Annotated in this window: 100 protein-coding genes, 1 tRNA gene, 1 pseudogene and 1 riboswitch (2 of these 103 running past the window's edge); of the genes and pseudogenes, 50 read left to right on the top strand and 52 right to left on the bottom strand. The window is 58.2% G+C overall.

Annotated features, from left to right (window positions below; all coding sequences use genetic code 11):
- Positions 1-431: the final stretch of a tRNA (adenosine(37)-N6)-threonylcarbamoyltransferase complex transferase subunit TsaD gene (gene tsaD / locus E1180_RS16895; RefSeq protein WP_155192839.1), read on the top strand. It extends 568 nt beyond the left edge of the window; only the last 431 of its 999 coding nucleotides appear in the window; its start codon lies beyond the left edge, outside the window; it ends in the stop codon at positions 429-431.
- Positions 432-444: 13 nt separating this feature from the next.
- On the opposite strand, the gene E1180_RS16900 is transcribed toward tsaD, so the two are convergent.
- Positions 445-1,146 carry a GntR family transcriptional regulator gene (locus E1180_RS16900; protein WP_283404542.1) on the bottom strand — a complete coding sequence of 234 codons (702 nt, stop codon included), beginning with the start codon at positions 1,144-1,146 and terminating at the stop codon, positions 445-447.
- Between the two features lie 17 nt (positions 1,147-1,163).
- A complete protein-coding gene (locus E1180_RS16905; RefSeq protein ID WP_155192841.1) occupies positions 1,164-2,552 on the bottom strand; it encodes a formimidoylglutamate deiminase in 1,389 nt (462 codons plus the stop codon).
- An 83-nt stretch (positions 2,553-2,635) separates the two neighbouring features.
- Between E1180_RS16905 and hutI the strand changes: the two genes are divergently transcribed.
- From hutI to E1180_RS16945, 8 genes are all read left to right on the top strand, one after another.
- Positions 2,636-3,841, top strand: coding sequence for an imidazolonepropionase (gene hutI / locus E1180_RS16910; RefSeq protein WP_283404541.1), 1,206 nt, complete (start codon positions 2,636-2,638; stop codon positions 3,839-3,841).
- On the top strand, positions 3,838-5,394 hold the full coding sequence (hutH, locus tag E1180_RS16915) for a histidine ammonia-lyase (RefSeq protein WP_155192843.1): 1,557 nt from the start codon (positions 3,838-3,840) through the stop codon (positions 5,392-5,394). Before hutI ends, hutH begins: the two co-directional genes overlap by 4 nt.
- Positions 5,381-6,175, top strand: coding sequence for an N-formylglutamate deformylase (hutG, locus tag E1180_RS16920; protein WP_155192845.1), 795 nt, complete (start codon positions 5,381-5,383; stop codon positions 6,173-6,175). Before hutH ends, hutG begins: the two co-directional genes overlap by 14 nt.
- Positions 6,172-6,567 carry a hypothetical protein gene (locus E1180_RS16925; RefSeq protein ID WP_155192848.1) on the top strand — a complete coding sequence of 132 codons (396 nt, stop codon included), beginning with the start codon at positions 6,172-6,174 and terminating at the stop codon, positions 6,565-6,567. Before hutG ends, E1180_RS16925 begins: the two co-directional genes overlap by 4 nt.
- Positions 6,560-8,233: a urocanate hydratase gene (gene hutU, locus E1180_RS16930; protein ID WP_155192850.1), complete on the top strand. Its 1,674-nt coding sequence runs from the start codon at positions 6,560-6,562 to the stop codon at positions 8,231-8,233. Before E1180_RS16925 ends, hutU begins: the two co-directional genes overlap by 8 nt.
- A gap of 52 nt (positions 8,234-8,285) precedes the next feature.
- Complete coding sequence (locus E1180_RS16935) at positions 8,286-9,383, top strand: TRAP transporter substrate-binding protein (protein ID WP_155192852.1); 1,098 nt, start codon at positions 8,286-8,288, stop codon at positions 9,381-9,383.
- A 441-nt stretch (positions 9,384-9,824) separates the two neighbouring features.
- Positions 9,825-10,328 (top strand): TRAP transporter small permease subunit, encoded by a 504-nt coding sequence (locus E1180_RS16940; RefSeq protein ID WP_155192854.1) that lies wholly within the window; start codon positions 9,825-9,827, stop codon positions 10,326-10,328.
- A complete protein-coding gene (locus E1180_RS16945; RefSeq protein ID WP_155192857.1) occupies positions 10,325-11,875 on the top strand; it encodes a TRAP transporter large permease in 1,551 nt (516 codons plus the stop codon). Before E1180_RS16940 ends, E1180_RS16945 begins: the two co-directional genes overlap by 4 nt.
- Positions 11,876-11,938: 63 nt before the next feature.
- Here the strand turns inward: E1180_RS16945 and E1180_RS16950 are convergent, their stop codons facing one another.
- Positions 11,939-12,853 (bottom strand): response regulator transcription factor, encoded by a 915-nt coding sequence (locus E1180_RS16950; RefSeq protein WP_155192860.1) that lies wholly within the window; start codon positions 12,851-12,853, stop codon positions 11,939-11,941.
- Complete coding sequence (locus tag E1180_RS16955; RefSeq protein ID WP_155192862.1) at positions 12,843-16,229, bottom strand: hybrid sensor histidine kinase/response regulator; 3,387 nt, start codon at positions 16,227-16,229, stop codon at positions 12,843-12,845. The genes E1180_RS16950 and E1180_RS16955 overlap by 11 nt, the downstream gene beginning before the upstream one ends.
- A 280-nt stretch (positions 16,230-16,509) precedes the next feature.
- Here E1180_RS16955 and urtA point away from each other — a divergent pair, with 280 nt between their 5' ends.
- The 5 genes and pseudogenes from urtA (at position 16,510) to urtE (ending at position 22,179) form a co-directional block, all read left to right on the top strand.
- On the top strand, positions 16,510-17,796 hold the full coding sequence (urtA, locus tag E1180_RS16960) for an urea ABC transporter substrate-binding protein (RefSeq protein WP_196220633.1): 1,287 nt from the start codon (positions 16,510-16,512) through the stop codon (positions 17,794-17,796).
- Positions 17,797-17,877: 81 nt separating this feature from the next.
- Positions 17,878-19,497: an urea ABC transporter permease subunit UrtB gene (gene urtB, locus E1180_RS16965; RefSeq protein WP_155192864.1), complete on the top strand. Its 1,620-nt coding sequence runs from the start codon at positions 17,878-17,880 to the stop codon at positions 19,495-19,497.
- Positions 19,494-20,556 (top strand): annotated as a pseudogene (urtC, locus tag E1180_RS16970) (urea ABC transporter permease subunit UrtC); the annotation flags it as partial. The gene urtB and the pseudogene urtC, both read left to right, overlap by 4 nt.
- Before the next feature lie 177 nt (positions 20,557-20,733).
- Positions 20,734-21,480 carry an urea ABC transporter ATP-binding protein UrtD gene (gene urtD / locus E1180_RS16975; protein WP_155192866.1) on the top strand — a complete coding sequence of 249 codons (747 nt, stop codon included), beginning with the start codon at positions 20,734-20,736 and terminating at the stop codon, positions 21,478-21,480.
- Positions 21,481-21,483: 3 nt separating this feature from the next.
- Positions 21,484-22,179, top strand: a complete 696-nt coding sequence (gene urtE / locus E1180_RS16980; RefSeq protein WP_155192868.1) for an urea ABC transporter ATP-binding subunit UrtE — start codon at positions 21,484-21,486, stop codon at positions 22,177-22,179.
- A 2-nt stretch (positions 22,180-22,181) separates the two neighbouring features.
- Here urtE and E1180_RS16985 read toward each other — a convergent pair whose 3' ends face one another.
- On the bottom strand, positions 22,182-24,347 hold the full coding sequence (locus E1180_RS16985) for an EAL domain-containing protein (protein WP_155192870.1): 2,166 nt from the start codon (positions 24,345-24,347) through the stop codon (positions 22,182-22,184).
- A 380-nt stretch (positions 24,348-24,727) separates the two neighbouring features.
- Here E1180_RS16985 and E1180_RS16990 point away from each other — a divergent pair, with 380 nt between their 5' ends.
- Positions 24,728-26,035, top strand: a complete 1,308-nt coding sequence (locus E1180_RS16990) for a UDP-glucose dehydrogenase family protein (protein ID WP_155192872.1) — start codon at positions 24,728-24,730, stop codon at positions 26,033-26,035.
- A gap of 253 nt (positions 26,036-26,288) precedes the next feature.
- Positions 26,289-27,089: a sugar transferase gene (locus E1180_RS16995; RefSeq protein ID WP_244314101.1), complete on the top strand. Its 801-nt coding sequence runs from the start codon at positions 26,289-26,291 to the stop codon at positions 27,087-27,089.
- Positions 27,090-27,233: 144 nt separating this feature from the next.
- Here E1180_RS16995 and aroQ read toward each other — a convergent pair whose 3' ends face one another.
- Positions 27,234-27,674, bottom strand: a complete 441-nt coding sequence (gene aroQ, locus E1180_RS17000) for a type II 3-dehydroquinate dehydratase (RefSeq protein WP_155192874.1) — start codon at positions 27,672-27,674, stop codon at positions 27,234-27,236.
- Between the two features lie 187 nt (positions 27,675-27,861).
- Here aroQ and E1180_RS17005 point away from each other — a divergent pair, with 187 nt between their 5' ends.
- Positions 27,862-28,077: a hypothetical protein gene (locus E1180_RS17005; RefSeq protein WP_155192876.1), complete on the top strand. Its 216-nt coding sequence runs from the start codon at positions 27,862-27,864 to the stop codon at positions 28,075-28,077.
- Between the two features lie 19 nt (positions 28,078-28,096).
- Here the strand turns inward: E1180_RS17005 and E1180_RS17010 are convergent, their stop codons facing one another.
- The 11 genes from E1180_RS17010 to E1180_RS17060 form a co-directional block, all read right to left on the bottom strand.
- On the bottom strand, positions 28,097-28,621 hold the full coding sequence (locus tag E1180_RS17010) for a response regulator (protein ID WP_208997196.1): 525 nt from the start codon (positions 28,619-28,621) through the stop codon (positions 28,097-28,099).
- A gap of 563 nt (positions 28,622-29,184) precedes the next feature.
- A complete protein-coding gene (gene ccoS, locus E1180_RS17015) occupies positions 29,185-29,343 on the bottom strand; it encodes a cbb3-type cytochrome oxidase assembly protein CcoS (RefSeq protein WP_155192878.1) in 159 nt (52 codons plus the stop codon).
- 4 nt (positions 29,344-29,347) lie between these two features.
- The gene (locus E1180_RS17020) at positions 29,348-31,588 is read right to left on the bottom strand and encodes a heavy metal translocating P-type ATPase (protein ID WP_283404540.1); all 2,241 of its coding nucleotides are present in this window, start codon (positions 31,586-31,588) and stop codon (positions 29,348-29,350) included.
- Positions 31,589-31,598: 10 nt separating this feature from the next.
- A complete protein-coding gene (locus E1180_RS17025; RefSeq protein WP_155192881.1) occupies positions 31,599-32,111 on the bottom strand; it encodes a FixH family protein in 513 nt (170 codons plus the stop codon).
- 9 nt (positions 32,112-32,120) lie between these two features.
- Positions 32,121-33,584, bottom strand: a complete 1,464-nt coding sequence (gene ccoG, locus E1180_RS17030; protein ID WP_196220634.1) for a cytochrome c oxidase accessory protein CcoG — start codon at positions 33,582-33,584, stop codon at positions 32,121-32,123.
- Between the two features lie 171 nt (positions 33,585-33,755).
- Entirely contained in the window at positions 33,756-34,634 is an 879-nt protein-coding gene (gene ccoP, locus E1180_RS17035; RefSeq protein ID WP_155192883.1) for a cytochrome-c oxidase, cbb3-type subunit III, read from the bottom strand.
- Between the two features lie 3 nt (positions 34,635-34,637).
- Positions 34,638-34,793: a cbb3-type cytochrome c oxidase subunit 3 gene (locus tag E1180_RS17040; RefSeq protein WP_133947853.1), complete on the bottom strand. Its 156-nt coding sequence runs from the start codon at positions 34,791-34,793 to the stop codon at positions 34,638-34,640.
- Positions 34,794-34,798: 5 nt separating this feature from the next.
- A complete protein-coding gene (gene ccoO / locus E1180_RS17045) occupies positions 34,799-35,533 on the bottom strand; it encodes a cytochrome-c oxidase, cbb3-type subunit II (protein ID WP_155192885.1) in 735 nt (244 codons plus the stop codon).
- 14 nt (positions 35,534-35,547) lie between these two features.
- Entirely contained in the window at positions 35,548-37,203 is a 1,656-nt protein-coding gene (gene ccoN, locus E1180_RS17050) for a cytochrome-c oxidase, cbb3-type subunit I (protein ID WP_155192887.1), read from the bottom strand.
- A 293-nt stretch (positions 37,204-37,496) separates the two neighbouring features.
- On the bottom strand, positions 37,497-38,633 hold the full coding sequence (locus tag E1180_RS17055) for an AbrB family transcriptional regulator (RefSeq protein ID WP_208997197.1): 1,137 nt from the start codon (positions 38,631-38,633) through the stop codon (positions 37,497-37,499).
- Between the two features lie 15 nt (positions 38,634-38,648).
- The gene (locus E1180_RS17060) at positions 38,649-39,359 is read right to left on the bottom strand and encodes a glutathione S-transferase family protein (protein ID WP_208997198.1); all 711 of its coding nucleotides are present in this window, start codon (positions 39,357-39,359) and stop codon (positions 38,649-38,651) included.
- A gap of 99 nt (positions 39,360-39,458) precedes the next feature.
- Here E1180_RS17060 and hemN point away from each other — a divergent pair, with 99 nt between their 5' ends.
- Positions 39,459-40,832, top strand: a complete 1,374-nt coding sequence (hemN, locus tag E1180_RS17065; protein WP_155192889.1) for an oxygen-independent coproporphyrinogen III oxidase — start codon at positions 39,459-39,461, stop codon at positions 40,830-40,832.
- Positions 40,833-40,992: 160 nt separating this feature from the next.
- On the opposite strand, the gene E1180_RS17070 is transcribed toward hemN, so the two are convergent.
- The 6 genes from E1180_RS17070 to E1180_RS17095 form a co-directional block, all read right to left on the bottom strand.
- A complete protein-coding gene (locus E1180_RS17070) occupies positions 40,993-42,087 on the bottom strand; it encodes a MerR family transcriptional regulator (RefSeq protein ID WP_155192892.1) in 1,095 nt (364 codons plus the stop codon).
- Between the two features lie 139 nt (positions 42,088-42,226).
- A complete protein-coding gene (locus E1180_RS17075; RefSeq protein ID WP_155192894.1) occupies positions 42,227-42,940 on the bottom strand; it encodes a helix-turn-helix domain-containing protein in 714 nt (237 codons plus the stop codon).
- Positions 42,941-43,156: 216 nt separating this feature from the next.
- Entirely contained in the window at positions 43,157-43,495 is a 339-nt protein-coding gene (locus E1180_RS17080; protein WP_208997199.1) for a response regulator, read from the bottom strand.
- A gap of 125 nt (positions 43,496-43,620) precedes the next feature.
- Entirely contained in the window at positions 43,621-44,235 is a 615-nt protein-coding gene (locus E1180_RS17085) for a response regulator transcription factor (protein ID WP_155192898.1), read from the bottom strand.
- Positions 44,225-45,439, bottom strand: coding sequence for a two-component system sensor histidine kinase NtrB (locus E1180_RS17090; RefSeq protein ID WP_155192900.1), 1,215 nt, complete (start codon positions 45,437-45,439; stop codon positions 44,225-44,227). Before E1180_RS17090 ends, E1180_RS17085 begins: the two co-directional genes overlap by 11 nt.
- Before the next feature lie 73 nt (positions 45,440-45,512).
- Positions 45,513-46,685, bottom strand: a complete 1,173-nt coding sequence (locus E1180_RS17095) for a pyridoxal phosphate-dependent aminotransferase (RefSeq protein WP_155192902.1) — start codon at positions 46,683-46,685, stop codon at positions 45,513-45,515.
- A 282-nt stretch (positions 46,686-46,967) separates the two neighbouring features.
- Here E1180_RS17095 and E1180_RS17100 point away from each other — a divergent pair, with 282 nt between their 5' ends.
- Positions 46,968-50,492 carry a PAS domain-containing hybrid sensor histidine kinase/response regulator gene (locus E1180_RS17100; RefSeq protein ID WP_155192903.1) on the top strand — a complete coding sequence of 1,175 codons (3,525 nt, stop codon included), beginning with the start codon at positions 46,968-46,970 and terminating at the stop codon, positions 50,490-50,492.
- 235 nt (positions 50,493-50,727) lie between these two features.
- Here the strand turns inward: E1180_RS17100 and E1180_RS22275 are convergent, their stop codons facing one another.
- From E1180_RS22275 to E1180_RS17110, 3 genes are all read right to left on the bottom strand, one after another.
- Complete coding sequence (locus E1180_RS22275) at positions 50,728-52,059, bottom strand: putative bifunctional diguanylate cyclase/phosphodiesterase (protein WP_208997200.1); 1,332 nt, start codon at positions 52,057-52,059, stop codon at positions 50,728-50,730.
- Positions 51,983-53,218: a hypothetical protein gene (locus E1180_RS22280; RefSeq protein WP_208997201.1), complete on the bottom strand. Its 1,236-nt coding sequence runs from the start codon at positions 53,216-53,218 to the stop codon at positions 51,983-51,985. The genes E1180_RS22275 and E1180_RS22280 overlap by 77 nt, the downstream gene beginning before the upstream one ends.
- 281 nt (positions 53,219-53,499) lie before the next feature.
- Positions 53,500-54,180: a response regulator transcription factor gene (locus E1180_RS17110; protein WP_283404538.1), complete on the bottom strand. Its 681-nt coding sequence runs from the start codon at positions 54,178-54,180 to the stop codon at positions 53,500-53,502.
- 409 nt (positions 54,181-54,589) lie between these two features.
- On the opposite strand from E1180_RS17110, the gene E1180_RS17115 reads away from it, so the two are divergent.
- Positions 54,590-55,456 carry an acyl-CoA thioesterase gene (locus E1180_RS17115; RefSeq protein WP_155192907.1) on the top strand — a complete coding sequence of 289 codons (867 nt, stop codon included), beginning with the start codon at positions 54,590-54,592 and terminating at the stop codon, positions 55,454-55,456.
- Positions 55,457-55,473: 17 nt separating this feature from the next.
- On the opposite strand, the gene E1180_RS17120 is transcribed toward E1180_RS17115, so the two are convergent.
- The 3 genes from E1180_RS17120 to E1180_RS17130 all read right to left on the bottom strand — a co-directional run bounded on the left by E1180_RS17120 (position 55,474) and on the right by E1180_RS17130 (position 60,270).
- Positions 55,474-56,031: an SPX domain-containing protein gene (locus tag E1180_RS17120; protein WP_155192910.1), complete on the bottom strand. Its 558-nt coding sequence runs from the start codon at positions 56,029-56,031 to the stop codon at positions 55,474-55,476.
- Positions 56,032-56,133: 102 nt separating this feature from the next.
- The gene (locus E1180_RS17125; RefSeq protein ID WP_155192913.1) at positions 56,134-57,786 is read right to left on the bottom strand and encodes a cisplatin damage response ATP-dependent DNA ligase; all 1,653 of its coding nucleotides are present in this window, start codon (positions 57,784-57,786) and stop codon (positions 56,134-56,136) included.
- A gap of 162 nt (positions 57,787-57,948) precedes the next feature.
- Positions 57,949-60,270, bottom strand: coding sequence for a methyl-accepting chemotaxis protein (locus E1180_RS17130; RefSeq protein WP_155192915.1), 2,322 nt, complete (start codon positions 60,268-60,270; stop codon positions 57,949-57,951).
- A gap of 308 nt (positions 60,271-60,578) precedes the next feature.
- Here E1180_RS17130 and E1180_RS17135 point away from each other — a divergent pair, with 308 nt between their 5' ends.
- The 3 genes from E1180_RS17135 (at position 60,579) to E1180_RS17145 (ending at position 63,583) form a co-directional block, all read left to right on the top strand.
- On the top strand, positions 60,579-62,693 hold the full coding sequence (locus E1180_RS17135; RefSeq protein WP_208997202.1) for a DEAD/DEAH box helicase: 2,115 nt from the start codon (positions 60,579-60,581) through the stop codon (positions 62,691-62,693).
- A gap of 102 nt (positions 62,694-62,795) precedes the next feature.
- Complete coding sequence (locus E1180_RS17140) at positions 62,796-63,209, top strand: DNA-binding protein (protein WP_155192920.1); 414 nt, start codon at positions 62,796-62,798, stop codon at positions 63,207-63,209.
- Entirely contained in the window at positions 63,188-63,583 is a 396-nt protein-coding gene (locus E1180_RS17145) for a hypothetical protein (RefSeq protein ID WP_155192922.1), read from the top strand. The genes E1180_RS17140 and E1180_RS17145 overlap by 22 nt, the downstream gene beginning before the upstream one ends.
- A gap of 4 nt (positions 63,584-63,587) precedes the next feature.
- Here E1180_RS17145 and E1180_RS17150 read toward each other — a convergent pair whose 3' ends face one another.
- From E1180_RS17150 to E1180_RS17160, 3 genes are all read right to left on the bottom strand, one after another.
- Entirely contained in the window at positions 63,588-63,983 is a 396-nt protein-coding gene (locus E1180_RS17150) for a VOC family protein (RefSeq protein WP_155192923.1), read from the bottom strand.
- Positions 63,984-64,053: 70 nt separating this feature from the next.
- On the bottom strand, positions 64,054-64,497 hold the full coding sequence (locus tag E1180_RS17155) for a DUF4440 domain-containing protein (protein ID WP_155192925.1): 444 nt from the start codon (positions 64,495-64,497) through the stop codon (positions 64,054-64,056).
- 46 nt (positions 64,498-64,543) lie between these two features.
- Positions 64,544-65,566, bottom strand: a complete 1,023-nt coding sequence (locus E1180_RS17160; RefSeq protein WP_155192926.1) for a ligase-associated DNA damage response exonuclease — start codon at positions 65,564-65,566, stop codon at positions 64,544-64,546.
- 83 nt (positions 65,567-65,649) lie between these two features.
- On the opposite strand from E1180_RS17160, the gene E1180_RS17165 reads away from it, so the two are divergent.
- A complete protein-coding gene (locus E1180_RS17165) occupies positions 65,650-68,157 on the top strand; it encodes a ligase-associated DNA damage response DEXH box helicase (protein ID WP_155192928.1) in 2,508 nt (835 codons plus the stop codon).
- A complete protein-coding gene (gene pdeM / locus E1180_RS17170) occupies positions 68,154-68,891 on the top strand; it encodes a ligase-associated DNA damage response endonuclease PdeM (protein WP_155192930.1) in 738 nt (245 codons plus the stop codon). The genes E1180_RS17165 and pdeM overlap by 4 nt, the downstream gene beginning before the upstream one ends.
- Before the next feature lie 51 nt (positions 68,892-68,942).
- Here pdeM and E1180_RS17175 read toward each other — a convergent pair whose 3' ends face one another.
- Entirely contained in the window at positions 68,943-70,034 is a 1,092-nt protein-coding gene (locus E1180_RS17175; protein WP_155192931.1) for an AI-2E family transporter, read from the bottom strand.
- Positions 70,035-70,091: 57 nt separating this feature from the next.
- On the opposite strand from E1180_RS17175, the gene E1180_RS17180 reads away from it, so the two are divergent.
- A complete protein-coding gene (locus tag E1180_RS17180; protein WP_155192933.1) occupies positions 70,092-70,697 on the top strand; it encodes a histidine phosphatase family protein in 606 nt (201 codons plus the stop codon).
- Between the two features lie 20 nt (positions 70,698-70,717).
- Here E1180_RS17180 and E1180_RS17185 read toward each other — a convergent pair whose 3' ends face one another.
- The 3 genes from E1180_RS17185 to E1180_RS17195 form a co-directional block, all read right to left on the bottom strand.
- Positions 70,718-71,512, bottom strand: a complete 795-nt coding sequence (locus tag E1180_RS17185; RefSeq protein ID WP_208997204.1) for a TIGR02186 family protein — start codon at positions 71,510-71,512, stop codon at positions 70,718-70,720.
- Positions 71,509-72,438 (bottom strand): sulfite exporter TauE/SafE family protein, encoded by a 930-nt coding sequence (locus E1180_RS17190; RefSeq protein ID WP_283404537.1) that lies wholly within the window; start codon positions 72,436-72,438, stop codon positions 71,509-71,511. Before E1180_RS17190 ends, E1180_RS17185 begins: the two co-directional genes overlap by 4 nt.
- A 120-nt stretch (positions 72,439-72,558) precedes the next feature.
- Positions 72,559-76,587 carry a peptidoglycan-binding protein gene (locus tag E1180_RS17195; protein ID WP_155192935.1) on the bottom strand — a complete coding sequence of 1,343 codons (4,029 nt, stop codon included), beginning with the start codon at positions 76,585-76,587 and terminating at the stop codon, positions 72,559-72,561.
- Between the two features lie 427 nt (positions 76,588-77,014).
- On the opposite strand from E1180_RS17195, the gene E1180_RS17200 reads away from it, so the two are divergent.
- From E1180_RS17200 to E1180_RS17230, 7 genes are all read left to right on the top strand, one after another.
- A complete protein-coding gene (locus tag E1180_RS17200) occupies positions 77,015-77,479 on the top strand; it encodes a MerR family transcriptional regulator (RefSeq protein WP_155192937.1) in 465 nt (154 codons plus the stop codon).
- A gap of 307 nt (positions 77,480-77,786) precedes the next feature.
- Entirely contained in the window at positions 77,787-79,583 is a 1,797-nt protein-coding gene (locus E1180_RS17205; protein WP_155192939.1) for an acyl-CoA dehydrogenase C-terminal domain-containing protein, read from the top strand.
- 106 nt (positions 79,584-79,689) lie between these two features.
- Positions 79,690-80,328 carry a glutathione S-transferase family protein gene (locus E1180_RS17210; RefSeq protein ID WP_155192941.1) on the top strand — a complete coding sequence of 213 codons (639 nt, stop codon included), beginning with the start codon at positions 79,690-79,692 and terminating at the stop codon, positions 80,326-80,328.
- 27 nt (positions 80,329-80,355) lie between these two features.
- Complete coding sequence (locus E1180_RS17215; RefSeq protein WP_155192943.1) at positions 80,356-81,564, top strand: acetyl-CoA C-acetyltransferase; 1,209 nt, start codon at positions 80,356-80,358, stop codon at positions 81,562-81,564.
- 24 nt (positions 81,565-81,588) lie between these two features.
- Positions 81,589-83,799 carry a 3-hydroxyacyl-CoA dehydrogenase NAD-binding domain-containing protein gene (locus E1180_RS17220; protein ID WP_155192945.1) on the top strand — a complete coding sequence of 737 codons (2,211 nt, stop codon included), beginning with the start codon at positions 81,589-81,591 and terminating at the stop codon, positions 83,797-83,799.
- 155 nt (positions 83,800-83,954) lie between these two features.
- A complete protein-coding gene (locus E1180_RS17225; protein WP_155192946.1) occupies positions 83,955-85,073 on the top strand; it encodes an AraC family transcriptional regulator in 1,119 nt (372 codons plus the stop codon).
- Between the two features lie 472 nt (positions 85,074-85,545).
- Positions 85,546-85,824 (top strand): DUF6460 domain-containing protein, encoded by a 279-nt coding sequence (locus E1180_RS17230; protein ID WP_155192949.1) that lies wholly within the window; start codon positions 85,546-85,548, stop codon positions 85,822-85,824.
- 108 nt (positions 85,825-85,932) lie between these two features.
- Here the strand turns inward: E1180_RS17230 and E1180_RS17235 are convergent, their stop codons facing one another.
- Together E1180_RS17235 and E1180_RS17240 are read right to left on the bottom strand one after the other, a co-directional pair.
- Complete coding sequence (locus E1180_RS17235) at positions 85,933-86,895, bottom strand: histone deacetylase family protein (RefSeq protein WP_155192951.1); 963 nt, start codon at positions 86,893-86,895, stop codon at positions 85,933-85,935.
- A gap of 115 nt (positions 86,896-87,010) precedes the next feature.
- Positions 87,011-87,748 (bottom strand): hypothetical protein, encoded by a 738-nt coding sequence (locus E1180_RS17240; RefSeq protein ID WP_155192954.1) that lies wholly within the window; start codon positions 87,746-87,748, stop codon positions 87,011-87,013.
- 88 nt (positions 87,749-87,836) lie between these two features.
- Here E1180_RS17240 and E1180_RS17245 point away from each other — a divergent pair, with 88 nt between their 5' ends.
- A complete protein-coding gene (locus tag E1180_RS17245; protein WP_155192956.1) occupies positions 87,837-88,178 on the top strand; it encodes a winged helix-turn-helix transcriptional regulator in 342 nt (113 codons plus the stop codon).
- 50 nt (positions 88,179-88,228) lie between these two features.
- On the top strand, positions 88,229-89,575 hold the full coding sequence (locus E1180_RS17250) for an MATE family efflux transporter (RefSeq protein ID WP_155192958.1): 1,347 nt from the start codon (positions 88,229-88,231) through the stop codon (positions 89,573-89,575).
- 13 nt (positions 89,576-89,588) lie between these two features.
- Here E1180_RS17250 and E1180_RS17255 read toward each other — a convergent pair whose 3' ends face one another.
- Positions 89,589-90,683 carry a quinone-dependent dihydroorotate dehydrogenase gene (locus E1180_RS17255; RefSeq protein WP_155192961.1) on the bottom strand — a complete coding sequence of 365 codons (1,095 nt, stop codon included), beginning with the start codon at positions 90,681-90,683 and terminating at the stop codon, positions 89,589-89,591.
- Positions 90,680-91,024 carry a DUF952 domain-containing protein gene (locus E1180_RS17260; RefSeq protein ID WP_155192963.1) on the bottom strand — a complete coding sequence of 115 codons (345 nt, stop codon included), beginning with the start codon at positions 91,022-91,024 and terminating at the stop codon, positions 90,680-90,682. The genes E1180_RS17255 and E1180_RS17260 overlap by 4 nt, the downstream gene beginning before the upstream one ends.
- Before the next feature lie 220 nt (positions 91,025-91,244).
- Between E1180_RS17260 and E1180_RS17265 the strand changes: the two genes are divergently transcribed.
- From E1180_RS17265 to E1180_RS17275, 3 genes are all read left to right on the top strand, one after another.
- Positions 91,245-91,892, top strand: coding sequence for a LexA family transcriptional regulator (locus tag E1180_RS17265; RefSeq protein WP_155192965.1), 648 nt, complete (start codon positions 91,245-91,247; stop codon positions 91,890-91,892).
- Between the two features lie 19 nt (positions 91,893-91,911).
- Positions 91,912-92,820: a thermonuclease family protein gene (locus E1180_RS17270; RefSeq protein ID WP_155192967.1), complete on the top strand. Its 909-nt coding sequence runs from the start codon at positions 91,912-91,914 to the stop codon at positions 92,818-92,820.
- 133 nt (positions 92,821-92,953) lie between these two features.
- The gene (locus E1180_RS17275; RefSeq protein WP_155192969.1) at positions 92,954-93,460 is read left to right on the top strand and encodes an aggregation factor core; all 507 of its coding nucleotides are present in this window, start codon (positions 92,954-92,956) and stop codon (positions 93,458-93,460) included.
- A 260-nt stretch (positions 93,461-93,720) separates the two neighbouring features.
- On the opposite strand, the gene E1180_RS17280 is transcribed toward E1180_RS17275, so the two are convergent.
- Positions 93,721-95,379, bottom strand: coding sequence for a lysine--tRNA ligase (locus E1180_RS17280; protein ID WP_155192971.1), 1,659 nt, complete (start codon positions 95,377-95,379; stop codon positions 93,721-93,723).
- 372 nt (positions 95,380-95,751) lie between these two features.
- Between E1180_RS17280 and E1180_RS17285 the strand changes: the two genes are divergently transcribed.
- The 3 genes from E1180_RS17285 to E1180_RS17295 all read left to right on the top strand — a co-directional run bounded on the left by E1180_RS17285 (position 95,752) and on the right by E1180_RS17295 (position 98,083).
- Positions 95,752-96,123, top strand: a complete 372-nt coding sequence (locus tag E1180_RS17285) for a tellurite resistance TerB family protein (RefSeq protein WP_155193093.1) — start codon at positions 95,752-95,754, stop codon at positions 96,121-96,123.
- A gap of 309 nt (positions 96,124-96,432) precedes the next feature.
- Positions 96,433-97,515, top strand: a complete 1,083-nt coding sequence (locus E1180_RS17290) for an alpha/beta hydrolase family protein (RefSeq protein ID WP_155192973.1) — start codon at positions 96,433-96,435, stop codon at positions 97,513-97,515.
- Between the two features lie 148 nt (positions 97,516-97,663).
- Positions 97,664-98,083, top strand: coding sequence for a hypothetical protein (locus tag E1180_RS17295; RefSeq protein ID WP_155192976.1), 420 nt, complete (start codon positions 97,664-97,666; stop codon positions 98,081-98,083).
- A 122-nt stretch (positions 98,084-98,205) separates the two neighbouring features.
- Here the strand turns inward: E1180_RS17295 and apaG are convergent, their stop codons facing one another.
- Positions 98,206-98,607: a Co2+/Mg2+ efflux protein ApaG gene (apaG, locus tag E1180_RS17300; RefSeq protein WP_283404536.1), complete on the bottom strand. Its 402-nt coding sequence runs from the start codon at positions 98,605-98,607 to the stop codon at positions 98,206-98,208.
- A gap of 150 nt (positions 98,608-98,757) precedes the next feature.
- On the opposite strand from apaG, the gene E1180_RS17305 reads away from it, so the two are divergent.
- Entirely contained in the window at positions 98,758-99,366 is a 609-nt protein-coding gene (locus E1180_RS17305) for a CDP-alcohol phosphatidyltransferase family protein (RefSeq protein WP_155192979.1), read from the top strand.
- 60 nt (positions 99,367-99,426) lie between these two features.
- Here E1180_RS17305 and E1180_RS17310 read toward each other — a convergent pair whose 3' ends face one another.
- The gene (locus E1180_RS17310) at positions 99,427-100,626 is read right to left on the bottom strand and encodes an O-succinylhomoserine sulfhydrylase (RefSeq protein WP_155192981.1); all 1,200 of its coding nucleotides are present in this window, start codon (positions 100,624-100,626) and stop codon (positions 99,427-99,429) included.
- A 45-nt stretch (positions 100,627-100,671) separates the two neighbouring features.
- Positions 100,672-100,751, bottom strand: a riboswitch (SAM riboswitch).
- Positions 100,752-100,877: 126 nt separating this feature from the next.
- Here E1180_RS17310 and E1180_RS17315 point away from each other — a divergent pair.
- The 4 genes from E1180_RS17315 to E1180_RS17330 all read left to right on the top strand — a co-directional run bounded on the left by E1180_RS17315 (position 100,878) and on the right by E1180_RS17330 (position 103,936).
- Positions 100,878-102,008: a 2'-deoxycytidine 5'-triphosphate deaminase gene (locus E1180_RS17315; RefSeq protein ID WP_155192983.1), complete on the top strand. Its 1,131-nt coding sequence runs from the start codon at positions 100,878-100,880 to the stop codon at positions 102,006-102,008.
- 65 nt (positions 102,009-102,073) lie between these two features.
- Positions 102,074-102,601, top strand: coding sequence for a DUF4760 domain-containing protein (locus E1180_RS17320; RefSeq protein WP_155192985.1), 528 nt, complete (start codon positions 102,074-102,076; stop codon positions 102,599-102,601).
- Between the two features lie 102 nt (positions 102,602-102,703).
- Positions 102,704-103,378 (top strand): DUF2161 domain-containing phosphodiesterase, encoded by a 675-nt coding sequence (locus tag E1180_RS17325; RefSeq protein WP_155192987.1) that lies wholly within the window; start codon positions 102,704-102,706, stop codon positions 103,376-103,378.
- Between the two features lie 3 nt (positions 103,379-103,381).
- Positions 103,382-103,936: a YigZ family protein gene (locus tag E1180_RS17330; RefSeq protein ID WP_155192989.1), complete on the top strand. Its 555-nt coding sequence runs from the start codon at positions 103,382-103,384 to the stop codon at positions 103,934-103,936.
- A gap of 28 nt (positions 103,937-103,964) precedes the next feature.
- Here E1180_RS17330 and E1180_RS17335 read toward each other — a convergent pair whose 3' ends face one another.
- Positions 103,965-104,756, bottom strand: coding sequence for an ion transporter (locus E1180_RS17335; RefSeq protein ID WP_155192991.1), 792 nt, complete (start codon positions 104,754-104,756; stop codon positions 103,965-103,967).
- A 246-nt stretch (positions 104,757-105,002) separates the two neighbouring features.
- Between E1180_RS17335 and E1180_RS17340 the strand changes: the two genes are divergently transcribed.
- Positions 105,003-105,076 (top strand) — tRNA-Gly (locus tag E1180_RS17340).
- 27 nt (positions 105,077-105,103) lie between these two features.
- Here the strand turns inward: E1180_RS17340 and E1180_RS17345 are convergent.
- On the bottom strand, positions 105,104-106,945 hold the full coding sequence (locus tag E1180_RS17345; protein ID WP_155192993.1) for a glycosyltransferase: 1,842 nt from the start codon (positions 106,943-106,945) through the stop codon (positions 105,104-105,106).
- Between the two features lie 143 nt (positions 106,946-107,088).
- Between E1180_RS17345 and E1180_RS17350 the strand changes: the two genes are divergently transcribed.
- Positions 107,089-107,886 (top strand): transporter substrate-binding domain-containing protein, encoded by a 798-nt coding sequence (locus E1180_RS17350; RefSeq protein ID WP_155192995.1) that lies wholly within the window; start codon positions 107,089-107,091, stop codon positions 107,884-107,886.
- Here the strand turns inward: E1180_RS17350 and E1180_RS17355 are convergent.
- On the bottom strand, positions 107,843-108,706 hold the full coding sequence (locus tag E1180_RS17355) for a sterol desaturase family protein (RefSeq protein ID WP_155192997.1): 864 nt from the start codon (positions 108,704-108,706) through the stop codon (positions 107,843-107,845). The genes E1180_RS17350 and E1180_RS17355 overlap by 44 nt on opposite strands.
- A 116-nt stretch (positions 108,707-108,822) precedes the next feature.
- Between E1180_RS17355 and E1180_RS17360 the strand changes: the two genes are divergently transcribed.
- Positions 108,823-109,464, top strand: coding sequence for an alpha/beta family hydrolase (locus E1180_RS17360; RefSeq protein WP_155193000.1), 642 nt, complete (start codon positions 108,823-108,825; stop codon positions 109,462-109,464).
- Between the two features lie 212 nt (positions 109,465-109,676).
- Here the strand turns inward: E1180_RS17360 and E1180_RS17365 are convergent, their stop codons facing one another.
- Genes E1180_RS17365 through E1180_RS17375 form a run of 3 tightly spaced genes read right to left on the bottom strand, consistent with a single transcriptional unit; the run spans position 109,677 to position 112,788 of the window.
- Positions 109,677-110,651 carry an Hsp33 family molecular chaperone gene (locus E1180_RS17365; RefSeq protein ID WP_283404535.1) on the bottom strand — a complete coding sequence of 325 codons (975 nt, stop codon included), beginning with the start codon at positions 110,649-110,651 and terminating at the stop codon, positions 109,677-109,679.
- A gap of 11 nt (positions 110,652-110,662) precedes the next feature.
- The gene (argF, locus tag E1180_RS17370; RefSeq protein ID WP_155193002.1) at positions 110,663-111,592 is read right to left on the bottom strand and encodes an ornithine carbamoyltransferase; all 930 of its coding nucleotides are present in this window, start codon (positions 111,590-111,592) and stop codon (positions 110,663-110,665) included.
- Positions 111,589-112,788, bottom strand: coding sequence for an aspartate aminotransferase family protein (locus tag E1180_RS17375; protein WP_155193005.1), 1,200 nt, complete (start codon positions 112,786-112,788; stop codon positions 111,589-111,591). Before E1180_RS17375 ends, argF begins: the two co-directional genes overlap by 4 nt.
- Before the next feature lie 426 nt (positions 112,789-113,214).
- Here E1180_RS17375 and E1180_RS17380 point away from each other — a divergent pair, with 426 nt between their 5' ends.
- Positions 113,215-113,742, top strand: coding sequence for a GcrA family cell cycle regulator (locus E1180_RS17380; protein WP_155193007.1), 528 nt, complete (start codon positions 113,215-113,217; stop codon positions 113,740-113,742).
- 68 nt (positions 113,743-113,810) lie between these two features.
- On the opposite strand, the gene phoB is transcribed toward E1180_RS17380, so the two are convergent.
- The 3 genes from phoB to pstB form a co-directional block, all read right to left on the bottom strand.
- Entirely contained in the window at positions 113,811-114,506 is a 696-nt protein-coding gene (phoB, locus tag E1180_RS17385; RefSeq protein WP_155193009.1) for a phosphate regulon transcriptional regulator PhoB, read from the bottom strand.
- Between the two features lie 66 nt (positions 114,507-114,572).
- Complete coding sequence (gene phoU, locus E1180_RS17390) at positions 114,573-115,268, bottom strand: phosphate signaling complex protein PhoU (RefSeq protein ID WP_155193011.1); 696 nt, start codon at positions 115,266-115,268, stop codon at positions 114,573-114,575.
- A gap of 31 nt (positions 115,269-115,299) precedes the next feature.
- Positions 115,300-115,343, bottom strand: partial view of a phosphate ABC transporter ATP-binding protein PstB gene (pstB, locus tag E1180_RS17395; protein ID WP_155193014.1) — the 3' portion only. The gene runs 754 nt beyond the window's last position; only the last 44 of its 798 coding nucleotides appear in the window; the start codon falls outside the window, past its right edge; it ends in the stop codon at positions 115,300-115,302.

Consider the following 115,343-nt stretch of genomic DNA (forward strand, 5'->3'; position numbering starts at 1 on the left):
TTGCGAAAACGGGTAAGTCCGTCTTCGATTTTCCCCGCCCCATGATGCACCAAGGCTACGAGTTTTCCTTCTCGGGGCTGAAATCCAGTGTTGCCCGGCTCCTGGAGAAAGAACCGGACTGCGCCAAGGAGGACATTGCCACATCCTTTGTCGATGCCTGCCTGGATGTTTTGGAAAAGAAACTTCGCCGAGCCGTTGACGAGTACCAGCCGAAATCGCTGGTGGTGGTCGGCGGCGTCTCGGCCAGCCCGCAACTAAGGGCGCAGGTCGATGCGATCTGCACCGAGACCGGTGTCAAATCCTGCCTCCCGCCGCTCAAATGGGCGACCGACAATGCGGCCATGATTGCGCTTGCCGCCTGGGATTATGTTGCAAAAGATCTGGAACCGGACACGGTGCCGACACCCTCGCTGGCCGTTTCGGCTTGGTGAGCCGGCAAACCCGCTAAATGGTGCTGCGCATCCGGTAGCCGGGCGCGAAGATGAGCTTCACATGGGTGATTGGCGCATCGCCGGTCCAGGTGATGCGCTCCATGGCGAAGAGCGCGGTGCCTTGCGTGCAATCGAGGATCCGCGCCGTATCCTCGTTGGCGTTGAGCGCGGAAAAGGAAAGGTCTCCCCGGCTATAGGGCGCGTTGTGGACCAGCCATTCATTCGCGCTGGAGACCTCGAACTTGCGCTGCCGCGCTTCCGGGACCGTGTCTAGGTTGATATGCCGTTCTTCGAACGCATAGGGCCGCTCATCGGCAAAGTGGAGCGTTTTGAGATAAAGCACATCTTCGCCAAGCGAGGCGTGAAACACACCGTGAAGCATGGGCGGAACCGGTTGGTACGCCCGCTCCAGGAGGCTGTGGCGGTAGGTCTTGCCCAGCGCCTCGACCTCCTCCCGGATGATCGGAATGGTGAGCGTTGCCCGTTGCGGCGGATTGAGCGCAACCCGGGTGCCAGCCCGGCGCTTTCGGATGACAAGCCCGCTTTCCGCCAGATCTCTCAGGGCCCGGTTCACGGTCGTGCGCGCGCAGCCGAACTCCTCCGCCAGATCCGCCTCATGCGGGATCTGCGCGCCCGGCTCCCAGACGCGGTCATGGATCCGGCGAAGCAGCTCTTCGCGGATACCCGTCCAGGAGTTTGTATCGGTCAGGGCCACGGAGGGTTGGTTCCTTGTTAGAGGCGGGCGCGCAGCGCGCTCATGGTTGAGCGGTATCGCGCGCGGATTTCGTCGCCTTCTACATGAGTTCCGCCGGTGACAACATGGCGGCCTGCGGACCAGACATCCTGCACCATCCTGTCGTCGCCAGCGAAAATGTAGGCATCCAGGATTTCGTCACCCGCACGCCCTTCCAGATCAATGGTCACGGCATCAAGGGCAACGAGATCCGCGAAGCATCCTGACGCGATCTGTCCAGACTTGCGTCCGCAGGCCTGCGCGCTGCCGGAAACGGCGCCATCAAACAGGACACGGCCTGTGGACTTGTCCGGTGTTGCGACGGAAGCCCGGCATTTGTCGCGCAGGCGCTGGGAGTATTCGAGCGTGCGCAACTCTTCTGACAAGGAAATGCGGATGTTGGAATCAGACCCAACCCCAAACTTACCACCCGCCTCCAGATAGCGGACGCCGTCGAAAATGCCGTCCCCGAGGCTTGATTCGGTGATCGGACACAGGCCGGCAACGGCCCCCGTCGCGGCGAGCCCCCGCGTTTCTTCCGGCTTCATCTGGGTGCAGTGGATCAGGCACCAGTTCGCCGAAACACCATGGTTTTCCAGCAGCCACTCGACGGGCCGTCTGCCCACCGCCGCGAGGACTTCCTCAACTTCGGCAACCTGCTCGGCCAGATGCATATGCAGGGGCTCTTGCCCCGCGAGCGCGACCGAGTTTTGCAGGCCCTCAACATCGACAGCGCGCAAGGAGTGCGGTGCGACGCCCAAAATACAATCTTGATCAAGGGACTTCAGGGCGTTTCCTGCCTGCTCATGCAGCTTCTGAAACCGGTCAAACTCATTGCCGAAGCGGATTTGTCCCGGCGCGAGCGGACGCTTGTCGCAGCCGCCATGGGTGTAAAGCACCGGCAGCAAGGTCAAGCCGATGCCGGTCGCGCTGGCGGCAGAGATGATCCGCTCGGACATTTCCGCAAGGTTGCCATAGGGCTCCCCGCCCGGCTGGTGATGGAGATAGTGGAACTCGCCGACGCCGGCATATCCAGCCTCCAGCATTTCCATTTGCACGAAGGCGGCAATCGCCTCGACATCTTCCGGGGTGAGCGTATCGAGAAACCGGAACATGATCTGCCGCCAGGTCCAGAAGCTGTCACGGCTTTCCTGGCCCCGGCGTTCGCTCATCCCGGCCATCGCGCGCTGAAAGGCATGGCTGTGCAGGTTGGACGGCGCGGGCAGCAAGATACCGGCCTTGTGGTCCGCTCCCGCAGACGAGTTGGCCCCGGTTTCGACCCCGGAAATCTGGCCGTTGGCTGACAACTCAATACGGACATTTTCCGCCCAGCCACTCGGAAGTAGGGCTTGGCTTGCGAAAATCGTGGTGTCTTGCGCCGTGGGCATGCCGGTCTCTTTCCCTCGTTGACACGTTAATATGTGCATGCATATTATCTTTTATCGCAATCTAATCAAGCGGGAGATGTCCGGTGCCACAAAGGCTTCTGACACATGCCAGACTGGCGACCTTCACCCAGACGGGGACGCCCTATGGCTTGATTGAGGACAGTGTTCTCGCCGTCGACGGCGGCACGATTGCCTATGCCGGACCTGCTGCAGACCTCCCGCAAGCCTTTGCCGGGTTCCCCAAAGAGAATCTCGGGGGACGCCTGGTCACCCCCGGTCTGATCGATTGCCACACCCATGTCGTGTTCGGCGGCGACCGGGCCCGCGAGTTCGAAATGCGGCTCGAAGGCGCCTCCTATGAAGAAGTGGCCCGGGCGGGCGGCGGCATTGTCTCCACCGTCAAGGCAACGCGGCACGCCAGCGAAGACGAGTTGCTTGAAGGCGCGCTCTCCCGCGTGGATGCGCTCATTGCCGAGGGCGTCACAGCGATAGAAATCAAGTCGGGCTACGGCCTCGATCAGAAGACCGAACTGAAAATGCTGCGGGCCGCCCGCAATGTCGGGAGGCTGCGGCCCATCACCGTGCGCACCACCTTCCTTGGCGCGCATGCTGTTCCGGCCGAGTACCAGGACCGCCCGGACGCCTACCTTGACGACATCTGCCTGCCCGCCCTGGACGCGGCCCATGCCGAAGGCCTGGTCGATGCGGTCGATGGTTTTTGCGAAGGCATTGCCTTCTCGCCGGATCAGATCGCCAAAGTGTTCGACAAGGCCAAGGCCCTTGGCCTGCCGGTCAAGCTCCATGCCGAGCAATTGTCGAACCTCGGCGGCACCGCCCTTGCCGCCTCTTATGGCGCGCTATCCGCCGATCACCTGGAATATCTCGATGAGGCGGGCGTTCGGGCCATGGCATACAGCGGCACCATCGCCGTCATCCTGCCCGGCGCCTTCTACACCCTGCGCGAGACCCAGGCACCGCCGATTGACCTAATGCGCCAGCACAAGGTGCAAATGGCGCTTGCGACCGACTGCAATCCCGGCTCCTCCCCGCTCGCCTCCCTTCTGCTCACAATGAACATGGGTTGCACCTTGTTCCGCATGACGCCCGAAGAGGCGCTGGCAGGTGTGACCCGCGAAGCGGCCAGGGCGCTTGGCTTCACCGACCGGGGCATGCTGGAGGCCGGCAAGCGCGCCGATCTTGCCATCTGGAACGTGCAGCATCCGGCCGAGCTCAGCTACCGCATCGGCTTCAATTCTCTTAGTAAACGCATTTTTGGAGGCTCTGAATGAGCGCCCTGACGCTGACACCCGGCTCGGTGACACTGGCCGATCTGGAACGGATTTACCGCGAGGAACGGGCGGTGCGCATCGACCGCGCTGCCCAACCGGCCATCGACCGCGCGGCAGAGCGCGTCGCCGAAGCGGCCCGCGGCTCAGAAGCCGTTTATGGTGTCAACACCGGCTTCGGCAAGCTCGCCAGCGTGAAGATCGCTGCGGACGACACCGCCACCTTGCAGCGCAATCTGATCCTCTCCCATTGCTGCGGCGTCGGTGAGCCGCTCGACCGCACGACCACACGGCTGATGATGGTCCTGAAGCTCCTGTCCCTGGGACGCGGCGCCTCCGGGGTACGCTTCGAGGTCTTGAAGCTGATTGAGGACTGCCTTGAGAAAGGCGTCACCCCTGTCGTGCCTTCGAAAGGGTCCGTCGGCGCTTCCGGCGATCTTGCCCCCCTCGCCCACATGACCGCCGCGCTGATCGGCGAAGGCGAGGCCGAATTCGAGGGCCAGCGCCTGCCCGGGGGTGAGGCGTTGAGCCGTGCGGGCCTGACGCCCGTGGTCCTTGGCCCCAAGGAAGGCCTTGGCCTCATCAACGGCACCCAGTTTTCGACCGCCTGCGCGCTGGTCGGCCTGTTCGACGCCTGGCGGCTGGCCGAGGCGACCCTCGTCACGGCAAGCCTTTCCACAGATGCGATCATGGGCTCGACCGCACCGCTCCTGCCCGAAATCCACGAGCTGCGCGGGCACCGGGGCCAGATCGAAGTCGCCAGCGCCATGCGCGGCATCATGGAGGGGTCCGAGATCCGCGAAAGCCACCGCGAGGGCGACACCCGTGTTCAGGATCCCTACTGCATCCGCTGCCAGCCGCAGGTGGCCGGGGCTTGCGTCGATCTTCTGCGCATGGCCGCGACCACGCTGGAAATCGAGGCGAATGCCGCAACCGACAATCCACTGGTGCTGGTCGAGGCGGACCGGATCGTTTCCGGCGGCAACTTCCACGCCGAACCCGTTGCCTTTGCCGCTGACCAGATTGCCCTTGCAATTGCCGAACTCGGCGCCATCGCTCAGCGCCGCATTGCCCTGATGGTTGACCCGGCCTTGTCGTTCGATCTGCCGCCGTTCCTCGCCAAGGATCCGGGCCTGAACTCCGGCATGATGATCGCCGAAGTCACGACCGCGGCCCTGATGAGCGAGAACAAGCACCTCGCCAATCCATGTTCGACGGACTCAACGCCGACCAGCGCCAATCAGGAGGACCATGTGTCGATGGCCGCCCATGGTGCGCGCCGCCTGATCCGCATGACGGCGAACCTTGCGCATATTCTGGGCGTCGAGCTGCTATGCGCCGTTGAAGGCATCGAACACCGGTCACCGCTCAAGACCAGCCCGCTCCTGCAACTCGTCGCCGCGCGCTTGCGCGACGTGATCCCGCCTCTTGCAAAGGACCGCTACCTGGCCCCGGATCTGGAGACAGCTGCAGATCTGGTGCGCTCGCGCGCGCTCGTCTCGATTGTCTCCGATGACCACATGATCAAGCTGGGAGCCGCCTATGCAGCCCGTTGAGGTCACCTCCGGCGATAGCCCCATCGTTCTGGGCGTGCCCCACGCGGGAACATATGTGCCGCCGGAAATCTGGGCTGACTTGAACGAAACCGGCCACAAGCTGGCAGATACCGACTGGCATGTGGACCGGCTCTATTCCGGCCTTCTACCAGGGGCGACCATGGTGAAGGCCAACTTTCACCGCTATGTCATCGACGCCAACCGGGATCCGGCCGGCGTGAGCCTGTACCCAGGCCAGAACACGACAACGCTGTGCCCGACAACAGATTTTGACGGCCGCCCGATCTATCGGGACGGCCGGGAACCGGACGAAGCCGAGATCGAAGCCCGGCGCTTGGCATGGCATGCGCCCTATCACGCAGCACTCAAGGCCGAGCTGGAGCGGGTGCGCGAAAAACACGGCATCGCGATCCTTTATGACTGCCATTCGATCCGCTCCGTCGTGCCGTACCTTTTCGAAGGCACCCTGCCCGACTTCAACACCGGCACCAATGGCGGCACCACCTGCGCGCCCGAACTCGAGAAAGCCGTTGTCGATGTCACCGCCAAGGCCAGGGGCTACACGTCGATCCTGAACGGCCGCTTCAAGGGTGGCTGGACGACCCGCCACTACGGCCAGCAGCAAACCGGCATCCACGCCATCCAGATGGAACTCGCCCAGTCGACGCATCTTGTGAGCGAAGACACGCCCTTTGCCTATGACGAGGCCAAGGCGGAGCGTTTGCGAGTTCACCTTGGAGCAATCCTTCAAAGCCTGGCAGAACTGGGAGTGAAGAGATGAAGTCAGAAACAGCCGATCCGCTCGCGAGCCTTTCGGCGGAAGAGCTCGACTACTACCGCCAAAATCCGGAGGAGATACACGAACTCCTGAACCGGGAAACCGTTCGCCGGAAAATGATCGGGTGGATACTCCTGGCAGCGGCTGTCTTGGTGACTTTGTCGAAAATCATCCCCTTTTTCTTCGGGGATGTCATCGGCGAGTTTGCGTCCGAAGTCGCGATGGATCTCGTGTTCGAAATGGGTGCAGCACTCATGGGCGCAATTGCGACCCTTTACTTTGTCGAGATCACCCAGGCTCAACAATATGAAGAAAACAAACGCCTCTATCGGGCGCTGAAAGCCCGCCTAGGCGACAAAAATCCTGAACAGCAGGGAGACGATTCTAATGGTTGACCGCCGCCACAATGCCCGCGACGTATTACCGCCGACCGGCACCGACCTCAACACCAAATCCTGGCTGACCGAAGCGCCCTTGCGAATGCTGATGAACAACCTGCATCCGGATGTCGCAGAAAACCCGCACGAGCTGGTTGTCTATGGCGGTATCGGCCGCGCCGCGCGCACCTGGGAAGACTTTGACCGGATCGTTGTTTCGCTGAAGTCCCTGGAAGAAGACGAAACCCTCATGGTGCAATCGGGAAAGCCCGTGGGTGTCTTCAAGACGCACAAGGACGCCCCGCGCGTTCTGATCGCCAACTCCAATCTGGTGCCGAACTGGGCCAACTGGGACCACTTCCACGAACTCGATAAAAAGGGCCTGGCCATGTACGGCCAGATGACCGCGGGCTCGTGGATCTACATTGGTACGCAAGGCATCGTTCAGGGCACTTATGAAACCTTTATGGAAGCTGGCCGCCAGCATTATGAGGGCAACCTGAAGGGCCGCTGGATCCTGACCGGCGGGCTCGGTGGCATGGGCGGCGCCCAGCCGCTGGCCGCTGTCATGGCCGGGGCCTGCTGCCTTGCCGTGGAATGCGACGAAAAAAGCGCCGACTTCCGCCTGCGCACCAAGTATGTCGATGAAAAGACCCATTCGCTCGACGACGCGCTGGAGATGATCGAGCGCTGGACCAAGGCGGGCGAGGCGAAATCCGTTGCCCTGATCGGCAACGCCGCCGATGTCTTTGCAGACCTCGTCAAGCGCGGCGTGAAGCCGGACATCGTCACCGACCAGACCTCGGCCCATGACCCGGTCAACGGCTATCTGCCGCAGGGCTGGACCGTCGCCGAATGGCGCGCCAAGGCCGAAACGGACCCGAAAGCCGTCGAGAAAGCCGCCCGCGCCTCGATGAAGGTCCATGTGCAGGCGATGGTGGATTTCTGGACCGCCGGTGTTCCGACGCTCGATTATGGCAACAACATCCGCCAGGTCGCCCTGGAAGAAGGGTTTGAGAATGCCTTCGCCTTCCCGGGTTTCGTGCCGGCCTATATCCGGCCGCTGTTCTGCCGCGGCATCGGGCCGTTCCGCTGGTGCGCGCTGTCCGGCGACCCGGAGGACATCTACAAGACCGACGCCAAGGTGAAGGAACTCATCCCGGACGATGAACACCTGCACAACTGGCTGGACATGGCCCGCGAGCGGATCTCGTTCCAGGGCCTGCCCGCCCGGATCTGCTGGGTCGGTCTCGGCCAGCGCCACCGGCTCGGCCTTGCCTTCAACGAGATGGTCCGCAGCGGCGAGTTGAAGGCGCCGATCGTGATCGGCCGCGATCACCTGGACAGCGGCTCCGTTGCCTCGCCCAACCGGGAAACGGAAGCCATGCAGGACGGGTCGGACGCCGTGTCCGACTGGCCGCTTTTGAACGCGCTGCTGAATACAGCCTCGGGGGCGACCTGGGTGTCGCTCCACCATGGCGGCGGCGTCGGCATGGGCTTTTCCCAGCATTCGGGGATGGTCATTTGCTGCGATGGCACCGAAGATGCCGACCGGCGGATCGAACGGGTTTTGTGGAATGATCCGGCAACGGGCGTGATGCGTCATGCCGATGCCGGGTACGAGATCGCGCTCAACTGCGCGAAAGAACAAGGGCTTAACCTGCCGGGTATTCTTGGGAGATAACTCACGGCGGGACGGTCCTTTTGCTATCAACCTTGGAAATGAGGGGAAGACGATGAAAAGACGGGATTTCTTGAAGGCGGGCGCCGTGGGTGCTGCCGCCACGGCGGCAACCGGCCTTGCTGCCCCTGCCATCGCGCAGGATGTCATCGAATGGCGCATGGTCACCGCATGGCCGAAGAACCTGCCGGGACCCGGCGTTGCCGCGCAGATGCTGGCCGACCGGATCACCACGCTTTCGGGCGGACGCATTCAGGTCAAGCTCTTTGCCGCCGGTGAGATCGTACCCGGCAACGGCGTGTTCGATGCCGTCGGTCAGGGCACGGCCGAACTTTACCACGCCGTCCCAGCCTACTGGGGCTCCAAGTCCAAGGGCATCCTGCTGTTCGGCTCCCAGCCGTTTGGCCTGACGGCACCGGAGCAGGCCGGCTGGCTGATCCATGGAGGCGGACAGGCGCTTTATGACGAAATGTATGGCCGCTTCAATCTGAAGCCGTTCCTGTGCGGCAATTCCGGTCCGCAGTGGGCCGGCTGGTTCCGCAACGAGATCAACAGCGTGGACGATCTGAAGGGGCTGAAGTTCCGCTCCACGGGCCTGGCCTCTGAAATGTGCGCCAAACTCGGCATGGCGGTTCAGGCCATGAGCGGCCCGGCCATGTTCCAGGCGCTGCAGTCGGGTGCTCTGGATGCGGGCGAGTTCATCGGGCCATGGACCGACAGCGCGCTCGGCTACTACCAGATCGCAAAGAACTACTACTGGCCGGGCGTCGGCGAGCCGTCCTCCGCCGAAGAATGCGCGGTCAATCTGGAAGCGTATGAAGCTCTTCCGGACGATCTGAAGGAAGCGGTCTCCAAGGCCTGTTCCAGCCTCTACAACGATGTCCTGACCGAGTACAACACCAAGCACGCCCAGGCCCTGCAGCAGCTGGTCAACGAGCATGATGTGATGGTGCGCAAGCTGCCGGACGACGTGATCGTTGCCATGGGCAATGCCGCCGGCGAAGTCATTGAGGACCTGAAGGCCGACGATGATGAGCTCGTGCAGCGGATCACCGCAAGCTTCCTGAGCTACCGGGATCTGATGAAGAGCTATATGCCCTATGCCGACAACGGTCAGATGAACGCCCGGGGTCTGGATTACCAGTACAACTGATCGTTCAGTGAACGATCATGATCATCCCGGCTCAAATTCCAGCTGGCCGGGATGACGAGCGACACACCCGGCGCTCGTGCAGCCCCGGCCTTGAGCCGGGGTCAAGTCGGCAAGGGCCCGAATGGCGAGATCAGGGAATGGATGCCGCGGTCGAGCCGGGGCATGACGGAGGAGAATACGGCACACCTTAACCGCCCTCTCCGTCATCCCATGGCTTGACCATGGGATCCAGTCCGTTGTGGTTGTCACTTGGCGCTATCCCCTCTGGGGCATCCAGATTTGTGCCGGGCGGACTCACTGCCGGACGGCACGCCGTAGTCCCTGGATCGTGTTGCTCCACGGCTGGAATGCCGGGCCAGCCCGACAAGACCTTTTGACGCGTTGAGCGGTGAACCGGTTTCCACCTCACCCGGAGACGCAGGAAAACAGGACCTGACCGCGATGGAAAAATGTGCGGCTGCGCTTGAGCGCGTCAACTTCGTCATCGGCAACACGCTGTGCTGGGCGGCGCTTGGCATGCTCCTGCTGCAGTTCGGGGTCGTGTTGCTACGCTATGTGTTCGGGTACAGCTTCATCTTCCTCGATGAAGGCGTTTTGTATTTCCACGCCGCCATCTTCATGCTGGGCGCGGGGTACACCTTTCTCGTCAATGCCCATGTCCGGGTCGACATCTTCTATGCCAACTTCACACAGCGCACACGGGCCTGGATCGACCTGTTCGGCCATCTGTTTCTCCTCACCCCCGCGCTGGTGCTGCTGATCTGGTATTCCTGGCCCACGGTGCGCGGAAGCTGGGCCATTCTGGAAGGGCCGATCTCCGTTGGCGGCATTCCGGCCTCCTTCCTGCTCAAATCTCTCATTCCCGCCTATTGCGTGCTGCTGCTGGTTCAAGGACTGGCGGCACTGCTGCGTGACATCCTGCGCCTGAAAGACACACAAGCATGACCCTTCCCCTTGATCTGATCATGTTCGGTGCGCTGATCGCGTTCATCTTGCTCGGCTATCCGGTTGCTTTCACCATTGCTGGTGTCGCGACCGGGTTTGCGTTGCTCGGCTGGGTGCTTGGTGACTTCAACATCCAGCTCATGGGGGCGATGGGCCAGCGGTTCTTCGGCGTTCTGACCAACCCGGTGCTGACGGCCATTCCGCTGTTCGTCCTGATGGGCGTGATCCTGGAGAAAAGCCGGATCGCGGAAGAGCTTCTGGAAACGATGGGCCGCCTGTTCGGCAAGATGAATGGCGGTCTGGGCGTGTCTGTCGTGCTGGTCGGCGCGCTTCTGGCCGCTTCGACCGGCATTGTCGGGGCAACCGTGGTCGCTATGGGGCTGATCGCCCTGCCGACCATGCTGCGCAACGGCTATGATCCAAAGCTTGCCTCCGGCATGGTCTGCACCGCCGGAACGCTGGGCCAGATCATTCCGCCCTCGACGCTCTTGATCATCCTGGCAGATGTCATGTCCAATGCCTTCCAGCAGGCGCAATATGCGCAGGGCAAGTTTTCGATCGAGACGATTTCCGTCGGCCAGACCTTTGCCGCCGCCATGGTGCCGGGCCTGCTGCTGGTCGCGGTTTACTGCGTCTACATTCTCGGCCGGGCGTGGATCACGCCGAGCGTTGCCCCCGCGATGCGCGAGGATGTCGATGCGCCGACCGGCCTTGAGATCGCAAGCGCGATTGTCCCGCCGATCCTCCTGATCATCGCCGTGCTCGGCTCGATCCTTGGCGGCATTGCCTCCCCCAACGAGGCCGCTTCGGTGGGCGCCATTGGCGCGATCCTGCTGGCCGGGCGGCGGCTGGGGGTGCCGTCGCGATTGATCCTGCTGGCAACCGCCGCTCTGCTGGTTCTGGCCGTTGCCGCAACACTTTTCCCGGTACGCCTGCAGCGCTCGGACGCAGGCCTTGGCAGCTATGGTCTTGCAGCGGTTTATGCCGGGCTGGCGCTCTTTGCGCTGGGTGTGGTTCTGCGGATCCTGATGGCCGCGGTCAAGGACGGGCTCTTGAAAGCCTCCCTGCTCTCCACCCTCACCGTAACCTCGATGATTTTTGCGACCATTTTGATGGCCAGCTTCTTCAGCCTGGTGTTCGTCGGGCTGGGCGGCGAAGACCGGGTGCACGAGATCCTGAAGGAGCTTCCGGGCGGGCCAACCGGCGCGCTGATCTTTGCCATGGCGTTCGTCTTCGTGCTCGGCTTCTTTCTGGACTTTGTCGAAATCTCGGTGATCCTGCTGCCGGTTCTGATCCCGCCGCTGATCCTGATGGGCATTGACCCGATCTGGCTGACGGTTCTGATCGCGATCAACCTGCAAACGTCGTTCCTGACCCCGCCCTTCGGCTTTTCGCTGTTCTACTTGCGCGGCGCGGCGCCAAAGGAAATCACCACTGGCCAGATCTATCGGGGTGTCATTCCCTTCATCTGCCTGCAAATCGTTGCCGTCGGCATCCTCTGGCTGTTTCCGGCAATTGCCACCTGGCTGCCGCGCTGGCTTTACTAGCTGAGCGGCATTGAAGCCTGAGCCGACTAATGAATCGGGCGTTTCTGCCAAAACCACGATACTCTAAAGCGAGAAAATAACCTCAGCGGCCCGCACCGCCGCGGCCGCGCGGTTTTCAACGCCAAGCTTGATGAAAATCTGCTCCAGGTGCTTGTTCACCGTCCGCGGGCTCAGCTGGAGGATTTCGGCGATGTCCTTGTTAGCCTTGCCTTTGGCAATCCAGATCAGCACCTCCGCCTCGCGCTGGGTCAGGCCGAATTGTTCCTGCAGCGCAGCCACCTGGCTTGCCTCATCCTCAGCCGTGACGCGGAAGAGATTTTCATCCGGACCGACGCGGCCAAGCGGGTGAAGCTGCAAGGACAGGTTTTCCGACAGGCCGAGCATGAAGCTCGTCCGGCGCACCTCGGTTTGATCGGCCTTGTCCAGCCAGGTTCCAAGCGCCTTTCCGAGCTGAAACAGGCTTTTGTCAGCTGCTCCCGTGCGCTCCAACAGGCTCTGGATCTGCGGTGTTGCCCATTGGACGGCCCCATCGGACGAAACCGCGACCAGGTGACGGCCGGCCGCATCCAGGGCGACATGAGCGCTTTGCACGGAGCGTGCATTCTTCAGGTGGACCTTGATGCGGGCTTTAAGCTCGTCGATGTTGATGGGCTTGGTCAGAAAATCCACACCGCCGCTGTCGAGGGCTTTGACGATATGTTCGGTTTCCGACAAGCCGGTCATGAAAATCACCGGCACATTCTGCAGCCCCGGGCTGTCCTTGATCTTCCGGCAGGTATCAAAACCATCGAGCCCCGGCATGACCGCATCCATCAAAATGGTGTCCGGCGTGATTTTTTCGCACACAGACAGCGCCCCGGCACCGCTGGTTGCCACCAGAACGGTGACCCCGGTCTGGCGGAGAGCCTCGGTGACAAAGCCGAGGCTTTCCGGGCTGTCATCGACCACAAGGACCGTATCGCGGTGCTTATCCGTCATTGGGGTCCAAGGTGTCCAGCACCTCCTTGTAAGCTGTGAAATCAAACCGGGTGAGATGGTCCTGCAAGGCGTCAACAAGTGGCCGGTTCTCAGGCTCCCCGCTCAACTCCGCCAGTTTGGCCTCAATGCCTTCCACGTAGCCGATCTCTGCAAGGCTGATCAGGTCTGCCACATGGCTGGCACCGGGGGACCGCAGTTTTGGTGCGGGCGCTTTTTGCATCGGCATTTGCGAGGTTTTTGTCCATTCCAGTCCGATGTGTTTTTGAACGATGTCCAGAAGCTGGCGAATATCGAACGGCTTTGCCAGGGCCGCACTGTGATCTGAAGGCCCCTCAGGGCGCAAGGACTCATCGCCGATATTCGCCGACAGCATCACCAGTGGCGCCGTTTCTCCAGTTTCCCGCAACTGCCTCGCAAGCTGCCAGCCATTCATGTCCGGCATTAAAATATCGATCAGATACAGATCCGGATGCACCGGCTTCAAGCTGGTCAAGCACTCTTGCCCCCCTTCGGCCTCCAGAACGGCAAAGCCAAGAGGGCTGAGGATATCCCGCACCAGTGCCCTGTGATCGGGATTATCGTCAACGACCGCGATTGTCCGTCTGGGGCCTTCATAACCGCGGATGACAGCTTCGCTGTGAACACGGTCGGGAACGCGGTCCACGGCCGCCAGCATCAGCCGGACCTCAAACCTGGCGCCTGCTTCAGGCTCGCTTGACAAGGCGATAGCCCCGCCGAGCGTCTCTGTCAGGAGTTTCGTGATGGTCAGCCCAAGTCCAAGACCGGGAGCCTGTGTCTTGTCCGCGGCGCTTGTGCGGCCAAATGGCTCGAACACTTTGGATTGTTCGCAGATCGGAATGCCCGGGCCCGTGTCTTCAATGATAAAGGATGCGACCTGGGACCGGTAGGTCACGCGCAAGGACACATACCCTTTTTCGGTGAACTTGATTGCATTGGACAGCAGGTTGACCAGGATCTGGCGCAGACGCTTTTCATCGGTACGGACGACTGGCGGCAGGTTGGCAGCGCGCTTGAACCGGAACCCCAGCCCTTTCGATGCGGCCTGCATCCGGAACATGTCCACGATCTGGTCCAGGAAATCGTGGCAATTGATCTCGTTGCTATCGACCTGGACACGGCCGGCCTCAATGCGGGAAATGTCAAGAAGACCGTCAATCAGTCCGGACAAGTGTTCGGCACTGCGCCGGATTGTGGCGACCGCAGGACGCCGGGCATCCGGCAGGCTTTCATCGCGCTCCAGAACCTGTGCATAGCCCATGACTGCATTCAAAGGCGTCCGCAATTCGTGGCTGAGGCCGACCACATAGCGGCTCTTGGCCAGATTGGCCGCCTCCGCATCTTCCTTTGCTTTTTGCAGCGCCGCATCCGTGACGCCATGAGCGTCAATTTCTTGCTGCAGCAACGCGTTCTGCCGCGCGGATTCCTCTTCCGCCACAAGACGTGTGTCATGTGCGAGCACCAGAAACCAGGATGCGATGCCGGCCACAATCGCAAAGACGAAAAAGATCAGGGCAACCGTCTGGGCAATGATGCCGGTCGGGTCGCCTAGCCGGGCAGCGGCCTGGGCATAGATGATCCACAGCACCGCACCGATCCCGGCATTCGCCAGAATGACGGTCAGCGCATACCGGCCCAAACGGGACCTGAACACAGCCAAAACCGGTTCCGGCAGCAACCGGCTCGCGACCGCGCCCACTTGATAGGAAAGCCTTGCCTTCGGTTTACAGCTGTCATGGCAGCGGGCATCAAGCGAGCAGCATAAAGAGCAGATCGGGGCCTGATAGGCTGGACAATAGGCCATGTCCTCCGGCTCAAACGGATTTTCGCAGATCGAACAGGCGATTTCCGAACGGGATTGCCAGCTTTGGCGTGGTTTGCGCGCAAGATAGAATTTGCCCTTGGTGGCAGCCGCAATCAGGGGAGCGGCCACAAAGGCCACGCCTGCGGCCAGAAAAGTCGCCAGAGCGGCCAGTGTTTCCCCAAACCAGCCGAAATGCGCCACAAGCGCCAGGATGGCCGAAAGCAGCATGGCCCCGGTGCCGACCGGATTGATGTCATAAAGATGCGCCCGTTTGAATTCGATGCCCGGAGGCGACAGACCCAGCGGCTTGTTCAGGAAGAGATCAGCTGAAATGGCGGATAGCCAAGCCATCGCAATGATCGAAAAGACACCCAGCGTTTCCTCCAGAAGCTGGTAAACACCAAGTTCCATCAGCAGCAGCGCTATGCCGACATTGAACACAAGCCACACAACGCGCCCCGGGTGCGAGTGGGTGAGACGCGAGAAGAAATTCGACCAGGCGAGTGACCCGGCATAGGCGTTCATTACGTTGATCTTCAGCTGTGCCACGACTACGAAAGCTGCCATCAGAAGAAGGACGGCGGTCTCGTTCGGGATCATGTAGCCGAAGGCTACTGCGTACATGCGGGCAGGCTCGTCGGCATGCTCGACAGGGACACCGTGTGACAACACAAGAACCGCCAGAAACGAGCCCGCGATCATTTTGGGCGCACCGAGCACGACCCAGCCGGGCCCGGCCAGGAAAAGTGCCAGCCGGTGCCGCCGCCGGTTGTAGTCTTCAGCTGGCAGGAACCTTAGAAAATCCACCTGCTCGCCGATCTGTGCCATGAGGGCCAGGATGACGGCGGAGGCTGCACCGAAACTGATCAGGTTGATGCTGGCCCAGCCGCTGGGGCCATCGCGCTCCAGCCCGGTGGACGGATCGATTCCCGAAAAACTGAGCCACGTCCCAAGGGCCTGCCAGTCGGTGAAGGCAATGAAGATGAATGGCAAAATGTTGAGGATGATCCAAAAGGGCTGTGTAGCAAGCTGGAACCGGCTGATCCACGTGATGCCGTGCGTCACTAGCGGAATGACGGCAACCGCGCTGATGATGTAACCCATCCAGAGCGGAACCCCGAAGGCAAATTCCAGGGCGCTCGACATGATCGAGGCTTCAATTGCAAAGAGAATGAAGGTGAAGCTCGCATAGATCAGCGATGTGATCGTAGAGCCGATATAGCCGAACCCAGCCCCTCGGGTCAGGAGGTCAATGTCGACACCATGGCGCATGGCATACCGGCTGATCGGAAGTCCTACCAGCAACAGGACAAGACTTCCGGCGAGGATTGCGACGAAGGCATTTGCCGTGCCATGAGACAGCGTGATCGCGCCCCCGATGGCTTCCAGAGCAAGAAACGAAATTGCGCCAATAGCGGTCTGCGAAATGGCTCTGGAGGAAAATCGGCGAGCCTTTTTCGCCGTAAAACGCAAGGCGTAGTCTTCAAGCGTCTGGTTGTTGACCCACTTGTTGTACTGGCGCCGGACCGGCAATATCCGTTGGCGGGCGGTCATTCCGGAAAATCCGCCTGATAATTGGTCAGGTGCTGCATTTTAAGGCAGCCAAGCGCCATCATTCCGGTCCCACCCCCCGTTTTATTGTGCCAGCCCGAGTGCTCAGCACATTTCGTGCCGGTTCATTCTGTTAGGCCAGAGAGCCATCTGCGGCGCTTACGTCAATTGACGTATGTTGCAGCGCGGCAAGCCCGGTCACGATTTCCCCCGATGGCGGCAAACCTTCCAGCCGCCGCGCACCGGTATGGGACCCGGTGCCTTGTTCAAGAGGGGACTACCGATGAAATCCATGATGACAAAACTGGCTCTGGCCGGCCTGATGACCTCCACCATGATCGGCGGGGCTGCAGCAGACGACGACACTATCAAGGTCGGCATCCTGCACTCGCTGTCAGGCACGATGGCCATCTCCGAGACCACGCTCAAAGACGCCATGCTGATGCTCATCGAAGAGCAGAACAAGAAGGGCGGGCTTCTGGGCAAGCAGCTTGAGGCCGTTGTTGTCGATCCGGCTTCAGACTGGCCGCTATTCGCCGAAAAGGCCCGCGAACTGATCGAAGTCAACGGTGTCGATGCCGTCTTTGGCTGCTGGACATCCGTGTCGCGGAAATCCGTTCTGCCAGTGTTCGAAGAGCTGAATTCTCTGCTGTTCTATCCGGTTCAGTATGAGGGTGAGGAATCCCAACGGAACGTTTTCTACACCGGTGCGGCTCCGAACCAGCAGGCCATTCCGGCGGTTGACTACCTCATGAACGAGGAAGGCGTGGAACGCTGGGTGCTGGCCGGAACGGACTATGTCTATCCGCGCACAACCAACAAGATCCTGGAAGCCTATCTGAAGGCAAAAGGTGTTGCTGAAGAAGACATCATGATCAACTACACGCCGTTCGGTCATTCCGACTGGCAAACGATCGTCTCCGACATCAAGACCTTCGGCTCTGCAGGCAAGAAAACCGCAGTTGTATCCACGATCAACGGCGATGCGAACGTTCCCTTCTACAAGGAACTCGCCAATGCCGGCATCAAGGCCGAAGACATCCCGGTTGTTGCTTTCTCCGTGGGTGAGGAAGAGCTGGCAGGTCTCGACACCGAGCCGCTTGTCGGACACCTGGCCGCCTGGAACTACTTCCAGTCCGCCGACACGGACATCAATGCCGATTTCATCGACGCCTGGCATGCCTTCATCGGTGACGAAGAGCGCGTGACCAACGATCCGATGGAAGCGCATTTCATCGGCTTCAACATGTGGGTCGAAGCGGTTGAGAAAGCCGGCACCACAGATGCGGATGCCGTGATCGACGCAATCGTGGGCGTGACCGTACCGAACCTGACCGGCGGTTACTCGGCCATGATGCCGAACCACCACATCACCAAGCCTGTGCTGATCGGTGAAATCCAGGATGATGGCCAATTCGAAACCGTTTGGGAAACCTCCGGGACCGTGGTTGGCGATGCATGGTCTGACTATCTCGACGGATCCAAGGACCTGATCTCCGATTGGCGCGCACCAATGTCCTGCGGCAACTTCAATGTGAAGACAGGCAAGTGCGGCGGGTCCGGTTCCTGATACCGGACTGACGCCACAGTCGGGGCGGGCTTGATGGGGGCCCGCCCCGTTCTTCTCCCTTCAATGAGATCCGGTGGACCGATGTCCCTGCTGAAACCACTGCTTATTCTTTTCAGTCTATTGCTTGTGGGGGTCTTACCGGCCGCTGCGCAGTCAGATCCGGAAGCCTTGCGGCCTCTGATCAACAATTTGGCGGACGGCAACTACGATGAAACCCAACGCCAGATCGAGGAAATTGCCGCCACCGGCAATGCCGCAGCCGCGCCAGCCCTCGAAGCCCTCGGCGAAGGCGATCTCTATTTCCGCAAAAGCGACGGCATGGTCTTCATCGCAGTGCGTGAGGGCAAGATCTATCAGCTGACCGATCCATTGACCTTGGAGGCGGCAGGCGAGGCTGGCCGCCGTGATGTCAAAAAAATCCGGGTCAACAACCGCTTGCGCCGGGTTATACGCTCCGCACTTGGATCGTTGACGCTCATGGCACCCGACCCGGGCGTCCGGATGGCGGCCGCCGAAGCGATTTTCACGGCCCGGGACCCGGACGGCATCGAAGCACTTGATATCGCCCTTGACGCAGAAACCGATGACAATGTGCGCCGGGTCATGCAGCAGGCACGCGCTGCTGCCGTTCTGAATTCCGATCTCGGTCCTGAAGAAAAGATCACCGCGGTCGGCACACTTTCTGACATGGGCAACCGGCAAGCCCTGTCGCTCCTCCTGAGCGTGCAATCGACCCTTGATCCGGATGTTCAAGCCGCGGCGGCGGACGCGATTTCCAAAATCGAACAGTCGATTGCGGCCTGGGACGCCGCTCAAAACATCTGGTTTGGCATTTCGCTCGGCTCGGTGCTGCTGCTGGCCGCCATTGGCCTTGCGATCACCTTCGGTGTGATGGGTGTCATCAACATGGCCCATGGCGAAATGGTCATGATCGGCGCCTACGTGACCTTTGTTGTTCAGGAGATCATCCGCACCTCGGCACCGGGGTTGTTCGAAGTCTCGCTGTTCATTGCCCTTCCCCTCGCCTTTCTAACCTCCGGTCTCATCGGTGTCGCAATCGAGCGTGGTGTCATTCGCTGGCTCTATGGCCGCCCCCTTGAAACGTTGCTGGCGACCTGGGGCATTTCCCTCATTCTGCAGCAGGCGGTGCGCACGATTTTCGGACCGACCAACCAGGAGGTTGGAAATCCGGACTGGATGTCCGGTGCGTTCGAACTGGGCCAGATGACGATCACCTATAACCGGATGTGGATCGTGGTGTTCGCCCTCCTCGTTTTCGCCGGGCTGATGCTTGTGCTGAAGAAGACGCCATTCGGTCTTTACACCCGCGCGGTAACCCAAAACCGCCGGATGGCCGCCTCCATGGGCATTCGCACTCCTTGGATTGACGCGCTCACGTTCGGCCTCGGCTCGGGCATTGCCGGGATCGCAGGCGTTGCCCTCTCGCAGATCGACAATGTCTCGCCCAATCTCGGCCAGAGCTACATTATCGACAGCTTCATGGTGGTCGTCTTCGGCGGCGTTGGAAATCTTTGGGGAACACTGGTCGGTGCCATGACGCTTGGCGTGGTCAACAAGTTCCTGGAGCCCTATGCCGGGGCAGTCCTGGGCAAGATCTTCGTGCTGGTCTTCATCATCCTCTTTATCCAGAAGCGTCCGAGGGGTCTGTTCGCCCTCAAGGGCCGGGCGGTGGAGGCATGATGAGCTCCTTCTTGTTCCGTGCCCTCGACGCACGTGCCGGGATCTTTGTGGCTTTGATGGCACTCGTCATTGTTCTGGTGCCTGCCGGCAATCTGCTGGTTCCAGAGAGTTCCCCGTTTCATGTGCCGACTTACGCCGTCACGCTCATGGGCAAGTATCTGACCTATGCCCTGCTCGCGCTTGCGGTTGATCTGGTCTGGGGCTATTGCGGCATTCTCTCGCTCGGGCACGCCGCTTTCTTTGCACTCGGCGGCTATGCCATGGGCATGTATCTGATGCGACAGATCGGAACGCGCGGCGTCTATGGCGACCCGATCCTGCCCGATTTCATGGTCTTCCTGAACTGGCAGGAACTGCCATGGTATTGGTACGGCTTCGACATGTTCTGGTTTGCAGCGCTCATGGTGCTGCTGGTGCCGGGCCTGCTTGCCTTCATATTCGGCTGGTTTGCCTTCCGCTCCCGCGTTACCGGCGTCTACTTGTCGATCATCACGCAGGCGCTGACATACGCATTGCTGCTGGCCTTCTTCCGAAATGACATGGGGTTCGGCGGCAATAACGGCCTGACCGACTTCAAGGATATCCTCGGCTTTGACATTCAAGCCGACACGACCCGCGCCGGCCTGTTTGCAGCCTCAGGCCTGGCGCTGGTCCTGTGTTTCCTCATCTGCCGGTCCATTACACGCTCCAAGCTTGGAAAAGTGCTTGTGGCTGTCCGGGATGCGGAAAGCCGCACGCGTTTCCTTGGGTACCGGGTCGAGCACTACAAGCTGTTTGTCTGGACACTGTCGGCGATGATGGCCGGAATTGCAGGCGCACTTTACGTACCGCAGGTCGGTATCATCAATCCGGGCGAATTCGCACCAGCCAACTCTATTGAAGTGGTCATTTGGGTGGCGGTCGGCGGCCGTGGAACCCTAGTCGGCGCTGTGCTCGGGGCGGTCCTTGTCAACTTCGCAAAGACCTGGTTCACGGCAGCCCTTCCCGAATTCTGGCTGTTCGCGCTTGGGGGGCCTGTTCGTCTTCGTCACACTCTTCCTGCCCAAGGGCATTCTGGGCCTTATCGGGAACGGCCGATTGATGTTTGGCAGCAAATCGGCCTCAGGCCCGGATGATGGTCCGGATCAATCATCCGAGCAGGTGGCTGCCAAGAGGCCGCCTGACGGTGGCACACGGCCGCCCAAATCCAATCAGGCACCCGCCGGTGCGGATCCTCAACCTGCGGAGTAGGCTCATATGGCACGTGCAACTAGCCAGCTTTATCTGGATGGCGTCTCGGTCTCCTTTGATGGGTTCAAGGCGCTGAACGAATTGTCTCTCACAATCGATCCGGGCGAAATGCGGGCCATTATCGGGCCTAACGGGGCCGGCAAGACAACAATGATGGACGTTATAACCGGCAAGACCCGCCCCGACACAGGGGAAGTCTTCTTCAATGGCACCATCGACCTGACCGGCGAGGACGAGGCTGCGATTGCAGAACTTGGAATTGGCCGGAAGTTTCAAAAGCCGACCGTGTTTGAAAGCCATACGGTTTGGGACAACCTGGAACTTGCCCTGAAGGCCCCACGCGGCCCGTTCGCGACCTTGTTTCATTCCATCACGGACGCGGAAGCAGCCCGCATCGGCGCGCTGCTCGAGACGATCCGTTTGAGCTCAAAGCGTGACGAATTGGCGGCGAACCTGTCCCATGGCCAAAAGCAATGGCTGGAAATCGGAATGCTGCTCGCCCAGGACCCGAAGCTGCTCCTTGTCGATGAACCAGCCGCTGGCATGACCGACGCGGAGACAGCTGAAACGGCTGAGCTTCTGAAAGAGATTGCAATGGATCACTGCGTCGTCGTGGTCGAACACGACATGGATTTTGTCCGCGCGCTCGGGGTCAAGGTCACGGTGCTTCACGAAGGCTCTGTGCTGGCGGAAGGCTCGCTTGACCACGTTTCCGCGGATGAACGGGTCGTCGAAGTCTATTTGGGACGGTGAGACATGCTCAAAGTTGAAAACATCGATCTGCATTATGGCGCGGCACAGGCTCTGAAAAGCGTCTCGCTGACGGCTGACATCGGCCGTGTGACGTGCCTTCTCGGGCGCAACGGTGTCGGGAAAACGTCGACCTTGCGCGCCGTTGCCGGACAGCAGCCGATCAGTTCCGGACAGATTATCTGGAACGGCGAGGACATTTCCGCACTGCCCGCGCATGCGCGAGCCCGCAAGGGCATCGCGGTCGTTCCGCAGGGGCGCGAAGTCTTTCCGCTGCTGACGGTTAAGGAGAACCTGGAAACCGGCTATGCCCCGATCAAACGCAAGGACCGTTTTGTCCCGGATACGATTTTCGAGCTCTTTCCGGTTCTGAAAGACATGCTCAGCCGGCGCGGCGGAGACTTGTCCGGCGGCCAGCAGCAACAGCTCGCCATTGCCCGGGCTCTCGTGACGCGGCCCCAGCTTCTTGTGCTCGATGAGCCGACAGAGGGCATACAGCCCTCCATCATCAAGGATATCGGACGCGCCATCTCTTGGCTCCGCGACCAGGGAACCATGGCGATTGTCCTCGTGGAGCAGTATTTCGAATTTGCACGGGACTTGGCTGATGACTACGCGGTGATGGACCGCGGAGAAGTCGTTCTGGCCGGAACTGGCAAGGACATGGCTGAAAATGAAGTCCGCCGTTATCTCACGGTCTGAGGCTAAGCAGCGCGGTCCGCTTTTTCCTGTATCGACCGGATGTACTGAAGGCAGGTGTCCGCCCCGCCCGGGCGGCAGAAATAGTACCCCTGGAACCTGGAACATCCGAGCCGCTTCAGTCTCGCCAGCTGCTCTTCTGACTCCACTCCTTCCACAATCGTTTCAAAATCTAGGCTTCTGCTGAGATCCAGTATTGATTGTATAATATGTTCACTCACACCGCTCTCATTTGAGAGGCTCAAAGACCGGTCGATCTTCACTTCGTCCACCGGCAAGGCCTTGAGATAGCGCAGCGATGTGTGGCCCATGCCGAAATCATCAAGTGATATGCGGACGCCGTGTTCGCGCAACCGCTCAAGCGTGCTGATCGCGGTGTCATCAGGTATCAGGATTGTGGATTCAGTGATTTCGAGTTTCAGGCAATGGGTCGGCAGGAACGTCTCATCGAGGCAGGCAAAGACATCCTTATCAAGACTTCCGCTGAGGATCTGCGCCGGGGCGACATTGACCGAGACAAAGAAGAACTCATCGACATCGCCGCGCCAGATCTTTCTTTGCGCGCAGGCCATCTGCAAAACGCGGAGCCCAAGCTGGCTCATGATCCCGAGTTCTTCCGCGAGCCGGACCGTGACCGGTGGCGGGACGCGGCCATAGACCGGATGCTCCCATCGCAACAGGGCCTCCGCGCCGACCACCCTAGTGGATTGCAGGCAGATCTGAGGCTGATACTCGAGAAACAGCTGATCTTGTTGCTTTAATGCATATTCAAGATCACCAGCCAAGCTCAAGGCCAAGCGGCCCTGATCCCCTGAGCGTGACAGGAGGCGCCGGGGCCCAGTCCCTTCATCCTGCGTGCTGCCCACAAGCAATGCCTGCATCGCGCCTTGCGCTTTCAGAGCCGATACGCGTTCCGACAAACGCACGAAGGGGGTGTACACCAGAATGCTGATTGCTAGGCAAACCGCCTGCACAATCGCCCCATTCACCGAGCCGGTCACAGCATATCCGTTGATGACAGCGGGTGTTGTCCAAGCGACCTGGTAACTCGTCAGCGGCATGAGATCCCATGACATCGCGGCGTACATGACGAGCGTATTGATGATCGGCACCAGCAAAAACGGGATTGCAAAAATGGGGTTGAGCACGATTGGCAGGCCATAGAGCAAAGGCTCGTTCACATTGCAGAGCGCCGGGAATGCCGCCAGGATCGCAAAATTCCGGCTGCTCGGTAGTTTGCTGAAGAGCAGCATTGCCGCGACCAGACCCAATGTGGCTCCGGATCCCCCCATGTGCTGAAGATCAAAGAATTGGGATGTGAAGATGTGGACTGGTTCGCCGCCCTCAAGAACCGCAAGATTGTTTGCAATGCTCGCCGGGACCAATTGCACGTCGTGAACGGCTTGCAGAACATTCGGCCCGTGAATCCCGAAAAGCCAGAAAACCTGTGAAAGGGCCATATAAAGCAGCCCGAATCCGAGTGTATCCTCGCCCGAAGTCAGGGACCGCGCGAGCCCGCTATTGAACTCCGCGATGATGTCTGTGGATCCGGCCTGCAACAAGACCGCCTTCAGCAGGCCGAAGACCAGGATCGTCACGACAGCCGCAGGCATGACGAAGAAAATATCCCCGATCATCACTTCATGACCGACCGCCTTTGACCGCAATCTGAACAGCGGCAACTGTGCGAGTTTCAGGAAAAGCCATGTTGCCGAAACGGCGACAAGAAGCGCAACCGGCAGGCCAAAGCTCAGGGAAATTGCTGCGATCAGGGTCGGCTGGTCCGTTGGCGCCACAAGCACGAAGAAGCAAGTCACCGCGACCATGATGGACAGGACCGGACTGGCGATCGGCATGCGCTCGCGGGCGTTCCGCAAGGTGGTGTAGACATAGGCATACCCTGAAAGGGCAAGCAGCGCGGCGATACCAAATGTCGAGGCGATGAGGATTTGGAGCGTTGCCTCCAATCCGGGACCGAATAGACCGGTCATCCACTCTTTCACCCTTGGAAAGGGCGGATGCAAGACCAACAGCGCAAGCGCCCCCACCATGATGAGCGGCAGTGTCGCGGCCAACCCGCGCTGCAAGGCGGCGAGCACAGGCTGACGGGCCAGGAAGTTCGCCATTTCACTGATCTGAACGGTGTATTTTTCCGCCCAATGTAGCTGCATAACGCGCCGCTGCCCCGCCAATAACCCCGGTAATCAATTCAGTCTGCCCAATTTGCCTCGAAATTTAATTACGCAGCGTTAATTTTTACAATCCGGCTGTTCGCATTGCGCTGAACCCATCTACGGGCGCCGGCCCAATCTGCGGGCATCGGCGGCTGGAAGGCACTTTACTCCGACATTTCGAACTTAGCGGTGCGTCCTCTATCGTCTCCGTAACAGGCATAAGGGGGCCTAATCCCTTTGTCTGCGCAGATTTGGCGATATGGCGATTGATTGATGTCCCGAAAGCCGGTACCTACGCGGCAATGTAGCCTGCACGCCGGTTGGTCCGATGTGCGGTCTCCCGCCTTTCGGATACTCGACGATACCTAGGACGTAAAATGCGCGTTGCGATGATTGGGACCGGCTATGTCGGTCTGGTTTCTGGAACCTGTTTCGCAGACTTCGGTCATATTGTGACCTGTATCGACAAGGATTCGCCCAAGATCGATGCACTGAATGAAGGCCGCATTCCGATCTATGAGCCCGGCCTACAGGATCTGGTTGCCAAGAACGTTGCCGAAGAACGCCTGTTCTTTACGACCGATCCAGCGGAAGCCATCCGCAATGCCGATGCCGTTTTCATAGCCGTTGGCACCCCGACCCGCCGCGGCGACGGACATGCCGACTTGTCTTATGTCTATGCTGCTTCCGAGGAAATTGCCCAGCTGATTGAAGGCTTTACAGTCGTCGTGACCAAATCGACCGTGCCGGTCGGCACCGGCGATGAAGTTGAAGCAATCATTCGCAAAACAAATCCGGATGCAGACTTCGCCGTGGTCTCCAACCCTGAATTCCTGCGTGAAGGGGCCGCCATCAACGACTTCAAACGCCCGGACCGGGTTGTTGTGGGGACCGACAGCCCGAAGGCTGTCGAAGTGATGCAGGAACTCTACCGCCCGCTCTACCTCAACGAAACGCCGATCATCGTGACCCGGCGGCGCACCTCCGAATTGATCAAATACGCAGCCAATGCCTTTCTTGCGGTCAAGATCACCTTTATCAACGAGATCGCCGATCTCTGCGAAAAAGTCGGTGCGAACGTTCAGGAAGTGTCCCGTGGCATTGGTTTGGATAACCGGATCGGCTCCAAGTTTCTGCATGCCGGGCCAGGCTATGGCGGATCGTGCTTTCCCAAAGACACACTGGCCTTGTCCAAGATTGCAGCCGATGCCCAGTCCGGCTTGAAGATCGTAGACAGCGTAATCGAGGTGAATGACGCCCGCAAAAAGCGCATGGCGGATAAGGTCATCGACTTCTTGGGCGGGGATGTTAGCGGCAAGACGATTGCGCTGCTCGGTCTGGCATTCAAACCCAACACCGACGACATGCGCGAAGCCCCCAGCATCGATATCGTCCGGAAACTGCAATCCGCCGGCGCAAAGATCCGCGCCTTTGATCCTGCGAGCATGGATGAGGCGGCACATGTGATGGACGGCGTGATGTTCTGCGACGGCCCGTATCACGCCATCGAGAATGCCGATGCGATCGTTATCGTGACCGAGTGGGACCAGTTCCGGGCGCTTGATCTGGATCGGGTGAAATCGCTGGTAAACGCTCCGAAAGTGGTTGATCTGCGTAATATCTACAAGACCGATTACATGGAAGAACGCGGGTTTGAATATACCAGCGTGGGCCGGGCGTATTAAACGCGCCAGCTTGCCGTGGTGAATTTGTTTGAAGGGCCGGTTTTCCGGCCCTTTTTCGTGTCATGTTCCGGCAACCTGAACGCACCAATAAATTGACGCACTAGCCGCTACACGCAAATAAGCCTTCCGACCCGCTAAAAACCTTTCACAATATTAACCTTCTGGTAACGATATTGTGGATGCAACTCGCCATTTCCCGTAATATCTTAATCAAACGTAAATGCGGTTAGGAGTTCCTTCGGGACCAGAAGAAATGACGAACGAAACCGTCTACATTGACGAAGGAAACTCCCGCGCAGGCAAGTCGGCCAAGCTCCTGAGCTATAACAGTTTTTTGCGCCGCCGCGCGACAGTCTCTGGAGCCCGTCCGCTCGGTCTTGTCCCCTACAAGACATCCGGCAGCGGAAAAGGTATGCGGCCGGGCGCACCGTTGGCTGCGGCCCGACGCAAACCGCAAGGCTGGCTCAAACGGCTTGTCGACATTGCAGGGGCTGGTTTTGGCTTGGTCCTTCTGGCACCGCTTTTGATCGGGATTGCCGCTGCCATAAAACTCACATCGCCGGGACCAGTGTTTTTCCGTCAAAGCCGTTACGGGCTGAACGGCATGAGATTCACGATCTTTAAGTTCCGGACGATGCATGTGGATCAATGTGATGCGGCCGGCGTTAAACAGGCCTGCGCAAATGATCCCCGGATCACAGGGATCGGCAAGTTTTTGCGCCGGAGCAACTTTGATGAACTGCCGCAATTGCTGAATGTCCTGAAAGGCGACATGTCCCTGGTCGGCCCGCGCCCGCATGTACCGGGAATGTATGCAGCCGGTGTTCCTTATGAGGAATTCGACAAGCGCTACATGGAGCGCCATCAGGTGCGGCCGGGCATCACCGGTCTTGCCCAGGTCAATGGTTTCCGGGGTGAGACCAGGGATGAGCATGCCGCCCGGATGCGCCTGGAACACGACCTTGATTACATTGAAAAACAGTCCGTTCAGCTCGATCTGAAAATCATTGCCAGCACCATTGTCCGGGAGTTCTTCAAGGGCAACGGTTACTGAACAACATCAGTCATCGATACGAACGGAATACCGGCTCCAAACACCCCGGTCGGTGTGCTGTCTTGCACTGGGGCGACCTGGATACTGCCCTGAGACCTGTCATCTCAAAGTCCCGCCTCAGATCATGTGCTTTCGTGTTTTACCTTAACCCGCGGCAAGCAGGCTGATCAGCCGGTTAACGGCAAAAACATAGCCTTGCGTGCCACATCCCGCGATAACTGCATCCGCCCGCGCGGAGATAAAGGAGTGATGCCGGAAGCTCTCGCGCCGGTGGATGTTCGAGATATGAACCTCAATCACGGGACACGGACAGGCATTCAATGCATCAAGGATTGCGACTGACGTATGGGAATAGGCTGCAGGATTGATAATGATCCCGGCTGCATCAGTTCGTGCCTGCTGGATCCAATCAATCAGTTCGTGCTCGGCATTGCTCTGATGGAACGAAACTTCGTATCCGCCTGCACTTGCAGCGGCTTCGCAAGCGGCCTGAACGTCGGCAAGGGTGTCTGCCCCGTAGATTTCAGGTTCACGATGGCCAAGCAGATTGAGGTTTGGACCGTTAAGGATAAAAAGGCGCTTCATTTCGGTCCCTTACGTAGCGGTTTGTGGCGTTTTTTTCCACGGATTTCCTGCAATTTTGACGAATACCTTGTGGAGCAAACACAAGGTGGGCTTGCACTGCGCAAAGGGCCTTGCACACCGGCCTTTTACGCATTATTAACGATCCCAATTCGCTATTTTTAACACCGATTCACACAACTGGAAGGCTATGATCAAGCTGCGGGATCGACTGGATACGCTGGAAGCGCTACTCGAGGCAATCGACGGCTATCAGCATTTGCCAATCGACACCTTGTCAGAGTTCTTGCTTGATCACTACACGGTTGATCTGGATGTGCTTGCTCAGTTTGCCGACAGCATGGAAAATCAGCCAACGCAGATGATTGGCTCAGCAGACGCCAAGGCTGCAAGAACGGCCGCATGAAGCGCCACTGAATTCCAAATCAACCGATTGCCGTCACCTGGCCGTTGTCTTCTCCACCCTCCGGGCCTCCGGAACCACCCTGCCAGATTTTCTGACGGTTTCTGATTTCTCTCGGCGCTGGGCCGAAGTAAGTGGCTGTCTTGATGAAATCACGCGGATGCAAGATCACGCTTGAGACGCGCTGATACAGCGATTTGGCGGAAATCGGCTTGGACAACAGCTCATGAACACCCAGGCGGCGGGCTTCGACGATCCGGCTGCGCTCGGTATGGGCTGTCACCATAATGATCGGGATGTAGGCGAAGGGATTGTTCGGACTACGGATCATGCGAACCATATCCGCACCGTCCAGGATTGGCATCACCCAATCAAGGATCAGAATATCCGGGTTCGCACGGTCCATGGCCTCCAGGCCGGACGCGCCGTCTTCCGCTTCCACAATCCGCCTTGCGCCGAACCCTTGCAACATTGTGCGCAGGATTGTCCGCATATAGGCACTGTCTTCCACCAACAAGAATGTCAGCGAGGCAAGATCCAGGCTCACCTAGTCCTCCATGTTTGCTGGTTTTATTAAGCATGAAAGTCTGAACAATGGGTTAGCCGCCCAAAACCTCAGGCGACGGCGAACCGGATCATGAAGACCTTTCCAAATTTCCACTGACGTATACGGAAATACCCGTTGTCAATTTCACCGTCTGGTAATACTGCGGTGAATTAACGCTTTCGGCTGGCTCGAATTAACGGGACTTTTAGCTGTCGGAACGCACATTATGCGCAAGATATCAGGAAAACGAGACGCCCTTGTCAACGATTGTAAGACCTATGCCGACTGACCAAGAACCCGACGGGCACGACGAACCGCTCTCTTTTGAGCATCGGCCGTCAGCTCCGGGAGCTGGTGGAAAGTTGCGGGAAAACCTGCTGCTGTTTTCAGGCCTCGGGCTGGTGCTTTTGGCCGCAGGAATGGTTCTGTCGAATATCCTGGCTTGAGATTGCTGCTGCAGGCCAGCGCTCTACAGCCAAAAGTCCTTTCTGAAAAAACCAGCCACCGCTTTGAAATCCCTGATTTCGGCACCAACTTCCCACGCTGCCCTTGATGGGATTTCCTCAAGGCCTGCTTCCGGGCAGGTCATCATCTTCCAGAATGCGCCATTTCGCGCCTTCCAGGTCCTCGTATTGGCCTTCCTTCAAGGACCACAAAAAAGCGGCAAGGCCCAGTGCGCCCAGAAGCAGCGCGATCGGGATCAGAAATATCAGAACGTCCATCCGGCTATCCTCTGGCTCCAGTTAGTGTTTCGCCAGTGTGACCTTTTTCCGGCGCTTGGCTGCCCCAGCGCAGCCGCAATGCATTGGCCGTCACGGCAAGCGACGATGCGGACATGGCAACCGCTGCCATAAGCGGCGTTACGAAGCCGGCCACCGCGATTGGTACTGCAATGACATTGTAAATCGTTGAGATCCACAAGTTCTGTTCAATCGCCGCACGGGCGCGCTTTGAAAGTCTCAAGGTGTCGGCTACCGGTTGCAATTTATGCCCCAGAAAGACTGCGTCCGCCGCTGCCTGGCTGAGATGGACTGCGGACACGGGTGACAGTGACACATGCGCGCCCGCCAGCGCCGGTGCATCGTTCAAACCATCTCCCACCATCAGGACTTTCCGCCCACTGGCCTGCAGGTCTTCAAGCCTGGCAATCTTCTGCGCCGGTTTCATACCGGCCGTCCAGTCGGCAATATCCAGAGTTTCAGCGCAGGCTCTTACGGCTGGCAACGTATCCCCGGAGACGATCTCGATCGTGTAGCCCGTTGCCTTAAGCTGATTGATAACCTCGACCGCATCCGTGCGCAGCTGTTGACGGAATGGCAGCAGACATCCGTCCCGTTCCCCATAGCGGTAGGCCAGGAGCGAGCATCCCTCTGTCCGGGATAAAGCTGCTTCAACGTCAGCTGCGCCAATATCACAAAAGGCTGGGCTTCCAACCCGCAAACGCCGCCCGTCCACATAGGTTTCAAGGCCTGCGCCGGCAACCTCAGTTACATCCGGCAATGGCTCCAGGACACCGGTCGCCTTCACCAAGGCCGCTGAAAGAGGATGGCGGCTGGACAGCGCCAGGCGCGCTGCGAGCATCAGGTCCTTGTCGTTGGTATCGACCTTTCCGGCCAGCGCCGTCTCAGCACTAGTCAGGGTCCCGGTTTTATCGAACAGGATCGTGTCAATATCCGCCATCCGTTCAATGGCATCGCCCGAATTCAACAGAATCCCGCGCCGGAAGAGCTGGCCGGAAGCAACAACCTGGACAGCCGGGACAGCTAGCCCAAGAGCGCACGGGCAGGTAATGATCAAGACCGAAATTGAAATGACGAGCGCGGGCTGCCAGTTCATCCCGGCAAGAAGCCACCCCAAAAATGTAAGGGCGGCTGCGCCATGAACGATTGGTGCGTAAAGCTGGGCCGCGCGATCGGCAATGCGGACATATTTCGACTTCGCCTGGGAGGCTGCTTCAAGGAGGCGGTTGACCTCATCCAGAAGCGTTGCCCCTGAGGCTGCCTCCACCCGCAATTGGAAGGCTCCCGCCCCGTTCATTGTTCCGGCATAGACCCGGTGTCCAGGCTTGACCGGGACCAGAAGACTTTCGCCGGTCACCAGGCTCTGGTCGATTTCGGACGTCCCCATTTCGATGACACCATCAACGGGAACACGCTCACCACCGGACACAAGCACGAGGTCGCCTGCGGCGATCTTGGAAAGCGGCACCTCACGCACTGTGCCGTCCGGTCCGATGCGGGCCGCCACTTCCGCTTTCAGCGCAGCAATGTTCTCGGCAAATGAGCGGGTCCGCCCGCGCATGTTGTGATCCAGATACCGGCCGACAAGAAGGAAAAACAGCAGCATCACGGCCGATTCAAAATAGGCATGATGGTGATGCTGAATGGTTTGAACTATGGACAAGGCCACCGCCAGCCCAATTCCGATCACGATGGGCACGTCCATGTTCAGACGGCCCGAAGATAACGCACGCGCAGCACTTTTGAAGAACGGCTGGCCGGAATAGACGACAGTCGGGATCGCGATCAAGGCTGAAAGCCAATGGAAAAAGTCGCGTGTCTCCGGCGTGATGTCAGTCGCATTTCCAGACCACACGGACACCGACAGCAGCATGATGTTCATACCGGCGAACCCGGAAACCGCTAAAGCCCGCAGGAGCTGTTTTCCTGTCTTGTCGAGCCGGTCTTTCTGGCTGGCCGGATCAAATGGGTGAGCGGTGTATCCGAGGCGGTCCAATTCGGCGACGATCTCGTCTGCGCCGGTCTGGTCTTCGACCCAATCCACGGCAAGTCGCTGGCTGGTGAGGTTCACCCGGGCAAGGCGGATGCCGGGAAGACGTTTCAGGCCACGCTCGATCTCGCCCATACAGGCCGCGCATGTGATGCCGTCGACCGCCAGATCCATATGGACGGCGCCGTCCTTGCCTTCCGTGACAAATGCCTGCCAATCGCGCTGATGGACCGTCACCGCTTGCCCCCTATTCCTTCACAAACACGCGGTTTTCGGATTTGAATTTGCGCATGCCATCTTGCTCAATCACAAGCACTAGGTTCCAATTGCCTGCCGGGAGACGGTCAAGATCGGCGATGTAGCGCCCGCCGCCGTCGGCCGTCAGAACAATGTCGATATCGGCTGTCTGCTGGGCTGGATGCTGAAGGACGGCGGAGACGGCCACGCCGTAAAGCGGCGCCCCGTCCGCGTCCGCTGCCGTCACCAGAAGGCGTCCTGCTTCAGCATTTGTCCGCTCAAGAACACTGCCAATCTGCCAATTCAGCTTGTGCTGTTCTGCAGCCGCAGCAATTTCCTGATTGTAAGACTGACCGGCTTCATAGGAGCTTTCCACCGCAACGCCCGGAAAGGATCCGAGCGCCAGGTAGATGAAGATCGCATTCGCGGTGAAAACGACGGCAAAGAAGCTTAACAGCCAGACCAGAACGGTTTTGCCGGTGATCGCTTTCGGGTCTTTCATGTGCGTTTGAATGGTTGCCATTTTTCCTCCTTACCGGTCCCCCGGCGCCTTGAATGTGTCCTTCGCCGTGATCACCTCGCCCATGACGCTTTCGGTGATCCGGAAGGTCACCGGTGTCGAGTGGGGCATTTTTTCCCAATGCGGCGAGGTCACGAGGATGCGGACTTCGCGGGTCGTGTCTGGACCCACGCTGATGATCGGGCGTCCGGCAAATATCGCATCCACGCCGACAGCCTCGACAAGCGTGTTGGGCGGCATGCCTTCGACATGCAGCATGAAACTGCGTTCATGACGGCGCTTGTTGGACAGGCGCACTGTGTAGCCGTTGCGGACAGACCCATCTGACTGTTCGACAAACACCGGATTGCGGTCATGAAGAACACTTATGTCGGCGAAGTCGCGATTGATGAGCACAAACAGCATGATTGCACCGACAACAGCGATAATCGCGGCATAGATGACCGTACGGACGCGAACGATCTCGTAAACCGGTTCCTTGCCTTCGATCCGGCGTTCGATGTTTTCATCGGTATCGTATCCGATCAAGCCGGTCGGTTTTCCGACTTTCATCATCACGTTGTCGCAGGCATCGATGCAAAGACCGCACTGAATGCAATCCAGCTGAATACCCTTCCGGATATCGACACCTGTCGGACAGACATGAAAACACTGGTGGCAATCGATGCAGTCCCCGGCCGGGAGCCCCTGCGCTTCCAGTTTCTTGTTTTCTTTCAACGACCCTCTGGGTTCACCGCGGTCCCACCGGTAGGTGACATTCAGCGCCTTTTCATCGGTCAGCGCTGCTTGGATGCGCGGCCAGGGACACATGTAGATGCAGACCTGTTCACGCATGAAACCGGCCAGCAGATAAGTCGTGGAGGTCAGGATCGCGATCCAGGTATAGGCGGCCAGAGGCGCCTGGAACGTTAGGAGCTGCCAGACCAGCGTCGGCGCATCATTGAAGTAGAGCACCCAGGCGCCACCGGTCCACCAGGCAATCATCAGCCAGAAGAAGTGCTTGGTGGCGCGTTTGCGAACCTTGCTGAAGGACCATGGCTGATTGTCCAGAACAATACGTTCCCGGCGGTCGCCCTCTATCTGGCGCTCCACCCACAAGAACAAATCCGTCCAAACGGTCTGCGGGCAAAGGTATCCGCACCAGATCCGCCCGGCGACGGCATTCATCAGGAACAGCGTGACCGCTGCAATGATCAACAGACCGGTGAGGTAATAGACTTCCTGCGGCCAGATCTCGATAAAGAAAAAGTACCCGCGGGTATTTTCGATATCCACCAGAACGGCCTGGTTGGGAGCGTTTGGTCCACGGTCGTAGCGGACAAACGGAAGGAAGTAATAGATCCCAAGCGTAACAAACAGCAAACCCCATTTGATCCTGCGGAACAGGCCATGGGTTGCCATGGGGTAGATTTTCTTTGCGGACGCAAACCACTCTTCAGGGTGATCGCCCTCATGCGTCTCGGTGTCGGTCGACATACCGTCCGTCCTTTGTCACAAGACCCTGCCCCAATAGGATCTTTAAGTCTGCCTTGCGCGGCCATTGCCTGGCTGCACAAGGACAAAAATAAACCGGCGCAAAGCATGACACTTTGCGCCGGATCAAATCGGGTCCGGTTTCGGCGTTTTTGTCGCACCGAAACCGGTTGATTACTGCCCGCCCCCGAAGGAGTGGACATAAACCGTGAGCGATTTGATGGTCGCTTCATCAAGACGGCCTTCCCAGGCCGGCATGACGCCGTTCCGCGGGTTGGTGATCTGTGCCTTGATGGCATCCAGCGACTTGCCATAGAGGTAGTTCGCTGACATCAGGCTCGGCGCACCTAGTTCCTGGATCCCTTCCAGGTTATCGCCATGACAGGCTGCGCAGTTGTCCACATAGAGGGTTTCCCCGGCTGCCAGATCGGCCCCCTCATCGGTTTCCAGCCCTGTCCGGGAGGCGACATAATTGGCGACCTGGTCGATTTCCTCTTTGCTGAAGATTTCATCGCGACCATAGGCCGGCATTTCGCCGAACCGCGCATTGTCGTTGTCGACCCGGATTCCGTAAAGCAGTGTTGTATGGATGTCGTCCATCGTACCGCCCCAGATCCAGGTGTCGTCCTGCAGATTCGGATAGCCTTCAAATCCGTTTCCGCCGGCCCCGTGGCAGGGTGCGCAGTTGTCGCCGAAGGCTGCCTGGCCGTTCGCCATGGCGAACCGGAGCAATTCCGCATCCTGGGAAATCTCTTCCAGCGGTGTTGCAACAACCTTGTCCGCGAATTCGGACCGCCCGGCAATCCCTTCTTCAAGGGCTGCGAGGGCTTCCGCTCGCTGGCTGGATCCCAGAACACCTGTCGTGTAACTGGAAACCAAAGGCCAGGACGGATAGAGCACCCAGTAAATCACGGCCCAAACGATGGTGGCATAGAACAGGTACAGCCACCATTTCGGCAGGGGATTGTTGAGTTCCTTCAGACCATCCCATTCATGACCAGTGGTTTCGACACCGGAAATCTGGTCGACGTCCTTCTTGTGTGTATCAGCCATGGGTCAGTCCTCCCGGAACGGGATCTGGGCGGCATCGTCGAACTTTTCGCGGTTCTTCGGCCACAAGGCGTAGGCCAGAACGATGCCAAACAGGATCATGAAGTAGATAAGGCCACCGGTTTGCGCGAAGGCCGCGAGGGCGGAGTATGTCTCGTTCATCGCAGTTACCTCAGGTTGGCTTTGTTGTCGTAGATCGAGAAGTCGACCATGGTTCCGAGCACCTGAAGATAGGCGACAAGCGCATCCATCTCGGTGACCTTGCGGGGATTGCCGTCAAAGTCGCGAACCGCTGAGTCCGGCCAACGCTCTTCGAATTCATAGGCCGCATCGGTGTCCGGAGACGCCTGGCCGATGGCATCGGAGACGGCAAATTCGTACTGCGCATCCGTGTAGGGAACACCAACCACCATATTGGCGCTGACATGCCCCTGAATGTCACGGGTGAACAGCTCGTTCTCCGCGAGGAACGGATACCCGGGCATGATGGATGCTGGAACAAGAGAGCGTGGATTGATCAGGTGTTCCACGTGCCAGTCATCAGAGTACTTGCCTCCAACCCGGGCCAGGTCAGGACCGGTCCGTTTCGACCCCCACTGGAACGGGTGATCATACATAGATTCCGCTGCCAGCGAGAAGTGGCCGTAGCGCTCCAGCTCGTCGCGCATCGGACGGATCATCTGGGAGTGGCACGTATAGCACCCCTCCCGGATGTAGATCTCGCGGCCCGCGAGCTCCAGCGGCGTATAAGGCCGCATTCCTTCGGTCTTTTCGATCGTGCTCTTCAGATAGAAAAGTGGAGCGATCTCAACCAGGCCACCGACAGATATGGCCACGAGAATACCAATCACAAGGATGATCGAGTTCTTCTCAAAGACTTCGTGTTTTTTCCAAACAGACATTTTCGTCCCTCCCCTTATTCGGCCGGAGCCAGGGAGCCAGCCGGCGCGGCATCGGCTTCTTCAGCCTCGCCATGACGGACGGTCATCCAGAGATTGTAGGCCATGATCAAGGCGCCGATCACGAAGAGCGCACCGCCAAGAGCACGGATGATGTAGAAGGGATGCATCGCCTCGACTGTTTCCACGAAAGAGTATTCCAGGAAGCCAAGGTTGTCGTAGGCACGCCACATCAGGCCCTGCATGATCCCGGACACCCACATTGCGGTGATGTAGAGAACGATGCCGATTGTGGAGACCCAGAAGTGCCAGTCGACCAGCTTCAGCGAGTACAGGCTCTTCTTGTTCCACAGCCACGGAACGAGGCAGTAGAGCGCGCCGAAGGAGATGTAACCAACCCAGCCGAGTGCGCCGGAGTGTACGTGGCCGATTGTCCAGTCGGTGTAGTGCGACAGAGAGTTCACAGCCCGCAGGGACATCAAGGGCCCTTCGAAGGTGGACATGCCGTAGAAGGCAACGGAGACGACCATCATCCGCAGAACCGGATCGGTGCGCAGCTTGTCCCAGGCACCCGACAGGGTCATCAGCCCGTTGATCATGCCACCCCAGGACGGCATCCAGAGGATGATCGAGAAGGTCGCGCCCAGCGTTGAAGCCCATTGCGGCAGAGCCGTGTAATGGAGGTGGTGCGGACCGGCCCAGATATAGATGAAGATCAGTGCCCAGAAGTGCACGATCGACAGACGGTAGGAGTAAACCGGCCGTTCTGCCCGTTTCGGGATGAAGTAGTACATGATGGCCAGGAAGCCGGCGGTCAGGAAGAAGCCCACCGCGTTATGGCCGTACCACCACTGAACCATTGCATCTTGAACACCGGCCCAAACGATGACCGACTGGGTCGAATAGATCGACACCGGAATGGTCAGGTTGTTTGTGATGTGCAGAACCGCGACGGTCACGATGAAGGCAAGGTAGAACCAGTTGGCCACATAGATATGCGGCTCTTTGCGTCTCCAGATCGTGCCGAGGAACAGCAGAAGGTAGAACACCCAGACAATGGTCAGCCACAGATCGGCATACCATTCCGGCTCAGCGTATTCCTTGCCCTGCGTGGCCCCAAGCAGATATCCGGTGCCCGCAATCAGGATGAAGGCATTGTAGCCCAGGACAACAAACCAAGGCAGGATCTTGCCCGGCATCCGCGCGCGGCAGGTCCGCTGGACGACATACATCGAGGTCGCCAGAAGCACGTTGCCGCCAAACGCGAAAATCACCGCGGAGGTGTGCAAGGGGCGCAAACGGCCGAAATTGGTCCATGGCAGGTCGAAGTTCAGTGCCGGCCATGCAAGCTGGAGCGCGATGACCAGACCAACCGTAAATCCGGCAATGCCCCAGAACATTGCTGCTATGGCGGCGAATTTCACCGGTCCGAAATTGTAGTTGGGTTTGCCATCGACTTCAGCCGGGATCACTTCCCCACCGTCGTCGAAGTATTTCTTGAATATTAAAAACACACTGACAGCGGCGAGAAGCGCGCCGATGCTCATGTGAAATGCCATGACCTGATCAAAGGTCTTGCCTGCCACGATAAGGCAGGCAAAAGCCAGTAGCACGAGGAAGATAGCGAAGCCGCCTTCCTCGAGCGAGACCATGCCGGTCTTTTGTTGTGCCATTTTTAGCGCCCCAGTCTTTCAAATCGTTACAAGGTGCCAACGATGGCATGACCTTGTGCACGACTCCCCCTGGGCCGCGTTGATCCATGTCAAGACCACCGGAAGGCGGCGGGTTGAAGCTGTGGGCGGATTGTCACAGGGGGCCACACGGCACCAGCGGGGCCCGCTCTTTTGCGCTTCTCGATCAGCGGGGGTTAGGCCGGGATGGGCTTGCCGCCCGAAGCCGATCGGCTATTGACCGGTCGAGCATTTTGGGCGTTTCCGGCCAAACGCCCGATGCTCTTAAGCCGGTTTTAGCGGGCAGAGATACCGGCTGAAGGCCGCGGCCCGAGCACCCAGCGCGTCAGGAACGGCAGCAGCAGCACCATACCGGTGAACCGGACAATCTGGTGGGCCGCAACAAAGGCGGGATCCAGGTCCAGCATGAAGGCGAGCAGCGTCATGACCTCCAAGCCACCTGGCGCATAAGCCAGCAAGGCCTGGCCAAAGGGGATTCCGATCAGGAAAGACACAAGCCCTGCCCCTGCAAGCGATGTCATGAAGGCCGCCGCAAAGGCGCCCGCCGAGGCTCCAAGCACGCTGGCGAATTCGCGGAACGTCATGGCGGAGAACCGGCAGCCGATCATGGCGCCGACCGCCATAAAGGACGGGAGCAAGAGATATTCCGGCAAGACAAGCGTCAATATCCCGGAGGCATTCAGGCCGGCACTCATAAAAAACGCGCCGGTCATCCATCCGCCCGGAACCCCTACCCGCTGCGCGAGCCAGCTTGCCGCCAGGCACAAGGGAACCCCAAGCAAAAGATCCAGGAACGCTCCCTCTTCTCTGACAACGGCCATCCCCGCTCCCGTGCCGTTGGACGACACCACGGCAAAGGGCAAAACCGCGACGAGAATAAACAACCGCAGTGACTGGCTGGAGGCGATTTTCGGTAGGTCTGCTCCGCGGTCCGTCGCCAAAGCAATCACATAGGCAAGCGCCCCTGGGATCGCACCAAAAAATGCCGTTTCCCTTGGCCATTTTGCAGCCCCATGCAGCACCACATAGCCAGCAAGTGTCACCAGCACGACCACCACAACGAGAAGCGCCATGGACACCGGCCATTCCCACACCCGCTCCAGAACCTCCGGACGGACACCACTTCCCATGGAGGTGCCGAGCAGGACGAAGATGCCGTCCCTGACCCGGTCTGGCATAACTGTCCGAACGCCGGACAAGGTGGCCACCGCCACAAAAACCATCGCCCCGGAAAGCCACGCAGCCGGGAGCCCCAGGAACGCGAAGGATCCGCCGCCGAGAGTTGCAATTAAAAGAGTAAGCGCCAACCGCGCAGGAACACTGGACACAGAAACAAAGACCGCTGCCGGAGTGAAATCAGAGCCGTTATAGCCATCATCCCGAACGCAGGCATGATTGATTGCATCAATCAACCTGACGATTTTCCGTTACCCGGTCACACCGGGTACGGACAACCCCTCTGCCGCGGTAAAAGGCAGGCCTGGGATTTGCTCCTTTGTGCAGGCCCGGCCGATTGCCGGACGGCTCTCCAATAGATGCAGCATGTTGCAAAACCCGCTTTGAGGAACGGGCCGCCATACCCCCAAGAGCCCGTATATCTGAGCCCAGCGGGCACAAGCTGCCGCATAGATGTCAATCACGCTGATATCAGCGCCCAGCAAGAACGGGCCTCCGGATTTCCCGATCGCCATGTCCAGGTGTTTGAAGCCTTCCGTTGCCCGGTCAATCAGGACGGTGGAAAGGTCCGCCCGCGCCGTACCGTCGCTAAGATAGCGGCCCGGGTTGAAGGCGATCCGCAGTTCCGCATGCAACGTGTTGGAGATGAAGAACAGCCATTTCAAAAAAGCACCGCGATCAGGCGCAGCAGGTGCAGGCGCCAGCCGTTCGTGACGGTCCGCTAGATGCAAAATGATGGCGCCTGTCTCAAACATCGGCTCTGCCTGGCCGGGCACCTCAAGCACCGGGATCAATCCTTGCGGGTTCAGTTTCCGGTAGGCGGGCGACTTTTGCTCTGCCGACAAACGGTCGACAGCAATGTAGTCGTAGGGAGCGCCAATCTCCTCCAATACCATCCGGACAACAAGATTGGCGCTGTCGGGTGATCCGTGCAGCCGGTACCGTTCAGATGCTGCCATCATTCCTCCGTCAAGCAAGACCGGATCTAAATCTTATCAAACATCGCCCGGCCTTGAGCAGGATCAAAGCGCCATCCAAATCACGTGGTCAAGATCCAGGTCATGACCGACACACTCTCTTATGCCATGCGCAACGTACCGCGCTACACAAGTTATCCGACAGCTCCGCACTTCCACAGTGGTGTGACTTCGGAGATTTACGCGGACTGGCTGGGCAACATTTCCGATAAGGACAGTTTGTCCCTTTATCTGCACGTGCCCTATTGCCGGGAGCTGTGTCACTATTGCGGCTGCCATACCAAGGCAACGCGCAAGGATGCGCCTCTGCTGACCTATGCAAAGACCCTTGCGCAAGAGATCGACCTCACCGTGCGGCACATCCACAGCGCAGGAAAGGTCCGTCATATTCACTGGGGTGGCGGTACACCCAGCATGTTGCCCCGGCAGAGCCTGATTGATCTCACAGGCCTCCTGCGCGTCCTCTTCAATGTGGACGAGGCAGTGGAACATGCGATGGAGCTCGACCCGCGTCTGGTGTCGGCTGACCTTGCTGACACGCTTGCCACAATTGGCATCAACCGGGCCAGCTTGGGTGTCCAGGACTTCGATACCGGTGTTCAAAAAGCAATTGGCCGCGTGCAGCCATATCCAGTGGTTAAGGCCGCGTCAGAGCATTTGCGGGCAGCTGGAATTGATGCCCTCAATTTTGACCTGATGTACGGCCTTCCAGGGCAAAACCGCAAAACAATCCTGGAAACCGTCGAAAAGACCCTGGATCTAGCGCCCGGGCGCATCGCGCTGTTCGGATACGCCCATGTTCCGTGGATCCGCAAACACCAGAACCTGATCGATGTGTCCCTGCTGCCGGCGGCCGCCGAACGTCTGGAATTAGCCGATGTGGCGCGTGAGGCACTGCTGGAGGCCGGGTATGTCTCCATCGGTCTCGACCATTTTGCAAATCCGTCCGACAGTATGGCGGTCGCGCTTGCAGACGGCTCCCTGAAGCGGAACTTCCAGGGCTACACCACCGATCAGGGCGAGCAGCTCCTCGGGTTCGGCGTTTCCTCAATCGGCAAACTCACCAATGGCTACATCCAGAACATGCCGGATGTTGGCGGTTGGCGCCGGGCGGTAGAAGCTGGAAACCTGCCGGTTTCCAAGGGGCTCGCCCTGTCGGCTGACGACCGGCTGAGGGGCCAGATCATCGAAGACTTGATGACGAACTACACAAGCGATCTCGGGCAGGCCTGCAAGATACATGGAATGGACCTTTCGGATCTCAGCCAATCCATAGGAGCGCTGCGCGAACTTGAGGAGGACGGCCTGGTTGAGGTCAATGCCCAGAACACCGGCAGCACAAGAATTGACGTGACCGAAAGCGGCCGCCCCTATGTCCGGCTCGCGGCAGCGGCATTCGACAGCTACCTGGCTGCCAGCATGGCGGAAGGCAAGGTGCGCCACTCGGCGGCTGTCTAAGGCGTGTCGCATCCAAGAAAGTTCGAACTAATCCGGCTTTTGCGCTGAAATCTTTGACTTCAGGCAGCGAAAGCCGGATCCAGCTTCATGCGCTTTCCCCTAAAGAAGACAGCCGTCGGACTTTGATATCCTCACCAGTTGAGAGCCGTCAGGACCAGGCTCAAACGACGTCGCATGGCGCAGGCCTCAAATACAGCCCGTTGATGCGTCCGTCCGTGCCATGAGACAGCCCCCATTCAAGACGCCCGTCCCTGAAGTCGACCACAAAAAGATCGAAACCGTCCGAGCCAACGCCGCGGAATGTCATCGAGTGAAGCGGCCCCAGCCGCTGCAGCTCCTTCCGCACCATGACGGACTGCTCCCGCACAAGCGAGCCGAGGATCGGACTGTAGTCCGCGTAGTCAATCGTGCCGTTCACGTGATCGTTGATCACCTTCAACAGCCGCTGTTCACTCTCCGGCTGCGCTTCGCAGGCTTCGACCCGCGCCTTCATGTTTTTGCGGCAGCGTTCAAACGTTCCCGGTTCACAACGCTTTGCTTTCAGGTCATATCCGCCCTGGTGAAGCACGGCATACTGAACGTCACCATGTTCATCCCGCTGGAAGGTGATTTGCGCCGGAACGACTTTCAGGAAGAACTGGTCCGGGGCTTCCGGAAAAAGCTCCAGCGCGGGCTGGCCGAGAACTTCGGCAATCAACACCCCGTCCTGGATGCGGATAGTTGCAGCGATCCCGTCGTCAAACTGATAGTCGCCAACATAGTCGGGATAGCTGCTGACCGGCGGGTCGATTTCGGTGCGCGGGCGGGCCTGCTCATAGCGCTTCCAAGCAATTTCGTCGCGTGTTTCGCTCATTTGGGTCTCCTTTGCGAGCTTAAGGAGATCTTCCATGGACAAACCTCTTCCATCCTGCGCCTTGGCCTGCAAACGCGTGATGAGTTGCAGACTGTTCTCAACCTGTGCGCTTTGCTCCCGGAGCACTTCGGCCTGGAGCTCCAGAAGCCGTCCCAGATCCGTGCGTTGGCCGGACAAGAGCTCCGCAATCCGGGACAGACTCAGTCCGAGCCGCTTCAAGAACATGACTTCGTTCAAGCGAACTATGTCGTCCGTATCGTATAACCGCCAGTTCTTCTCGGTCCGTTTGGGAGCGACCAATCCGTGCGTTTCGTAAAGACGCAAGGTCTTGATTGAAAGCCCGGTCCGGGCACCGCATTCCGCGGCTGTCAAAAGACTTTCATCCGGGAGTTTTTTGTCCATGAATACCTCCTGGCAAACCGCTTTAAGCTAGGCCCCTAGGTCCGGCTCAAGTTGTTTTTTCATATTTTTGCTGACGCGGCTTGAAAACAAAAAAACCGCGGTCAGAGCCGCGGCTTTCCCTTAAATCGCAAGCGCGGGATCAGTGCATGCCTGTCATCTGACACAGCCCGCAGACCTTGTTCAGGTGGATCTTGTCGGCACGGTCGACACGGATAATGCCCCGGCGCTTCAGGTCGGACACGACACGGCTCACGGTCTCGATCGTAAGGCCGAGGTAATCCGCGATCTCCTGGCGGGTCATGTGCAACTGAAGATCAAAGCCGTCGTCTGCCTCTCCGCGCGGACCAGGACAGCCTGGGCCGCCTCTTTCCGGGACGAGGTGCATCAGGAAGCTTGCAACGCGCTCGACAGCGGATTTACGGCCAAGCAAGACAGCATGCTCGTGGAGGACATGCATCTGATTGGTCAGGCATTTTGTCAGAAGGCGCTGAAGATCGGCAGAGGCTTCGACCTGTTTCAGGTCGATCTCACTCACCTCGGCTTCGACCAGCGTTTCAGCTGTACAATCGTTTTCCGACCCACTCGACAATCCGAAAATGTCGCCGGACTGAAGCACTTCAACCACCTGGCGGCGCCCATCCGGCAGCAGCTTGTAGAGCATCACCGTTCCCTTGACGAGCTCATAAAGCCGTTTGGCGGGATCACCTTCATAGTAGATTACGGTATGGGAATCGTGATGGGTCGCCTTGCCACCGAAAGCCGCGAAGCCGGTCTTGTTTGTTTCGCAAACTGGAGCTGTGCGGTTGAGGTTGCCTGCACCATAGCCAAGTGCGTCCGCTTCAAGATATGCCATTTGTACCTCCTTTAGCGCAGCCAAGGCTTCCCTGACTGCACGCATTCCGCAAAGGTCATCGCGCCGCTGCAGAGAGAGGCAAACCTTTGTTCCGTCATTGCAAATCGTCCCGTCCGACGTTTGCAAGATCTGGCATGAAGCTTAGACAGGGTTCGGCGCGGGCGTAATTCGGTCGACTGCGTAAGCGGAACTACATAGCCTTCGGGCCGCACCGGCTCAGCGGATGGCTTCGCTGATCATTTCCATCGACAAAGGTTTGCGGAGGATGGTCAAGGACTGAATGCCCTTCAATTGGCGCAACAAGCGTTTGTGCGGGCTGCCGGAGATGACAATAACCCTTGGAGACCGGTCTTGAGATTGCAAATGCGATATGACATCCGCGCCGCTCATACCGGGAAGCCCCAAGTCGATGATCACGAAATCGCTGTCTGAGACGATGGCTTCGTTCAAAAACGTCTCGCCATCGCGGTAAACTTCCGTACGGTAGTCAAGGTCGCTCAACGCGATTGCCAACGCGTCCGCAACAGCCGGATCGTCTTCGATGATGTGGATCATCACGTATTTGTCCATAGAGAGCGGAACGCATCCGCATTTCACCTAGGACTATACGTCAACCCGGCCACTCCAGATGTACGCAAAACTACGCTCCTCGCATCACTACGCATAAGGGAAATACGTAGTTATGCTCCGGCGCCATGCCCCAGGACGATGCGGACAAGGTCGGCAGCGTTTCGCGCTCCAAGCTTTTCCATGATACGGGCCCTGTGAACTTCGACCGTGCGCGGGCTGATTCCCAAGGTCCGTCCGGCCTCCTTGTTGGAAGCGCCATCGGTGATCTGGGTCAGAACTTCGTGTTCGCGCCGGGTCAGCAGTTCGGATCCCTTGAAGGACGGATCCACCTGGGGGACGGCATTCCGCTTCTTCATCGCAGTCAGACTGTCCCGGACGCGTTCCAGGACCGCATCGGCGGAAAAAGGTTTTTCAATGAAATCGAACGCACCGTTCCGGATGGCCTCGACCGCCATCGGAATATCGCCCTGCCCTGATATGATGAACACCGGCGCCGGATACTGTTCGGCGTTCAGGGCCTTCAAGATCTCGATGCCGGACCGCCCGGGCATATGAACATCGAGCATGACACATGCCGGTGCCGACTTGCTGGCGGACTTTACGAACTCGTCGCCATCGGAAAATGTTTCGACAACATAGCCCTCCATGCTGAACAGGACTGAGAGGGCGTCCCGAACGGCAGGGTCGTCATCAACAATGTAAATGGCCTCCGCTTCAGCTTTCATCTCGTTCGGTTCCTATTGTTCCTGTCAGTGTCATAGAGCTGTGGTCATCATGGTGCCGACCGGCAGGATCATGAACCGGGAGGGACAACAGAAAAGACGCGCCTTTTCCAGCCTGTGTCGTCTCCAATCTAAGATCGCCCCCATGATTTTGCGCAATTGAGCGGGAAATCGCCAGTCCCAGTCCCACGCCCTTGTGCTTCATTCTAGTAAATGCCTTGAACAGTCCGTCCACCAGATGCGGCGGCACCCCCGGCCCGTTGTCCTGGATGCGGAACTCGATGGTATCATCGCCCTGCGAGACGGCGAGAACGACCGCTGGCTCGGCAACATCAGTCACGGCCTCACGGGCGTTTCGGAGCAAGTTGATCAGGATCTGGCGTATCTGCACCGGGTCCGCTTGCAATGGCGGTAGAGAGCGTTCCACCTCCATCCGGATCATGCCCGCTTTATCAACCGTCCCTAGTTCCGCCATTTCAACGCAGGTTTTTACCAACTCGGCCACGTAGATCGATTGGCGCTCCGGTGCCTTTTTCTCAACCAGGCTGCGCATGCGCTGAATAATCTCGCTCGCGCGCTCCGCTTCCCTGACCGCCTTGTCCATGATGTCCAGGATGAGGGGATCAAGCGCGGCGTCGGTTTTGGCCTTGCGCGAGGCAGACTGAAGATACAAAAGAACCGCGGTTAGCGGCTGATTGAGCTCGTGCGCGATCGCCGCTCCCATTTCGTCAAGCGCACTGATCCGGGTCATATGCAGCAGCTGGGCCTGGGTTTTGGCCAAACTGTCTTCTATCTGCTTGCGCGGACGCAAATCCCGGAGAATGCCAATAAACTGGCGGCCGCAAGGCGTTGCCGCCTCGCCAACGGATAACTCGACCGGAAACTCTGCCCCATCCTTGTGCCGGCCACGGACTTCCCGGCCAATACCGATGATCTTCTTGTGTCCGGTGGTCAGATAGTTGTGAACATACTGATCATGCGCTGAGGCATAACTTGCGGGCATGATACGGGCGACGTTTTGCCCAAGCAGCTCAGTTGCTTCGTAGCCAAACAACCGCTCGCAAGCCTTGTTGAAGGCAAGGATCTGACAGCGGTCGTTGATCACAATGATGCCGTCTGCTGCGGTGTCGAACACGCTGGCGAGCCGTGCTTCGGATACGCCCGTGCTTTCGTCCTGGTCCCGGTCTATGACACCGTCTTCGGCCATCTCTTCCTCAAATGGAAATCGCGTCCACTCAAGGTTTACGGACTTTCACGTATACCAGCAACCCATTCGTGCGCTAAATCTCTGGCAACCAACCGCTAATTCTGTGAACCGCTTCTTCAAGATGATCCTTGCGGCGTGCATAACACAGCCGAAGATATGGCTCTCCGCCCGCCCCGAAGGCTGTTCCAGGGGCCAGTCCGACACCGGTCTGGCGCACAAGGTCAAGCGCAAACTGACGGGTGTCGGTCACGCCATCGATCTCAAAGAAAAGGTAAAAAGCGCCTTCTGGCGGCACAAGCCGGACCCTGTTGAGTTCCTGAAGGCCGCGAACGACCGTTTCCCGGCCGGTTCGCGCGCGCTCCATCTGGCTGGCAAGGAATTCGCTTCCATCCTTCAACGCAGCAATCGCACCCCATTGGGAGAAACTCGGAACACCTGAAGTCGAATATTGGATGAGGCTTTCAATGACCTGGCCAAGCACCGGCGGCGCCGAGATCCATCCCAGCCGCCAGCCGGTCATGGCCCAATTCTTCGACATGGAGTTCACATAAATGATCCGGTCATCGTCATCAGCGACGTCATAGAAGGACGGCGCGCGCGCACCATCTCCGTAATAAAACAGCGCATAAATCTCATCAGCGATGATCCACAGACCGTGTTTGCGGGTCAGGTCCAAAACAGCGGCGAGTTGATCCCGGGTCGCTGTCCAGCCGGTCGGATTGCAGGGGGAGTTCAGGAAAAGCGCTGTTGTCGAAGGTGTAATGGCACCCTCGATTGCCGCCAAGTCCAAATCCCAACCTTGATCGGAGGCAGGCATGGGCACACACACCGCATGCGCCCCGTTGATGTTGACCGCCGCAGTGATGTTGGGCCACGCAGGGGTCGGGACAATAACCTCACTACCGGAACCGGCAACGGCTTGAACCGCCAGCTGGATGGATTGCATGCCCGACCCAGTTACGAAAAACCGGTCTGACGAAAACGGCTTTTGGTAGAGGTCTTGATGATAGCTGGCCAGAGCTTCACGGAGCTGCGGAATTCCTCGCTGGTAGGTGTAAAAGGTTTCTCCGCGGTCCAGAGACTGTTTCGCTGCTTCGCAAATGAAATCAGGCGTCGGCAAATCGCCCTCACCTGCCCATAGCGGAATAAGATCATCGCGGCCCCAACCGGCGTTGAACACTTCCACAATGCCGCTTTCCGGTGCATTGCGGGCTTCCCGGCTCAAACTGTCGAACAATCGTGACATCAGCACCCTCTACCCTTCTGGTCCCGGCGGACCATACAACCGTTCGCAGGAAATGTGTCATGAAAGCCTGTGAAGCCATCTTCACGGAGATTGATCTTTGCGGGTACTGGTGTCATTGCGTGCCTCCAAACCCCCTTCGCAAGGCGAATAGACAGATACGCCTTGCTATGGTCGGATCATCCAAACAGAACGGCGCGCACCCGTGGAATGGGGTTTTGGCCCCTACTCTCCGGCGAAGGTGTGACGGCGTCGGCGCTAATCGGGAGGTAAATCCGCCGGGTCATGTTGCACGGATGGATCGTGATATTGGTCGCGATGGCCTACATCCTTCTGCTGTTTGCAATCGCCAGTTATGGCGACCGCATTCCGCGGCGGGGCCTGCCGCGCAATAGCGGAAGGCCTTTCATCTATGCGCTTTCCCTATCCGTCTACTGCACATCCTGGACCTTCTTCGGATCTGTCGGCAATGCCAGCCGGACCGGCGCAGAGTTTCTGACGATCTATATCGGGCCGCTCCTCGTCTTTGCGTTCGGATACCCGCTCCTCAAGCGCATGATCCAGATTTCCAAGGCGGAGAGCATCACCTCGGTCGCCGATTTTATTGGTGCGCGTTACGGCAAAAGCCAGTCGGTCGCAGCCCTGGCAACGCTCATCGCCGTGATCGGCGTCATTCCTTACATTGCTCTCCAGCTCAAAGCCGTCTCTTTATCGATCACCACCATGGTCGGGCCAATGATCCTCTCCATCGCGCCCTTTACGGTGATATTTGACGACATCACGCTGATGATTGCCCTTGGCATGGCCATCTTCAGCTGGGCCTTCGGGACCCGCCATATTGATGCGACCGAACACCAGGAAGGCCTCATGCTGGCGATTGCAGCTGAAGCGGTGGTCAAGCTGGTCGCGTTCCTTGCGGTCGGCATTTGGGTCACATACGCCATGTTTGACGGGCCGTTCGACCTCATCCGGTCAATTACGGAGGCCCCAGAGGTCGCTGAAGTCTTTGAAGCCCCGCTCAACTACAGCAACTGGCTGGTCATGTCTGTGCTCTCGGCCTTTGCGGTCTTGCTGCTGCCACGCCAATTCCATGTGACAGTGACGGAAAACAATTCGGACACGGAACTGCGCCGCGCCGTTTGGCTGTTTCCCGTCTACCTCGTGCTGATCAACCTGTTTGTCATCCCCATCGCCGCGGCAGGGCTCTTGAGGTTTGGGGAGGATATCAATCCGGACACTTTCGTTCTGGCGCTGCCCATTGACGCCGGTCAGCACTGGCTGGCCCTTTTTGCCTTTATCGGCGGCCTGTCGGCCGCAACGGCAATGGTTATCGTCGCAACTGTTGCCCTTGCGATCATGATCTCCAACGACATTGTCGTCCCGTTGCTTCTGCGCCGCCACAAGGAAGAGGATCTTATCAACGCGGGCGGACGGGATATGAGCCGCCGCCTTCTGACAATCCGGCGCCTTGCCATCTTTGGCATTCTGCTGCTGGCCTATGCCTATTATCAGGCAGCCGGCGACACCGCCGCGCTTGTTTCTATCGGCTTGTTATCGTTTGCCGCGATTGCCCAATTCGGACCAGCCTTTATCGGTGCACTTTTCTGGCGGCGGGCAACGGCTGTTGGCGCCCTTGCCGGTTTGAGCAGCGGTTTTCTTGTTTGGGCCTACACACTGCTTTTGCCGACTTTCGCGCAGTCCGGCTTGTTTTCCGATGCCATCCTGACAACGGGACCTTTTGGCATCGAACTGCTGAACCCTCAGGCCCTGCTTGGCTTCCAGGGCGATCCTTTCATCCACGGCGTCCTATGGAGCCTTGGAACCAACATCGTCTTCTTTATCGGCGGATCATTTGTGCGCAAACCGCTTCCCGCTGAAACGCTGCAAGCGAATGTCTTCGTGCCTGCCGAACTGACACCGGCCCCCCATTTGCGTTTCTGGCGGACGACTGCCACCGCCGGTGATCTTCAGGCAACGGTCGCCCGCTATCTCGGCGAAGAACGCACGGACCGCTCGTTTCAACGCTATGCACGCGAGCGCGGGATTGTGCTTGAACCCGGCGTTCAGGCCGATGCCGGACTCTTGAGGTTTTCCGAACAGCTCCTGGCAAGCGCGATTGGCGCGGCTTCTTCGAGGCTCGTCCTTACCTTGATGCTGAAGCGCTATGATCCTTCGGCCAAGGCGGCGGTCAAGTTGCTGGATGACGCATCGGCGGCGATCCAGCACAACCGGGATCTGCTGCAGACCGCGCTTAACCAGGTCCGGCAAGGGATCGGCGTCTTTGACAGCGATCTCAGGCTGATCTGCTGGAACCGGCAATTCCGGGATCTGCTGGGCTTGCCGGCAGAGTATGGCCAGGTCGGCACGCAGCTGGACACGATCATACGGTTCAACGCAGAACGCGGCGAGCATGGTGCGGGTCCCGTCGAGGCGATAGTCGCCGACCGGATCGAGAAGCTCGTGATCCGCCAGGAGACTTTCCAGGAATACATGACCTCGAGCGGGCTTGTGCTGGAGGTCCGGATCAGTCCGATGCCAGGCGGCGGCATCGTAACGACCTATACCGATATCACGGAGCGTGTCGCAGCCGAGGCCGCACTGGCCAAGGCGAACGAAACCCTCGAACGGCGGGTGCGTGAGCGGACGGAAGAACTGACGCATGTCAATGAACGGCTGGTCGAGGCCACAAGGGCCGCAGAAGAGGCCAATATCGGCAAGACGCGGTTCCTGGCCGCTGCCGGCCACGACATTCTGCAACCGCTCAACGCTGCCCGGCTCTATGCGTCAGTGCTCGTGGACAAAGCCTGCGAAGGTGAGAATGCCACGCTGGCCAGCAACGTGGAATCAGCCCTTGAGTCGGTGGAAGACATCCTGGGCGCCGTTCTTGATATCTCGCGCCTCGACACCGGTGCCCTGAAGCCGGAGCAAACCGTCTTCCACCTCGATGAATTGCTGCGCGGCATAGAGCTCGAGTTTCGCCCCGTTGCGATGGAAAAGGGTCTCGACTTCCGCGTCGTGCCGACCTCTGCCTCCGTGCGCAGTGACCGCCGGCTGCTCCGCCGTCTGCTACAGAACCTTGTCTCCAACGCCATCAAATACACCGAACATGGCAAGGTTCTGCTCGGCTGCCGCCTTCAGGGGAACAAGGTACAGGTTGAAGTTCATGACACCGGCATGGGCATCGCCCCTGCCAAACAGAAGATCATTTTCGAGGAGTTCCATCGGCTGGATGATGGGATGCGGATGGCCAAGGGGCTTGGCTTGGGATTGTCCATTGTTGAACGCATCAGCCATGTTCTTGCGCACCCGGTAAAGCTGCGGTCAAGCCGCAACAAGGGCTCCTGCTTCTCCGTCGAACTGCCGCGTTCGGCGGCATTGCCCGACCGACTGCCCAAGACTAAGACACCCGCAATTGCCGGGCAGCTTGACGGGTTGTGCGTGGTGGCCATCGATAACGAACCGGATATCTTGTCCGGTATGCATCATCTTCTGACGAATTGGAATTGCAGGGTGGTGACCGCGTCAGACGCAATAGAAGCCGCTACGTTAGTGAACGAAACCGGTTTTTCGCCGGATGTCATCCTTGCCGATTATCATCTCGATCACAGCACTGGCATAGAGGCAATTGTTCATCTGCGCTGGAAATTCGGCGCGCATATTCCGGCCTTGCTGATTACCGCCGACCGCAGCCGTGCGGTGCGGACCGCAGCTGCGGAGAAGGACATCACCCTCTTCAACAAGCCCGTGAAACCGGCGTCCTTGCGCGCGCATTTGAGCCGGTGCCATTCCGGCCCGCAGGCAGCCGAGTAGCGCCGCAGCAATAGCCCGCCCCTCGCCCGCAAAAGTGACATACGGTTCAATGCACGGATGCCGGAGCAAGTAGTGCCATCTCCGGTGCTGCCGAAGCGCGATCAATGTCCTGAATTCAGGGATTTCTGCCGGTCAGATGAGCGGGCGGAACATCGGGATCGATTTGCCATCCGAAGCTGAACGATTGTGAAGTGGCCGAGCATCCTTGAGCGTTTAAAACAAAACGCCCGATGCTCTAGGAAACAGATCGCAGGTTCGGGTTCCGCGGGGCCGTACTCGGCGACCGTTCTTCCCAATCTTCCTTGCTGATGTTTGTGATCTGCATGGGATTGGGGTCGGGCCTACCGAAATAATAGCCCTGCATCATGTCGCAGCCCAGCGTGCGAAGGGCGTCAACCTGGAACTGGCGCTCAACGCCCTCGGCTGTTACTTCGAGCCCGAGGTTATGTGCCAGCGCGATGACAGCTGAGATAATGGCGAGACCGTCGCTGCGTTCACCGATTTCAGCCACGAATGACTTGTCGATCTTGATCTTGTCGAACCGGTGTTGGCGCAGATAGGACAGTGACGAATAGCCGGTTCCGAAATCGTCCAGGGAAATCTTAATACCGAGATCCCGCAGCTGCTGAAGCTTGTCAGTTGCCGACCCTACGTCCTTGAGAAAAACGGATTCGGTGATTTCAAGAACAAGCCGTTCCGCCGGAAACCCCGTCCTTTCCAAGATGCTTGCGATGTTGTCGACCAGATTTGGCTCCAGGAACTGAACCGGTGACAGGTTGACCGCAACACTGTTCAACTCCGGAACCGTTGCGGCAACGCTGCAGGCGCGCTCCAGCACCCAGTCTCCAAGCGGCAGGATCAGGCCGGCATGCTCGGCAATTGGAATGAAGACATCAGGCGGGATTTCGCCTCGTGTCGGGTGGTCCCAACGTACCAGAACCTCGCTGGAGGCGACCTTACCCGACCGTGCCTCGACAATCGGCTGAAACTCGATGGACAGCTTCTGGAATTCAAAAGCTTCTCGAAGGTCCGCCTCAAGTAGCCGGCGCTCGCGCACCTCCCGTTCCATCTGCTGTTCGAACGCGATTGCCCGACCGCGGCCGCTTTCCTTGGCCCGGTAGAGCGCAATGTCTGCTTTCCGCATCAGATCGTCGACAGAGTCGCTCGCATTTTGACGACGCGTGTATCCAACGGTTGCCCCGATGGCGAAATCGCGGCTACCAATCCGGAAAGGCCGCCGGGCCGTGGTCACCAGTTCGTCGGCAAAGTCCGCAGCGGCCTGGTCCGATGTGAAGCGTCCAAGAGCGGCGAACTCATCGCCTCCGAACCGCGCCAGCGAAACCTTACCTTCACTGATTTCCCGGAAACGCTCAGCGACTTGGCGCAACAACTCGTCACCGGCCGGATGGCCGCTGGTATCGTTTACAACCTTGAAGTTATCGAGATCGATCAGGAAAAGCGTCAGGCTCGTTTCCCCGGTGCGCTTCTGGTCATTTAAGCGGCGTTCCGCATGGTTCAGGAACCAGCTGCGGTTGCCGAGACCGGTCAGGGAATCGTGTTCTGCCATATGAGTGATCAGAGCGTTGGCGCGATGAGCATCGGTCACATCCGAGGCCACACCGCGATATCCGCTGAAAGATCCGTGGTTGTCGTAAACTGGCTGTGCTGCCAAAGACCACCACCTTTGTATCGTTGTTGACATTGAGCCCAATGACAATCTCCCGGAAAGGTTCACGGGCATTCACCGCGTCCTGCAGCTTGCGCAACGCCGCGCGCGCTTTGGTATCATCCAAGGAGTATCCAAGATCGACCATTCGCATCGCTTTGAGTTGCGTGAGCGTGCGTCCGCTGGCAGCGACGAACCGGTCTGAAATGTTCCGGAAGTTTCCCGAACTGTCTGTTTCCCAAATCCAGTCGCTGGTCTTTTCCTCATATTCGTTGAGCAGCAGGGCAATCAGATTTCCGCGCTGTTCGAGCTCGGATTCTGCGAGAAAATGGGAGGCGAAGAGCCAGGCTGCGGCCGTGATACTTCCGATCACCGCGCATGTGTAGCTAGTGAGCAGGAACATCAGGGTATACATGCCCGGGCCGGAATGAATCAGCAAGGAGGCGACGGCGGCGACGTAAAGCAAAACGACCCAGCGGATGGCAGCTTGCGGGACAGTCGACAGGGTAAACCCCCCGCCGCAGAGCATTCCGGTTGTCACACAGGCAGCCACAAGAACGCCGACCGGATCGCCGACATAAAAGGCTGACAGCGGAACGGCCGCCCATAGCGAACTCAGCATAGTCGCTCTTTGGACCGTTTTGGTGAGCGCTCTGCGTGAAGCGATTTCGATCTTGTTCTTGCGGGTCCGGTGCCGGCTGTAGGCCATCAGCCCGATCAGCGTGAGAACAGCGCCCGCCCACACCAGCACATAGACGGCCGGCAAAAAGGTGAGAAAGACAGGGACCACAACCAGCACATTGACAATGTTGGCTAGGATGTTGAACGCGGTGTTCCGTGCGATGCTCGCGACCTGCGCGGCGCGCACACGGCCCGACAGGTACTCGTCGACAACAGGGTACCCAAAGGCACGCAGCAGAGCGCGCTCGGGCGATGCCGTCTTGGTACCTACTTGTTTGCCCCATGCCTTGTAGGCCTTGGGCAAATGAGTATCTCCCGGAGACACAATCGCACGCAAAATTGTCTGAAAAATCAGCCCCCAATGGGCATTCAGCCGCATTATGCCTCCGCTTGACTACTGACTTACCTACATGCGGTGCACATCCGCTGGGGGAGGAAATTACCCCTATTCTCTGAAGGTACCGTAAAAGCGGGCGTGGGATTATGCAGGTGACAGGTAATCAACAGCGATGTCCACACTTAAGACTGGGAACGTCGTTAATGATGCGGATACACTGACGCTAGCGTCACGTTGCAACCATAGATTTACTTTTTGAGTATAGTCAAAACCGACAGGGGTTACAGTGAGGTATGCCCTGTTCCCTGCCGTTAGAGGACGTATCAAGCGCTGGCCGTCTCCGCCGTTTCCCCGCCGATTTGCCATTGACCGGCTTCGATCTTGGAGGCGGCAATCACTGCCTGGGTCCTGCTTTCAACCCCGAGTTTCTGAAGGATAGCGGACACATGAGCTTTGACGGTGGCTTCCGATACGGACAGCTCGTAGGCAATCTGCTTGTTCAGCAAGCCTTCAGACAGCATCATCAGAACACGCACCTGCTGCGGTGTCAGTGTTCCAAGCCTTTGAACCAGATCACCTGCCCCGTCATCCGCTCCGAGATCCACATCCGGCGGGGTCCGCATGTTGCCGTCCATGACCTCAGAGATTGCCTGACGGATGACGTCAATGCCGTGGGATTTGGGAATGAACCCGGCAGCGCCGAACTCGATTGCGCGCCGGATGGCTTGAGGCTCTTCATTGGCGGACACCACAACCACGGGAACGCTTGAATACTGCGCCCGAAGGTACATCAGTCCTGAAAAGCCGCGCATGCCCGGCATGGTCAAATCCAGCAGGACAAGGTCAACCTCACCATCATTTTCAAGCTTTGCGGTCACATCTTCCAGCGCGCCGGCTTCTTCGATCTTGGATTGAGGATATTGGGTCTCAAGTGTCTGGCGCAACGCGCCGCGGAAAAGGGGATGGTCGTCCGCAATGATGAATCGATACGAAGTCGCCGACACGTTGTTTTCCTCCCTAACGGCCAAGGCGTTTTTTCCGGCCCGACGGGATTGATGCCCGACGCTATGCCATCGGCCGTCCGGCCCGTTGTTCCCGGGCGTTGTTTTCGGCCTTGCTAAAGTATGTTTGCATCAAGGCCAGCGCGCAAGTCAAACCAACAGTGTCGAAAACTGTGTTGCCTTGACCAAAATCCGGGGCTTAGCCGCTGTCATGCCCTGTGAAACCGTCTCCGCAGGTGCGAGATATTACGCAGTTGCAGCATGAATTATGTTATCCCGTAAGCTGAATTTCCGCAATATTCTGTCGAACAAAAAGGTAGTTATGCAATTCGTCTTGCGCGGATACAAACTTTCGTGCCTATAAAGAATCTCCAATTCATATATTTTGCGGCGCTTAAGAAACTTATCAATCATGACAATTCAAAACACCTTGCATTCCTTTGTGAACCGGTGGGAATGCGACGAAAACGACCACCTTAACGTCCAATTCTATTTCAGCCGTTTTGAGGAAGCCGACCGGCAGTTCCGTCAGGTGTCCGGACTGAACGAAACCCTTGTGGGAACCCGGCGGGTGCGCCATGTGCGCTACCACAAGGAGCTGAGGACCGGCGATCTGGTGTCAGTCCAATCCAGCATCGCATTTGACGGCCCGCACATGTTTACCGTCTTGCACGAAATGCGGAACAAAGTCTCCGGCGTTTTGGCGGCAACAGCACTTGATGGTTACGAGCCGAGCCTGAACTCGGCGAAGGTGCTCCGCCAACGCTTCAACGACTTCCAATGCCCGATGATTTCAGAGGCAAATCCGCGTGGAATACCGGCTGCGCCCGCACATGGAAAAGTCTCCCGCGACGGGCTCCTGGCCAAGGGAGCGGAAGTCTGTTTCTTGGGAACCGTTCTGCCGCGGAACATTGGGCCAGATGGCAAGGCCGATGACCAGTTTGCCCTGGCATCATGCACCGATGGTGTTCCTCACGTTTGGCAGCGCACACCGATGACCCATTCCTATCTGACTGAGAACGGGCTTGGCCGGGTTGCTGTTGAAATGAAACTGACTTGGGCAACACCGCTCAAGACCGGTGACATGATCCAGGTTGTGAGCGGCTTCAGCGGTGTTCAGGAAAAGACCTTCAGTATGCGCCACCATATTTTTGAAAGCCGCACGAACCGGCTTGCTGCCGTTCTGGATGTGGTTGCCCTGACGATGGATCTCAGCTCACGCCGCGCTGTTTCACTACCGGACGACGCTCCCAAAGCAATTGCGGCCATGCTGATCTGAGCCGGGTCTTCCCGGCGTCAGTTGCCGGTCCCCTCCAGGTCGCGCTGCAATTCCCGAACCATGCCAAACAGGCGGCGCATCGCGCTTTCGGTAAAATCGAGAACCTTATCCAGTTCTTCTTCGTCATCTGCGGTGAGGCGGTTAGACTTCGTGTCATTTCCGTCCTCAGACCCGGATTGGGGATCGGAGCGGTCAAGGGCTGAGCCAGGCGGCAGCTGGCTGTCCGCCTTCTCAGCTTCCTCCTCCAGGCTTTCCAGTCTGGCGGTCAGCCGGTCGACCTCAGCAGCAAGATCGTTGATTTCAGCGATGTAAGCATCCTCGGCCAGAGGCACCGGATTGCACCGCCAGGCTTCATTCAGTTTCCGGCAAACAGAAACAGTTCCGGCCCGGCGGTCGACCCGCAAGACATCGCCGTCCAGCGCGACGAGCGAATAGCGTCCGGTCTCTCCCGCGCTCACCGCCTCTTCGTCTTCAGGAGAAAGCACTTCCTGAGACAGTGCAGCCGGTGCGCCGGCCAGCACCATCATAATGCCACTTGCCAGGCACAGATTGGACAAGGTCTTTACGAGATCCATGAATTTGCTCCGAAGTCTACGCCCTGATCTGGGTTGGTTGCCATGATTCCATGGCCAAAGCACGGCCAACTGTAAAAAACTGCCCGCTTTCCCTACAGTGTTTCAACCGGCCTTCTCAAGGCTCGGCAACATAGTCTCCAGGGTTTCAAGCCAATCCGCCTCGGCGGCCGGTTTATCCCACCTCAGCCTTGAAACACGCGGGAACCGCATCGCGACACCAGACTTATGCCGCGTCGACCTGTTGAGCCCCTCAAATGCAATCTCAAGAACCAGCCCGTGGTCCTTGCCGTGGGCGACCTCGCTCACAGGACCGAAACGGTTGATCGTGTTTTTGCGGACAAACCGGTCGATCTCCCGCAACTCTTCATCGGTAAAGCCGAAATAGGCCTTTCCAACCGGAACCAGTTCGTCTCCATCAGCGGCCGGCCGCCAAACGCCGAATGTGTAATCCGAATAAAAGGAGGACCGCTTGCCATGGCCGCGCTGGGCATACATCAGCACCGCATCGATCAGACGCGGTTCCCGTTTCCATTTGTACCAGAGCCCTTTCGGACGGCCAGTCACATAGGGGGCATCCCATCGCTTCAACATCAAGCCTTCCACGGCATCCGCATCATCTTGCGGCAACAAGGTGCCCGGCTCCGAGCGGGCTGCTGCGATGTCGTCCCATGAGGCCGCTTCCACCATGGGAGAAAGGTCTATGCCTGGATGGTCAAGCTCTTGAACGAAAACCTCAAGCTTCTGGCGGCGCTCACGAAATGGGCGGTCCCGCAGATCCTCACCCTCAAGGACCAGCAAATCATAGACACGGATCGCCGCAGGATACTCCTTGATGAGTTTCGGCCCGGCTGTTTTCCGGTTAAGGCGCTTCTGCAAATCGGAGAACGGCCGGACGACACCATCCTCGCCCCTGATCAGAAGTTCACCATCAATCGCGGCGTTGAAGTCCAGTATGTCCATGACGTCGGGAAATGCGCGGGAGATATCATCGCCCGTCCTGCTGAACAGCCGCTTCACCGGCCCGCTCTTTGCCAATCCCGAGGCCGCTTGCACCCGGATCCCGTCCCATTTCCATTCAACGGCAAAGGTCCCCGCATCCAGGCTTTGCAGGTCCTTCTCCGCATCCAGCGGATGTGCCAGCATGACGGGCCGGAACGGGGCCGGGTCCTCGGTCTCCGGCGGCCCCGCCCGGCCTTCAACCCACGCAAAAAGCGTTTCATAGGGTGGCTTCAACCCGTGCCAGACTTCCTCAACCTGATTGACGGAGAGATCCCCCTGCTTAGCGATTGACGTTTTTGCAAGGCGCGCAGACACACCGACCCGGAGACCGCCGGTGATCAGCTTCAAAAGGGCCCAGCGGCCGGTGTCATCAAGACTGTCCAGCCATCCCGCGACCTGGCCCGGCACTTCGGATTTCCCGCTGGTCGATAACCGCTCGACAATTTCGGACAAAGACGGCGCATCCGTCAGGCCCGCGTCCTCCGGCCTAGGCCACATCAACGCAATGGTCTCGGACATGTCACCGACAAAATCATAGGACAGGCCAAACAGCACCGGGTCGGTCCGCTCGCTGATCAAGGCCCGCAGCATGGCAGGTTTTGCATGTTTGAACGTGAGGCCACCGGTCAATGCCGCCAGCGCGTACCCGCGATCCGGGTCCGGTGTTTCGGAAAAGTAGCGCACAAGCAGCGCTTCCTTGGCAAGGCGCCTTGGCTCCAAGGAAAGCCGGTCCAAAAGCTGTGCAAAGGCCTGCATGAAATCAACCAGCCGGGAGAGTGCTTTAAAACGATCACTTCCCCGCTACATCGGTGTTTTCACTGCGGGATCAAGCCCCAGAATATCGGGCGTTTCCTCCGAAACGCCCAAAGACGCCCGGTCACTCGAAAATCAATCCCGAAATACCGTCCGCTGATCTGGTCAGGCAGCTTCTGCCGCCCGGCCAGCTTGAGAACGGTACTGAAGACCGACCAGATCATCGCGGACCCATTTGATCTCCATGGGGAAGGCGCCGCCAACGCCGTCCTCGTAGAGGACTTCCTGCCCCTGTTCAGCGCCCGCAAAGGCTGTCACTCCAAGACCGCCCTCGGAGCTGTTGATCAATCGGATCGAAATCCGTTTGCCGTCAGCAGTCACCAAACTAATCTTCTGACCCATTTCCTGTTTCCGGCTCGCATTCCGGCGTTCTTCGACATCACGGGCCATCTCATTGAGGAAGCCTTCGATCCCTTGAGACATTTCGTCAGCAACGTTTTTCACTGCAACAGCAATGTGATCCACTGTCTCGGCTTCACCTGCAGTTGCCTGGATCGCCTGATCCACAGTGTCCGCGCTGTTGACCGCATTCGTCGTCTCGCTTGCAGCCATGGTGATGCTTTGCGAGATTTCCTGTGTTGCAATACTTTGCTCGCCGACCGCTGCCGTGATGGCCCCTGTCACTTCACTGATCATCTCGATGGAACCGGAGATCTTGCGAATGGAGTCAACAGCTTCGCTGGTCAGTCCCTGGACCGACGAAATCTGACTTGAGATTTCTTCAGTTGCCTTGGCGGTCTGGGTCGAGAGTTCCTTGACCTCGGCGGCGACGACCGCAAAGCCCTTGCCTGCATCCCCTGCCCGGGCGGCCTCAATGGTCGCGTTCAACGCCAGGAGATTTGTCTGTTCGGCAATGGCGCGGATCATCTCAACGACAGTGCCGATTTTTTCAACCGCTTCCGCGAGGCTGGAAACATTGCCGTCCGTTTGCTGGGCCACGCCAGTGGCATCTTCAATGACGTTGCTGGCCCGGTCCGCCTGGCTCAGAATTTCCTGGATCGCAGCAGACATTTCTTCAGCCGCCGCCGCCACGGTTTGCACGTTGTCAGATGATGACGAGGAGGCATTCTTGGCCTCGGATGCAGCACTGGAAGCCCATTGCGAGATATCGCGGACGCGTGCGGCAATGTCAGTCATCTGACCGGTTTTTTCGTTCACGTCTCCAGTGACGCTGGCCATCAGATCGCGGAACTTCTCGATGAGATTTTCCATCTGGTTCTGGCGCATCCGTTCGCGGTTGCGCTCCTTGGCAGCTTCGGTCTCCAAAACGCTACGAACACGAGCATTTTCCTGGAACACCTCGCCTGCTCGGGCCAGATCGCCGACAACGTCTGTGCGATCACTGAACGGCATCTTCAGATCGACATTGCCGTCTGCAATATTCATCAGGCCGTGCGCCAGCTTTGCAAGAAGGTTGTTCACGTTGCGGACTTGCCAAATGCAAATGGAAAAGGTGAGCAAGACGACAATAACCGTCTCCCAGATCACCGCCATGAAATGACTATTCGCTGCATCTGCAAGTTCCTGGGCACGTTTTTCACCTGCATAGAGCATTTCCAGAGAAGCTTCGCGGATGAGGTTCAGGCGCTCCGTTGCCTTCCCGAACCAAACAGAGCCATCAATGCCTTGCCCGTCTTTCGTTTGCGGCAATGATCGTAATACTTTTCGCCACTCCACAACTTGATCAACTGCCGGACCGGCAACCTTCTGGTCAAACAAGGCAACATGTTTCGGAAAAGCAATCGCCCTAAAATCTTTCAAAAACGCGCCTTCTACCGACAGGCGATCATAGTAGGCGAGGAAGCGATCAATCGGCACATCACCGGTCTTGCCAACAATTGTGAAGAGCTGACCACCGATCGCCCGCTCCAGACCGCCGGCTTCTATCGCTTCCGTAAGCAGCAGGAACGGAGACATATCCTGAGCGTATTCGCTATCGGCGCTGGCCTGAACCCCTGTCCAAATGAGTGAAATCAACTGCCGGACGTTACCTGAGTAAAACTTTAGGTTTTCGGCTCCACTGATGGACTTGTTGTCTATACCACGCCGATGGGCGTCGATAGTTTCGAGGTTCCCAGACATACTGTGCACTTCTTCCATAACCACCGAGTTATAGACATCAAAACCTTCGACCGAGGTATTAAAATCCGCAATCGCTTTGTCGGTTGCATCACGTTGAGCGGCCAGAAGCTCTTTTGGCTTTTCAGCGTATCCGGACGCGATCATTACCGCAGTCCGGCCACGCTCTTTCTGCAACTCGTGTATAACCCCTTCCGACTTTTCCGCTATCAGGGCTTTTGGCAGAATGTCCGATGCTATTCGGCTCTCATATCGCGCTTCATATAAAGCGATAGAACTCTGGATCAGGAACGCCACCAACGGAACGATGGCGAGAAGTGCAATTTGAGCGCGAATTGATTTGAACATCCAAAACCCCAGCGAAATTCTGTCATGCAAATTTAACGCAGAGGCAGGTTAAAAATTTACATATACCCAAAGATGTAATTCCCTACATCTTTATACTATCGGTATTAATTAAATGGACGCGAAAGAAGCGATTTTGCCAATACGGCCAATACTTACAATATCGCTCAAAATATGAGCATTTCTTTCTGGTGGACGTCGCTGCGATAAGCCTGTATAAGCCGCGACCCACAAGGGCCTGCATGGTGATGGCCTCATCCGGTAGACTGCTGATTGGCACGCAGGTGATCCGGAGCAGTCGAAAGAATCCAATGACCGAATTGACGTCCCTTGCCCCGGCCCTGAAGGCCGCGCTGGCAAAAAAAGGCTATGAAAGCCTCACTCCCGTTCAAGAATCCATCCTCAGCGAAGCGCCGCCTGCAGCGGATCTGCTGGTCTCCGCACAGACCGGGTCCGGAAAGACCGTGGCCTTCGGCCTGGCATTGGCGCCAACCATACTGGGCGAGCAAGAGCATCTAGGACAGGCGGGTGCACCGGTCGCTCTTGCCATTGCGCCGACACGCGAACTGGCGCTTCAGGTCAAGGAAGAGCTGACCTGGCTCTATGGCGAAGCCGGTGCGGTGACCGCATCTTGCGTTGGCGGCATGGACCCGCGCGCTGAGCGGCGCGTTCTGGACCGGGGCGCCCATATTGTTGTCGGAACACCTGGCCGTTTGCGCGACCATATTGAACGCGGCGCGCTTGACCTTTCCGAAATCAAAGCCGTCGTGCTGGATGAAGCCGACGAGATGCTCGACATGGGATTCCGGGAAGACCTGGAGTTCATTCTGGACGCCGCGCCGGAAACCCGCCGGACTCTCATGTTCTCGGCAACGGTACCGAAACCGATTGCCGAACTTGCGAAACGCTTCCAGAAAGACGCTGTCCGTCTGTCGACAATTAATGCCCGCGAACAGCACGGCGACATCGACTATGTTGCCCATCCGGTCGCGCCAAATGAGCGTGAAAACGCGATCATCAACGTGCTGCGCCTGCATGAAGCTGAAAAGGCAATCGTCTTCTGTGCCACGCGTGAAGGCGTCAGCCGTTTGACCGCGCGCCTCGCAAACAGGGGGTTTGCGATCGTGTCGCTCTCCGGCGAACTCAGCCAGGAGCAGCGCACGGCCGCCTTGACCGCCATGAAAAACGGTACGGCCCGCGTTTGTGTCGCAACCGACGTTGCTGCGCGTGGCATCGATTTGCCGAACCTTGATCTCGTGATCCACGCAGACCTACCAACCGGCAAGGCTGCCCTTTTGCACCGTTCGGGCCGGACAGGCCGCGCCGGGCGCAAAGGTACTTGTGTGCTGATGGTTCCCTTCCCCCGCCGCCGTCAGGCAGAGCGCACGATGCAATTTGCCGGCATCAAGGCGACCTGGACGGGGGCACCGACCGCAGATGAGATCTGGGCAAAAGACAAGGAACGCCTACTGGCAGATCCTGTTTTGACCGCAGAGCTTGAAGACGAACAACGCGCCATTGCCACGGAGCTCCTGGCCCTGCACAGCCCGGAGCAACTGGCAGCCGCCTTCGTTAAGCTTCGCCAGTCCCGCCTGCCTGCGCCGGAAGATGTTTCGGCGTTGAATGAGAACGCGTTGCAAGGCCGCGATGCCGGCTCGCGCGGCGGCCGCAGCGCTGAAATCAAAAACAACTTCGAAGATGGCGTCTGGTTCTCGCTGTCGCTTGGCCACCGTCAGCGGGCAGAACCGCGCTGGATCCTGCCGCTGATCTGCCGGGCCGGTCATGTGACCAAAAAGGAAGTCGGCGCGATCAAGATCTTCCAAAACGAGCTCTATTTCGAGATTTCCGGCAAGCATGGCGAACGTTTTAACAGCACCGTCAAGCGTGAAGGCACGGGCGAGGAAAACGTTACCATCAAGCTGCTGGACGCGCGCGGTGGACAGATGCCGCAGCCGCCGAAGGAAGACAACCTCCGGGGCGGCGGCAATCGCGGCCGCGGTGATCGGGATCGCGGCGACAGAGGTGACCGGGGTGATCGGGGCGGCTCTCAAAACCGGCGCCCGCGCCGCGGCGATGCGCCCGACTACGAGGACATGGGCCGCGAGGACACCTTGAAACCAAAGCGCGGTCCTAAACGCGACTTTGATGCTCCACGCGGCAAGAAACGCCGCCGTGACGATGATGATGCCAAACCGCATCACCCGGCCTATGAGCCGCTGGATGTGAAAGCGCTTGACCGGGAAAGCCGCGCTGATGAACGGCCCAAGCAGCGCAAACCGCGCGGGGCAGACGCAGAGGCCGGTGATGAGGGCCGCCGCAAACCGCGTGCAGCCTCGGGCGGAAAACCGTCGACGCCCAAGAAAAAAGCGGCCAAGAAAAACAAGCCCTCGCGCGCCCAGCGCAAGGCTGCCAAAGCTGGAAATTAGAGCCTAAAAAAGCACTCATAGAGTTTATTTTCAGAAATAAACTAAATGGTTGCATTTCCCTTGAAGCGGTCATTAGATTAGACCGCGTTTCAAGAGGGCTTAATGCACAAGGACGATCTTCAAGCAATTGCACAAGCGAAAATCGACGATGCGGACTTTCTATTTTCGCATCGTCGATACTCCAATTCTTACTATCTTTTTGGTTTTGGCGTGGAGATCGCAATCAAAGCGCGCATTGCACGCGTGTTTTCAAGTGAAACGATACCAAACAAAAAATTTGTACAAGACATCTACACACATGATCTTGATAAGCTCATCAACCTTGCAGGTCTGAAACAGGACTTGAATTCCAAGACAAGCAAATCGGCGAGATTTGCCGCTTTTTGGTCAATTGCATCCGATTGGTCAGAACGTTCTCGATACGATATGATCGATGCCTTCAGCGCGACGGCCTTGCGAAATGCTATTCAAGATCCCGAAGAGGGTATTTTCAAATGGCTACGAACACATTGGTAGAGACGGACATTGAAGCAGGTATCGAGTTGGTACGTGCTCTGGACAGCGCCTTTTTCGGTGTCGTGGCAGCACTCTGGCTTTATCAATCAGATACGGACAAGTGGAAGTTCGTCATTGCCTGTACAGCCAAACCAAACCAAATCGAGAGCAAAATATTAGAAGCGGCTCAGATTGTTGCGAACCACCGTAACATGACAGATGCGCCGCACATACTCGACCTGTCTCGCGTTAGGATCGTCGGCAATACCGATCCTTTGATTAGCGGACTCAAGCCCGTCATACGTCTCGATGGGCTCGGGCGCGTGCAATTTTCAAATAATCTTATCAATGGCATCTATATTGAAGATGCGGTCATACATCGAATGGCTGCATAAGCGGCTACTGGAAACGGCCGGAGCGTTGCAGGACCTCGATCTTGTAGCCGTCCGGATCCTGCAGGAAGAAAAACCGGGCGAACGGTTTTCCCTCGAACTCGAAATCCTTCACGGCCCCAACCTCGATGCCAAGCGCGCCCAAGCGCTGATGCTCCGCCTCAATGTCCTCCACTGAGAAGGCCAAATGGCCGTAGGCATCACCATGCTCATAGGGCTCCGTGCGCGATGCATTGGTCGTGAGCTCCAGTTCAAAACCGGTTTCCTCGTTGGAAAGATAAATCAGCGTAAATCCGTCAAACGGGTAGCGGCCGGCGACTTTCAGCCCGAACGCGTTTTCATAAAACGCAACGGACCGGCTCTCATCGGAGACCCGGATCATCGAATGGATCATCTTCGCCATGATTGGCTCCATCTTCTTGTTTGCAATGCTTGTAAGGACTGATGCTCAATGAAAAACAGACAGACAAAACCTACTCATTGACCACCCCGGAAATGACCCAGTCCGGGCCGTCCTGGATGAGCTGGTAGTGACAGGTAAACTCAAGAATTGCCTCGCCGTCCGGCGATTCCTGCGTCCAGTCGAGGGTGACCAAAGCCGCAGATCCGCTGACATGGCTGGACACCACGCGGAACTCCGAATAGGTCACCCCTTCCTTTTCAAGCGCCTTTAGCAACGCTTCGATGTTCTCGATGAGTTCTTCGTCATCATTGAAGACATGACCCTTGTCATGCTGCCAGATGATGACCGGCAATGCGAAGCAATCGCAGATCCGGTCGATGTCAAAATCGTTGAAGCCCGTCTGGTAGTCATCAAAGAGCTGAGCAATCGCCTCTTCCGCATCCTGACCTTCAGGTCCCCCGGAGCCATTGGCCGATCCGTTGCCGCTTCTTTCGTTGTCTTGATTTTCAGCCATGACCGCCTCCTAGCGTTTCCGGAAAGACCCGTGTTGAGCATCCTTGTCAGGACGCTGCCGCCGCCACCAGGTCTTCATCTTCACCGTCATCATAGCCTATCATATTGAGAGGACGAGCCTTTCGTCCGTTCAATTCACACCAATGCACAAGAGCTTCTTCCGCCCCGTGCGTCACCCAGATGTGTTCAGCGCCTGTTTCCTCAATCGTCCGGCACAGGTCGGTCCAATCCGCGTGGTCAGACAGGATAAGCGGCAATTCCGCGCCGCGCTGGCGCGCCCGTGCCCTGACCCGCATCCAGCCGGACGCCATCGCAGTTACCGGATCTCCGAACCGGCGCGCCCACCGGTCGGACAACTGGCCGGGCGGGCACATCACGATCTCCCCGGCGAGCTCCTTACCCCGGCGGCCGACGGTCTCAAGCGGGCCAAGATCAACCCCTTGCGTTTTGTAATAATCGCAAAGCTTCACCAGAGCGCCGTGGAGATAGATGGTCTTGTCATAGCCCGCCGCCCGAAGCTCCGCGATCACCCGCTGCGCCTTTCCGAGCGCATACGCCCCGATCAGATGCGTTTGACTGGAAAAAAGTTCCAGAGACTTCAGCAGCTTACGCATTTCCTGTGATGCCGGGGGATGGCGGAAGACCGGCAGTCCAAACGTGGCCTCGGTGACAAAGGTATCGCAAGTCACCAGCTCAAACGGTGCGCAGGTCGGGTCCGCATGCCGCTTATAGTCCCCGGACACAACGGTGCGCTTGGCCGGTGTTGCCAGCAGGGCTTGGGCGGAGCCGAGAACATGCCCGGCCGGATGCAGGGACACATCCACGCTGCCAACCCTCAGGGTTTCACCATAAGAAAGTGGCTGCGCCTGCCCGCAAAAATTCGTGCCATACCGGATCGCCATGATGTCGAGCGTTTGCGGTGTGGCCAGAACCGCCCCGTGTCCGGCCCGTGCATGATCGGCGTGCCCATGGGTGATGATTGCCCTTTCGACCGGCCGCACCGGATCAATGTGGGCTTGCGCCTTTGGGCAGAACAGCCCTTCGGGAGTGAGGGTCAGGACATCGGACATATCCCGGAACTATAGGCTGCCTGATGCCAAAGACCAGCCTTTGGCTCTCGCCATCTTGCCCTTCCCATCCTAAAACAGAGGCCATGGACGCAGCGCTTCTTCCCAATCGTTTCCAGAGCTGGTTTGCACATCGCGGCTGGAGCCCCCGGCCGCATCAGTTGCAATTGATCGATCATCTCAGCGCGGGTCATTCGACCCTTCTGATTGCACCGACCGGAGCCGGGAAAACACTTGCGGGGTTCTTGCCCAGTCTTCTGGAGCTGGAAGCGCGCGGCAAGCGCAAGGCTGGAGCAGCGGGAAGCCAAGGGGTCCACACCCTTTACATTTCACCACTCAAGGCGCTTGCGGTCGACATTGCCCGTAATCTGGAAGCGCCCGTTTCAGAAATGGATCTGCCCATCCGTCTTGAAACCCGGACGGGCGATACGCCCTCTCATAAACGCCAGCGCCAGAAGACGAACCCGCCGGACATCCTGCTGACCACGCCGGAACAGATTGCGCTGCTCTTGTCGGACCCGGCCTCGGAGAGGCTGTTTGCCTCCTTGAAGACCGTGGTCCTCGATGAACTGCATGCGCTTGTGACCTCAAAGCGCGGGGACCTTATGGCGCTCGGTCTGGCGCGCTTGCGCAAACACGCGCCCGGCCTGCGCACCATTGGTCTGTCCGCAACTGTCGCCGAACCGTTGGATTTGCGTGCCTATCTGGTGGATCAGCCGGACCCTGGGACGCGCGCCCTTGCCCACGTTGTGGAAGTGTCCGGAGGTGCCAAACCGGATGTCTCGATCCTGAATTCAGAAGAACGCCTGCCCTGGTCCGGGCACTCCTCCCGCTATGCGATGGGCGACATCTACGAGCTGATCAAGGGCCATAACGTTTCGCTGTTGTTTGTGAACACACGGAGCCAGGCGGAAGCCGTGTTTCAGGAACTCTGGCGCATCAATGCCGACACGCTCCCGATTGCCCTTCATCACGGCTCGCTTGATGTGGGCCAGCGCCGCAAGGTTGAGGCGGCGATGGCCGCCGGTATGTTGCGGGCCGTTGTTGCAACATCATCTCTCGATATGGGGATCGACTGGGGCGACATTGACCTTGTCGTGAACATCGGAGCTCCGAAGGGGGCGAGCCGGCTGGCCCAGCGGATCGGCCGGGCCAATCACCGGATGGACGAGCCTTCAAAGGCCATCCTCATTCCGGCAAACCGCTTTGAGGTTCTTGAGTGCCAGGCGGCCTTGGCGGCGTCCAGACGGGGAGACCAGGATACACCGCCGCTGAGAAAAGGCGCCCTGGATGTTCTCGCACAGCATGTCCTTGGCATGGCATGTGCGGATCCGATTGATCCCGTTGCCCTTTTCGACGAAATCCGCTCCGCCGAGACCTACCGGGCACTGACCTGGGAGACCTTCGAGAAAGTCCTGAGTTTTGTCGCCACCGGCGGTTACGCCCTCAAGAGCTATGAGCAATACGCCAAGCTGAAGAAGGGTAAAGACGGACTGTGGCGGATCGCCCACCCGAAAATCGCCCAGCAATACCGGTTGAATGTCGGCACCATCGTCGAGGCCCCGATGCTGAAGGTGCGCCTTGTCAGATCGAAAGCCGATGGGCGGCGCGCGCCGATCGGCCGGGGCGGCCGGATGCTCGGCGAGATCGAGGAATATTTCGTGGAGCAAATGACACCGGGCGACACCTTCATCTTCGGCGGCGAAGTGCTCCGCCTGGAAGGGATCCGGGAAAACGAAGCCTTTGTCTCGCGCGCCAAGACCGACAATCCGATGATCCCGTCCTATATGGGCGGCAAGTTTCCGCTCTCCACCTATCTGGCCGAGAGTGTCCGCAGCATGCTGGCCACCCCCGGCAGCTGGCACGCGCTCCCGCCTCAGGTTCGCGAATGGCTGGAAATCCAGCAGGAAAAATCGGTCCTGCCGTCGAAAGACGGCTTGCTCGTGGAGACATTTCCGCGCGGCCACAAGAACTACATGGTCTGTTACCCTTTTGAGGGGCGTCTTGCCCATCAGACCCTCGGCATGCTGCTCACCAAAAGGCTGGAGCGTCTGGGCGCCCGGCCGATGGGGTTCGTGGCGAATGACTATGCGTTGTCGATCTGGGGTCTGGGCGATCTGTCATTGCTGTTTTCGTCCGGCAAAATCCCACTCGATACGCTGTTTGAGCAGGATATCCTCGGCGATGATCTGGATGCCTGGCTCGCCGAATCCAGCCTCATGAAACGTACGTTTCGTAATTGTGCCGTGATTGCCGGTCTGATCGAACGCCGCCACCCGGGGCAGGAGAAAACGGGCCGTCAGGTCACTGTCTCAACCGATCTGATCTACGATGTGCTGCGCAGCCATGAACCAGACCACATACTACTCCAGGCCACGTGGAACGACGCCGCGGAAGGACTTTTGGATATCTCGCGTCTCGGCGAACTTCTCAGCCGGATCCAGGGACGAATCACGCATACTGGTCTTCCGCGCGTCTCTCCCCTCGCCGTGCCAATTCTTCTAGAAATCGGCAAGGAACCGGTCTATGGCGAGGCCATGGATGCCCTTTTGGAGGATGCGGCGGAGGAGCTGGTTCTGGAGGCAATGGAATGAGTGCACTCACGTCACACCTGCGCAAATACGCTTCCGCGCCTGTGTGTCATGACATTCAAATTAATGGCCAGCTGGTCGGCCTTCACGACAGCGGTGTGCTGTGGTGGCCGGAAGAATCCACTCTGGTTGTTGCCGACCTGCATCTGGAAAAAGGCTCCAGCTATGCGCGGCGCGGCGTCATGCTGCCGCCCTATGACACCGGGGCAACCCTGGAGAAACTCGCCGGTGTGATGGATGCTTTCGATCCGGCGCGCGTCATTTGCCTTGGCGACAGTTTTCACGATGCGGGCGGCTCGGACCGCCTTCCAGCCCATTATCGCGCGATGCTGACAACCCTTCAGCTCGGCCGTGAGTGGATCTGGGTTACCGGCAACCATGATCCTGTGGCGCCCGTGCGGCTTTGCGGGGAAACGGTCGATCAAGTCGAGCTTGGCCCGCTCAAATTCCGCCATGAGCCGGTTGAAAAGATCGGATCAGAGGCCGCGGAAGGCGAAATCTGCGGCCACTTGCATCCGGCCGCGCGCGTGCGCCGGTTTGGCCGCTCCATCCGACGTCCGTGCTTTACAACCGACGGCACCCGGATGGTGCTCCCGGCATTCGGTGCGCTGACCGGTGGCCTCAACGTGACCGACGAAGCCTTTGGAATGATCTTCCGGCGGCGTCAATTCTCTGTCTTCATGCTCGGCAACGACCGCCTGTTCCCCTTCACGGCCTCCCGGCTGGTGGCTGATTAGATCGGCGTTGGTCGAGCATCTTTGGGCGTTTCTAAAAATACGTCAGACGTTCTACGCCGCCTCCCCTGCCTTCACCCAGGCGATCACAAGTTCATAGAAAACCGCCAGGATCACCGGCCCGAGAAAAAGGCCAAGCAGTCCATGTGCGAGCGTCCCGCCAAGAACACCAATCAGGATGACCAGCATGGGCACGTCCAGGCCACGTGACATCAGGATCGGACGGAGGACATTGTCTACCAGCATCACAGGCACCATCAGCACCGTGAAACTGAGGGCCGGCACAAACTCCCAGGAACTCCAAGCCCACAAAATGGTCGGCAGGATCACCAGCGCCGGTCCGATTTGAACAATGCACAGGAACAAGGCTGCAAATGTCAGAACTCCGGCAAACGGGACGGCGAACACCAGCAACAATATACCGGTCAGGAGCCCCTGGATCACAGCAACGCCAATCACGCCCCGCGACACGTTCCGGATTGTTGCCCCGGCAAGGTCCACGAATTCAGCGCCGCGCGGCGCAATGATCCGGTCGGCAAATCGTTTAGCACCCTTCGCCAAAGACGGTCCGGGAACAAACAGGCAGCCGGCAATTAAGATCGAGACCACGAAGAACAGCACACTTCCGGTGAGCCCGGCCAGGACGCCAAGGATCCGCCCTCCTGCGGGCACAAGCATTGGCCCGACTTTTTCAAAGAAAGTTTCAAGACTGCTTCCGGCCAGTTGCCAGCCTTCCGCAATCCTGTCGCCAATCACTGGCAGCGTTCCAATGCGTTCCGGCAGCGGTGGCATCTGATAGGCACCTGCGGACAGCACCTCATACCAGTCGCCCAAAGTGGCAACGAGGCTGGCGACCAGAACCGCAACCGGCCCCACCACAATACAGAGACAAAGGAGCGTAACAAGAACGGCGGATAAAACTTTGCGATCGCCAAGTCTTGCCGCAAGCCAGCTATAGCCAGGGTAAAGCGCGGCTGTCAGAACAACCGCCCACAACAGGAAAAGAAAAAAAGGTGCAATCAGCTGAAGCGAGAAATAGGCAAACAGCGCGAGAACGCCTAGCCTGATCGCGAGATCGATCACTGTTGCATCGAGCGTTTCCGGTTTTTGAACCAGGTCCGGATTATGAGAAGACTGATCGGTCATGCTGCCCCCGCCGTACATGATTGGAGTTTCCGTTTCGGCAGATTAACGGCAGGACCCATGAGTTACAGAAGAATCTGGTTACGCACCCGGAGCGCAGGGTTCAAAAGAGCCATTGCCTCGGCACTGTTTGCACTCGCAGCTGCATTTTTAGGTTCTCACGATATTGCAAGAGCCGATGAGGCAGCCTGGGAACATTTGAAAAATGGCGGCATCGTCCTTTTCCGGCATACTTTGGCTCCGGGCACAGGTGATCCGGACAACTTCACGCTTGGCGACTGTAGCACACAGCGGAACCTGAATGAAACGGGCAGACAGGACGCCAGGAAGATCGGACAGGCTTTCCGGGATCGCGGCATAGCCGTCGGCGATGTCTTGACGTCCCAGTGGTGCCGCTGTGTTGATACGGCCGAACTCGCCTTTCCAGGTCAGGTAACCGAACAGCCGGCCTTTAATTCGTTCTTTCAGAACCGGGCGAAAGGGCCGGAACAAACCGACGCCGCCCGGGACCTTCTGTCAAACTGGTCCGGTGAAGGCGCTCTGGTCGTCGTCACGCACCAGGTCAATATCACGGCCTTGACGAACATCTTTCCAACATCCGGCGAAGGCATCGTTATCAATATACACGATGGCGAAATCGGCGTGGTTGGCCGCATTCAGTTGTGATCGCGGGAACTGGTCACAAATCAGTCTTTACGGAAAATCACGCCGGCGAGCCACCCGGTGAAGATCGCAAGCGCAACAGCCATAATTCCATAAAGCAGCGAGTAGTCCTGCGCGAGATTGAAGGTAAACTGCTCAAAACCGGTTTTTGCGACCCGCAGGCTTTGTTGCGTTTTGGAAATGACCTCACCCTGGTTAAACAAATAGCTGCGCACCTTGTACTGCCCGACCGGAATATTGGCGGGCAAAGGGATGTTCGTGCGGAACATTGTTTCCGTCAAAAATTCAATCGATGTCTCCCGTTCCGAGTAAAGCCCCATTTCCTGGCGCAACCGGATAAAGGCCCGGCGGAAATCGTCCCGGTCCGACAGGGCGACATTGGAAGACCCGGTGATAGCAAGGTTGATGTGGTTCAGTCCGATACCGAGATCGTCGAGTATGGACCGGTGGGCCATGTCCCCAATATCATCGGTGCTGGCAACAGCGTAAAAGGAAGGGACCCGCCGGAAGGTCTCCGCCTCACGGTTGACCCAAACCCCAAAGAATCGGCCTTTGCGGCGTGTTGTAATGTCTTGGGAGGGTCCCTCCACGATGATTGCCAGCTCATAGCCGCCAGGCGCATTCGGCTGGTGCTCGATATGCTCGGCCTGACCGAAAATGACAATCTCGGTTCCAGTGAAATTGGATTGGATCGAGATCCGGTCTGACGACACCGCTGTCACGAGATGACCTGTCTGCGAACGGTCCTCTTCTTGCGCCAAGGACAAGCCGAACGGTGCACAGAACCAGAGGATCACGGAAAGGACAAACCGCATCATGAGCCGGCTCCTTTCCGAATTGCGATCGAATAAAGATCATCCGGAATAAGAAGCAGATCGACCGCGAACCGCAGACCGACACCCAGAACCAGCAACGCCAGCAGCAAGCGCAGCTGGTCGCCTCTGAGGTTTTGCCCCATGCGCGCACCGAATTGGGCCCCAATCACACCGCCCACCATCAGGGTCATGGCAAGAACGATATCGACCGTCTTGGTTCCCATTGCATGAAAAATTGTTGCCGCCGCCATTGTGAACAGGATCTGGAACAGCGACGTTCCGATAACGATGCTTGTTGGAACCCGCAACAGATAAATCAGCGCAGGCACCATCATGAAGCCGCCACCGATGCCAAGAACAGTGCCGAGAAAACCAATGATTGCCCCAAGCGTGATCACCGGAATCACGCTGACATAGAGCTTGGACCGCCGGAAGCGGACCTTGAGCGGCAGCCCATGGATCCAGTTGTGCTGCCCCGGTTTGCGCGCGCGCGGCGGGGCGCCGGCCTTGCGTCTGCGGATCGCGCGAACCGATTCCACCAGCATCAAACCGCCGATTGCGCCAAGGAAAGTGACGTAAGACAGCGAGATGACCAGATCCAGCTGGCCGACCTCCTGAAGGACGTCAAACAGAATAACCCCGAGGAATGAGCCGAAAATACCACCTGCGAGAAGGATTGAAGCGAGCTTGAGGTCAATCGCCTTCCGGCGCCAGTAAGTGATCACCGCCGAGGCTGACGATGCGACGACCTGCGTCGTCACGGTGGCGACCGAAACCGCCGGCGGAATGCCTGAAAAGATAAGCAGCGGCGTGAGAAGGAAGCCGCCGCCAATGCCAAACAAGCCCGACAAAAACCCCACAGCGCCGCCCATGCCAAAAATCACGAAGATATTGACCGGAATCTCGGCTATGGGCAGATATAATTGCACTTGATCACGCCGGAACTGCAGATAACACTGCGGGAACTTACAATTAAGTGGTTAAAAACCGGTGGCGCCCGGTGTGTCAACCGGACGCCTTGACGTTTCATCGGATCGCTGCAAAATTGATTAGATTGCCTGACTGTTCAGTTCTTCGATAAGCCGTCGGTCAACGGTTCCGGTTTCCGGAAGGCCCAGGCTGCGCTGGAATGCCCGGATTGCGCTGCGGGTGCGCGGTCCCATCTGACCATCCGGTGAGCCTGTGTCGAAACCCAGATAGTTGAGCTTTTCCTGAGCCTGGCGGATCATGTCGGTTGTTTCGGCTGACGGAGCCGAAGCCTGACTTGCAGCTGGTGTTGCCGGCGTCTCCGCCCAATCCGGCTGGGTTGTCACCTTGTTGGCAGCCGGGATCGGTGTTTTCAGAGCAAAGTTCTCAACCGCCAGCCGTGCACTCGCCAGAGTTTCCTCGTCCATCATGTTGGCAACATCGTCACGGCGTTTTGCCGCTTCCGGATCGCCCTGATCGGCGGCAATTGCGAACCACTTGTAGCTGGCGACCAAATCCTTGTCGACGCCGATGCCGCCCGCATAAAGAATGCCAAGGTTGAACAGGCTGTCCTTTACGCCGTAATTGGCGGCTTCCTCGAACCATTTGGCCGCAGCGGCATAATCCGGCTGGCCACCGCCGCCTTCTGCATGAATGACCGCAAGATTGTGCATGGCTTTGGCGTTCCCAGCTTCAGCAGCCTGTGTGTACCAGGCCTTTGCCTTCGGCACGTCCTTTTCAACGCCCCGCCCTTTTTCATAAAGGCTCGCCAACCGGTACTGAGCCGGCGCCAGTCCCTTGCCGGCCGCTTTCTGGTACCACACGGCCGCTTTTGACAAGTCTGCAGGAACGCCGTCGCCTTCGGTGTATTTGACGCCAACCATGAACTCAGCTGCCGGGTCACCGGATGCCGCCGCGCTCCGAAGGGCCATTGTCCCGATTTCTTCTGGCGGCAGGCTGGCAATCAGATTGGCGGGAGATACAGGGGCGCCTTCACCGGACGCGGTAAAGCCATTTGCCGGCGCAACCGGATCATTCGTAAAGCCATTGTCCACGCCCACAGGCGGTGCAAAGGCCACGGCATCTTCATCAGGCTGATTGGCCGAGGCCGTTTCCGGGTTCGCCGCGACCGCAGCACCCGCCTCTTCCGAGCCTGCAGGAGGGGCAGACCCGGCAGCGTCAGCCATTTCCGGATCCTGCCCAACCGGTGTTTCCGGCGAAAGCTGGTCATCTGCCGCGGAGACTGCCGGTGTGTCGGACAGGGCCGCTACCGCTGCAGGCTCTTCCGTGGTGACAGTGCCTTCCGGCGCGGAGGCAACCGGCTGTCCAGGCTCGCCGCCATCGGTTGCAAATCGATAGACCGTCAACGTGCCGAGCAGCAAAACGACTGCGGCAGCGGCATACATGATTGCTCTGCGGCGGCCGCCGGACCCGGCTTGGTCAGCGTCCGGCGCCGGTCTGTCGCCTGGCAGAACCGCGGCCTCATCCTCGGGATAGCGGGTGGCGCTGTCTTCCATCCCGCTCAGATCGAGCGCTTCTTCCGTTTCCGGTTCGGGCTGGGCGCTGTCAGGGGCTTCGGATTTATCGCGCTTCAAGACGTTGCGCAACCATCCAATGCGCGCCTTCCCGCGCTCTTCATTGGCGTCGTCTCCGGCCGGATCCGGCTTGCGGGACTTTTCCAAATGGGCCGCTTCCGCGGACGCTGCCTGAGCCGCACGCCGTGCGGCAGCAATAAAGTCGGCCTTCCGGTCACGGGCACGGTCTTGCGGGTCGGCCGGGGCAGCAGATGGCGCCGCCTCGGCAGCTGCTTCCTGTTCGGCAGGTTTGTCCTGCGCCGCTGGCTTCGGTGAATTCGAAAACAGCGGTGCCGGCTCCTGTACCTTGATCGGCGAGAAGGCGGACGCAGCTACCGGCTGAGCACGGCTTTCCGCCTCGGGCGGGCGTATGTCGGCTTTTTCAAGGTGATCAAGCCGCTGATTGATCGAGCCAAGAACGTTTTTCACGCTGTCAAACGTGTTGCGTGTGCGTTCATCACTGCCTTCGGCGGCGTCCAGAAGGCGCTTCAGGTCGCCCTGCAACGAGGAAATCGCGTCATCATATTGCGTGTTTTTCTGAGCAGGCGCCTTTGAGACCGCTTCAACCGCCGCCTTTTTCGCAATATCGGCAACGTCGTTGCGGGTCCGCTGCATTCCGGTTTCAATGCGCTCCAGGATCGGCGCGAACTGGTCGAAGCTCAAGGCCTTGGAAGACGTGCTTTGGATCTGGTCTGCCAGGGCCGCCACTTTTTGGCTCAGTTGGTCGAGCCGTCCGTCATCTGCATCATCGCCGCCTTTTGAGACGATCTGCGCCAGATCCGAAATCCGCTTTTCGAGCGCATCAGTGGAAGCAGGTTCGACGGACGCCCGCATTTGGCCGATTTCCGCACGCAATTTGTCCAGATCAGCGGTGGTGACACCGTCTTTCGGGCCATCGAGACGTGTTGTCAGATCATTAAGCCGTTCTTGCAATTGGCTCATGAACTGTGTGTCGGGACCGTTTCCGGCGCGCATGTTGGCCGCGTCAAGCACGGGAACCGGGCGGGCGCTGCGCTTTTCGATTGCGTCGATCTTGCCGGAAATCGTCTCAAGCCGTTTTTCCAGCGCCTCAAAGGCCTTGGAATCCCCGGCCGGCAACGGCTCTGCCTGTTCCATGCGCTCAAGGCGGTCGGCAATTTCGTTCAAACGGCGGTCAACTTGGCCAAGATGCTGGCTGTCGGCAGGTGATGCCCGGTCATCGGCCATCATGCCGACAATGTCCTCAAGGCGCCCCTGCAGCCTGCTGATGGTCTCCGGCTCCGGCATGCGTTCTTCCATTGCCGAAAGACGCGAATCCAGCCCGCGTTGCTCGCGCGCCAGAACCTCAAGATCATCGAGACGGCTTGAAACAAATTTCATGCGGTCGTCGATGCCTTCCACAAGGCCCTTGATGTCGATCTGCTCGACAAAGCTGCGCACGTCCTTCAGTTCGGCCCTCAGGGGCTCGATGTCTGCATGGTTCTTGTGCTGCAGAAGCTCTTCCATGCGCTCGGCAATGCTGATCACCCGGTCTTCCAGCACCACCATGTGCTCCGACCGGGGCAAGGCCGCGAACGCATCTTCGATTTCATTCAACCGCATGGTGACGCCGCGCAGCACCCGCGGATCGACCGAGGCGCGGGACAACTCGTCCAGGCGTTGAAGAATGTGAGCGTATCCATGCTCGAGGGTCTGCAAGGCCCCTTCCACATTGGTCCGGCCCACCATGGATTTCAGCTCGGTAACTTCCTTGCGGATTTCTTTTGCCAGCTGGTCGTTCTTTTTGTCCGACCGCAGCCGCTCAACCATATCGGCAAGGCGGCGCAATTCCGCGTTCTGACGGCCGACCGTGTCACTTGTTCCTTTGGCCAAGCCGCCAAGCGCATCCCGCAGCGATCCGAGCTCGGTGCGGACATGGGCAAGAGCCTGCTCCTGCGGCCCCCGCAATGCATCGATCCGGCGGCCCAGATCGCGATACATATGCATGGACGCATCCCGCTGCGGACCATTGCCGCGCCTTACATCCTTACCGGAACGGGCATGGGCGTAATGATCATCATCACGATCATCATAATAGTCGTCGTACTCATCTTCGTAAGAGTCTTCGGGCGGCAGATTGTCTATGGCATAGGTGCCCGCACGGCTGCCGCGCCGCTCCTCCGGATACTCATCTTCATAGTAGGCCGGTTCCGCGAGACCACGGACCTGTTCGTCCAGCCGGTCCAGCGCGCCCATCACATCATCAAGTCCACTGCTGCGCGCATCGGGCCGTTGCCGCGACGGCCGCTGCTTGCGGGCTGGCCTTGATTTGGATTGGGCGGAACGATCTCCGCGTTCGGAAAGCAGGCGGTCCAGCTCGTCAGCCACCGCGTTGAGGTCTTCATCGTGGGCTTCATGCGGGACGCCATAGGGATCAGAGGCCCCCAAAGCCGTTGCGGTCCGCGTCAAACGTTCAATGCGGGTGCGTGCCGGTTCCCGGCGCGGAGCATCTTGGTATTCTTGGGTTCCGTAGGCGTCGCGGCTGCGGCGTCCTGCCTCATTTTTTTTCCAAGCCGGCATATCTTGACCCTGGGGCTTTCGGTCTTCCGACCAGTCAATCGAGCGGGCTGTGCACCGGCGACCAGAATGCCGCAACTGTGCTCAGCGTTTAAAGCAACCTTGTCGGGTTAGGGTAAACAGGCCGTTAATTGGGCTTGCTAATTGCGAAAACGGTTGAATTTACCTCGGATAACTTTTCACAAAAGCAGACTTCCGGCCGAATCATTCAATCCGCTATTAACGATTTTTGACAGCACGGCCATCCCCCACTGGACCTTAACGCAAACGTAAGCTAATAAACGGGAAAGAAATCGGACCATTTTCCTGTGCTTGCGTCAGATGTTCAGGCTCACTGCCAAGGATAGAGCTCCTGGCGCAGGGTTGCGGGACGTTCAAATCAGAAACAGACGCCGGTCAACGGCGGAAAAAAAGACGAGACACTACGGCTATGAGTGAAGCGCTATCAATCCTCAACGGGGAAGACCTTGCTGAAGTTGTTTCAGCAGCGGATGACAGCACCAAAAAGACACAGTTTTCCATCGGCGACCTTGCCAAGGAATTCGGCTGCACCCTCCGGACCTTGCGGTTTTACGAAGACAAAGGCCTGATCAATCCGAAGCGGGACGGTCTGAACCGCGTCTACAACCGCCGCGACCGCGCGCGCTTGAAACTGGTGCTGATGGGTAAGCGCGTCGGCTTCTCTCTTTCCGAAATCCGCGACATGCTGGACCTCTACGACCTGCGAGATGGTCAGGTCACACAGTTGCGCGTTGCGTTGTCCAAATTCAACGAGCAGATCGCAGTGCTGGAAGACCAGCGCCAGAACATCGAGCAGGCCATCGAAGAGCTGAGCCGTACGGTTGAAATTGTCTCCGGCATGCTCAAGCACAAAGAAGCTGAGGAAGCACAATAAGCTCTTTGCAGCCATCGATCACCGTTTCGATGAACGCCGCCCGGCTCCACGCCCGGCGGCGTTTTCCGTTTTCAGGGGCGCGGATTCCATTTTCTAAAAGCTTCAAAAACCGGCCTTCAAAACACAGAACCTGAGGCCGCGGCACCGAAAAATGCACGAATAGACCTATTTGGGCCAAATTTTTTGAATAACTTTCCCTTACGACACCACTTGCCGGACATGAACAACACGCGTATATAAGACCTCAAGGTGACGTTTACGGAAACGTCATGCATAAGTCTTTTGTGGCGAATCTGGGAGGATTTCCATGCCGAGCTATTCAGCGCCTGTCGACGACTCTCTCTTTCTGTTGAAAGATGTATTCGGGTACGAAAAGTACTCCAATCTGCCGGGCTTTGCCGATGCCCCCCTCGATCTTGTTGAAGCGATCCTGAAGGAAGGCGCGAAGTTTTCGGAAGAAGTCCTGCAGCCGCTGAACCAGTCCGGTGACCACGAAGGATGTACGCGCCACGAGGACGGCACAGTGACCCCGCCCAAGGGCTTCAAGGAAGCCTATGAGGCATTTTGCGAGAACGGCTGGGGCACTTTGTCTGCCGATCCGGATTATGGCGGACAGGGCCTTCCGCACACGCTAGCGACGATCTTCAACGAGTATGCCTCGTCCGCAAACATGGCATTTTCCATGTATCCGGGCCTCACGGCTGGCGCCATCGCGGCCCTGACAATTCACGGGACGGACGAGCAGAAGCAGAAGTATCTGCCAAAAATGATCGACGGCAGCTGGACCGGGACAATGAATCTCACCGAGCCGCATTGCGGGACGGATTTGGGTCTCATCCGCTCGAAAGCCGTTCCACAGGCGGATGGCTCCTACAAGATTTCCGGCACGAAGATCTTCATCTCCGCCGGCGAACACGACATGTCGGAGAACATCATCCACCTCGTGCTTGCGCGCATTGAAGGGGCTCCGGAAGGCAACAAGGGCATTTCGCTGTTTGTGGTGCCGCGAAACCAGATTGCAGATGACGGGACCTGCGGCGACCGCAACGGCGTGTCCTGCGGCTCCATCGAACACAAGATGGGCATTCACGCCAATGCCACTTGCGTCATGAACTACGATGATGCGACCGGCTGGCTCGTGGGCGAAGAGAACAAGGGCCTGCGCGCCATGTTCGTGATGATGAACGAAGCCCGCCTTGGTGTGGCCGTTCAGGGATTGTCGCAGTCGGAAGTCGCTTATCAGAATGCTGTGACCTATGCCAAGGACCGGATCCAGGGCCGCTCTTTGACCGGACCGAAAAACCCGGACAAGGCCGCCGACCCGATCATCGTGCACCCGGATGTCCGCCGGACCCTGATGAAGATCCGGGCTTTCAACGAGGCCGCCCGGGCTCTGGTCATCTGGACAGCGCTCCACGGGGATGTCTCTCATCGCTCTGAGGACGACAAGACCAAACAGTTTTCCGACGACATGATGGGCTTGATGACGCCGGTGCTCAAAGGTGTTCTCACCGATACCGGTTTTGCAAACGCAGTCGATGCCCAGCAAATGTATGGCGGCCACGGCTATATCGGTGAATGGGGCATGGAGCAGTTCGTGCGCGATGCGCGGATTGCCATGATCTACGAAGGCGCCAACGGCATTCAGGCCCTCGATCTGGTCGGCCGGAAACTGCCTGCAAATGGCGGCCGTGCGGTGATGAGCTTCTTCAACGAGGTCAATTCTTTCCTTAAGGAAGAAAAAGACAACGAAAAGCTTGCGGCCTTCACGGGCCCGCTGAAGAAAGGCGCGGACGATCTTCAGGCCGCTACCATGTGGTTCATGAACAACGCCATGAAGAACCCGGACAATGCCGGTGCCGGATCGGTTGACTACATGCATCTGTTCGGCCTCGTGGCCATGGGCTACATGTGGACCAAGATCGCCAAGACCGCCACGGAGCACATCTCTGCTGGGGCGAATGGCAAGGAACAGTGGCTGTCCGACAAGCTGGCCTTCGGAACATTCTTCATGGAACGGGTCATGCCTGAAACCGGCGCTCACCTTGCACGGATTTCGGCCGGGGCCGACACCGTCATGGGCCTGTCCGCCGACGCGTTTTGATCCGGATTGGCCCGGCGTCCGCCGGGCCGTACTTCACCCGCGCATTTCTTCTACCTAAGGTGTAGGGTCACCTTACCTTCATGAAATGCCAGGGAGAAATTTATCAATGGCTGAGTACGTTCTTCATTGTATGGCCCAATCCGGGCACTCCTACAAAGTCGCTCTCATGCTGAACTTGTGCGGAGCGGATTGGGAAGCCCGGTGGGTCGACTTCTTCAACGGAGAGACCCGCACCGAGGACTTCCGCAAGAACCTCAATGAACTGGGCGAAGTCCCGGTTCTCGATCACAATGGCAAACTCTTCACACAGTCGGCCGTGATCATGGATTACCTCGGCGAAGTCTTTGGGAAATTCAGCTGGGACAATGATGCAGAACGCCGAGAGATCCTGCGCTGGACGGTTTTCGACAACCAGAAGGTTTCCGGGCAGCTCGGCTCCCTGCGGTTCATGCGCAGCCTTGCAAAGACCGGCGAGAACGACGTCACCGCCTTCCTGGATGGCCGGATCCGCAAAGCGCTGGACATTCTGGACAAACATTTCGCCGCTTCCGATTTCGCCATCGGCGCCAAAGCAACGTCGGCCGACTTCTCCTTGTGCAGCTACATGTACTACGAAGGCGAAGCCGGCATCGATCTCACTGAATACCCTAACCTGACAACCTGGCTGGAGCGGATCAAAACGCTGCCAGGCTGGGACCACCCTTATAACCTCATGCCCGGTCATCCATTGCCGGATGCAAAATGAGGTCATCCCGATCTAGAGGAGGATCTGATGCCTGAAGCCTATATTTATGACCACGTGCGGACACCGCGCGGTCGCGGCAAGAAAGACGGTTCCCTGCACGAGGTTCCAGCCGTCCGCCTGGCCGCAACCGCCCTTGAGGCCTTGCGTGACCGCAACGGCCTGGAAACGCAGAAGATCGACGACGTTGTGCTCGGCTGCGTCGATCCCGTTGGCGAGGCCGGCGGCGACATAGCGCGCGCAGCCGTCTTTGCGGCGGGCTACGACACCTCGGTTCCAGGCATGCAGATCAACCGCTTCTGTGCGTCCGGTCTCGACGCCGTCAACATGGCATCGGCTCAAGTGATGTCCGGCCAGCACAAGCTGGTGATTGCCGGCGGTGTTGAAAGCATGAGCCGCGTCGGTCTCGGCGCCTCCGGTGGCGCCTGGCCGATCGAGCCGCAGGTCGCCATCCCCTCTTACTTCATGCCGCAGGGCGTTTCCGCCGATCTGATCGCAACGAAATACGGTTTCACCCGCGATGACTGCGATGCCTATGCCGTTGAAAGCCAGAAACGCGCGGGCAAGTCCTGGGACGAAGGCCGGTTTTCCAAGTCCGTTGTTCCAGTCAAGGACATCAACGGCATCACGATCCTTGCCAAGGACGAGCACATGCGCCCGGAAACGGACATGCAGTCGCTCGCCTCACTGAACGCTTCTTTCGAGATGATGGGCAGCATGGGCGGGTTCGACGCGGTCGGCATCCAGGCCCATCCGGAAATCGAAAACGTCAAGCACGTTCATCATGCCGGCAACTCCTCGGGCATCGTTGATGGCTCGGCAGCAGTTCTGATCGGGTCTTCGACCGCAGGCCGGTCCATCGGCATGAAGCCGCGCGCGCGCATCAAGGCCTTTGCCAACATCGGCTCCGAGCCCGCCCTGATGCTGACCGGTCCGGTCGACGTTACGGAAAAGCTGTTGAAAAACGCCAAGATGGAGATGAAGGACATCGATCTCATCGAGATCAATGAAGCCTTTGCATCGGTCGTGTTGCGCTACCAGCAGGCTTTCGATCTTGACCCGCAAACCGTGAATGTGAACGGCGGCGCCATCGCCCTTGGGCATCCGCTTGGCGCCACCGGTGCCATGATACTCGGCACGGTTCTGGATGAGCTGGAGCGCCGTGATCTGAATACGGCACTGGTCACGCTGTGCATCGGGGCCGGCATGGGCACGGCAACCATCATCGAACGCGTCTGAGGCTGAACGGAGGAGAAAAGAACAATGGCTTACAAGAATTTCACCGTTGAAACGGATGCCGACGGCTTTGCGCTGATAACCTGGGACATGCCGGAAAAATCCATGAACGTCATCGACCTATCGGTCATGGACGAACTTGACGCGGTCATTGACCAGGTTGCTGGCGACGACGGCATCAAAGGCGCTGTCATCACATCCGGCAAGTCCGCCTTTTCCGGCGGCGCCGATCTGACCATGCTGGAAGGCCTTTTGAAGGACTTTCACGTCAAGCGCGGCGATGATCCGGAAGAAGCGGCCAAGATGCTCTTTGAGGGCTCCCGCAAACTGACGCTCGTTTACAGAAAGCTGGAAACCTGCGGCAAACCGTTTGTTGCAGCGGTCAACAGCACATGCATGGGCGGCGGCACCGAACTTGCCCTCGCCTGCCATGCACGCGTCGTCGATGAAGACCTGAAAATGGGCCTGCCGGAAGTCAAGGTCGGGCTCTTCCCGGGCGCGGGCGGCACGCAGCGCGTGATGCGGATGGCCGATGGCCAGCAGGGCATGCAGTTCCTGCTGCAGGGCCGCACGTTGCGCGCACCGAATGCGAAGCAAATGAAGCTGGTGAACGAAGTCACAACCACGAAAAAACTGGTCGCCAGCGCCAAGAAAATGCTGGCAGCCGGTCTGGATCCGGTCAAGGAGTGGGACAAGAAGGGCTACAAGCTGCCGAACGGCAAGGTCTATTCCCCGGCAGGTTTCCAGTTCTGGCCGGCGGCCAACGCGATCTACCGCCGCGAGACCTTCGACAACTACCCCGGCGCCCGCTACCTCCTGCACTCCGTTGTTGAGGGCCTCCAGCTGCCGATGGATCTCGCCTTGCAGGTTGAGAGCCGCTACTTCGCCAAAGTCCTGCAGACGCCAGAAGCAGCCAACATGATCCGCTCCCTGTTCGTCTCCATGCAGGAGTTGAACAAAGGCGCGCGCCGTCCTGAAGACCAGCGCCCGAACAAGATCAAGAAAATCGGCGTTCTGGGCGCAGGTTTCATGGGCGCGGGCATTGCATACGTCACCGCACAGGCCGGGATCGAAGTCGTTTTGATCGACCGGGACCAGGAAGCTGCGGACAAGGGCAAGGCCCATTCGGAAGAGCTGATGGGCAAGGCAATCAAGCGTGGCCGCGCAACGGAAGAGCAAAAGGAAAAGCTGCTTTCCAAGATCACGGCAACCGTTGACTATGACCAGCTGGCGGAATGCGATCTGGTGATTGAGGCTGTTTTCGAAGATCGCGAGATCAAGAAGACCGTGACCGAACAAGCGGAAGCTGCCATGAAGTCGCGGGCGATCTACGCGTCCAACACGTCCACACTTCCGATCACGTCCCTCGCCCAGGCCTCCAAACGGCCGAAAAACTTTATTGGCATCCACTTCTTCTCACCAGTGGACAAGATGATGCTCGTGGAAGTGATCATGGGCAAGAAGACCTCTGACCGGGCGCTTGCCATGGCGCTCGACTACATCAAGGCCATCAAGAAGACGCCGATTGTCGTGAATGACAGCCGAGGCTTCTACACGTCACGTGTGGTGATGACCTACATCCGCGAAGGCTTGATGATGCTGGCGGACGGCGTTCCCGCGGCCATGATCGAGAACGCGGGCAAGATGGCCGGTATGCCGGTCGGGCCACTCTCACTCGGCGACGAAGTCGCACTCGACCTTGCCTGGAAAATCGTCTCTGCCACCCGCAAGGACCTCGGCGTCAAATACGTGGAAGGCCCGCTCGACAACATTTTGGAAGAAATGGTGGTCAAGCAGGAACGTTTCGGACGTAAGAACGCCAAGGGCTTCTACGACTACAAGGGCAAGGACAAGAGCCTGTGGCCAGGTATTCCGGACGTTGTCGGCCAGCCGAAGCCCGCTGAAAGCTTCAACATCGAGGAACTCAAGCAACGTCTTCTGGTGATGCAGGCGCTGGAGACAGCCCGCATTTTCGAAGAAAAATGCCTGACCGATGTTCGCGAAGCAGATGTCGGCTCGATCCTGGGCTTCGGGTTTGCGCCTTATACCGGAGGAACCCTCAGCTATATCGACATGATGGGCACCACCGCCTTTGTGGACCTTTGCAAGAAGTTCACAAAGAAATGGGGACCGCGCTTCAAGCCGAACAAGCTGCTGCGGGACATGGCGAAGGAAAACGAGCGCTTCTACGGCAAGTTTGCGCCAAAGGCCGAAGCGGCTCAAAAAGACGCGGCCTGACCCATCAAGATACCGCCTTCTCCGGAGGGCGGTATCTGCCGTTCTGCGGTCACAAGATCGTATATTTTTGGCCAATTGCGCCAAAACTTGCGTAAGACTGTCCAGTGATGCAAAGTTGCAGCAGGGTGGACTGCACGGGCCAGCTGGAGTTTCGAATGCCAATTGAAGGCGAATGGGCGCGCGCAGACGTGTTCCGGGTCCTGCGGGATGTGTGTGCCAAAGACAATCTTGATTGGCCGCACATTGCGGAAACGTATAAATTCGACCTCGCTCTTTTAGATGACCCGCAAGGGATCGTTTCCATTCCAGCATGGCATGGCGTGTTTGAGTACGCCGCCGAGCGCCTTGGCAATGACGCCATCATGTTCGACCTCTTCAACAATGTCGAAATTGGCTGCTTCTCCATATTTGACTATCTGTTTGCATGCGCCCCGACCCTGCGCGAAGCCTGCCAGGCATGGGCCAAATTCATGCCGATCCGGACCAACGCCTACGAATTGACCTTCAAGGAAACGGAAACAGGGGCCTATGTTGAGTGGCCAATCCTGCACGGCCGGGGCGAGTGGCGGCAGAACATGTTCGCCCGTATCGGCTGGGCAACGCAGCAGATCGAGCTTGCCCTCGATATGGCCGTCCCGCCGATCCTGATTGAGATTGCAGCGGCCGAACCGGAAAGCCAGTCGAACTTCCAGCGCAAGTATCAGGGGCGTCTCAAGTTCGGAGCCGCCGCCAACCGCATTTCCTTCCCGAAGACGCTTCTGGGACAGCCGCTCCGGCGGAACGATCCCAATCTCTACGCCATCATCATGAATTCGGCGACCAGCGAGCTCAACCATTTCGGTCAATTCGAATCGCCGCTGTCCCGCATTGCCAATGAAGTCGCAGCCAGCTTGACCCAGGGCGCTACCACGCTGCCGGCCATTGCCAACAAACTGGGGATGTCCCAGCGCGCGGTGCAGCGCCTCTTGGAAAAGGAAGGCACCAGCTTCCGCAAACTCAACGAAGAAATCCGCAGATCTGCGGCGGAACGTTACCTCAAGAGCACCGATATGCCGATGAAGGAAATCGCATATCTGCTCGGTTTTTCCGAACTCAGCACCTTCTCACGGGCCGTAAAGAGCTGGTTTGGAGTCTCGCCACGCAAGGTGCGGGATATGAGCGGATTTCGGCAGTGGCAAAGACAATCCCTCTCGGCACCCCCGCCCGACGCCGACAACGGCCAGACGAACACCGTGCTTGAGCCTGATGTGCGCATGTCAGCTTTTGAGGAATGAAGCACGATGCGGGATCGGGCAATACCGCACCGTGCCAGGAGAACGTTTTCGCCTGCCGGACTGAGAAACTCCTGTTCCCATTCGGACCCTGACACCGGACATGCTGGCTGCGGATGCCGTTCCGATCCCAAGGGGCAAGCTACCCTGACTGCGTGTGAGTTACCCTCAGGCAAGCCGTATCATGGGGCCGGCCGCCTTGTGTCTTTCGCAGTACAAGCTGGAAGAAGGTCACGTGCACGAGTGTGGGATATTCGTTGATTACGTCTCACAACTTCCAGAGACGATACATATGATATTCTGAAACTTCTGTCTTTGCAGGTTACGAACGAGTATTTTGCCAATTGCGCCACCCCGTACAATTAATCCCGGCGTGTCCTGCCGTATTATGCGGTTAAGAACCGGTCATCCGCGTTGCAATTGCCCGTCCACCTTCCTAACTTTCAAAACAGCGGGACAATCGCAGGAGAAATACATGTCCGAGAACAGCTTGAACCGATTCCTCGGCGGCACGCCCGCGCAGGTTCTGCTGCGTCTTGTGTTCTTGTCTTTCGTTGTCGGCGTCATTCTGTCCGCGCTCGATATTGCCCCGCTAGACCTCATCGACATGGCGGTAAATTTCGTCGTCCGGCTGTGGAACCTGGGCTTTGACGCTCTGGGCCGGATCGGAAGCTACTTTGTGATCGGCGCTGTCGTCGTGATCCCGATCTGGCTTTTGACGCGTCTGTTTTCCATGGGAAAATCAGGCTCTTAAGCGGTTGCCACGACCGTTTTGAGCAAAACTAAGCGGCTGATCGGACCTGGTTCTGCTTGGCAGAATCCCCTTGCAAAACCCCAAAGGACTCGGCCGCTGGTCTCCGCATCAAGTCTTGTTGCCGGCAAGCAAGCCCGTGGAAGCTTCCAGTTGACGGCCTTTGGCGTCGCAACACACCGAAAGTGCGGCGCGGTGCAAGGTTGCATGCCGGTCCGCCAGCTCATCAATGTCGGTGGAGTATCCCCCGCCCAGAACCCCGGCAAGTGGTATCCCGGCCTCCCTGACGGAGCCGATGACCATGAGTTCGCGCCGCAGGAGGCCTTCCCGGCTGAGGGAAAGACGGCCCAGGCGGTCCCCGGCATAAGGATCGACCCCGGCATTGTAGAAAACGATATCCCAGGCGTCCCGGGCCAGCAGCCCCGGCAAAACCTGCGCCAATTTTTCCAGATAGGCCTCATCCCCAACGCCGTCGGGCAAACCGATGTCCTGATGAGAAGGCACTTTTCTCACCGGATAATTCTTCTGCGAATGCATGGAGAATGTGAAGACATCAGGATCACCGGAGAAGATGTCTGCCGTTCCATCGCCCTGGTGAACGTCGAGATCAATCACCAGTGCCTTGCGGATGGCACCGTCGGCTTGCATCACCTTGATTGCAACAGCAACATCATTGAACACACAGAAGCCGGCACCATGGGCCCGGCGGGCATGGTGGCTCCCTCCGGCTGTGTTGCAGGCAAGACCGTGTTCCAGTGCCAGATAACCTGTCAGAACACTTCCGCCCGTCGCGCATCTTGCACGAAGCGCGATGTCTTCGCGCATGGGAAACCCGATTTCACGGGCAATCCGGTCGGGCACCTGTGTGTTGAAGACCTGATCCACGTAAGACGGGTCATGAGCCAGCGCGACCCACTCAAAGGGCGCTGGCCGGGGCCGTACAAAATCTCCTCCGCCCAGCAAACCCTGTGTGCGAATGAGGTCCGCAAGCGCCCGGAATTTGTCCATCGGGAAACGGTGATTGGCAGGCAGATCGGCGCAATAGGCCGGGTGGTGAACGATCGGAAGGTTCATCGCCACACTATAGCGGGTTCTTGAATGCCAGCTAACCTTGCATGAGGACAAAACAGAAGCTTCTTTTTCGCTGGCGGCGCTGTTGCCACCGCCAGCTTGGACGTGTTCCCGGTGTTTACGCCGGAGCTGTTTCCGGATGGCCGCGGCGGCTCAACCGCAAAATTGAAAACACATGAGCCGCCAGGAAAATCGGTACGAAGAACAGCGGGAAAAGGGCCAGCGGGTACTGGTTTGCAATGTTGGGCTCGGAAAACGCCAAAACTTGAAGAGGCCCGGCAGACGTTGCTATTCCAGTCCCCACCGCGACAGCAAAATCGAGCAGCCCAATAATGTTGGCCCGCCAAACCAGCCGTTCCGCATTCGCAGAGCCTGCCTGAAGAGCATTGAAGGCCTGCAAGGCCGCAATCCCTGCCCAGACGTCGCCGACGCCGGCCGGCAGCGCAAACTGCCATGGAATATCCCCAGCCGCCCAACCGACCAAAAAAACAAAACCGATAACCCTCGGGATTTGAAACCCGATGAGGATCCGTTGATCAGCACCAGCTAAAATATTCCGCCCAAGTCGGGTTGCCCTGCCCATCAGCACCAGAAGAAGCGGTCCCGAAATGAGAAAAGCGGCAAGGTATCCGGCAGGCAAGATTGCGCCGCTTCCCCCTAAAAACCCAGGGCTTAGCAGATAGACCGTTAGCCCGTGCCAAACTCCGAAAAGAAGGCCCAGGACGATGAGTGCGGGAGCCGTCTCCCGCCAGGACAGGCTCATCCGGCTGGCGGCCAACGCGGCAGCCAAAACCGCGAAAACCGGCAACACCGTTGCCAGGCTACGAACATAAATATCCAGGAACAGCATGAACATCACATAACTCCGTTAGTTCCTAATTGATAGCAACTACAAATTTGATAGTGACTTCACAAATTACAAGCCCCTCACTAAATTGACCCTCATGAAAATTACATCACGCCAGAACTGTCCCATCCGCCGCGCGACCAGCGTTTTGAGCGATCAATGGTCTTTCCTCATCATCCGGGAGTTTTTCCTGGAAGGAAAACGCCGCCGTTTTCAGGACCTTCAAAGCGAGCTGGGGCTATCTCCAAACACACTGTCCAACAGGTTGAAGCGCCTCGAGCAGCAAGGTGTCATCGAACGGCAAATCTATTCCGACCATCCGCCCAGGGCAGAATACGTTTTAACTTCAAAAGGAAACGCGCTCGCTCCGATTATGAATGCGCTCTACGATTGGGGCACCGAGTATCCAGACACGAACGGTGAGGATCGTAATGGTTGACGTGGCAGGCACTGCACGCTCATAAGGGCTTACCTTTCAAAAGGCCCGCCATGTCACAGCCCCGTCACGACCCCTCCATCACCGCAGAGCCGTTTAGCGTCACCCACAGATCGGTTCTTGCGATCGCCATTCCGATGACGCTCGGCTATCTCTCCACGCCGCTGCTTGGCCTCGTGGACATGGCCGTCATCGGGCGCCTCGGGGACGCAGCGCTCATTGGCGGCATAGCCGTTGGTGGTGTGATTTTCGATCTGGTCTTCACAACCTTCAATTTCTTGAGGTCCGGTACCACCGGCCTCACCGCGCAGGCACTCGGCGCCCGCAATGACCAAGAAATCAAGGCCACATTGCTACGTGCCTTGTTGCTCGCGGGTGCCTTTGGCCTGGCCGTGATCGTTCTGAGCGCCCCGCTGCTCGCGCTCGGGCTTTGGTTCCTGGGAGGCAGTGACGAGGTCCAGGCGGCAACCGCCCGATACTTCGAAATCCGTATCCTGAGCGCGCCGTTCCTGCTGGCCAATTACGCTTTCCTCGGCTGGTTTATCGGCCTTGGCCGCGCCGGAACCGGTTTGGCTCTGCAGCTGTTCTTGAACGGCCTGAACATTGTCCTCAGCGTCTTTTTGGTTTTAGGGCTTGGCTGGGGCGTTGAAGGTGTTGCCTGGGCGACCGTTGTCAGTGAGATCGCGGCTGCAGGTCTTGGCGCCGGTCTCGTACTCGTCACCCAGAAACGCAAGACCTGGCCAACCGTAGCCGTGATTTTGGACCGGCGCTTGGTCCTGCGCATGATGGCACTCAACCGCGACATCATGATCCGCTCGTTTACGCTGTTGTTTGCATTCGCGTTTTTCATGGCACGGTCCGCCGATCAGGGCGATACAATTCTCGCTGCCAATGCGATCCTTGAAAAATTCATCATGGTGGCGGCCTTCTTTCTCGATGGCCTAGCCGCCGCAGCCGAACAACTCGCTGGCCGCGCCGTTGGCGCTAGACACCGCCCGGCATTTGACCGCACTTTGAAGCTGACCGCTCTGTGGAGCTTTGCGCTTGCAGGCATCCTGGCCGTGCTTTTCTGGCTGTTTGGCCCGATGCTGATCGCGTTCATGACAACGTCTCAGGAGGTGCGCGCGTTTGCCGAAACATTCCTGATCTGGGCTGTGTTCGCGCCGCTCTTCGGCGTGCTCGCGTTTCAGATGGACGGGGTGTTTATCGGGGCAACCTGGTCCACGACAATGCGCAATATGATGCTGATCTCGCTTGCGGTCTATCTTGCGGCCTACTACGCGCTCTTTCCAGCCTTCGGCAATCACGGCCTGTGGGCCGCATTCCTGTTGTTTTTCGGCATAAGGGGCGTCAGCCTTCTGCTCGCCTGCAAGGGGCGGGCAGACGCAACGTTTTCTTGAGGCGGCAGGCTGATCAGGTGTCCTTTTGGGCCCATGTATCAACGGCCGTATCCCGCGCAGCGCGGAGATCCGGAAGGCCTTGCTCATCCAACTTGCGGGACAAGCCAGACAGAATTTCAGTAACCAGCCCTGCCCCCTTGAAGACAAGCGCCGAATAGAGCTGAAGCAGATCCGCCCCTGCGGTGATCTTTGCCCAGGCCGTTTCAGCGCTGTCGATCCCGCCAACGCCGACAATTGGCAGGTCCGGCCCGGCCAGTTTGCGCGCGCGCGCAAGCATGACCGTTGATTTGTGGAACAGAGGCCGGCCTGACAATCCCCCCGCTTCTGAATGCGGTCCATGTCCGCTCAGGCCGTCACGTGAAATGGTCGTGTTGGAGACGATCAGGCCATCAACATTTTTGGCCACCACTTCTTCGACTATGTCCTGCAGATCACCATCGGCCACATCGGGGGCGATTTTCAACAGGACCGGAACCCGGCGGCCGAGCTTATGTGTGCACTCGTCCCGTGCGGAAATCACGCCTGTCAGAAGATCGGCCAGAGCAGACCGGGCCTGCAGGTCGCGCAGGCCGGGTGTATTGGGCGAGGAAATGTTGACCGTGAAATAGGAGGCGATATCCGCAAATGCATGAATGCCTGCGACATAGTCGGCATTGCGGTCATCCGCGTCCTTGTTTGCTCCCACATTCACGCCGACGATTCCGGTGGCCCGCTTGCGCGCATCCAGGCGGCGGCGGAGCGCCTCGTGCCCGTCATTATTGAACCCAAACCGGTTGATGACGCCTTCGTCTTCCGGCAGCCGGAAAACGCGGGGCTTGGGGTTACCCGGTTGCGGCAAAGGTGTGACAGAGCCGGCTTCCGTGAAGCCAAATCCCAGTTTCAAGAGCGCGTCCGGAACTTCGCCATTCTTGTCGAAGCCTGCGGCCATTCCGAGCGGATTTTCGAAACGAAGGTCCCAGAGCTTGACCGCAAGCCTGGCATCCGCCGGGGAACGCCGCGCCGGGAGAAGCCCTGTTTTCAAACCCTGAATTGTCACGCGGTGGGCCGTTTCCGCGTCCAGATAGCTGAGTCCCTTCAACAATGCGGCATCCAACCAGGACAGTGTCATGCGGACAACTCCGGAAAAACGTGGCTTCCATCTTCCGAGAGCGGCAGCTCCTTCACCCAAAGGGCCGATGCCGGGTCCAGATCCCTGTAGAGGTGCGGAAACAACGCGCCGCCGCGGGACGGCTCCCATTTGAGCGCATCTCCAAACGCCCCTGCATCAAAGGCAGCCAGCAACAGCCCACTCTGAGCGGCAAAATGCTTGGCAGCTGTTTCCCAGACCTGATCCGCCGTGGAGAAATGAATGAAACCATCAGCCAAATCGACCGGAGCCCCCTTGAAAACCGTTTCGGCGAGCGCCGTTTCCCAGAGCGATTTCGGAACGATTTTGAAAACCAGTGTCATAAGATCCCCTTGGCCATCCCTATCCAGTGCCGGAGTGCCGGAGCTTGCTGAACAGCTGCCCGGTTCCCGGCCGGACGGTAACGGCGACACTCGCCAACAGCAAGCAAGGCCATGGGCTTATCGCCTGCCGGTTTGCATTTTCCGCAGGAAAAAACCAGACTTCCTATTCACGGCAAAGGCATTTATTCCTGTCTGACACCTTCACGGGAGGCTGGCATCCATGCTGTCGCATGAAAAAGTCTGGGCGGCTATTGACGCACTGGCCTCTCAAAACGGTTTGACACCTTCCGGCCTCGCGCGCCGGGCCGGGCTTGATCCGACAACTTTTAACCGGTCCAAGCGGGTTGCTGCGGATGGACGCCCACGATGGCCATCAACGGAATCGCTAGCCAAGATCCTCGACGCAACTGGCGAAGGCTTGAAGAGCTTCGCAGCGCGGATTGAACGGTCTGGGGCCGCCGGCCCCGCGCAGACGGCTATGGAGCTTCCCGGCGTACCAATGGCCGGCTTCAAGGATGTTGGGGAACAGGCCTTTGACACCAGCGGACGGCCCACCGGCGCAAGCTGGACACGGCTGACAAGCTTTCTGGCCCCATCCAAATGCGAGTTCGCGCTCCAGGTTTCCGGCGATGAGATGCTGCCGCTCTACCGAAAAGGCGACATCATTATCGCAGATCCAAGCATTGCGACGCGCAAGGGCGACCGCGTGGTCGTGAAAACCAGCAAGTCCGATCTCTCGGTCTATACCTTATCGCAGCGCACGCCTCAGGGCATGGTTTTCAGAACAATCGGGGACAACCCCCAATCGCTTACGGTTGCCCACTCGGCAATTGAGTGGACTGCCCGTATTATTTGGGCCAGCCAATAGTCTCCAAGGGTCCGGTTTCATGTCGATCCGCTCTCTCATCGCACCTGTCCTTTTGGTCACAGCATTCAGCGGCGGTGTGGCTTGGCTGCTGCTGGCAGAGCCTCCCGAGGTCAAAAGCAACGCGGAGACAAACCCTGCTCCGGCGGAACAGCAGACGCTTTCAAGTGCCGTCAAAGCGAACTCCGCAGAACAGGCCCCTGACGATGAAACGGCGGCCGCCAGCCAGGCGCCGCTGCCGGATGCTATCCGCGATGTGTCTCCTGAAGGCGTGTCCGCACCGGAAGTGACCGGCAGCTTGACCCGGATCGAGCCTTCTGAGCGGTATCTGGAACTGAAGAACCCGCCGGTAGACCCCATACCGGACGGACCGTTGGAACTCGTCCGGGTTCAGGTTCCGGATGCGGGGCACATCCTCTCGGAGCGCCTCTTGATCCAACTGGCGCACATCACCCCGCTTGCCGCCGATGAAACTTGCGTCTCGCGGCTGGGCGGGTCCTGGCCTTGCGGGGTCCGGGCCAGAACCTTCCTGCGCGGCCTTGTCCGGCAGTTCAAGATTACCTGCGAAAAGATTGAAGACCTTGAGCCACAAAAAATCCTTGCCACATGCCAGCGCGGGTCCATTGACCTGAGCGCGCGCCTTGTGCGCTACGGCTGGGCGGATCCTACAGACGACGCCCCGCAAGAATACCAAATCCTGGCAGAGGAAGCCCGGGCCAAGAAGATTGGAAAGTGGCAGTCGGAATGGCTCGCGGAGCTCCCCGAACCTGCCTGGTCTACCCAGGATGTGCCAGATCTGCCTGATTTGTCAGACTTGGAGCCTGAGATCGTCGAATGGAGCTTGCGCACCACCCCGGAAACAGAGGCTGGGCCGGTAGATAGTATCCCGGGTCCAAGTGATCTGCAAAACCTCAACATAAGCCCGAATTGACGCGGTCTGGACCCGGTATAAGCGTCACGGTCGGCCACGGGGGCAAGTGCAGATTCTCCGGGATGTCATCGGCCGATTGCAAACCGCGGTCTCCGGCCACGCGTATGCTGATCGGAGAATGATGGAGATCAGCATGCGGATGATTGCAACACTTGGCATTGCCCTCACGGTTTCTGTGCCTGCCCTTGCGGACCTGAGCGTCCGGTTTGACGAAGGCGCGCCAAAGGACCGGTTCACGATTTCAGCATCAGGCGGCTGCGACATCAGCGGGCCGATGACCGTCACCATAGACCTCAAGCCGTCTCCCTATGGCCTGATCTTCGACACCACGTCCAGCGGAGCCGGCGTTCAGGTGTTTCAGCCGTTCGAGATCACCGACGGGCGTGGCAATCTGTCTGCCCTTCCTGAAGTCAAAGACGGTGACAACCGGATTGATCTGGATGTGAAAGGGCTCCGGACTTTTGAGAAAATCTCCTTCACCATCGATGTCGATGACACTGTGCAGAACCGGGAAATCACAGTATCGAATGGCGAGATAACAGGCGCGAAGGTCGTCGCCTTGCGCGATGGCATGCGATCCGAAGCGGCATTCGGTCCGGATGCTGTCGCAACGCTCAAGATGACGGACTGCGTGTCTTAGAGCACATTGCATTTTACCGGTGTCGTCTTCAACTTTCTGAATTCAATGATTTCAACGCAAGAGACGGCACGAGATGAATTCACATTAATGCGACACGTGCCAAACAAAAACGGCAGCCGTTTTCCGGCTGCCGGAGGCCTCTCAGGGAAGTAGCTTCGCCCAGAGCATCGGGCGTTTTTTTGCAACGCCCAAAGATGCTCGACCACCTCACAATCGATCAGCTTCGGGTATAAATCTATCCCGATTTGCCGCCCGCTGATCTAGTCAGCCAGCTCGCCCGCCAACGCCTTGCGGATCATCTCGCGGGTTTCCGCGATCCCGTATAGAGCGACGAACGAGCCGAAGCGCGGACCTTTTTCCTGTCCGAGCAACAGCTGATAAAGGGCTGAGAACCAAGTCACAGAGACGCCTGGGCCACCGTCAGGGCTTTTCTTGTTGTGGTCCTGATAGCGCTCGATTGAACGGGCAACCGACAAGACCTCGTCCTGAATGGCGGCTCCATCGGCACCTTCGGCAAGGGCTGCCAATTTGGCATCCAGCGCCTCAAGGGCGGCCCGCTCTACATCATCCGGCGCCTTGAACACTTTGGAAGGCTTGACGAAGTCGTCGAAGTACCGGATCGCAAAGCCGACCAGTGCGTCAAGATGCGGATGCGTTTCAGCCGTGACACCCGGTGCATAACGGGAAATGAAGGCCCAGAGCACGTCCTTGTTTTCCGCATTGGACGCCGACACAAGATTGAGCAGCATTGCGAAAGGCACCGGCATGTCGATTGCGGGAACCGCACCGGAATGGATGTGCCATGCCGGGTTCGCCAGCTTCTGCTCGACCGGCATCTGCGCGAATTTCTGCGCAAAGGTGTAGTACTCATCAACCGCTTTCGGGATGACGTCGAAATGCAGCTTCTTCGCGGTCCGTGGCTTCTGGAACATGTAAAGCGCTAGGCTTTCCGTCGGCGCGTAGGTCAGCCATTCATCGATGGTGAGACCATTGCCCTTGGACTTTGAGATTTTTTCGCCCTTGTCGTCGAGGAAAAGCTCGTAGACGTAGTGCTCCGGCGCAACACCGCCGAGAACCTTACAGATCTTGTCGTAGACCTGCATGTTCGGCCCGTGATCCTTGCCGAACATTTCAAAATCAACACCAAGCGCGGCCCAGCGGGCACCGAAATCGGGCTTCCACTGCAGTTTGACGTTCCCACCTGTCACGGACAGCGTGGTCTCTGTGCCATCCTCGTCGTCGAAGGTGATCGTGCCTTCCTTGGCATCGACGTTCTTCATCGGAACATAAAGAACCCGGCCCGATTTTGGCGAGATCGGCAAGAACGGCGAATAGGTCGCCTGACGCTCTTCCCCAAGTGTGGGGAGCATAACGTCCATGATTTTCTGATACCGCTCGACGGCGCGCAGAAGAATCTCGTCGAACTGACCGGACTTGTAATATTCGGTGGCGCTGATGAACTCGTAATCGAAGCCGAATGTGTTCAAGAACCGGCGCAGCATCGCGTTGTTGTGATGGCCGAAGCTTTCATATTCTCCGCCGAAAGGGTTCGGAACAACCGTCAAAGGCATCTGCAAATAGGGTTCGAGCGCTGCCCGGTCCGGTACATTTTCCGGTATCTTACGCATACCGTCCATGTCGTCGGAAAAGCAGATCAAGCGTGTCGGGATCTTGTCTCCAGTCAGCAGCCGGAAGGCGGTGCGCACCATGGTCGTGCGGGCAACCTCGCCGAAGGTCCCGATATGCGGCAGGCCCGATGGTCCGTAGCCGGTTTCAAACAGGACCGGCACCGACGAATCCCGCTTCTCGACGCGTTTGACGAGTTTTCGCGCTTCCTCGAACGGCCAGGCCTTTGAAGTCCGGGCCGCCTCGATAAACTCTTGCGAAAGGTCAAGCGGAGTCAGGGATTGGTCGGTCATGTTTCTAATCGTTTTCGGTTGTTTGGAATAAGCGGCAAACGGGTGCCAAAAGCGCAATATCACCGATTGCTGCGGCGCGACACTAGAAAAGCGGGCGAACGCCGTCAATTGCCGCTTCGGCGCAAAATCAGTCCGAATTTGCCGCTCCAGAGCCTTCAGCGTTCAGGTGCACGGCGACAAAAGCCTTTACCTACTCACCATCGTTCAGCTTTTGGCAGTTTTGGCGGCCGTCCTGAGAAGCCCCTCATCTCGCGTGACTTGAAGCTTCCTTGGTTACCGATTACACCGAAGCCAACAGAGTTATCTTGCGCGTGGAGATTAAGCGTGACCGGACAAGACCCGATCAGTATTGAAGAAGCCCTCATCTATGTCATGGTGATCGTGTCCGCCTCGGACAACGCGATGACCGACAGCGAACTTGCCTCGATCGGTGATATGATCAAGACGCTTCCCGTATTCGAAAACTACGACGAGCGGAACGTCATCCCAGCCGCCCAGCGCTGCGGAGATATTCTGCAAGAGGAAAATGGGCTCTCACTGGTGCTCGAACTGGTCGGCGATATTCTGCCGTCCAAGTTCTACGACACCGCTTACGCCCTCGGTGTCGAGGTCGCGGCCGCCGATCTGCACATTGAAGCTGAAGAACTCCGTGTTCTCCAGCTCCTGCGGGACCGCTTCGGTCTGGACAAACTTACAGTCGCCGCAATTGAACGGGGCGCCATCGCACGGCACCGCAGGCATTAGATCCACAGACATAAGCTCAGCTGGCGGTAAACCGGACCTGATGTAAGCTCAGACCCTGACGCCGATAGCTGATCAATGGTTGACTGGTTGAGCATCTTTGGGCGTTTCTTTCACAACGCCCGATGTTGTGATCTCCCCTATTTCCGCTTTCGGATTGGACCCGGCTGCTCTCAACCGCAGCCGGACCATCGCCGTTGGCTTTGACGGCGCGTCGACAGGATATTCATCAGCACGTTCGACCTTGCGAAACACCACGAGACACCCCACATCGCGTACGTTGAACTTATATAAATTTCGCCTCAGGGTTTTATGAAAATTTTCCGACGCGCTTTGCTCTGGCTCACTGGGGCCATCTCGCTGATCGTTTTGTTTGGTGCCGGTCTTCTGTTCCTCACAAATGTTTCGGACTTTGACCTCGCCGGTTTCAAGTCTGAAAACATATCCTTCCCGCATGGCGGCGCGACCATCAGCGGCACTCTTCATTTGCCCCATGAAGACAATCCGCCGCTTCTGGTCCTTGTACATGGCGACGGACCGCAGGACCGGTACGCGGGTGGCAGCCTGCTCCCACTCATGCGTGTGCTTCTGGAGAATGGCATCGCTGTCTATTCCTGGGACAAACCCGGCATCGGGGCCAGCTCCGGAAACTGGCTCGACTACTCGATGCAAGACCGGAGCGAATTGGCGGCCCAAGCGGTCACCAAACTGTCGAGCCATCCGGACAACCGTTTCGCCAGCATCGGCATTCTCGGCTTTTCACAAGCCGGCTGGGTCTTGCCCGGCCTTGCTCTTCGGGAAACAGCCGCGTCCCATTTCATTCTCGTCGGCGGCGCGGTGAACTGGCTGCGGCAAGGCAGTTATTTTACACGCATCCGCCTGGAACAAGAGGGCGTTTCAGACGGTGTAATCGAGCAGATCATCGCGGAAGAAACCCGGCGAAACCGGGATATTAAGGCGTCAGCACACAGTTATGAGGCATACCTGTCGTCGTTTGACGGCAAAGGGCAGCCCATGTCCGAAAACCGTTTCAACTTTGTCCGGAAGAACATGAATTCCGATGCGAGCGAAACGCTCCGGCAGGTCCGGAAACCCTTCCTAACGATCCATGGTTCACATGACCTGAATGTCGATCCGGAGTTTAATCCTCAAGAGTACCGGCGTCTTCTGGCAGCGGGCGGCGCAAGCACTGAAACTGTTGTCATTGCCAATGCGACACACGGGTTATTGAAGGCAGACCCCTTCAATTACCAACTGCCGGATGAAATGCCGATCTGGACCCAGGCTTGGTTTGTCCTGTCGGGGCGCAACGCCTACGCTCCCGGCGCTTTGGACCAAATCCTTTCATGGACACTTCAGGCGCCTGGCCACACGCCTACCATGACCGGCGGCTGACCCAGTTTCCGATACCGGTTCCATACAAACTGACTAAAAAACAGACTGTTCTTTATACCAATCTCTAAACCCGGCTGGCCTATGTCCGAAAGAGGGCTGTGCGCATGCGACTGGCTCAGGTGTTCATCACATCAATGCGGGGCACAGTTTGTACAGGCAAGGCACCTATAACCGGCATCTGCGCGACTATTCGGGACTGGAGCGTCCACTGCGGCGGCGGCGCCGCGACATAAAACTGAGGGCCTATCAGCCCCGGCAAATCCGGACCGCACGCAGTCAGGCATTCACGTCAAAAGCGAATTGGGGGGCCCGCATGATGATTGCGTTTGCCGGCTGGCTTTTCGGTGTTGCCGCAGATTCGCTGGTCATGTTCGCAACCGATCACTTTGCGCTCGCCAAGAACAGGGATCCCGATCTGTTCGCAATCGTGCTCGGCACCGGTTTTACAGGCCTTGCCCTTTATGTGGTCTTCGCTGCCCTGTTTGTGGCGCTCCTGACCGCATTCAACCGGCGCAAATGGATCCTCTGGATCAATCTCGGTTTTATCGCTGGACTGCTCAGTACTTAGAGCATCGGACATTTGTCAGAAACGCCCGAAATTTCTGAGCCATTCCACAATCTGTCAGCCATTAGCGGTCATTCGGTTCCAGTTTATAACCGGCTGATCTAACTCCGGGCGGACAGTGCCGCTCAGTTCAGGCTGTGAACCGCGTCCGGCAAATCCAGCGAAAATGCGGGGATTTTGACTTCAAAAGCCGACCCGTCAGCATGTTCCAGATAGTAGGCCCCGGCCATGATCCCGGAATCAGTCTGAAGCGGGCAGAGCGACGAATACTCATACGTCTCACCCGGCTCGATGACGGGCTGCTCGCCAACAACGCCTTCGCCACTGACTTCCTCGACACGGCCCAAAGCATCGGTGATCCGCCAATACCGCTTCATCAGCTGAACCGGTTGCGATTGCCCATTATGGATCTCGACCATGTAGGCCCAGACATAGGAGCCCTCATCCGGCTTCGATTCATCGTCCAGGTAATATGGCTCAACCGTAACAACGATATCTTCTGTGGTGGCGCGGTAACTGCCCGACACGATTATTCCTTCAAGTGTGTTGCTAAGCCTGCAGTGTTCGGCAAAGGCTTATAAGGCGATTGACACAAGCGTGAAAGAGAGTTGCTTGCCGGAACCGCCCGATTTGCGCAATACCGCGACATACCGTTAAACGAAGCAGCTGTCCATTTCATGTTTGATGCCCGATTACGCCCGCTTATCGACCCGCCTCTAAACCGTGCAGGCCAGCTTCTCGCCCGGCGCGGCGTGTCGGCAAATGCGATGACACTCGGCGGTTTTGCACTGGGAATAGCCGCTGCTGTGTCAGTCGCGGCCGGGCTGTTCTGGCTCGGTTTCCTGTTGATCGCTCTCAACCGCCTTGCCGATGGTCTGGATGGGGCAATTGCCCGGCACACGGATAAGACCGATAGCGGCGGCTATCTGGACATAACCCTGGACTTCGTTTTCTACGGCGCCATCCCTTTGGCCTTTGCCATCCATGACCCGGGGGCCAACGCACTGGCAGCAGCTGCGCTTCTGTTCAGTTTTTATGCCAACGGTTCAGCGTTTCTGGCCTTTGCCGTCATGGCGGAAAAGCGCGGATTATCGACCGATGCACAGGGACAAAAATCCCTGTTTTACATCAGTGGCCTGGCGGAAGGTGCCGAGACGATTGCCTTGTTCCTGCTGATGGCGCTGCTGCCCGGCTGGTTTCCGGTTCTTGCCTGGGGCTTTGCAGCGGTCTGCACGGTGTCTGCCGGTGCGAGGATCTTCAACGGTGTGAGTGCGCTGCGCGCATGATCTCTGGCGGCACGAAGCTCCGGTCGCAGACCGGAGCCATATGGTTTTTGATTGTCCCGCTCAGATAACAGACAACGCCTTTTCGATATCCTCAATCAGATCCTGCGGATCTTCCAATCCAACCGAGAACCGCAGAATTCCGTCGGAAATACCAAGTTCGGCACGGGCCTCTTCACCGATGGACTGGTGTGTGGTTGTTGCCGGATGGGTAATCAGGCTCTTCGCATCGCCAAGATTGTTTGAGATCTTGATCAGCTCCAGCGCATTGACGAACCGGAATGCTGCTTCCTTGCCGCCCTCAATTTCAAGTGCCAGCATGGTCGAGCCTGCGCGCATTTGGCGTTTGGCAACATCCGCTTGAGGGTGATCATCCCGGCCGGGATAAATCAGCCGGGCGACTTTTGGCTGGCCGACCAGAAAATCCGCGATCTTGCTTGCGCTGCTTGTCTGCTGGGCAACCCGGAGCGGAAGGGTTTCAAGCCCCTTGAGCAGGACCCAAGCACTGAAAGGGCTCATATGCGGGCCGGTATGTTTGACGAACGGCATCACTTCTTCGGTGATCCATTCCTCATCCGACAGGACCACACCACCAAGGCAACGGCCTTGTCCATCGATATGCTTCGTCGCCGAATAGACGACGACATCCGCACCCAGCTGCAAAGGGGACTGGTACATCGGCGTTGCAAAAACATTGTCGACAATCAGGCGGGCGCCGATTGATTTCGAGATCTCGGCAACCGCGGCAATGTCGATGATCTCAAGCGTCGGGTTTGTCGGGCTTTCGAGGAAAAGGGCTTTGGTGTTCGGCTTGACCGCCGCCTTCCACTGATCGATGTCGGTCCCATCAATCAGCGTGCTTTCCACACCAAACCGCGGCAGCAGCGTTTCGCAAATATAGCGGCAGGACCCGAACAGGGCTTTTGCTGCAATGATGTGGTCACCCGCCTTTACCGATGCCATGAGCGCCAGATTGACGGCCGCCATACCGCTTGCGGTCGCCCGCGCGGCTTCAGCGCCTTCCAGCATCTTGATGCGGTTCTCGAACATGGAGACCGTGGGATTTGCGTAGCGCGAATAGACATAGCCCGGATCTTCACCGTTGAACCGGGCTTCGGCAGCTTCGGCGCCGCTGTAGGTGAAGCCCTGTGTCAGGTAGATCGTCTCCGAGGTCTCACCGAAGGGCGATCGTGTTGTACCGCCGTGAACGAGGGCGGTTGCCGGACGCCAATTGTTTTCTCCGGTCTTGTTGTTGCCAGTCATGTTTCAGTTCGCTCCAAACGCAAAAAACCCCAGCCGTGAAGACCGGGGTTTGCACCTCCGGCCTATTTAGCGACTTGTTTAACGTGGCTGCAAGCCGGCCGGCCCAAATCACCACGAGTTCGCTCCTTCCTAAGCGAAAAGGATTTACAGGTCAATCTCTGGCGGACAAGCCCGGGACTTCGTAACAAATGCTGTTGGCCTCAGGCTTTCCATCGGCTAATGACGATAGTGAAACTTGACAGGATCTATTGATGACAGGATCGACATCGCACAAAGCTGGCAGCGCCCTGCTCACAGGTGAAGGAATTCTTCCTGAACGCATCATTCAGGAAATGTTCTTTGCCGGAGAGATCAAGGCAGCGCGGGCACCCGTCGACGGACAGATCCAGCCCGCCAGTCTTGACCTGCGCCTAGGCGAGGTAGCGTACCGCGTTCGCGCCAGTTTTCTGCCCGGCCCGGATATCAAGGTGGCCGACCGTCTTGACCGGCTGAAATTGCATACCATCGACCTTACAGCCGGGGCTGTCCTGGAGACCGGCTGTGTCTATATCGTGCCGCTTCAGGAAAGCCTCGCACTGCGGCCCGACATTTCGGCAACGGCCAATCCCAAAAGCTCTACCGGACGGCTGGATGTCTTCACGCGTGTTATTACGGACAATGGTATTGCCTTTGACACGATCCCGGCAGGCTATACCGGGCCGCTCTATGCCGAGATCTCGCCGCTGACCTTCCCAATTCTGGCCCGGACGGGCTCCAGACTGAGCCAGATCCGGTTCCGCCGGGGCCAGTCCCTGATCCCGGATGCGGACCTGGAAGACATTCACAGAACCCAAACCTTGATGAGTGGCGGCAATGAGCGCATCGGCGGAGGCGTTCAGCTGTCAATCGACCTTCAGGGCAACGGGCCTGGAAGCCTGATCGGCTACCGGGCGAAACATCACTCCGGCCTGATCGACGTTGACAAGGTCGGCGCACAGGATCCGCTGGACTTCTGGGAACCGATCACCCGTCGGCAAAATGCCGAACTGATCCTTGATCCCGATGCTTTTTACATCCTGGTCAGTCAAGAAGCGGTCCATGTTCCGCCGGACTATGCCGCAGAGATGGTGCCGTTCGATCCCCTGGTGGGCGAGTTCCGCGTCCACTATGCCGGTTTCTTTGATCCCGGCTTTGGCCATGCGAGTGCTGGTGGTATTGGCTCCAGGGCCGTGCTGGAGGTCCGCTCCCACGATGTGCCCTTCATCGTGGAGCACGGCCAAACCATCGGCCGACTGGTCTATGAGAACATGGCGGAACGTCCGGAGCGGCTTTACGGCGAAGGCATCGGCTCAAACTATCAGGGGCAGGCCCTTAAGCTGTCGAAGCATTTCACCCAGAAGTAGTTATTGACAAAGCTACACTCAAATTCCCTACTCACCTTATTGGCCAGACCGGGGGGTGGGGTACCATGCCGAGCATTGGAGAATGGGCGGCAGTCGCTGGAGCTGTTGCAACTTGGGTGCTGGCGTTGTTCGGCATCTGGCAGTTAAGGGCAATTCGTGTGCAAAGCCGCGCCGCTGCAGAGCAGACGCGACTGTTGGCTCAGCAAGCAATTGAACAGAATCGCCGCGATCAAAAATGGAAAACACTAGAAGCGTGCCGGCTTCTTGACACAGACCCCATACTGGATCAGTCAACGGCGCGGATTTGGGACGCCAGCGCCAACGGGACCGACTATTCGAATATGAAAGCGCACCAGCGCGACATCATCAATTTGCTCAACCATCTGGATGCAATCGCAATTGGGGTCCAACAAGGGCTCTACATAGAAGAGATCGCTCGAGATCATTTGGACGCATGGTTCAAAAAAGTCTGCAGTGAGTTCCTGCGAGAAGACCGGGCCGATCAAATCGGCATCACTCGATCTCACTTCACGCATCTTATTGATCTGAACAACAAGTGGTTAAAGGTTGAAACCCATTATAGAGACACTTAGTTTGTGGCTTATAAGGAGCATACAGTGACAAAAGGCCAACCAAAATTTTGAATTACACCGCTCTCAAAACTGCGGTTATGACAGCTCAAGATTACAGTTCGAATGCCCCGCATTCTCGAGACTGAACTCTATGCACCGGTCAAGGCGTTCCTGACCAAGCAGGGCTATGATGTAAAATCGGAAGTCGCGTCCGCTGACGTTGTTGCCTGCCGGGGCGATGACGATCCGGTGATCGTTGAGCTGAAAACCGGGTTTTCGCTGGACCTTTTTCATCAGGCAATCGCCCGCCAGACCATCACGGATGCTGTCTATGTCGCTGTAGCCCGCGGAAGCGGGGCCCGCTTTCAATCAGCGCTGAAGAACAATATGAAGCTTGCGCGACGGCTCGGCCTTGGCCTCTTGACAGTGCGGCTTGCCGACAGCTTCGTCGAAGTTCATATTGATCCCGCCCCCTATCAACCGCTCAAATCAAAACCCCGCAAAGAGCGCCTATTGCGCGAGTTTTCCAGACGCGTCGGAGACCCGAACACAGGCGGCTCGACCCGAACGACAATCATGACCGCTTACCGGCAAGACGCCCTGCGCTGCGCCGTCTATCTGAGCGAAAACGGAAACAGCCGCGGTGCGGAAATAGCTGCCGCCACCGGCGTGGGACGCGCAACCCGTATTATGGCTGACGATCATTATGGCTGGTTCGAACGCGTGGAACGCGGTGTCTACGCGCTGACACCCAAAGGCCGTGATGCCCTTCCAGCATCCAAGGAATTGGTGACTTAAGCCATGGCCTTGATGACAGTTCATGAGCCAAGTGAAGGCTATCTTGAAGACCGGAAATCCCGGTTTCTGGCACATCTCGTTCCAATCGATGCCTTTGACAGCTGCCTGGAAAGCTTGCGCAAGGATCACCGGAAAGCCAATCACATCGTGACCGCGCACCGGCGCCTGCTTGAAGACGGCCGGATCGACGAGGGCGGCAAGGATGACGGCGAACCGGCCGGGACGTCCGGCATGCCGACGCTGCGCGTTCTCCAGGGTGCTGAGCTGGTAAATTGTGCCGTGCTTATCGTCCGCTATTTTGGCGGCACCAAGCTGGGCGGCGGAGGATTGGCAAGGGCCTATTCAGGCGCGGCCCAGGATGCAATCGGAAAAGCGGCGCTCGTACCGTTCCAGAAACTCTCGCAGAAGACGGTCCATGTAAATTTCGCGCAAGGGTCGGACCTCGAACAGCAGATCTCAGCGCTGGATCTGACGGTGGTCACGCGCGATTTTTCCGAAACGGGCGTGCATGTCACCATTGAAGGCCCAGAAGAGCTGCTTGCAAAGATCAAATCCTAGGTCACGAGCTCATTTGATACCCTGCTTGCTACTTGTCCAGTTGCTGACGCAGGTCCCTGATCTCACTTCGCAGTGCCTGGACTTCCGTTAGGATGTGTTCGGCTTCGGTGTGGATCGCCCGGCGGTCGGCATCCGCTTCGGCCTCGTGCTCCTCCTGCATCGCCGAAACGATGATACCGATGAACAGGTTGAGCACCGTAAACGCGGTCGACAGAATGAAGGGGACGAAGAACAGCCAGGAGTAGGGATAAACCTCCATGACGGGCCGCACGATCCCCATGGACCAGCTTTCAAGGGTCATGATCTGGAACAACGTGTAGATGGACTTGCCAAGATCACCGAACCACTCCGGAAAGGCCGCTCCAAACAGCTTGGTCGCCATGACTGCAAACACATAAAAAACCAGCGCCATCAGAACAACAATCGACCCCATGCCAGGCAGAGCAGCCATCAAGCCGCCGATCACACGGCGCAGCGACGGCACCACCGAGATCAGGCGCAAGACGCGGAGGATCCGCAATGCCCGCATGACGGACAATGGTCCGCTCGCCGGCAAAAGCGAAATCGCGACAATAAGAAAATCAAAGACACTCCAGGGGTCCCGGAAAAACCTGAAACCATGTGCGATAAGGCGCAGTGCGATCTCAACAACAAACACCCCGAGGATGAAGCGGTCGAATGCGACCAGATAAACACCAATAGCGTCCATGACTTGGGTGCTTGTTTCCAGACCCAGCGTGATCGCGTTGATGACGATCAACCCAATGATGACACTTTCCCATTGGCGCGATGTGACCAGAGCCTTGATATTTTCCCGCATGCGTCGACCTGTCCTGAGTAGCTGCTCGCAATCTGCCTTGGCGCGCGCCGGAAGATGGCGATTTGTCTGGTCAAGCGCAAGCCTTGTGTTGCATTCCCCCAGACAAATGGTTGCGCCGCCCGCGGAAACAGGTCGACGTGCAGCAGGATGTGGGAGCAGATTGACCGCCCAAAGCTGATCGGATATGGAGTGTTCAAGCATCTTTGGGTTTTTTACAAAGCGCCCAATGCCCTAAGGACGGCCGATGCGGGTGTAGCTCAATGGTAGAGCAGAAGCTTCCCAAGCTTAAGACGAGGGTTCGATTCCCTTCACCCGCTCCACCTACCCTCCGAACAATCCTTTGCACGCTATCCTTCCGGCGGTGGCCGGGAAGCTACGCGCTGCCGTGTTTTGGACACGCCGTGTTCGGTCTTGTTCCAGTGGTGCGGGTTAAACATAAAACCCCAGAGGGCCCGGTAAAACGCGGCGCCTGAAAGCATCCAATAGACAAGAACGCCCAGAGGATCCGATATCCGGATGCCATAGCCGCGCCGCAAACCTCCCACGACGAGCGCAATCAGGGCCCCGAAATAGCCAATGCCTGCCATCCCGATCAGCGCCGTCAGCAAAACTGGATTCTGGTAAAAGGCAAACGGCCCGCTTTGAAGCCCTGCCACATAGGACACCAGCATCAGGAAAAACACCGGATGAAGGGCAATCAGCAAAAAGGTGCCGAGAAACAAACCTGCGAGAACCGAGCTGCGCATAATACCCAAGTCCCTGACAAGCCGGACTGGATGGCGGCCATGAACGGCGATGGTCTGCATCCAGCCCTTGTGCCAGCGCGCCCGTTGGGCCAGCCATGCCTTGACGGATATTGGCGCTTCCTCACGTGTATCGCTTGTGAGAATTCCAATCCGGAAGCCCATCCGTTCAAGGCGGACACCTAAATCTGCATCCTCCGTCACATTGTACTTGTCCCAGCCGCCAGCAGCATCCAGCGCACTTTTGCGGAAATGATTTGACGTTCCCCCAAGCGGGAACGGCCAACGGTTCCTGCCAAACCATGGCAGCAGCTGGTCAAAGAGGCAGGCATATTCGAGCGCGAACTGGCGGGAGACAAAGCTCTCATTGGCATTGTCGATCGCTATTCTTGCCTGGAGGCACGCCAGATCTTCGGACAGGGAAAAAAACAGCGCCGCTTTCTTCAGCTGGTCGGGATCGGGCCGGTCTTCTGCATCATATATCGTGATGAATTCGCCGGTGGCTTGCGCAAGACCGTAGCTGAGGGCGCGCGGTTTGGTCTGCGGATGGCCATGCGGCGCCACAATAACCCGGAAATGAGCCGGGAGCCGGTGTGAAAGAGCCTCGCGTGTTTCCCTGTCCCCTTCTTCGACCAGAAGCAGGATCTGCAACCGGTCCTTCGGGTAATTTAGCTGGGACAGCGCCTCTACAAGCTCAGGCACGATGCCCGCTTCCTTATAAAGCGGAACCAAGACAGAATAATTCGGCCAGGCGATGTGTCCGGTTCGAAGCGGCTCCGGCAACGTATAATGAAGCTGATCCTGCGATGACAGAAACACGCTTACGAGACGCGCGACACCTGAAAACGCGCAGGCAAAAGTCCCAAGACCCGTAATGCCGACAAGAAGCATGCCAAGGTCGATTTCAGTCAATGCTCTGGACACAATCACCGCACACAGGAGTAGAAGAATTGCAACGGGCCACCGGGTCCTGCCTGCGGAAAACTCCGGAAAACGGCTCTCCAGTTCACCGGAGGGCGAATTCAGGATGGATGTGGCATAGCGCACACCCTCTGGTGAGGCGATCCGGATCTGAAGGGCAAAGTCCGGATGTTTTCTAAGATGGTTCTGGACAGCCTCAAATTGCGAAATCTCCGGTGCAATTGCATAAACCGCCTTGGATTTGTAGAGCGAGACGACAGCAGGTCCGCAATCCCCATCGCTCATGGTCAACGGACGGTCATTCACGGTTTGGAAGCGGAAGCCCTTGTCTGGAAGATATGGAACGCCGCAGCACTCGGCAAAGGCGCTGTAAAGACTTTCGGTGCTGACAAGCGCATGACGGGCGAGATATTCTGCCGGTGACATTCCATCGCGTGCAGCGGCTAAACAGGCCGTCCGCAATACCGGCTCGGGAACACCTCGTGATAACAGGACTTCGAAAACTTCCGGCAAACCTTCCTGCATTCCGAAACTCCCCCAACGGAAAATGCAGTTATCGGAACCAGACCATTGCCAACGTCAAAACACTTGACCGGGCAATACTGCCCATTTGGCGCAAACGTCAGATAACGCAACTTTTTATTGCATTACTATTTATGATTCCTTTTATGGTTGCAACCATTAATCCGGCAACGGCACAATCAGCGCCGGTAACGGTCCCGAACTTCTGGGACCCGAAAGCCGTCCATGACCGCCCAGCATCCATTCCGGATAAAATTCAGTTCCTTGCAACGGATGGCTATCCGCCCTTCGTGTTCCGGGACCCGGAAGGCCGGTTGACCGGCTTCAACGTCGATCTGGCCCGCGCGCTGTGTGAAGAACTCGGCAGTTCATGCGCCCTCAAGATCAAAGACTTCGAGGTCCTGTTGCCGGCCCTTGATGAAGAAGAAGGCGATGCGATCATCGCCGGGCTATCGAGATCGTCTCCCGGCGCCGGGGAACTGAACTACACAGAAGACTATCTCAAGCTCCCCGCACGCTTTGTGGTTCAAACAGATGCTGCATCACGTTTTGACGAGCAGGATCTTGAAGGCGTCTCGATCTCAATCGAACGCGGCTCGCGATACGAGGCTTTTGCGAAAAAGTTCTGGCCGCAAGCCGAAATCATTCCCGCTGAAACAGCTCAGGAAGCCCGTGCCCTGGTGCGCTCAGGAGACGCCGACGCGCATTTTGGCGACGGTCTGAACCTGTCCTTCTGGCTTCGTAGTGAAGCTGCGAACGGATGCTGCAGTTTTGCTGGCGGGCCGTGGCTGGAACCGGGCCATTTCGATGAGGGTATGGCCATTGCAACCCGGCCCGATGATCCAGAGCGGGCCACTGCGCTCAACTATGCGCTCCGGCAGATCCACACCAAGGGCGTTTTCAAGGAGCTGTATCTCCGCTATTTCCCGATGAGCTTTTATTGACCGGTTCGCCATCCGGGGCCGGTCCGCTGTTCATGAAGGGGATCCAGAGACTGAAAGGCAGCTGATGCGCCTTTGCCGTCCATTCCGGCCCGAGGCCAATCTCCATTTTCTCATGCCCGTCCCTCGGCTGGGCGACGTAGGTGCCGAACACCCGGTCCCAGATGCTCAAATTGAACCCGTAATTGGAATCCGTTTCTTCAGGCCGCGCTGAATGATGAACACGGTGCATGTCGGGTGTCACGATCAACCAGCGCAATCCCCGGTCCAGCCAAGCCGGTAAAGCTGCATTGGCGTGATTGAAAACAGCGGCCCCGTTCAAGACGATTTCAAAGATCAAAACCGCTTCAACCGGTCCACCGAGCGCAACGATCACAGCCCCCTTCCACATGAAGGACAGCAAGATCTCGATAGGATGGAACCTGAGGGCGGTTGTTGCATCGACCTCACTGTCGGCGTGATGAACCCGGTGCATGCGCCAAAACAGCGGAACCTTATGAGACACCAGATGCTGAAACCAGACCGCAAGGTCCAAGACAATGAATGTTGCGATCGCGGCCACCCAACCGGACCAGCCGAAGACGCCAAAAAGACCCCAACCGTTTTCCTGCGCCAACAGAGCCAATCCGACACCGCCGATTGGGAAGATCAACCGCACAAGGATGGAATCCAGAAGGATAAATCCCCAGTTGGTTGGCCAGCGCTTTAGGCGTCCGGACTGGAGCTCCCGCTTCGGCAATCCGGCTTCGATCAACGCCATGACCAAGAAGATGCCGCCAAAACACGCCATCCGGATATGGTTGATGTCTATCTGTTCAAACATCCGCTCTCATCATCTTTACCGCGTTCAAGCTCTTGCCATGGCCCGATTCCAGCAGTAGGCCACGATGCAAACATAGTTCTTTATAAGTCGGAACGCCCGGGACGGATCAACGCAGCATGAGTCACTTTCTTTGGAGCAAACCGGAGGCGCCTGCCGCCGCCACCTTTCTGCTGGCGCATGGTGCCGGAGCACCGATGGATTCGGCTTTCATGGAAAAGCTGTCGAATGCTCTCAAAGCGGAAAACATCGCGGTCGCAAGGTTTGAGTTTCAATACATGGCCGGACGCCGCACTGGCGGCGCAAAACGGCCGCCTCCCAAAGCCGAGAAACTGATCTCTGAGTTCCAGACGGCTCTCCAGACGCTCATGCAGGAGACCGATGGCGCAATCCTGCTTGGCGGCAAATCCATGGGTGGACGTGTTGCAGCCATGCTGGCGGGCGGCGGGTCCCTACCCGGCCGTGTCACAGGCGTATGCTGCTTCGGTTATCCCTTTCATCCGACCGGCAAGCCCGACGCGGACTGGAGACTTGACCCGCTGCGCTTGGCGAAGCGCCCTGCCATGATCCTTCAGGGCGACCGTGACCCGTTCGGGACACGGGCAGAGCTTGAGACCGTAACCCTGCCGGATCATGTCCAAGTTACTTACCTCGAAGACGGAAATCACGATTTTGGCCCGCGCGGCAAGTCGCCCGCAACACTTGACGGGAACATAACAGCTGCCGCGCAAGCAGCGGCCCAGTTTGCGGCAGGTCTTTAGAGACAACCGCATACGGTCAGAAGACTGTGCGGCTTCCAGAGCGCGCCGCATCCATTCCACTTCAGTTCGCTTGGCCTTCTTGCATTGAAATCTAACGTGTCAGACAGCGAAAGCTGAATGGGATTTGCTCAGGCGAGCAACCGGTGTTCTGAACTCAGTGCCGTGCAACCTGCCGGTCAAGACCGGCAGGAAGTCTCCGTAACACGCCGTCTTCAGTCCGCAAACTCGTAGCGCGCATTGCAGAATTCACATGTCACGACGATCTTTCCATCGACCCGGACATGATCCCTTTCCTCGTCACTGAAATTGGCCAGAACGCCCTCGATCTTTTCACGCGAACAGCGGCACTTGTCGACCAGCGGCTGAGGGTCAAATAACCGCACGCCACGCTCGTGGAACAGGCGGAACAGCAGCATTTCCACGCTCACTTCAGGATCCGTGAGCTCAACATCCTTGATGGTATCGACCAGCGCCTTTGCCTCAATCCAGGCATCGTCTTCATCAACAACATGCGGAACCACGCCCTCAGGCGCATCGCCCGGATCAATATCCGCCTGGCGCATACGGTCGGGAGCTTCTGGAAGAAACTGGATGAGGACACCGCCAGCCGTCCAGGTGTGAGCTGCTTCCTCACCGTCCTGACGGGTGTAGAGTTCCCCGACGCCCAGGCGCACTTCGGTCGGGATCTGTTCCGACCTTTCAAAATACCGGCGTGCCACTTCTTCCAGGGAAATCCCGTCAAGCTCAACGAGGCCCTGGTAGCGCTGCATATGGCGCCCCTGATCAATGGTCATCGCAAGGTGCCCATGTCCCAGCAAAGCCTCGGGCGTTGCACCGCGCGCGGCTTCCAACTCGGCAACGCGGTCTTTATCGAAGGTCGCACACGCGCGGATCGCATCCGGAGACGAAAAATCGACAACAAGCATGGACACCGGGCCATCCGTCTGCGTCTGCATTGTGAAACGCCCGTCGAACTTCAAGGACGTGCCCAACAGGCAGGTCAGAACGATGGCCTCCGCCAGAAGCCTCGAGACGGGCTCCGGATAGGCATGCCGGTCCAGGATTTTCTCAAGCGCCGGGCCGAGCGCAACCGCGCGGCCACGAACATCCAGTTCTTCCACGGCAAAAGGCCGGACCGCATCCAGTCCGGCGGGCGTAATGCCCAAATCATCCAAATTGAGTGCCACTTGGCTAAGCCTTACGCTGCGCCGAAGCACCAGGCCAGAATGCCCTTTTGGGCATGCAGCCGGTTTTCGGCTTCATCAAATACAACAGAGTTGGGTCCGTCCATGACGTCCGATGTGACCTCTTCGCCGCGGTGGGCGGGAAGGCAGTGCATGAATAGGGCGCCGGAGTTGGCTTCCGACATCAGGCGTTCATTCACCTGATAGGCCGCCAGAAGATTGTGGCGCTGTTCGGCATCATCATCCCCCATGGAAACCCAACAGTCCGTCACGACGCAATCCGTTCCTCTGACGGCCTCATATGGGTCTTGTGTGACCAAAATGGAACCGCCTTTGGCTTTCGCCGTATCAATGAGCTCTTGCGGGGGCGCCAGCTCTGCGGGGGTTGCAATGCGGAGCTCGAAATCAAGACGCGGTGCCGCGTGAACCCAGGACGCCAGGACATTGTTGCTGTCCCCGGTCCAGGCAACGCTTTTGCCGGCAATATCGCCGCGATGCTCTTCAAATGTCATCAGGTCGGCCATGATCTGACACGGATGAGACTGTTTGGTCAGCCCGTTGATCACCGGAACGGTTGCGTTTTCAGCAAGTTCCTTCAAAGCATCATGATCAAGAATCCGGATCATGATCGCATCGACAAAGCGTGAGAGCACCTTCGCCGTATCGCCGATGGTCTCGCCGCGCCCAAGCTGCATTTCCGCGCCCGTCAGCATCAGCGTTTCACCGCCGAGCTCGCGCATGCCTATATCGAAGGAAATGCGGGTCCGGGTGGACGGCTGTTCGAAAATCATCGCAAGGACTTTGCCTGCAAGAGGCCCTTCGCCGCGGCGCACGCCCTGGCGTTCGGATTTGATCTTCCGGCCAATTTTCAAGATGTCACGAAGATCACCGCCTTCGAACTCGGTCAGGTCCAGAAAGTGCCGGAAGTTTTCATTGGCGGTCATTCGGCCGCTCCTTCCACCATGTTGGCTTCCATTGCAGCCGCCGCCTGCTCCAAGCGCTCCACGGCCATGGAAATTTCATCCTCGGAAATCGTCAATGGCGGCAGTATCCGCGCGACATTGTCTCCGGCTGGTACAGCGAGCAATCCGGCGTCACGCGCCAGAGCCACATAATCCCCCACCGGGACGGTGCAGCGGATGCCGAGCATCAGGCCGACGCCGCGCACTTCCGCAAATACCTTGGGATGACTGTCAACAAGCCCGGCAAGCTTCTGCTTGAAACTGAGCCCCTTGGCCTGCACCTCTTCCAGAAAGCCGTCTTCCAGCACGACGTCCAGCACGGCATTGCCGACGGCCATTGCCAGGGGATTGCCGCCGAATGTCGTACCGTGGGTTCCCGGTGCCAGGGCTTCCGCAGCTTCGGCTGTCGCAAGACACGCCCCCATTGGAAATCCGCCGCCAATCCCTTTTGCAACGGCCATCAGATCCGGCTCAACACCGATCAGCTGGTGCGCGAACAGCTTGCCTGTCCGTCCGACCCCGGTCTGAATTTCATCGAAGATCAGCAATATGCCATGCTCGTCGCACAGGCGCCGGACCCCACGCAGGAAATCGGCGTGCATCTCCTTAATGCCGCCCTCCCCCTGGATTGGCTCAATTGCAATCGCGGCCGTTTGCGGCCCGATCACCTGTTTCAGCGCCTCGAGATCACCGGGCGTGGTCTGGTCAAATCCAGGTGCCTTGGGGCCGAACCCCTCGAGATACTTGGCCTGGCCGCCGGCGGCGATGGTCGCGATTGTACGGCCGTGGAACGCGCCTTCGAACGTCACAATATGATAACGGTCAGGATTGCCATTGTTATACTGATAACGGCGCGCGCACTTGATCGCAGCTTCCATGGCCTCCGCACCGGAGTTCACGAACAACACCTTCTCCGCAAAAGTATTGTCCACCAAACGCTGCGCCAGCCGCTCACCGCCCGGGATCTTGTGCAAGTTTGAGGTATGCCACAGTTTAGCGGCCTGATCCTGCAGAGCGCTGACGAGGTGCGGATGGCAATGTCCAAGCGCATTCACGGCAATCCCGGAGCCGCAATCGAGAAATCGTCGGCCGTCTTTTCCAACCAGCCAAACGCCTTCCCCATGATCGACCTCAATGTTCGATCTCGCGTAGTTTCCGAAAAGTGCTGTCTCGGACATAGCCTGTCGTGTCTCCTTGAACTGCCCGCCGCATCCAGATCTGGCTTTGGATCCTTTGAACACAGCCAGCGATGAAAGAGGGAAAAAACGCAACATGCCGCCCCGATGAGGCGGCACGCAGCGGAACAGTTATACACTTTGTGGACCGCATGCTGTCAATGGCGTTGGCAGACGGCATGTTTCACAGCCGATTTCGTAAAATTCTCAATGAGATCATACAATTTGGGGAAAAGTCGGTTCATCCCCAGAACAGTGACGGCCGATGGTTGCCTGACAAATTAACGTTATTGTAACCTCTGGCTTATCAAACACGACACCTCGTGGGGCAAATCACTTAGAGGCACTATATCTGCCATTTTAGGCATGCACCAGTATGCTTAACACGAGGTTAATGGCCGAACGCGGCCACAAACTAAAGGTGCGGCGATGAGTTGGACGGACGAACGGGTTGAGCTTTTAAAGAAGCTTTGGGGTGACGGTTTAAGCGCCAGCCAGATTGCAGGTGAGCTCGGCGGCGTTACCCGCAATGCGGTCATCGGCAAGGTTCATCGTCTGGGGCTGTCCGGCCGGGCCAAGACGTCGGCTCCAAGCACCAAAGCGCGGCGGCCCCGTGTGAATGCCGCTCCGGCAGCAAAAAAACCAACGCAGCAGCCGCAAACCGTTGGCGCAACCGCGCTCAAGCAGGACTTCGTGCCCGCACCGGTGCAAGAAGCGAAGCCCGAAGTTGAGCCTGTCGCCGAACTGGTTCCGATGGGACAACGCGCCTCAATCCTGACCTTGACCGAGCGGACCTGCAAATGGCCGATTGGTGACCCTGCAACAGATGACTTTTATTTCTGCGGGCGCGTCAGTGAAGCTGGCGTCCCATACTGCACCTATCACTGCAAGATTGCCTATCAGCCGGTCGCCGACCGCCGCCGCGACCGCACCAAGGCAGTTGCACGGGCCTCTTAAAACGCCGCCCTTTGAATGCAAAAGCCCGCCAGTTTGGCGGGCTTTCTTTTTGAGCTGTGTAACTGGTGTCAATTGGCGTTAAACTGATCGTTGAAGGCATATCCGGCACTACGGACGGTGCGGATCGGATCCTTCGCCTTGCCCTTGTTGAGGGCCTTGCGCAATCGCCCGACATGAACATCCACTGTTCGCTCGTCGACATAAACATCATGACCCCAGACGCCGTCGAGAAGCTGCTCCCGTGAGAACACGCGGCCTGGCGATGTCATCAAAAAATCCAGCAGCCGGAACTCGGTCGGACCAAGGTGGATTTCCTTGCCGTTCCGGCGCACACGATGGGTTTCCCTGTCGAGCTCGATGTCCCCGGAGCGGAGCATGGTTGAGACGACTTCAGGGCTCACACGGCGCAAGATAGCGCGCACGCGGGCCATGAGTTCGGGCACTGAGAACGGTTTTACGACGTAATCGTCTGCTCCGGTCGACAGGCCACGAATGCGTTCGGCCTCCTCGCCCCGCGCCGTCAGCATGATCACCGGTAGACGTTCGGTATCTTCACGGGCCCGCAGGCGGCGGCACAGTTCGATGCCGGACAGCCCCGGCAACATCCAGTCGAGGAGAAGGAGATCCGGCTGGCTTTCACGAAGGCGGATTTCGGCTTCATCACCGCGGACGCAGGATTCGACCGCATATCCTTCCGCTTCCAGATTGTATCTCAAAAGAAGGCTGAGCGGTTCCTCGTCTTCAACGATGAGCACCTTCGGCATTTAATAGCCCCACTTCCATTGGCCGGCGCGGGAGCGCCGGCCTAACTAGCACCGCATCGCTTGCGGTTAACTTGCGCCCGTCTCATCAACCTTGGCGCGGTCTTCCGGCAAACGCTCGCCGGTGACCATGTAATAGACGTTTTCCGCAATGTTGGTGGCGTGGTCACCGATACGCTCGATGTTCTTTGCGCAAAACAGCAGGTGGACACACTGGGTGATGACCCGCGGGTCTTCCATCATGTAGGTCAACAGCTCGCGGAAGAGCGATGTGTAAATCGCATCCACCTCAGCGTCTGCCTCCTGCACCCGGCGGGCGGCTTCCGCATCCCGGCGGGTGTAAGCGTCCAGGACCTTTTTAAGCTGGGACAAAGCAAGCTCGGTCATGTGTTCGACACCAATGGCAAGCTTTTTCGGGTGCACATCGCTGTCGATTGCGATCACCCGCTTGGCGACGTTCTTGGCAAGATCGCCGACCCGCTCGAGATCATTCGCGATCCGGCTGGCCGCGGTGATTTCGCGCAAGTCCTGACCCATAGGCTGGCGCCGGGCAATCAACTCAATCAGCTTAACTTCCACATCCTGATGCAGCGCATCCAAACGCTCGTCATTACGGATGGTTTCCTTGGCAAGATTAAGGTCCTGCGACACCAGAGCCGAAACGGCATCGGAAAATGCCTTTTCCGCAAAGCCACCCATTTCGGCAACTTTCCCGGCCATGGCCGTCAGCTCTTCGTCATAAGCAGAGACTGTGTGTTCAGACATCCTGTGTCCCTTCCAATTGTCGGAATACGGCTTAGCCGAAACGGCCTGTGATGTAGTCCTGTGTCCGCTTGTCCT

It is taken from the genome of Roseibium denhamense, assembly GCF_009711415.1.
GTDB lineage: Bacteria > Pseudomonadota > Alphaproteobacteria > Rhizobiales > Stappiaceae > Roseibium > Roseibium denhamense.

Bases quoted from the DNA above. Each gene is read 5' to 3' on its own strand.
- E1180_RS16905 (WP_155192841.1), bottom strand. From the start codon at position 2,552: ATGCCCACGGCGCAAGACACCACGATTTTCGCAAGCCAAGCCCTACTT.
- hutH (WP_155192843.1), top strand. From the start codon at position 3,838: ATGAGCGCCCTGACGCTGACACCCGGCTCGGTGACACTGGCCGATCTG.
- hutG (WP_155192845.1), top strand. From the start codon at position 5,381: ATGCAGCCCGTTGAGGTCACCTCCGGCGATAGCCCCATCGTTCTGGGC.
- E1180_RS16925 (WP_155192848.1), top strand. From the start codon at position 6,172: ATGAAGTCAGAAACAGCCGATCCGCTCGCGAGCCTTTCGGCGGAAGAG.
- hutU (WP_155192850.1), top strand. From the start codon at position 6,560: ATGGTTGACCGCCGCCACAATGCCCGCGACGTATTACCGCCGACCGGC.
- E1180_RS16935 (WP_155192852.1), top strand. From the start codon at position 8,286: ATGAAAAGACGGGATTTCTTGAAGGCGGGCGCCGTGGGTGCTGCCGCC.
- E1180_RS16940 (WP_155192854.1), top strand. From the start codon at position 9,825: ATGGAAAAATGTGCGGCTGCGCTTGAGCGCGTCAACTTCGTCATCGGC.
- E1180_RS16945 (WP_155192857.1), top strand. From the start codon at position 10,325: ATGACCCTTCCCCTTGATCTGATCATGTTCGGTGCGCTGATCGCGTTC.
- E1180_RS16950 (WP_155192860.1), bottom strand. From the start codon at position 12,853: ATGACGGATAAGCACCGCGATACGGTCCTTGTGGTCGATGACAGCCCG.
- E1180_RS16955 (WP_155192862.1), bottom strand. From the start codon at position 16,229: ATGACCGCCCGCCAACGGATATTGCCGGTCCGGCGCCAGTACAACAAG.
- urtA (WP_196220633.1), top strand. From the start codon at position 16,510: ATGAAATCCATGATGACAAAACTGGCTCTGGCCGGCCTGATGACCTCC.
- urtB (WP_155192864.1), top strand. From the start codon at position 17,878: ATGTCCCTGCTGAAACCACTGCTTATTCTTTTCAGTCTATTGCTTGTG.
- urtD (WP_155192866.1), top strand. From the start codon at position 20,734: ATGGCACGTGCAACTAGCCAGCTTTATCTGGATGGCGTCTCGGTCTCC.
- urtE (WP_155192868.1), top strand. From the start codon at position 21,484: ATGCTCAAAGTTGAAAACATCGATCTGCATTATGGCGCGGCACAGGCT.
- E1180_RS16985 (WP_155192870.1), bottom strand. From the start codon at position 24,347: ATGCAGCTACATTGGGCGGAAAAATACACCGTTCAGATCAGTGAAATG.
- E1180_RS16990 (WP_155192872.1), top strand. From the start codon at position 24,728: ATGCGCGTTGCGATGATTGGGACCGGCTATGTCGGTCTGGTTTCTGGA.
- E1180_RS16995 (WP_244314101.1), top strand. From the start codon at position 26,289: ATGACGAACGAAACCGTCTACATTGACGAAGGAAACTCCCGCGCAGGC.
- aroQ (WP_155192874.1), bottom strand. From the start codon at position 27,674: ATGAAGCGCCTTTTTATCCTTAACGGTCCAAACCTCAATCTGCTTGGC.
- E1180_RS17005 (WP_155192876.1), top strand. From the start codon at position 27,862: ATGATCAAGCTGCGGGATCGACTGGATACGCTGGAAGCGCTACTCGAG.
- ccoS (WP_155192878.1), bottom strand. From the start codon at position 29,343: ATGGACGTTCTGATATTTCTGATCCCGATCGCGCTGCTTCTGGGCGCA.
- E1180_RS17025 (WP_155192881.1), bottom strand. From the start codon at position 32,111: ATGGCAACCATTCAAACGCACATGAAAGACCCGAAAGCGATCACCGGC.
- ccoG (WP_196220634.1), bottom strand. From the start codon at position 33,584: ATGTCGACCGACACCGAGACGCATGAGGGCGATCACCCTGAAGAGTGG.
- ccoP (WP_155192883.1), bottom strand. From the start codon at position 34,634: ATGGCTGATACACACAAGAAGGACGTCGACCAGATTTCCGGTGTCGAA.
- E1180_RS17040 (WP_133947853.1), bottom strand. From the start codon at position 34,793: ATGAACGAGACATACTCCGCCCTCGCGGCCTTCGCGCAAACCGGTGGC.
- ccoO (WP_155192885.1), bottom strand. From the start codon at position 35,533: ATGTCTGTTTGGAAAAAACACGAAGTCTTTGAGAAGAACTCGATCATC.
- ccoN (WP_155192887.1), bottom strand. From the start codon at position 37,203: ATGGCACAACAAAAGACCGGCATGGTCTCGCTCGAGGAAGGCGGCTTC.
- E1180_RS17060 (WP_208997198.1), bottom strand. From the start codon at position 39,359: ATGATGGCAGCATCTGAACGGTACCGGCTGCACGGATCACCCGACAGC.
- hemN (WP_155192889.1), top strand. From the start codon at position 39,459: ATGACCGACACACTCTCTTATGCCATGCGCAACGTACCGCGCTACACA.
- E1180_RS17070 (WP_155192892.1), bottom strand. From the start codon at position 42,087: ATGGACAAAAAACTCCCGGATGAAAGTCTTTTGACAGCCGCGGAATGC.
- E1180_RS17075 (WP_155192894.1), bottom strand. From the start codon at position 42,940: ATGGCATATCTTGAAGCGGACGCACTTGGCTATGGTGCAGGCAACCTC.
- E1180_RS17080 (WP_208997199.1), bottom strand. From the start codon at position 43,495: ATGATCCACATCATCGAAGACGATCCGGCTGTTGCGGACGCGTTGGCA.
- E1180_RS17085 (WP_155192898.1), bottom strand. From the start codon at position 44,235: ATGAAAGCTGAAGCGGAGGCCATTTACATTGTTGATGACGACCCTGCC.
- E1180_RS17090 (WP_155192900.1), bottom strand. From the start codon at position 45,439: ATGGCCGAAGACGGTGTCATAGACCGGGACCAGGACGAAAGCACGGGC.
- E1180_RS17095 (WP_155192902.1), bottom strand. From the start codon at position 46,685: ATGTCACGATTGTTCGACAGTTTGAGCCGGGAAGCCCGCAATGCACCG.
- E1180_RS17100 (WP_155192903.1), top strand. From the start codon at position 46,968: ATGTTGCACGGATGGATCGTGATATTGGTCGCGATGGCCTACATCCTT.
- E1180_RS22275 (WP_208997200.1), bottom strand. From the start codon at position 52,059: ATGGCAGAACACGATTCCCTGACCGGTCTCGGCAACCGCAGCTGGTTC.
- E1180_RS22280 (WP_208997201.1), bottom strand. From the start codon at position 53,218: ATGCGGCTGAATGCCCATTGGGGGCTGATTTTTCAGACAATTTTGCGT.
- E1180_RS17115 (WP_155192907.1), top strand. From the start codon at position 54,590: ATGACAATTCAAAACACCTTGCATTCCTTTGTGAACCGGTGGGAATGC.
- E1180_RS17120 (WP_155192910.1), bottom strand. From the start codon at position 56,031: ATGGATCTCGTAAAGACCTTGTCCAATCTGTGCCTGGCAAGTGGCATT.
- E1180_RS17125 (WP_155192913.1), bottom strand. From the start codon at position 57,786: ATGCAGGCCTTTGCACAGCTTTTGGACCGGCTTTCCTTGGAGCCAAGG.
- E1180_RS17130 (WP_155192915.1), bottom strand. From the start codon at position 60,270: ATGTTCAAATCAATTCGCGCTCAAATTGCACTTCTCGCCATCGTTCCG.
- E1180_RS17135 (WP_208997202.1), top strand. From the start codon at position 60,579: ATGACCGAATTGACGTCCCTTGCCCCGGCCCTGAAGGCCGCGCTGGCA.
- E1180_RS17140 (WP_155192920.1), top strand. From the start codon at position 62,796: ATGCACAAGGACGATCTTCAAGCAATTGCACAAGCGAAAATCGACGAT.
- E1180_RS17145 (WP_155192922.1), top strand. From the start codon at position 63,188: ATGGCTACGAACACATTGGTAGAGACGGACATTGAAGCAGGTATCGAG.
- E1180_RS17150 (WP_155192923.1), bottom strand. From the start codon at position 63,983: ATGGCGAAGATGATCCATTCGATGATCCGGGTCTCCGATGAGAGCCGG.
- E1180_RS17155 (WP_155192925.1), bottom strand. From the start codon at position 64,497: ATGGCTGAAAATCAAGACAACGAAAGAAGCGGCAACGGATCGGCCAAT.
- E1180_RS17160 (WP_155192926.1), bottom strand. From the start codon at position 65,566: ATGTCCGATGTCCTGACCCTCACTCCCGAAGGGCTGTTCTGCCCAAAG.
- E1180_RS17165 (WP_155192928.1), top strand. From the start codon at position 65,650: ATGGACGCAGCGCTTCTTCCCAATCGTTTCCAGAGCTGGTTTGCACAT.
- pdeM (WP_155192930.1), top strand. From the start codon at position 68,154: ATGAGTGCACTCACGTCACACCTGCGCAAATACGCTTCCGCGCCTGTG.
- E1180_RS17175 (WP_155192931.1), bottom strand. From the start codon at position 70,034: ATGACCGATCAGTCTTCTCATAATCCGGACCTGGTTCAAAAACCGGAA.
- E1180_RS17180 (WP_155192933.1), top strand. From the start codon at position 70,092: ATGAGTTACAGAAGAATCTGGTTACGCACCCGGAGCGCAGGGTTCAAA.
- E1180_RS17185 (WP_208997204.1), bottom strand. From the start codon at position 71,512: ATGATGCGGTTTGTCCTTTCCGTGATCCTCTGGTTCTGTGCACCGTTC.
- E1180_RS17195 (WP_155192935.1), bottom strand. From the start codon at position 76,587: ATGCCGGCTTGGAAAAAAAATGAGGCAGGACGCCGCAGCCGCGACGCC.
- E1180_RS17200 (WP_155192937.1), top strand. From the start codon at position 77,015: ATGAGTGAAGCGCTATCAATCCTCAACGGGGAAGACCTTGCTGAAGTT.
- E1180_RS17205 (WP_155192939.1), top strand. From the start codon at position 77,787: ATGCCGAGCTATTCAGCGCCTGTCGACGACTCTCTCTTTCTGTTGAAA.
- E1180_RS17210 (WP_155192941.1), top strand. From the start codon at position 79,690: ATGGCTGAGTACGTTCTTCATTGTATGGCCCAATCCGGGCACTCCTAC.
- E1180_RS17215 (WP_155192943.1), top strand. From the start codon at position 80,356: ATGCCTGAAGCCTATATTTATGACCACGTGCGGACACCGCGCGGTCGC.
- E1180_RS17220 (WP_155192945.1), top strand. From the start codon at position 81,589: ATGGCTTACAAGAATTTCACCGTTGAAACGGATGCCGACGGCTTTGCG.
- E1180_RS17225 (WP_155192946.1), top strand. From the start codon at position 83,955: ATGCCAATTGAAGGCGAATGGGCGCGCGCAGACGTGTTCCGGGTCCTG.
- E1180_RS17230 (WP_155192949.1), top strand. From the start codon at position 85,546: ATGTCCGAGAACAGCTTGAACCGATTCCTCGGCGGCACGCCCGCGCAG.
- E1180_RS17235 (WP_155192951.1), bottom strand. From the start codon at position 86,895: ATGAACCTTCCGATCGTTCACCACCCGGCCTATTGCGCCGATCTGCCT.
- E1180_RS17240 (WP_155192954.1), bottom strand. From the start codon at position 87,748: ATGTTCATGCTGTTCCTGGATATTTATGTTCGTAGCCTGGCAACGGTG.
- E1180_RS17245 (WP_155192956.1), top strand. From the start codon at position 87,837: ATGAAAATTACATCACGCCAGAACTGTCCCATCCGCCGCGCGACCAGC.
- E1180_RS17250 (WP_155192958.1), top strand. From the start codon at position 88,229: ATGTCACAGCCCCGTCACGACCCCTCCATCACCGCAGAGCCGTTTAGC.
- E1180_RS17255 (WP_155192961.1), bottom strand. From the start codon at position 90,683: ATGACACTGTCCTGGTTGGATGCCGCATTGTTGAAGGGACTCAGCTAT.
- E1180_RS17260 (WP_155192963.1), bottom strand. From the start codon at position 91,024: ATGACACTGGTTTTCAAAATCGTTCCGAAATCGCTCTGGGAAACGGCG.
- E1180_RS17265 (WP_155192965.1), top strand. From the start codon at position 91,245: ATGCTGTCGCATGAAAAAGTCTGGGCGGCTATTGACGCACTGGCCTCT.
- E1180_RS17270 (WP_155192967.1), top strand. From the start codon at position 91,912: ATGTCGATCCGCTCTCTCATCGCACCTGTCCTTTTGGTCACAGCATTC.
- E1180_RS17275 (WP_155192969.1), top strand. From the start codon at position 92,954: ATGCGGATGATTGCAACACTTGGCATTGCCCTCACGGTTTCTGTGCCT.
- E1180_RS17280 (WP_155192971.1), bottom strand. From the start codon at position 95,379: ATGACCGACCAATCCCTGACTCCGCTTGACCTTTCGCAAGAGTTTATC.
- E1180_RS17285 (WP_155193093.1), top strand. From the start codon at position 95,752: ATGGTGATCGTGTCCGCCTCGGACAACGCGATGACCGACAGCGAACTT.
- E1180_RS17290 (WP_155192973.1), top strand. From the start codon at position 96,433: ATGAAAATTTTCCGACGCGCTTTGCTCTGGCTCACTGGGGCCATCTCG.
- E1180_RS17305 (WP_155192979.1), top strand. From the start codon at position 98,758: ATGTTTGATGCCCGATTACGCCCGCTTATCGACCCGCCTCTAAACCGT.
- E1180_RS17310 (WP_155192981.1), bottom strand. From the start codon at position 100,626: ATGACTGGCAACAACAAGACCGGAGAAAACAATTGGCGTCCGGCAACC.
- E1180_RS17315 (WP_155192983.1), top strand. From the start codon at position 100,878: ATGACAGGATCGACATCGCACAAAGCTGGCAGCGCCCTGCTCACAGGT.
- E1180_RS17320 (WP_155192985.1), top strand. From the start codon at position 102,074: ATGCCGAGCATTGGAGAATGGGCGGCAGTCGCTGGAGCTGTTGCAACT.
- E1180_RS17325 (WP_155192987.1), top strand. From the start codon at position 102,704: ATGCCCCGCATTCTCGAGACTGAACTCTATGCACCGGTCAAGGCGTTC.
- E1180_RS17330 (WP_155192989.1), top strand. From the start codon at position 103,382: ATGGCCTTGATGACAGTTCATGAGCCAAGTGAAGGCTATCTTGAAGAC.
- E1180_RS17335 (WP_155192991.1), bottom strand. From the start codon at position 104,756: ATGCGGGAAAATATCAAGGCTCTGGTCACATCGCGCCAATGGGAAAGT.
- E1180_RS17345 (WP_155192993.1), bottom strand. From the start codon at position 106,945: ATGCAGGAAGGTTTGCCGGAAGTTTTCGAAGTCCTGTTATCACGAGGT.
- E1180_RS17350 (WP_155192995.1), top strand. From the start codon at position 107,089: ATGGTTGCAACCATTAATCCGGCAACGGCACAATCAGCGCCGGTAACG.
- E1180_RS17355 (WP_155192997.1), bottom strand. From the start codon at position 108,706: ATGTTTGAACAGATAGACATCAACCATATCCGGATGGCGTGTTTTGGC.
- E1180_RS17360 (WP_155193000.1), top strand. From the start codon at position 108,823: ATGAGTCACTTTCTTTGGAGCAAACCGGAGGCGCCTGCCGCCGCCACC.
- argF (WP_155193002.1), bottom strand. From the start codon at position 111,592: ATGACCGCCAATGAAAACTTCCGGCACTTTCTGGACCTGACCGAGTTC.
- E1180_RS17375 (WP_155193005.1), bottom strand. From the start codon at position 112,788: ATGTCCGAGACAGCACTTTTCGGAAACTACGCGAGATCGAACATTGAG.
- E1180_RS17380 (WP_155193007.1), top strand. From the start codon at position 113,215: ATGAGTTGGACGGACGAACGGGTTGAGCTTTTAAAGAAGCTTTGGGGT.
- phoB (WP_155193009.1), bottom strand. From the start codon at position 114,506: ATGCCGAAGGTGCTCATCGTTGAAGACGAGGAACCGCTCAGCCTTCTT.
- phoU (WP_155193011.1), bottom strand. From the start codon at position 115,268: ATGTCTGAACACACAGTCTCTGCTTATGACGAAGAGCTGACGGCCATG.